General features: G+C 62.0%; 119 protein-coding genes and 5 tRNA genes (1 of these 124 running past the window's edge). 86 read left to right on the top strand and 38 right to left on the bottom strand.

Translation table 11 applies throughout. The features are described 5' to 3' along the window. The 5 genes from ILT44_RS31610 to ILT44_RS09310 form a co-directional block, all read right to left on the bottom strand. Positions 1–1450 carry the 5' portion of an Ig-like domain-containing protein gene (locus ILT44_RS31610; RefSeq protein WP_307826387.1) on the bottom strand. The gene continues 2 nt to the left of window position 1, outside the view, so the window shows 1450 of its 1452 coding nt (coding positions 1–1450); it begins with the start codon at positions 1448–1450; its stop codon straddles the left edge of the window (only 1 of its three bases is visible, at position 1). Beyond that, entirely contained in the window at positions 1348–3801 is a 2454-nt protein-coding gene (locus tag ILT44_RS09325) for a cadherin-like domain-containing protein (RefSeq protein ID WP_204239291.1), read from the bottom strand. The genes ILT44_RS31610 and ILT44_RS09325 overlap by 103 nt, the downstream gene beginning before the upstream one ends. Positions 3802–4121: 320 nt before the next feature. Next, on the bottom strand, positions 4122–4994 hold the full coding sequence (locus tag ILT44_RS09320; RefSeq protein ID WP_204239290.1) for an HpcH/HpaI aldolase/citrate lyase family protein: 873 nt from the start codon (positions 4992–4994) through the stop codon (positions 4122–4124). After that, on the bottom strand, positions 4994–5473 hold the full coding sequence (locus ILT44_RS09315) for a MaoC family dehydratase (RefSeq protein ID WP_204239289.1): 480 nt from the start codon (positions 5471–5473) through the stop codon (positions 4994–4996). The genes ILT44_RS09320 and ILT44_RS09315 overlap by 1 nt, the downstream gene beginning before the upstream one ends. A gap of 54 nt (positions 5474–5527) precedes the next feature. Further along, positions 5528–6301, bottom strand: coding sequence for an NAD kinase (locus ILT44_RS09310; RefSeq protein WP_204239288.1), 774 nt, complete (start codon positions 6299–6301; stop codon positions 5528–5530). Positions 6302–6350: 49 nt separating this feature from the next. Here ILT44_RS09310 and cutA point away from each other — a divergent pair, with 49 nt between their 5' ends. Then, complete coding sequence (gene cutA, locus ILT44_RS09305) at positions 6351–6680, top strand: divalent-cation tolerance protein CutA (protein WP_204239287.1); 330 nt, start codon at positions 6351–6353, stop codon at positions 6678–6680. Here cutA and ILT44_RS09300 read toward each other — a convergent pair. Both ILT44_RS09300 and ILT44_RS09295 read right to left on the bottom strand, forming a co-directional pair. Then, positions 6677–7663 carry an MBL fold metallo-hydrolase gene (locus ILT44_RS09300; protein ID WP_204239286.1) on the bottom strand — a complete coding sequence of 329 codons (987 nt, stop codon included), beginning with the start codon at positions 7661–7663 and terminating at the stop codon, positions 6677–6679. The two genes, cutA and ILT44_RS09300, sit on opposite strands and share 4 nt — an antisense overlap. 99 nt (positions 7664–7762) lie before the next feature. Next, positions 7763–8560: a TrmH family RNA methyltransferase gene (locus tag ILT44_RS09295; RefSeq protein ID WP_204239285.1), complete on the bottom strand. Its 798-nt coding sequence runs from the start codon at positions 8558–8560 to the stop codon at positions 7763–7765. Positions 8561–8723: 163 nt separating this feature from the next. Here ILT44_RS09295 and ILT44_RS09290 point away from each other — a divergent pair, with 163 nt between their 5' ends. Then, entirely contained in the window at positions 8724–8894 is a 171-nt protein-coding gene (locus tag ILT44_RS09290; RefSeq protein WP_204239284.1) for a hypothetical protein, read from the top strand. A gap of 3 nt (positions 8895–8897) precedes the next feature. On the opposite strand, the gene ILT44_RS09285 is transcribed toward ILT44_RS09290, so the two are convergent. The 3 genes from ILT44_RS09285 to ILT44_RS09275 form a co-directional block, all read right to left on the bottom strand. Next, the gene (locus ILT44_RS09285) at positions 8898–9302 is read right to left on the bottom strand and encodes a cupredoxin domain-containing protein (protein WP_204239283.1); all 405 of its coding nucleotides are present in this window, start codon (positions 9300–9302) and stop codon (positions 8898–8900) included. A gap of 89 nt (positions 9303–9391) precedes the next feature. Then, positions 9392–9565 carry a hypothetical protein gene (locus ILT44_RS09280; RefSeq protein ID WP_204239282.1) on the bottom strand — a complete coding sequence of 58 codons (174 nt, stop codon included), beginning with the start codon at positions 9563–9565 and terminating at the stop codon, positions 9392–9394. Between the two features lie 224 nt (positions 9566–9789). Then, a tRNA-Thr gene (locus ILT44_RS09275) sits at positions 9790–9864 on the bottom strand. A 139-nt stretch (positions 9865–10003) separates the two neighbouring features. Here ILT44_RS09275 and ILT44_RS09270 point away from each other — a divergent pair. Beyond that, positions 10004–10312, top strand: coding sequence for a hypothetical protein (locus tag ILT44_RS09270; protein ID WP_204239281.1), 309 nt, complete (start codon positions 10004–10006; stop codon positions 10310–10312). Between the two features lie 77 nt (positions 10313–10389). Here ILT44_RS09270 and ILT44_RS09265 read toward each other — a convergent pair whose 3' ends face one another. Next, positions 10390–12108: an MFS transporter gene (locus tag ILT44_RS09265; protein ID WP_204239280.1), complete on the bottom strand. Its 1719-nt coding sequence runs from the start codon at positions 12106–12108 to the stop codon at positions 10390–10392. A gap of 239 nt (positions 12109–12347) precedes the next feature. Continuing rightward, on the bottom strand, positions 12348–13172 hold the full coding sequence (locus tag ILT44_RS09260; RefSeq protein WP_204239279.1) for a TrmH family RNA methyltransferase: 825 nt from the start codon (positions 13170–13172) through the stop codon (positions 12348–12350). 191 nt (positions 13173–13363) lie between these two features. On the opposite strand from ILT44_RS09260, the gene ILT44_RS09255 reads away from it, so the two are divergent. The 15 genes from ILT44_RS09255 (at position 13364) to ILT44_RS09185 (ending at position 29830) form a co-directional block, all read left to right on the top strand. Next, positions 13364–13448, top strand: a tRNA-Tyr gene (locus tag ILT44_RS09255). Between the two features lie 17 nt (positions 13449–13465). After that, a tRNA-Gly gene (locus ILT44_RS09250) sits at positions 13466–13539 on the top strand. Between the two features lie 207 nt (positions 13540–13746). Then, a complete protein-coding gene (gene tuf / locus ILT44_RS09245; RefSeq protein ID WP_204239266.1) occupies positions 13747–14937 on the top strand; it encodes an elongation factor Tu in 1191 nt (396 codons plus the stop codon). A 43-nt stretch (positions 14938–14980) separates the two neighbouring features. After that, positions 14981–15057: transfer RNA gene (locus ILT44_RS09240), tRNA-Trp, on the top strand. A gap of 163 nt (positions 15058–15220) precedes the next feature. Next, positions 15221–15421, top strand: coding sequence for a preprotein translocase subunit SecE (secE, locus tag ILT44_RS09235; protein ID WP_204239278.1), 201 nt, complete (start codon positions 15221–15223; stop codon positions 15419–15421). Between the two features lie 12 nt (positions 15422–15433). Beyond that, positions 15434–15967, top strand: a complete 534-nt coding sequence (nusG, locus tag ILT44_RS09230) for a transcription termination/antitermination protein NusG (protein ID WP_099511376.1) — start codon at positions 15434–15436, stop codon at positions 15965–15967. A 172-nt stretch (positions 15968–16139) separates the two neighbouring features. Continuing rightward, a complete protein-coding gene (gene rplK / locus ILT44_RS09225; RefSeq protein ID WP_099511377.1) occupies positions 16140–16568 on the top strand; it encodes a 50S ribosomal protein L11 in 429 nt (142 codons plus the stop codon). Positions 16569–16578: 10 nt separating this feature from the next. Then, positions 16579–17280, top strand: a complete 702-nt coding sequence (gene rplA / locus ILT44_RS09220; protein WP_204239277.1) for a 50S ribosomal protein L1 — start codon at positions 16579–16581, stop codon at positions 17278–17280. A 182-nt stretch (positions 17281–17462) separates the two neighbouring features. Further along, positions 17463–17885, top strand: coding sequence for a YciI family protein (locus ILT44_RS09215; protein WP_204239276.1), 423 nt, complete (start codon positions 17463–17465; stop codon positions 17883–17885). Between the two features lie 49 nt (positions 17886–17934). Next, positions 17935–19194, top strand: coding sequence for an RNA polymerase sigma factor (locus tag ILT44_RS09210; RefSeq protein ID WP_239468037.1), 1260 nt, complete (start codon positions 17935–17937; stop codon positions 19192–19194). Between the two features lie 573 nt (positions 19195–19767). After that, positions 19768–20286 (top strand): 50S ribosomal protein L10, encoded by a 519-nt coding sequence (gene rplJ / locus ILT44_RS09205; protein WP_204239274.1) that lies wholly within the window; start codon positions 19768–19770, stop codon positions 20284–20286. 52 nt (positions 20287–20338) lie between these two features. Next, on the top strand, positions 20339–20716 hold the full coding sequence (gene rplL / locus ILT44_RS09200) for a 50S ribosomal protein L7/L12 (RefSeq protein ID WP_204239273.1): 378 nt from the start codon (positions 20339–20341) through the stop codon (positions 20714–20716). Positions 20717–20973: 257 nt separating this feature from the next. Further along, positions 20974–25104: a DNA-directed RNA polymerase subunit beta gene (rpoB, locus tag ILT44_RS09195; protein ID WP_204239272.1), complete on the top strand. Its 4131-nt coding sequence runs from the start codon at positions 20974–20976 to the stop codon at positions 25102–25104. 109 nt (positions 25105–25213) lie between these two features. Next, positions 25214–29389 carry a DNA-directed RNA polymerase subunit beta' gene (rpoC, locus tag ILT44_RS09190; RefSeq protein ID WP_239468022.1) on the top strand — a complete coding sequence of 1392 codons (4176 nt, stop codon included), beginning with the start codon at positions 25214–25216 and terminating at the stop codon, positions 29387–29389. Positions 29390–29422: 33 nt separating this feature from the next. Continuing rightward, positions 29423–29830, top strand: coding sequence for a hypothetical protein (locus ILT44_RS09185; RefSeq protein ID WP_204239271.1), 408 nt, complete (start codon positions 29423–29425; stop codon positions 29828–29830). Between the two features lie 35 nt (positions 29831–29865). Here ILT44_RS09185 and ILT44_RS09180 read toward each other — a convergent pair whose 3' ends face one another. Further along, positions 29866–31353 (bottom strand): sulfatase-like hydrolase/transferase, encoded by a 1488-nt coding sequence (locus tag ILT44_RS09180; protein WP_204239270.1) that lies wholly within the window; start codon positions 31351–31353, stop codon positions 29866–29868. Positions 31354–31734: 381 nt separating this feature from the next. Next, positions 31735–33432, bottom strand: a complete 1698-nt coding sequence (locus ILT44_RS09175) for a glycosyltransferase family 4 protein (RefSeq protein ID WP_204239269.1) — start codon at positions 33430–33432, stop codon at positions 31735–31737. A gap of 450 nt (positions 33433–33882) precedes the next feature. Between ILT44_RS09175 and rpsL the strand changes: the two genes are divergently transcribed. From rpsL to ILT44_RS08990, 37 genes are all read left to right on the top strand, one after another. Next, positions 33883–34254: a 30S ribosomal protein S12 gene (gene rpsL, locus ILT44_RS09170; protein WP_009764294.1), complete on the top strand. Its 372-nt coding sequence runs from the start codon at positions 33883–33885 to the stop codon at positions 34252–34254. 33 nt (positions 34255–34287) lie between these two features. Further along, positions 34288–34758, top strand: a complete 471-nt coding sequence (rpsG, locus tag ILT44_RS09165) for a 30S ribosomal protein S7 (protein ID WP_204239268.1) — start codon at positions 34288–34290, stop codon at positions 34756–34758. A 19-nt stretch (positions 34759–34777) separates the two neighbouring features. Further along, a complete protein-coding gene (gene fusA, locus ILT44_RS09160; RefSeq protein ID WP_204239267.1) occupies positions 34778–36853 on the top strand; it encodes an elongation factor G in 2076 nt (691 codons plus the stop codon). Between the two features lie 44 nt (positions 36854–36897). Further along, a complete protein-coding gene (gene tuf / locus ILT44_RS09155; RefSeq protein ID WP_204239266.1) occupies positions 36898–38088 on the top strand; it encodes an elongation factor Tu in 1191 nt (396 codons plus the stop codon). A 67-nt stretch (positions 38089–38155) separates the two neighbouring features. After that, on the top strand, positions 38156–38464 hold the full coding sequence (gene rpsJ / locus ILT44_RS09150; protein ID WP_009764298.1) for a 30S ribosomal protein S10: 309 nt from the start codon (positions 38156–38158) through the stop codon (positions 38462–38464). Positions 38465–38511: 47 nt separating this feature from the next. Beyond that, positions 38512–39240 carry a 50S ribosomal protein L3 gene (rplC, locus tag ILT44_RS09145; RefSeq protein WP_204239265.1) on the top strand — a complete coding sequence of 243 codons (729 nt, stop codon included), beginning with the start codon at positions 38512–38514 and terminating at the stop codon, positions 39238–39240. Beyond that, positions 39240–39860 (top strand): 50S ribosomal protein L4, encoded by a 621-nt coding sequence (gene rplD, locus ILT44_RS09140; protein ID WP_204239264.1) that lies wholly within the window; start codon positions 39240–39242, stop codon positions 39858–39860. Before rplC ends, rplD begins: the two co-directional genes overlap by 1 nt. Next, entirely contained in the window at positions 39857–40153 is a 297-nt protein-coding gene (locus tag ILT44_RS09135; protein ID WP_204239263.1) for a 50S ribosomal protein L23, read from the top strand. The genes rplD and ILT44_RS09135 overlap by 4 nt, the downstream gene beginning before the upstream one ends. Before the next feature lie 20 nt (positions 40154–40173). Next, positions 40174–41010, top strand: a complete 837-nt coding sequence (gene rplB, locus ILT44_RS09130; protein ID WP_204239262.1) for a 50S ribosomal protein L2 — start codon at positions 40174–40176, stop codon at positions 41008–41010. A gap of 15 nt (positions 41011–41025) precedes the next feature. Continuing rightward, a complete protein-coding gene (gene rpsS, locus ILT44_RS09125) occupies positions 41026–41304 on the top strand; it encodes a 30S ribosomal protein S19 (RefSeq protein WP_036352963.1) in 279 nt (92 codons plus the stop codon). Between the two features lies 1 nt (position 41305). Continuing rightward, on the top strand, positions 41306–41686 hold the full coding sequence (rplV, locus tag ILT44_RS09120) for a 50S ribosomal protein L22 (RefSeq protein ID WP_036352967.1): 381 nt from the start codon (positions 41306–41308) through the stop codon (positions 41684–41686). A gap of 11 nt (positions 41687–41697) precedes the next feature. After that, positions 41698–42402, top strand: coding sequence for a 30S ribosomal protein S3 (gene rpsC / locus ILT44_RS09115; protein ID WP_036352970.1), 705 nt, complete (start codon positions 41698–41700; stop codon positions 42400–42402). A gap of 24 nt (positions 42403–42426) precedes the next feature. Further along, positions 42427–42840 carry a 50S ribosomal protein L16 gene (gene rplP, locus ILT44_RS09110; protein ID WP_036352973.1) on the top strand — a complete coding sequence of 138 codons (414 nt, stop codon included), beginning with the start codon at positions 42427–42429 and terminating at the stop codon, positions 42838–42840. A gap of 10 nt (positions 42841–42850) precedes the next feature. Next, positions 42851–43063: a 50S ribosomal protein L29 gene (gene rpmC / locus ILT44_RS09105; protein WP_204239261.1), complete on the top strand. Its 213-nt coding sequence runs from the start codon at positions 42851–42853 to the stop codon at positions 43061–43063. Positions 43064–43074: 11 nt separating this feature from the next. Next, complete coding sequence (gene rpsQ, locus ILT44_RS09100) at positions 43075–43314, top strand: 30S ribosomal protein S17 (RefSeq protein WP_099511396.1); 240 nt, start codon at positions 43075–43077, stop codon at positions 43312–43314. A gap of 163 nt (positions 43315–43477) precedes the next feature. Continuing rightward, positions 43478–43846, top strand: a complete 369-nt coding sequence (gene rplN, locus ILT44_RS09095; protein ID WP_009764309.1) for a 50S ribosomal protein L14 — start codon at positions 43478–43480, stop codon at positions 43844–43846. Next, on the top strand, positions 43846–44163 hold the full coding sequence (gene rplX / locus ILT44_RS09090; protein WP_204239260.1) for a 50S ribosomal protein L24: 318 nt from the start codon (positions 43846–43848) through the stop codon (positions 44161–44163). The genes rplN and rplX overlap by 1 nt, the downstream gene beginning before the upstream one ends. Next, entirely contained in the window at positions 44156–44722 is a 567-nt protein-coding gene (gene rplE, locus ILT44_RS09085; RefSeq protein ID WP_204239259.1) for a 50S ribosomal protein L5, read from the top strand. The genes rplX and rplE overlap by 8 nt, the downstream gene beginning before the upstream one ends. Before the next feature lie 39 nt (positions 44723–44761). Next, positions 44762–45067, top strand: a complete 306-nt coding sequence (gene rpsN, locus ILT44_RS09080) for a 30S ribosomal protein S14 (protein ID WP_183450881.1) — start codon at positions 44762–44764, stop codon at positions 45065–45067. 15 nt (positions 45068–45082) lie between these two features. Beyond that, a complete protein-coding gene (gene rpsH / locus ILT44_RS09075; protein ID WP_201831568.1) occupies positions 45083–45478 on the top strand; it encodes a 30S ribosomal protein S8 in 396 nt (131 codons plus the stop codon). Positions 45479–45514: 36 nt separating this feature from the next. Beyond that, the gene (gene rplF, locus ILT44_RS09070; protein WP_204239258.1) at positions 45515–46048 is read left to right on the top strand and encodes a 50S ribosomal protein L6; all 534 of its coding nucleotides are present in this window, start codon (positions 45515–45517) and stop codon (positions 46046–46048) included. Positions 46049–46060: 12 nt separating this feature from the next. Beyond that, positions 46061–46423 (top strand): 50S ribosomal protein L18, encoded by a 363-nt coding sequence (rplR, locus tag ILT44_RS09065; protein WP_036353000.1) that lies wholly within the window; start codon positions 46061–46063, stop codon positions 46421–46423. 64 nt (positions 46424–46487) lie between these two features. Beyond that, positions 46488–47057, top strand: a complete 570-nt coding sequence (rpsE, locus tag ILT44_RS09060; RefSeq protein ID WP_099511403.1) for a 30S ribosomal protein S5 — start codon at positions 46488–46490, stop codon at positions 47055–47057. Positions 47058–47071: 14 nt separating this feature from the next. After that, positions 47072–47278 (top strand): 50S ribosomal protein L30, encoded by a 207-nt coding sequence (gene rpmD, locus ILT44_RS09055; RefSeq protein ID WP_204239257.1) that lies wholly within the window; start codon positions 47072–47074, stop codon positions 47276–47278. Positions 47279–47288: 10 nt separating this feature from the next. Next, positions 47289–47762, top strand: a complete 474-nt coding sequence (rplO, locus tag ILT44_RS09050; RefSeq protein ID WP_204239256.1) for a 50S ribosomal protein L15 — start codon at positions 47289–47291, stop codon at positions 47760–47762. Between the two features lie 105 nt (positions 47763–47867). Then, positions 47868–49205 (top strand): preprotein translocase subunit SecY, encoded by a 1338-nt coding sequence (gene secY, locus ILT44_RS09045; protein WP_204239255.1) that lies wholly within the window; start codon positions 47868–47870, stop codon positions 49203–49205. A gap of 54 nt (positions 49206–49259) precedes the next feature. Beyond that, complete coding sequence (locus ILT44_RS09040) at positions 49260–49841, top strand: adenylate kinase (RefSeq protein ID WP_204239254.1); 582 nt, start codon at positions 49260–49262, stop codon at positions 49839–49841. A 196-nt stretch (positions 49842–50037) separates the two neighbouring features. Further along, positions 50038–50406 carry a 30S ribosomal protein S13 gene (gene rpsM, locus ILT44_RS09035; protein WP_173945688.1) on the top strand — a complete coding sequence of 123 codons (369 nt, stop codon included), beginning with the start codon at positions 50038–50040 and terminating at the stop codon, positions 50404–50406. 78 nt (positions 50407–50484) lie between these two features. Then, on the top strand, positions 50485–50874 hold the full coding sequence (gene rpsK, locus ILT44_RS09030) for a 30S ribosomal protein S11 (RefSeq protein ID WP_036353018.1): 390 nt from the start codon (positions 50485–50487) through the stop codon (positions 50872–50874). A gap of 89 nt (positions 50875–50963) precedes the next feature. Further along, complete coding sequence (locus ILT44_RS09025) at positions 50964–51986, top strand: DNA-directed RNA polymerase subunit alpha (protein ID WP_372441145.1); 1023 nt, start codon at positions 50964–50966, stop codon at positions 51984–51986. Positions 51987–52109: 123 nt separating this feature from the next. Beyond that, complete coding sequence (rplQ, locus tag ILT44_RS09020) at positions 52110–52532, top strand: 50S ribosomal protein L17 (protein ID WP_204239252.1); 423 nt, start codon at positions 52110–52112, stop codon at positions 52530–52532. A 162-nt stretch (positions 52533–52694) separates the two neighbouring features. Next, complete coding sequence (locus tag ILT44_RS09015) at positions 52695–54101, top strand: Do family serine endopeptidase (RefSeq protein ID WP_204239251.1); 1407 nt, start codon at positions 52695–52697, stop codon at positions 54099–54101. A 62-nt stretch (positions 54102–54163) separates the two neighbouring features. Further along, complete coding sequence (locus ILT44_RS09010; protein WP_204239250.1) at positions 54164–55486, top strand: replication-associated recombination protein A; 1323 nt, start codon at positions 54164–54166, stop codon at positions 55484–55486. Between the two features lie 3 nt (positions 55487–55489). Then, positions 55490–55876, top strand: coding sequence for a fluoride efflux transporter CrcB (gene crcB, locus ILT44_RS09005; RefSeq protein WP_204239249.1), 387 nt, complete (start codon positions 55490–55492; stop codon positions 55874–55876). 42 nt (positions 55877–55918) lie between these two features. Further along, a complete protein-coding gene (locus ILT44_RS09000) occupies positions 55919–57178 on the top strand; it encodes an RluA family pseudouridine synthase (protein WP_204239248.1) in 1260 nt (419 codons plus the stop codon). Between the two features lie 191 nt (positions 57179–57369). Further along, positions 57370–57831 (top strand): hypothetical protein, encoded by a 462-nt coding sequence (locus ILT44_RS08995; RefSeq protein ID WP_204239247.1) that lies wholly within the window; start codon positions 57370–57372, stop codon positions 57829–57831. A 117-nt stretch (positions 57832–57948) separates the two neighbouring features. Continuing rightward, complete coding sequence (locus ILT44_RS08990) at positions 57949–58539, top strand: GNAT family N-acetyltransferase (RefSeq protein WP_204239246.1); 591 nt, start codon at positions 57949–57951, stop codon at positions 58537–58539. 12 nt (positions 58540–58551) lie between these two features. On the opposite strand, the gene ILT44_RS08985 is transcribed toward ILT44_RS08990, so the two are convergent. Continuing rightward, positions 58552–59019, bottom strand: coding sequence for a 5' nucleotidase, NT5C type (locus ILT44_RS08985; RefSeq protein WP_204239245.1), 468 nt, complete (start codon positions 59017–59019; stop codon positions 58552–58554). A gap of 144 nt (positions 59020–59163) precedes the next feature. Here ILT44_RS08985 and ILT44_RS08980 point away from each other — a divergent pair, with 144 nt between their 5' ends. The 3 genes from ILT44_RS08980 (at position 59164) to ILT44_RS31420 (ending at position 61580) form a co-directional block, all read left to right on the top strand. Next, positions 59164–59439 (top strand): GNAT family N-acetyltransferase, encoded by a 276-nt coding sequence (locus ILT44_RS08980; protein WP_204239244.1) that lies wholly within the window; start codon positions 59164–59166, stop codon positions 59437–59439. A gap of 114 nt (positions 59440–59553) precedes the next feature. Then, the gene (ftsH, locus tag ILT44_RS08975; protein WP_204239243.1) at positions 59554–61326 is read left to right on the top strand and encodes an ATP-dependent zinc metalloprotease FtsH; all 1773 of its coding nucleotides are present in this window, start codon (positions 59554–59556) and stop codon (positions 61324–61326) included. A gap of 128 nt (positions 61327–61454) precedes the next feature. Further along, on the top strand, positions 61455–61580 hold the full coding sequence (locus ILT44_RS31420) for a hypothetical protein (protein WP_255549696.1): 126 nt from the start codon (positions 61455–61457) through the stop codon (positions 61578–61580). A 98-nt stretch (positions 61581–61678) separates the two neighbouring features. Here the strand turns inward: ILT44_RS31420 and ocd are convergent, their stop codons facing one another. Continuing rightward, positions 61679–62734 (bottom strand): ornithine cyclodeaminase, encoded by a 1056-nt coding sequence (gene ocd / locus ILT44_RS08970; RefSeq protein WP_204239242.1) that lies wholly within the window; start codon positions 62732–62734, stop codon positions 61679–61681. A 3-nt stretch (positions 62735–62737) separates the two neighbouring features. Next, positions 62738–63688: an arginase gene (gene rocF, locus ILT44_RS08965; protein ID WP_204239241.1), complete on the bottom strand. Its 951-nt coding sequence runs from the start codon at positions 63686–63688 to the stop codon at positions 62738–62740. A 123-nt stretch (positions 63689–63811) separates the two neighbouring features. Between rocF and ILT44_RS08960 the strand changes: the two genes are divergently transcribed. The 3 genes from ILT44_RS08960 (at position 63812) to ILT44_RS08950 (ending at position 65905) form a co-directional block, all read left to right on the top strand. After that, positions 63812–64249 carry an Lrp/AsnC family transcriptional regulator gene (locus tag ILT44_RS08960; protein WP_204239240.1) on the top strand — a complete coding sequence of 146 codons (438 nt, stop codon included), beginning with the start codon at positions 63812–63814 and terminating at the stop codon, positions 64247–64249. Between the two features lie 174 nt (positions 64250–64423). Further along, entirely contained in the window at positions 64424–65101 is a 678-nt protein-coding gene (locus ILT44_RS08955; protein ID WP_204239239.1) for an HAD-IA family hydrolase, read from the top strand. A 66-nt stretch (positions 65102–65167) separates the two neighbouring features. Beyond that, positions 65168–65905: an ATP12 family chaperone protein gene (locus ILT44_RS08950; RefSeq protein ID WP_204239238.1), complete on the top strand. Its 738-nt coding sequence runs from the start codon at positions 65168–65170 to the stop codon at positions 65903–65905. Between the two features lie 52 nt (positions 65906–65957). Here the strand turns inward: ILT44_RS08950 and ILT44_RS08945 are convergent, their stop codons facing one another. Then, positions 65958–66335: a hypothetical protein gene (locus ILT44_RS08945; protein WP_204239237.1), complete on the bottom strand. Its 378-nt coding sequence runs from the start codon at positions 66333–66335 to the stop codon at positions 65958–65960. Positions 66336–66487: 152 nt separating this feature from the next. Between ILT44_RS08945 and ILT44_RS08940 the strand changes: the two genes are divergently transcribed. After that, a complete protein-coding gene (locus ILT44_RS08940) occupies positions 66488–68020 on the top strand; it encodes an acyl-CoA carboxylase subunit beta (RefSeq protein WP_204239236.1) in 1533 nt (510 codons plus the stop codon). A 2-nt stretch (positions 68021–68022) separates the two neighbouring features. Beyond that, positions 68023–69105 carry a PLP-dependent cysteine synthase family protein gene (locus ILT44_RS08935; RefSeq protein WP_204239235.1) on the top strand — a complete coding sequence of 361 codons (1083 nt, stop codon included), beginning with the start codon at positions 68023–68025 and terminating at the stop codon, positions 69103–69105. Positions 69106–69237: 132 nt separating this feature from the next. Here ILT44_RS08935 and ILT44_RS08930 read toward each other — a convergent pair whose 3' ends face one another. Both ILT44_RS08930 and ILT44_RS08925 read right to left on the bottom strand, forming a co-directional pair. Continuing rightward, the gene (locus tag ILT44_RS08930) at positions 69238–69855 is read right to left on the bottom strand and encodes an alpha/beta hydrolase (protein ID WP_204239234.1); all 618 of its coding nucleotides are present in this window, start codon (positions 69853–69855) and stop codon (positions 69238–69240) included. Between the two features lie 142 nt (positions 69856–69997). Next, positions 69998–70927, bottom strand: coding sequence for a ring-cleaving dioxygenase (locus tag ILT44_RS08925; protein ID WP_204239233.1), 930 nt, complete (start codon positions 70925–70927; stop codon positions 69998–70000). A gap of 318 nt (positions 70928–71245) precedes the next feature. Between ILT44_RS08925 and ILT44_RS08920 the strand changes: the two genes are divergently transcribed. From ILT44_RS08920 to ILT44_RS08905, 5 genes are all read left to right on the top strand, one after another. After that, complete coding sequence (locus tag ILT44_RS08920) at positions 71246–71659, top strand: hypothetical protein (protein WP_204239232.1); 414 nt, start codon at positions 71246–71248, stop codon at positions 71657–71659. Positions 71660–71772: 113 nt separating this feature from the next. Next, positions 71773–73773: an acetyl-CoA carboxylase biotin carboxylase subunit gene (locus ILT44_RS08915; protein ID WP_204239231.1), complete on the top strand. Its 2001-nt coding sequence runs from the start codon at positions 71773–71775 to the stop codon at positions 73771–73773. 153 nt (positions 73774–73926) lie between these two features. Further along, positions 73927–74433 (top strand): gamma-glutamylcyclotransferase family protein, encoded by a 507-nt coding sequence (locus ILT44_RS08910; protein WP_204239230.1) that lies wholly within the window; start codon positions 73927–73929, stop codon positions 74431–74433. Between the two features lie 11 nt (positions 74434–74444). Beyond that, positions 74445–74570: a hypothetical protein gene (locus tag ILT44_RS31415; protein WP_255549695.1), complete on the top strand. Its 126-nt coding sequence runs from the start codon at positions 74445–74447 to the stop codon at positions 74568–74570. Between the two features lie 6 nt (positions 74571–74576). After that, complete coding sequence (locus tag ILT44_RS08905) at positions 74577–74870, top strand: acylphosphatase (RefSeq protein ID WP_204239229.1); 294 nt, start codon at positions 74577–74579, stop codon at positions 74868–74870. On the opposite strand, the gene ILT44_RS08900 is transcribed toward ILT44_RS08905, so the two are convergent. Then, complete coding sequence (locus tag ILT44_RS08900; RefSeq protein WP_204239228.1) at positions 74867–75277, bottom strand: rhodanese-like domain-containing protein; 411 nt, start codon at positions 75275–75277, stop codon at positions 74867–74869. The genes ILT44_RS08905 and ILT44_RS08900 overlap by 4 nt on opposite strands. Before the next feature lie 74 nt (positions 75278–75351). Between ILT44_RS08900 and ILT44_RS08895 the strand changes: the two genes are divergently transcribed. Together ILT44_RS08895 and ILT44_RS08890 are read left to right on the top strand one after the other, a co-directional pair. Continuing rightward, entirely contained in the window at positions 75352–76044 is a 693-nt protein-coding gene (locus ILT44_RS08895; protein ID WP_204239227.1) for a DUF599 domain-containing protein, read from the top strand. After that, on the top strand, positions 76037–76312 hold the full coding sequence (locus tag ILT44_RS08890; protein ID WP_204239226.1) for a DUF3253 domain-containing protein: 276 nt from the start codon (positions 76037–76039) through the stop codon (positions 76310–76312). The genes ILT44_RS08895 and ILT44_RS08890 overlap by 8 nt, the downstream gene beginning before the upstream one ends. Here ILT44_RS08890 and ILT44_RS08885 read toward each other — a convergent pair. The 7 genes from ILT44_RS08885 to ILT44_RS08855 form a co-directional block, all read right to left on the bottom strand. Continuing rightward, positions 76279–77106, bottom strand: a complete 828-nt coding sequence (locus tag ILT44_RS08885; RefSeq protein WP_204239225.1) for a YdcF family protein — start codon at positions 77104–77106, stop codon at positions 76279–76281. The two genes, ILT44_RS08890 and ILT44_RS08885, sit on opposite strands and share 34 nt — an antisense overlap. A 24-nt stretch (positions 77107–77130) precedes the next feature. Beyond that, positions 77131–77835 (bottom strand): ribonuclease activity regulator RraA, encoded by a 705-nt coding sequence (locus tag ILT44_RS08880; protein WP_204239224.1) that lies wholly within the window; start codon positions 77833–77835, stop codon positions 77131–77133. A 95-nt stretch (positions 77836–77930) separates the two neighbouring features. Beyond that, complete coding sequence (locus tag ILT44_RS08875; protein ID WP_204239223.1) at positions 77931–78584, bottom strand: glutathione S-transferase family protein; 654 nt, start codon at positions 78582–78584, stop codon at positions 77931–77933. 143 nt (positions 78585–78727) lie between these two features. Then, positions 78728–79900, bottom strand: coding sequence for an isovaleryl-CoA dehydrogenase (locus ILT44_RS08870; protein WP_204239222.1), 1173 nt, complete (start codon positions 79898–79900; stop codon positions 78728–78730). Positions 79901–80115: 215 nt separating this feature from the next. Then, the gene (locus tag ILT44_RS08865) at positions 80116–81012 is read right to left on the bottom strand and encodes a glycoside hydrolase family 25 protein (RefSeq protein ID WP_204239221.1); all 897 of its coding nucleotides are present in this window, start codon (positions 81010–81012) and stop codon (positions 80116–80118) included. Positions 81013–81102: 90 nt separating this feature from the next. Continuing rightward, the gene (mgtE, locus tag ILT44_RS08860) at positions 81103–82527 is read right to left on the bottom strand and encodes a magnesium transporter (protein WP_204239220.1); all 1425 of its coding nucleotides are present in this window, start codon (positions 82525–82527) and stop codon (positions 81103–81105) included. Positions 82528–82749: 222 nt separating this feature from the next. After that, positions 82750–82834 (bottom strand) — tRNA-Leu (locus ILT44_RS08855). A gap of 249 nt (positions 82835–83083) precedes the next feature. Here ILT44_RS08855 and lipB point away from each other — a divergent pair. The 3 genes from lipB (at position 83084) to ILT44_RS08840 (ending at position 86011) form a co-directional block, all read left to right on the top strand. After that, on the top strand, positions 83084–83821 hold the full coding sequence (gene lipB / locus ILT44_RS08850; protein WP_204239219.1) for a lipoyl(octanoyl) transferase LipB: 738 nt from the start codon (positions 83084–83086) through the stop codon (positions 83819–83821). An 89-nt stretch (positions 83822–83910) separates the two neighbouring features. After that, positions 83911–84285 carry a hypothetical protein gene (locus ILT44_RS08845; RefSeq protein WP_204239218.1) on the top strand — a complete coding sequence of 125 codons (375 nt, stop codon included), beginning with the start codon at positions 83911–83913 and terminating at the stop codon, positions 84283–84285. Positions 84286–84403: 118 nt separating this feature from the next. Further along, entirely contained in the window at positions 84404–86011 is a 1608-nt protein-coding gene (locus tag ILT44_RS08840) for a carboxyl transferase domain-containing protein (protein ID WP_307826381.1), read from the top strand. Positions 86012–86043: 32 nt separating this feature from the next. On the opposite strand, the gene ILT44_RS08835 is transcribed toward ILT44_RS08840, so the two are convergent. Next, positions 86044–86445 (bottom strand): hypothetical protein, encoded by a 402-nt coding sequence (locus ILT44_RS08835; protein ID WP_204239217.1) that lies wholly within the window; start codon positions 86443–86445, stop codon positions 86044–86046. A gap of 91 nt (positions 86446–86536) precedes the next feature. Further along, a complete protein-coding gene (locus ILT44_RS08830) occupies positions 86537–86953 on the bottom strand; it encodes a hypothetical protein (protein ID WP_204239216.1) in 417 nt (138 codons plus the stop codon). Positions 86954–87027: 74 nt separating this feature from the next. Here ILT44_RS08830 and ILT44_RS08825 point away from each other — a divergent pair, with 74 nt between their 5' ends. Next, complete coding sequence (locus ILT44_RS08825; protein WP_204239215.1) at positions 87028–87864, top strand: protein-L-isoaspartate O-methyltransferase family protein; 837 nt, start codon at positions 87028–87030, stop codon at positions 87862–87864. Between the two features lie 65 nt (positions 87865–87929). Here the strand turns inward: ILT44_RS08825 and ILT44_RS08820 are convergent, their stop codons facing one another. Beyond that, a complete protein-coding gene (locus ILT44_RS08820) occupies positions 87930–89903 on the bottom strand; it encodes a calcium-binding protein (RefSeq protein WP_204239214.1) in 1974 nt (657 codons plus the stop codon). Positions 89904–90528: 625 nt separating this feature from the next. Between ILT44_RS08820 and ilvD the strand changes: the two genes are divergently transcribed. Beyond that, on the top strand, positions 90529–92259 hold the full coding sequence (gene ilvD / locus ILT44_RS08815; protein WP_239468030.1) for a dihydroxy-acid dehydratase: 1731 nt from the start codon (positions 90529–90531) through the stop codon (positions 92257–92259). Next, positions 92246–93088, top strand: coding sequence for a tetratricopeptide repeat protein (locus ILT44_RS08810; RefSeq protein WP_204239212.1), 843 nt, complete (start codon positions 92246–92248; stop codon positions 93086–93088). The genes ilvD and ILT44_RS08810 overlap by 14 nt, the downstream gene beginning before the upstream one ends. Positions 93089–93325: 237 nt before the next feature. On the opposite strand, the gene xth is transcribed toward ILT44_RS08810, so the two are convergent. Beyond that, positions 93326–94111 (bottom strand): exodeoxyribonuclease III, encoded by a 786-nt coding sequence (xth, locus tag ILT44_RS08805; RefSeq protein ID WP_239468029.1) that lies wholly within the window; start codon positions 94109–94111, stop codon positions 93326–93328. A 132-nt stretch (positions 94112–94243) separates the two neighbouring features. Here xth and ILT44_RS08800 point away from each other — a divergent pair, with 132 nt between their 5' ends. From ILT44_RS08800 to ILT44_RS08790, 3 genes are all read left to right on the top strand, one after another. Next, positions 94244–94822 carry a dihydrofolate reductase family protein gene (locus tag ILT44_RS08800; protein WP_204239210.1) on the top strand — a complete coding sequence of 193 codons (579 nt, stop codon included), beginning with the start codon at positions 94244–94246 and terminating at the stop codon, positions 94820–94822. Positions 94823–94927: 105 nt separating this feature from the next. Then, positions 94928–95077, top strand: a complete 150-nt coding sequence (locus ILT44_RS08795) for a hypothetical protein (RefSeq protein ID WP_204239209.1) — start codon at positions 94928–94930, stop codon at positions 95075–95077. Between the two features lie 25 nt (positions 95078–95102). Beyond that, positions 95103–95405 carry a hypothetical protein gene (locus ILT44_RS08790; protein WP_204239208.1) on the top strand — a complete coding sequence of 101 codons (303 nt, stop codon included), beginning with the start codon at positions 95103–95105 and terminating at the stop codon, positions 95403–95405. Between the two features lie 137 nt (positions 95406–95542). On the opposite strand, the gene ILT44_RS08785 is transcribed toward ILT44_RS08790, so the two are convergent. The 3 genes from ILT44_RS08785 to ILT44_RS08775 all read right to left on the bottom strand — a co-directional run bounded on the left by ILT44_RS08785 (position 95543) and on the right by ILT44_RS08775 (position 99155). Further along, positions 95543–96634 carry an alkene reductase gene (locus ILT44_RS08785; protein WP_204239207.1) on the bottom strand — a complete coding sequence of 364 codons (1092 nt, stop codon included), beginning with the start codon at positions 96632–96634 and terminating at the stop codon, positions 95543–95545. 108 nt (positions 96635–96742) lie between these two features. Continuing rightward, complete coding sequence (locus ILT44_RS08780) at positions 96743–97696, bottom strand: aldo/keto reductase (RefSeq protein WP_239468021.1); 954 nt, start codon at positions 97694–97696, stop codon at positions 96743–96745. A 115-nt stretch (positions 97697–97811) separates the two neighbouring features. After that, a complete protein-coding gene (locus ILT44_RS08775; RefSeq protein WP_204239205.1) occupies positions 97812–99155 on the bottom strand; it encodes a hypothetical protein in 1344 nt (447 codons plus the stop codon). 536 nt (positions 99156–99691) lie between these two features. On the opposite strand from ILT44_RS08775, the gene ILT44_RS08770 reads away from it, so the two are divergent. Next, positions 99692–100108 carry a hypothetical protein gene (locus ILT44_RS08770; protein ID WP_204239204.1) on the top strand — a complete coding sequence of 139 codons (417 nt, stop codon included), beginning with the start codon at positions 99692–99694 and terminating at the stop codon, positions 100106–100108. A 477-nt stretch (positions 100109–100585) separates the two neighbouring features. Here ILT44_RS08770 and ILT44_RS08765 read toward each other — a convergent pair whose 3' ends face one another. Next, positions 100586–100795 carry an IS6 family transposase gene (locus ILT44_RS08765; RefSeq protein ID WP_204239203.1) on the bottom strand — a complete coding sequence of 70 codons (210 nt, stop codon included), beginning with the start codon at positions 100793–100795 and terminating at the stop codon, positions 100586–100588. Positions 100796–100843: 48 nt separating this feature from the next. Beyond that, positions 100844–101878, bottom strand: coding sequence for an Ldh family oxidoreductase (locus tag ILT44_RS08760; protein WP_204239202.1), 1035 nt, complete (start codon positions 101876–101878; stop codon positions 100844–100846). Positions 101879–102469: 591 nt separating this feature from the next. Between ILT44_RS08760 and ILT44_RS08755 the strand changes: the two genes are divergently transcribed. The 6 genes from ILT44_RS08755 to ILT44_RS08730 all read left to right on the top strand — a co-directional run bounded on the left by ILT44_RS08755 (position 102470) and on the right by ILT44_RS08730 (position 109057). After that, positions 102470–103270: a FadR/GntR family transcriptional regulator gene (locus tag ILT44_RS08755; protein WP_204239201.1), complete on the top strand. Its 801-nt coding sequence runs from the start codon at positions 102470–102472 to the stop codon at positions 103268–103270. A gap of 5 nt (positions 103271–103275) precedes the next feature. Continuing rightward, on the top strand, positions 103276–104259 hold the full coding sequence (locus ILT44_RS08750; RefSeq protein ID WP_239468027.1) for a sialic acid TRAP transporter substrate-binding protein SiaP: 984 nt from the start codon (positions 103276–103278) through the stop codon (positions 104257–104259). Positions 104260–104363: 104 nt separating this feature from the next. Continuing rightward, complete coding sequence (locus ILT44_RS08745) at positions 104364–104936, top strand: TRAP transporter small permease (protein WP_204239199.1); 573 nt, start codon at positions 104364–104366, stop codon at positions 104934–104936. Between the two features lie 44 nt (positions 104937–104980). Further along, entirely contained in the window at positions 104981–106387 is a 1407-nt protein-coding gene (locus ILT44_RS08740) for a TRAP transporter large permease (protein WP_204239198.1), read from the top strand. Beyond that, a complete protein-coding gene (locus tag ILT44_RS08735; protein WP_204239197.1) occupies positions 106384–107433 on the top strand; it encodes an L-idonate 5-dehydrogenase in 1050 nt (349 codons plus the stop codon). Before ILT44_RS08740 ends, ILT44_RS08735 begins: the two co-directional genes overlap by 4 nt. Positions 107434–107524: 91 nt before the next feature. Next, positions 107525–109057 (top strand): UxaA family hydrolase, encoded by a 1533-nt coding sequence (locus ILT44_RS08730; protein WP_239468025.1) that lies wholly within the window; start codon positions 107525–107527, stop codon positions 109055–109057. Between the two features lie 98 nt (positions 109058–109155). Here ILT44_RS08730 and ILT44_RS08725 read toward each other — a convergent pair. Continuing rightward, the coding region (locus ILT44_RS08725) for a hypothetical protein (RefSeq protein WP_204239195.1) at positions 109156–109466 on the bottom strand (311 nt) is incomplete at its 5' end.

The raw sequence follows: 109466 nt of genomic DNA, 5'->3' as shown, positions 1-109466 counted from the left end.
AGATGACGAAGAAGTCCTTGTAGGTCATGGCGAGCTTCTTGGAGAGTTGGGCGATCTCAATCGCCTTGCCCTTGCCCGAACCATCGGCGTCATAGGACAGCACGCCCGTCTTGTCATTGTAGATGACGTAGTCGTTCTTGTCCTTGGCCTTGTCTCCAATCGTAAAGAAGGACTTGCTCAGCTGCTTGGGATTGGTGGGCGTACCTGAGCCAAGCTTTGTGAAGATGGCGTTGTCCAGATAGATGCTGTCGTCCTTGACCGAGAAGTCCTTGATCGTGTCGAAGTTCACCTTGCGGTCCGTGCTCGACGTGCCGAGCTTCGAGTCGAAGACGAAGGCGTCTTTGCCCTTGCCGCCGGTCAGCGTGTCGTTGCCGAGGCCGCCAGCAAGCTTGTCGTTGCCGAGGCCGCCGTTGAACACGTCTTTTCCGGCGCCGCCACTGATCACGTCCGAGGTGGCAGTTCCGGTGACATTCTCGCTCGTGTCGTCCGTCACGCCAATGTTGAAACTCTCTTCATAGGTCGTGCCTGCCGAATCCTTCACCTGAACCCTGACGGTGTGCGAGGTGGCCTGCTCGTAATTGAGAGCATAGTCATTCGCAACCTTCAGCTCGTTCGTTGCCGAATCGAAGCTGAACCGCCCACCGGCATTATCAAGCAGCGTGAAGGTGAGAGCGTCACCATCGACGTCAAAGCCCGTGAGCTTGCCGACCGAGGTTCCAGCTTTCGAGTTCTCGATCAGCTGGCCACCCGACAGGGCGATGTCCCATGGAGTATCATTGACCGCCTTGATAGTGACGTTGACCACCTGCTCGACACTGCCACCATTGCCATCCGAGACGACGATGGTGAAGGTGTCGGTGCCGTTCACGTTGGCAGCCGGCTTATACGTGAACGTGCCGCCTGCCTGATCGAAAGTCACAGTGCCCTTCTGCGGCTTTGCCGTATCCTTGACCGAGTAGGTCAGGTTATCGCCGTTCGGGTCAGTGGCGCCGATCTCCTGAACGAGTTCAGCATCCTCGTTCGTGGTGACATCCCGGCTCTCAGGTGCTGCCGGAGGAGCATCGATGATGTCGATGGCAGCATCCATGGATGCAATGATCTTGGTGACGCCAAAGAACTTTCCACCTTCGAGACCAGCCCGACTCGCAAGCATCTTGCCAGCCAAGTCCGTTACGAATGCATCGTCATTCAGACGATCTGCGGCTTGCTTCAGAATGATCGTGTAAGAATCAGCTGCGAGAGCCGCGGCGCGTGCCTTGACTTCAGGAAGATCGCTCTGGGACCATGCATCGATCAACTGTTGCCGATGCTGATTAACCAGACCGACCGTCGCCTTAAGAGCGGCCGTCATCTCGACGGCGGTTGTTGCAGCGTCAAGTTCGGTAATGAGTTCGAACTTGGCGTACTCCACATCGATCTGACGCTCGACAGCCGTCTTAACGTCAGCCACATCGGCGTAGTCGCCGAAAAGATTTTTGATCTCGAGAATACCAAGACCGATAGCCTGCTCACGACCTTGATCGTCAGGAAGATCATCCAGCTTTGCCAGGTGATCTGCATCAAGCAAAGTCGAGGGATGGCCTTTGATGGCAGCCAAGGCTTCCTGCCAAGTGTCGGCTGCGTTGAATTCTTCGACCATCGCGTCGTCAATGGCTTCATCTGCAGCGATAAGCGCATTAGCGATCTTGACGACACCGAAGAACTTACCTCCCCTATGAGGAGGTCTGCAGCGGACGAGCCGCTGATGCTCTCGCTTGTGACGTTGTCCACGCCGATAATGAAGGTCTCGGTGTAGGATGCCTGGGATGCGTCAGTGATCCGGATTGTGACGGTATGTGCGGTCGCCTGCTCGTAGTCGAGCCTGACCCCGTCCTGAACAACCAGCTGGCCGTTGCTGATTGCAAAGCGCTCGCCTGCATTGTCAACCAAGGAAAAGGTGAGGGTGTCGCCATCGACGTCGAGGCCGGTGAGGGTGCCCACGACCGTCCCGGCCTGGGCGTTCTCCTCCACGCGCGTATTCGACAGCAAGATTTCGCGCGGCGCATCGTTTACTGTACCGACCTTGATGGTGAAAGTCTGCGGCTGACTCGTGCCGCCGTTCCCGTCCAGGACGCGATACTGAAAAGTGATGTCCCCTCTGAAGTCGACCGCCGGCTCATAGCTGAAGGTACCGTCCTCATGGAAGGTCAAGCCGTCGACCGGCTGCACCAGAACGTAGGTCAGGCTATCTCCATCTACATCCGTACCGGCAGGAACCTGTCCGGCAATGGTGGTGTCCTCCGCACCCGAAACGCTGTTGCCGTCTACGGCGGCTACAGAAGTGTCGTTGCGTCCGCTGATCGTGACGGTGATGGTCCTTGTCGCAGTCCCATCGAGGGATTCGACGAGCAGTATATGCTGAACCTGCTGGTCTTGTTTGAGAGACTGCGCATCGCTGTTCAACTTAAAATTCCACTGGCCGGTGGTGCTGTTGAAAGTGAATGCTCCATATTGCTTCTGCAGATCGCCTGCTGCGACAAGCTTGAAGTTGTTTTCTCCCCAGTCACCGTCCTCGATAATGAGGCCAGCGCCGATGCTCTCCTGGCCGTCCTCGCTCACGAAGCCTGAATCTGTCCCGGAGATGACCGCGTCATGCGTGGCATCAATGGCTTCATCCGCCGCATCGAGCGCGGCGATGAAAGTGTCGATATCGAAAAACGGGCCGTTCTGACGGGCTGCCAGAAGCCTGGCCGCCAATTCCGACTGATAAGGCACATTGTCGAGACGCGAGCTGATCTCATTCAGGATGCGTGTGTAGACCTCGCCATCCAGCTCCGCTGCACGGGCAACTGCATCGGGATCGCCGCTGGCGGACCACTGGGCGATCAGGTCCTGGCGGTGCTGACTCAGAACTGCGATATGGTGGCTAAGGACAGTTGCCATCGAGATGGCATCATCAGCACCGTTGATCGCCAGAAGGGCAGAAAACCTGCCATGCTCGATGTCGAGCTGCTTCTCGACGGCTGCCTTGATCTGGTCCACCGAGGTGAAATCTCCGAACAAGGTTCGGAACTCGGCGAGACCTGAGCCGACAGCATGCTCATGAATACCGTCATCGGGAAGAGCGTTGAGCTTAGCAAGGTGATCGTTATCGAGCAGGGCCGATGCATTGTCCTTGACCGCAGCAAGCATTGCTTCCCAGTCCGCAGCTGCATTGAAGGAGGTGACGACACCGTCGGAGTCAATCGCCCTGGCGGCGTTATCGATGGCTGCAATGAGAATCCCGATTTCATCAAAGGGTCCGTTTTCTTCACGGGCCGCCAACATTTCCTCCCCCAAAGCTTCCAGGTAGTTCCCATTGTTGAGATGCGAGACGAGATTTCTCAGAACGAGTGTATAGGCATCAGCGTCAAGTTGGGCCGCATGTGCCTTGATGACCGGATCATCATTCGAGGACCATTCCTGAATGAGGCTTTGACGATCGTCGTGGAGTCTTTGCGCCTGCTCGAAGGCCAGCCGCATATCGTCCACGGTGTTCGCGTTGCCGATAGCAACGACAAACTCGTGCTTTGCATGCTCGACATCGATCTGTCGCCCAGCGACGGCTTTGATTTCGTCTATAGATGTGAAGCTTCCGAACAGGGTCTTGATCTCGATGACACCGAGGCCGATGGCCTGCTCGAGGTCTCCGTCATCCGGCAGGAAATTGAGTTTACTGAGACGCGCCGCATCCAGAAGGGCCGAGGTGTTGCCCTTGATGGCAGCTAAAGCCTCATGCCAAGTCGTTGCATCGTTGAAGGCAGCAACAATCGCGTCCGACATCCTCGATACCTCATGCTTATTGGCGTAGCAGCGACACGTGGAGCTGCTCATGCGTTTTGACCAGCCGCGCGTTGTTAAAGCGGCTGTTAAAACGGCACATGACGGCGATTAGAGGTTTGCCTCCTGTGGCTGTCCACTGCCTGTTTAAAGGGGCAAGGCAGTATTGATCTCGTGCGACAGGCTTATTGCTTCTCAGATTCAGTGAAATCTGAAGGAGAGATGTGGATTGTTGCCGCTTATGGTTGAATTATTACTTTTACCATCTCAGCAGTTGTCCTGCGCCGAGCGATGCTCTTGTTGAAATCCTTCGAAGATTGTCATCAATGCTTGCCGGTACGCTTCAGCAGGCGTTCGGCACGGAGCAGATGCGGGCGGTCCAGCATTTCGCCATTAACCCCAACGACACCAGCTCCTGGATTTGCGGCAAAGGCCGCGATCACCGCCTGTGCCTGTTCGATTGCCTGCTGCGATGGGGTGAAGGCATCATTGATGACAGGCACCTGTGCCGGATGGATCGCCATCTTGGCCACGAAGCCGTCGCGTAGCGCCTTGCGGCATTCGGCTTCCAAGCCTGCCATGTCGCGGAAGCTGGTGAAGACTGAGTCCACGGCATCGACGCTCGCAGCCGCCGCGCCCAGCAGGGTGAGCGAACGTGCCAGGCGGTACGGATCCGTATAAGCTCCATCGTCATCCCGATTTGCCTGGGCTCCCAGATCTGCCGATAGATCCTCGCCGCCCCAAGTCATGCCCATGAGCCGGTGGCTCACGCCGGCGAAGGTGCCCAATGCGAATACGCCAGCCGCATTCTCCGTGGCGATGGCCAGGATGCGAGTGGCTCCATCCTCGAGACCGAACTCCGCCTCGCGGACGGCGAGCTTCGCGCCCAGATGCGCCACATCCGCACCACCGACCGTCTTGGGCAGCACGATCCCGTCAGGGCCGATCCGCATCACGCCGTCGAGATCCGCATCGATCAGGCCCGTGTTCAATCCGTTGACGCGCACAAACAGACGGGGGCGCTCGGCTCTCGCGCGGTGATCGGAGAGAAACTCCGCCGTGACGCGACGCGCCTCGTCCTTCGCGGACAGGGCCACCGAATCCTCAAGGTCGATGAGGAGGACATCGGCTCCTGACGTCAGGCCCTTCTCAAGTTTTTTGGGGCTGTCACCCGGCACGAAGAGCAGGGAGCGCATCAGGCACTCCTCTTGCGCATGAATGCCTGACGGCGGCACTCGGCAACGAGCGTGCCGTCCTGCTTGTAGGCCCGATGGATGAACTCCACGATTCCCGCATCCGAACGCGACTTGGATTCGCGCTTCGCAACGATCTCGGTGGTGGCGTTGATCGTATCACCTTCGAAAAGGGGGGCGGGAAATTTCACATCCGTCATGCCGAGGTTGGCAATGGTGGTGCCAACCGTCGTGTCATTGACGGAGATGCCGATGAGAAGCCCCAGGGTGAATAGCGAATTCATGAGCGGCTTGCCCCATTCCGTCTCGGTGGCGCAGAAATGCGCATCGATATGGAGCGGCTGCGGGTTCAGGGTCATGTTGGAGAACAGCATGTTGTCCATCTGCGTCACCGTCCGGGTCAGACGGTGATTGATGGTGGCGCCGACGGTGAAATCCTCAAAGTAGAGTCCGCCGCGCGGATGCCTGTTCTCATCGTTCATGACGTTACCTCGCATTGTTGATCGGCATGTTGGACCCCATGCCTTGTGTTGTCATCAATGGCCGAACTGCTCCCGAAGGATGCGCTCGTCCAGGCTGTGCCCGGGATCGTGCAGCATCACAAGATCGACGCTGCGATCCATGGAGATATCCACCCGGGAAACATTGCGAAACTCCGTGTGATCGGCCACCGCGCTCACGGGGCGGTTCTCGGTCTCCAGGACCTCGATCTGGATCTTGGCATAATCCGGGAGCAGGGCGCCGCGCCACCGGCGCGGGCGGAAGGCAGAAATCGGCGTGAGGGCGAGCAATGGCGCGTTCAGCGGAAGGATCGGCCCGCCGACGGAGAGATTATAGGCGGTCGATCCGGCAGGGGTCGCCACGAGGATGCCATCTGCGATGAGCTCAGAGATCCGCACGCGATTGTCGACGCTCACCCGCAGCTTCGCCGCCTGATAGGTCTGGCGCAGCATGGAGACCTCGTTGATGGCCCGGGCCGTATGAGCCACCCCATGCACATCCCAGGCCACCATCAGAAGCGGGTGAACCACGCTGCGCTCGGCCGCTTCCAGGCGCTCGAACAGATCTTCATCCCGGAAGTCGTTCATCAGGAAGCCGACGGTGCCCTTGTTCATGCCGTAGATGGGCTTGGCTGACCCCATGAAGCGGTGAAGGCTCTGCAGCATCAGGCCATCGCCACCGAGGGCCACGATGACGTCGGCATCCTCGGGGCTGACATTGGCGTAACGATCCTGCAGGACCTGAAGCGCGTTCTGGGCGTCAGGCGCGGCACTGGCCACGAGTGCGATGCTGTTGAAACGACGGGCCATGCCCAGTTACCCTCGCTGCGTCCGATAGGATGCGGAGGAAAGGCATAGCATGGATCGCCCACTTCTCGTCTATACGACCTTTCCCGATGTGGACATCGCGCTCGCGATCGGGGAGGGCCTCGTTCGTGACCGGCTGATCGCCTGCATCAACGTGCTGCCCGGGATGAGGTCCGTCTATGCCTGGAAGGGCGCCATCGAACAGGGCCAGGAGACAGTCGCCATCCTGAAGACCCGGAAGGGTCTTCAGGATCGTGTGCATCGGGCGCTGAAGGAGAGGCACCCCTACGAGACCCCGGTCGTTCTCTTCATCGAGCCGACCGGCGGGGATGCGGCCACCCTGGAGTGGCTTTTCACGGAAACAGCTGGAGGCTTGTCCTAAACTGCAGGGTTCCACTGCACAGGAACAAACCGGAAGCCGTTGCCGTCCTTGGCGATATGGCCCGTGGCCGGGAAGGGGGCGTGGTAGAAGGCAACCTGCGCCCGCTCGGAGGCCGCCATGTCGAGCATCCGGCGGCGGGTGGCGCGAGCCTGGTCAGCGTCCATATCGAACACGGCCGACCAGTCCGGATTGCGCACGAACAGCGCCGGATGGTTCGTGATGTCGGACATGATCATCAGCTTGCCGTTGCCGGATGAGAGCATATACGCCGTGTGGCCCGGCGTATGACCAGGGGCAGCAACGGCGGTCAGGCCCGGCACGATCTCCTTGTCCATCTCGTAGCGCTTCACATTGCTGGCGATGGGGCCAAAGACTCGGCGTACACCCTGGAAGGCACCCTTCATGGCCTCCGGTGCCTGGTTCATGCGCGCATCGTCCATCCAGAAGGCCCATTCGGCGGCTGGGACCATCACTTCGGCATTCGGGAAAACAGCCGTGCCGTCCTTCAGGCGCAGGCCGTTGATGTGGTCGCCATGGAAATGGCTGATCACGACCGTATTCACCTGGGCCGGATCAAACCCGGCGGCGCGGAAGTTCGTCATCCAGCGGCCGGAGGTCGGCGCTCCCATGTCACCGTTGCCGGTGTCGATCAGGGTCAGGCGTCCGCCCTGGTTGAGCACGAGGGTGTTGAAGGTGATCGGCAGCGCATTGCCGGGGAGGAAGGCCTCCTGCATCGCCTGCTGCACCTGGGACAACTCGGCGTTGCGGACGAAGCCCTCAAGGGGGCGCTGGGCGAAGCCGTCGTTGATTGCCGTGACCTCGACATCGCCGACCTTGTAGCGGTAGAAGCCGGGCGCCTGGCGCGGGGCTGAGCCTTGAGCAGGAGTTGGCGCGGAAGGGGTGGTTTGAGCCAGGGCCGGCCCGACGACGGGGGCAGCGGCAAGAGCGGTGGTGGCAAGAACGGCGCGGCGTGTGATCGTCATAAGCGTCTCCAGCGGTGAGAGCAAAAGCCTAGAACGGTTACGCTTGCAAGCAAGGGAGCATCCTTTCACAAGTCAGCGAGCAGGATAGGGCCGCTGTCCTTATTCGACGCGGGTGAGATGGTGGAGGGCGATGCCGCTCGTGGTCGCCACGTTCAGAGAATCGAAACCGCCGCTCATCGGGATGGACACGGTTCGGGTCCGCGCCAGAAGATCTGGGGGCAGGCCGGGTCCCTCAGCCCCGAGGAGCAGGGCCGTGCGCCGGGCAGGCCGGACCTGCGAGAGAATCTCAGTGCCGGAGGGAGAGAGAGCGATGACCTCGAAGGAAGCCACCTGCAGGGCTCGCACCAGGGCATCTGCTGCGGGCGCGCGCGTGAAGGGCACCACCAGTGCCCCGCCGACGGAGACGCGAATGGCTTTCCGATAAAGGGGATCGCAGGTTTCCGGGTCAAGCAGAACGGCGTTGGCGCCGAAGGCGGCAGCGTTGCGGAAGATCCCACCCACATTGTCATGATTGGCCAGCCCGACCAGCCCAACCACGAGGGCATTCTCCGGCAGGCCCGCAAGAATTTCCTCAATCGAGGGCAGGGGCGGGCGCCGGGCCACGGCGAGAATGCCCCTGTGGATCGGGAAGCCCACAATGGCGTCCATCACCTGCCGGTTCGCCGTATAGACCGGGATCGCAGGGGAGAGCATGGGCAACGCATCACTCAGGCCCTCAACACGGCTCTCCGCCAGCAGGAGCGATTCGATCTCGAACCGGGGCTGCCTGAGCAGAACCCTCAGGACCACCTCACCTTCGGCCACGAAGCGGTGCTGCCGCCCGACAAGATCCCGTTCCCGAACAGCCCGGTAGGCTTCGATCCGAGGGTCGTCAGGATCTGAGAGGGCAATCAGCATGGGGACTTATCGGGCTTTGGCGCTGTAGACATCCAACGTGTCTAATCTCAGGTCGCGGCTTTGCCTATGCAGAACCTTCGAGCGGAACAAGGACTTTCCATTCCGGTTAGCCCTTCAAGAACAGGCAGGGCTGCACAGGCAGCCCTTCGCAAGGAGAAGGATGATGTGGGATATAGCCGATGGTTGGATCTGGGCGCTGGTTATCGTCGGCGGTCCGTTGCTGATCGGCATCTTCATGGCCGTATACAGCCGTCGCCGCAGACTGACGCGGACCGAGCAGAAGGTTTCCGACGAGGTCGCGCATAAGAATTGGGGCAAGGAACAGATTCGCTAGGGATCAGACGCCCCGGTCTACGGTGATACTGCCCACCATACCGAAGCCGGCGTGCAGGAAATGCGTGCAGGTCACGGCGTAATTCCCTGCCGCTGGGACCAAGCGGAGGGTACGGCTTTGGTTGCCTCCAAGCTCGATTTTTCCACCCGCCACGGCGCCCGCATCGGCCGGATCGATTCTTGCCGCCGCGAAGAACGAGGGGGCTGAAAAGTTGTGTCCGCCGGAGCCCCTGTTCACGGAACGGAGCCTATAGGCCTGGCCCTGCCGAAGGTGAAGTCTCTGGGGTGTGAACGCAAAATCCGTGAGGATCACATCAACTGGTTGAGCCCTGGTTCGGGATTGCGCTGCAACCGTGGCGTTGGCGCAGAGGCCTGACAGGAGTACCAGAACCAGGAGAGCAGCCCTCATTGCAGCCTCCTCCATTCATGCCAGATCAGAGATTACCATTTCCTCGGTGCCGGGACGATCTAGATCGGTCAAACGGCTCCGTCCGGGGATCAGCGTGATGGCTTTTGATCGCGCCAATTGTGCTCCAGCCCTTTCCGGGTCGTATCCAAATGGCTGTCAGGAGAGCCGGAGATCTCCCGTGACAGCCGTGTCGTAATGATCCCGGCGATGACGGCCGATGCCACTGCGGCCGACCCCATCACGTTCAGCAGGAACACTTCCATGAGGGCCTCCAGCAAGAGCTGGATGGCAGATTAGGCGCATTTTGCGGGAACTCATGTGTGGGCAGATGGGCTACTCCGGCCGACGGTAGGATGCCGAAAGGGAAGAGGGCAGGCTTTGCCATCATCAAGGGGAAGCCGCTTCCGGCCGCTGGTCCGTAAAAAGCGGAAAGCCTCGGCGAGATGCCGAGGCTTTTGGTGAAACATGGCCTGTTTCATTAGAAGAGTGGTGCCGGTGGAGAGGATCGAACTCCCGACCTTCGGTTTACAAAACCGCTGCACTACCGCTGTGCTACACCGGCTGAACTTGCAGGCTGAGGTAGCAGCACACGCAGCAGGACGCAAGTTCCATACAAACGTAAATATTAAGTGTTCCAGCACACCGAAACCAACTCCTGGCTCTGCGATTGTAAGGCAAAGAGAAACCAAGGAGTTGGTATCATGGAGACCTCAGGGGCTTCTGTTCCGTCTAGACCCTCGCCGCTGCAAGGCGGCCTCAAACTTCTCGTCGTATTGTCGATCTTCGCCGGTGCAGGCCTGGTTGGAGCAGTCGAGGCTGCACCGGCCAGCCAAGGTGCCGCGGCCAAGCCCGCGAAGGAGGCGGTGACCTCAGTGTCGGCCAAGGACGTGGACACCACAGCTTCGGTTCAGTCGGGTACGGGTGGCGATGCTTATTGCGATATCTCGCGGAAGCGCATGTTCGTCGAAGGCGAGGGTTGGATCGTCCGCCGCGTGACGACCTGCTACTGACCGGCGGCTTCACCTGTTCAACGAAAAGCCCCGCCTTTCGGCGGGGCTTTCCTGTTCATGAGAGGCTTTCCGGAAGCTTAACGCCTTACGCCGGCGCCTTCGTAGGTCATGATATCCCGGTCCTTGGTTTCCGGCACGAAGAGCAGGCCGACCACGAAGGTCACCAGGGCGATCACGATCGGGTACCACAGGCCGTAGTAGATGTCGCCGGTGGCAGCCACCATCGCGAAGGCGGTGGGAGGCAACAGACCGCCGAACCAGCCGTTGGCGATGTGGTAGGGCAAGGACATCGCGGTATAGCGGATGCGGGTGGGGAAGAACTCCACCAGAGCAGCGGCGATCGGGCCGTACACCATGGTGACGTAAATCACCAGAATGGTCAGGATGCCGATGGCCTTGAGAGCCTGAGCATTGCCAAGGGCGTCGAAGAAGCCGCCGACCTTCAGGATGGTCGGATCGCCGGCCTTCGGATAGCCCGCCTCTGCAGCCGCTGCCGTGAAGGCCGTGATGTTGGCCGGAATGGCAGCAGCAATTGGAGTTTCCTTGCCGTTGAAGGTCACCTTCGGAGCGGTACCAGCAGCAGCCGGAACGAGCTCGTACTTGACCGCCGAGCGAGCCAGGGCCACGCGGGCGATGTCGCACGGTGCGGTGAAGGTGCGGATGCCGACCGGATCGAACACCGAGCCGCAGGTGGCAGGATCCGCCACAACCTGGACCTTCGCGGTCTCAAGCGCCTGGTTGAGGCGTGGGCTGGCCACATTCGTGAGAGCGCCGAAGAGCGGGAAGTAGGTAATCGCCGCAATCAGGCAGCCGCCGAGAATCACCGGCTTGCGGCCGATCTTATCCGACAGCGCCCCGAAGAAGACGAAGCCTCCGGTTCCGATGATCAGCGACCAGGCGATCAGCACGTTCGAGGTAAGCAGGTCGACCTTCAGGATGCTCTGGAGGAAGAACAGCGCGTAGAACTGGCCGGTGTACCATACCACCGCCTGGCCGATCGCGAGGCCGATCAGAGCGATGAGCACCATCTTGAGGTTGCTCCACTGGCCGAACGCCTCCTTCAGGGGAGCCTTCGACAGGGTGCCTTCTTCCTTCATCTTCTTGAAGGCCGGCGACTCGTTCATCTGGAGACGGATCCAGACGGAAATGCCGAGGAGCACCACGGAAAGCAGGAACGGAATGCGCCAGCCGGCAATCGGCCAGCCCTCACCGGTCTGGAAGCCCTGCTCACCCATCCATGTGCGCAGCACGAGAATGACTACGAGCGACAGCAGCAGGCCGACAGTCGCCGTGATCTGGATGAAGCTGGTGTAGAAGCCGCGACGGCCCACCGGAGCGTGCTCGGCCACATAAACCGCCGCACCGCCGTATTCGCCGCCGAGCGCCAGGCCCTGCAGCATGCGCAGTGCGATCAGCACAACCGGTGCAATCCAGCCGATCTGGGCGTAGCTGGGCAGCAGGCCGACCAGGAAGGTCGAGAAGCCCATGATCAGGATCGTGATCAGGAAGGTGTACTTACGGCCAACCAGATCGCCGATGCGGCCGAAGAAGATGGCGCCGAACGGGCGGACCAGGAAGCCTGCCGCGAAGGCGAGAAGCGCGAAGACGTTACGGGTCGTCACGTCGAAGGCGGAGAAGAACTGCGCGCCGATGATCGTGGCGAGGGAGCCGTAGAGATAGAAATCATACCATTCGAAGACGGTGCCGAGGGAGGAGGCCAGAATGACCTTCTTCTCCTCTCGCGTCATCGGCCGCGCTGCGGCGGCCGAATGCGGCGTAGTTGCTGCTGTTGCCATAGGGTTCCCTTCCATAGATGTGCCCGGTGATCCGGGTTCTGGGCCGCAAGCCCGCCTGGCGGGCTCTTAGGCCGAGGCATCGTGACTGCTCAGCACAGTCAAGAAAGTCCATCGAACGGGAGGCTACCTCCGGACTTTGTTTCCACAATTCACAATTGGTATTTGCGACTTCCGTCTAAGAAGTCGCGTGATCATGAAAAATCTTCAGCAAGGACAATGGCTTATCTTCGTGCAGGGCATCACTTTCCAGCGTTTCTGGCGGCGCCTCTGACCACAGCATAAAGGGAAATGGCTGTGGCATTGGAGACGTTCAGGCTCTTGATGGCACCGGGCATATCGAGCCGTCCGATCACGTCGCAGCATTCGCGCGTTCTCTGGCGCAATCCCTTGCCTTCCGAGCCCAGAACCAGAACGACGGGCAGCGTGATCTGCACCTCATCCAGGCTCGCGTCCCCCGTGGAATCGAGGCCGATTCGCTGGAAACCGCGCTCGCCAAGCGCTGTGAGCGTATCTCCAAGGTTCCGCACGATCATGAAGGGCACGTGCTCGAGTCCGCCCGACGCGGACTTGGCCAGAACGCCCGTGGCAGCCGGACTGTGCCTTGCCGTGGTGATGATGGCTTCCACATCGAAAGCCGCTGCCGTTCGGACGATGGCACCGACATTGTGAGGGTCTGTGATCTGGTCGAGAGCCAGGACCACGCGCTTTCCGCTCAAGGTGTCGACTGACGGCGAGGGCAGGGGATCGGCCTCGGCATACAGGCCCTGGTGAACAGCGTCCGGTTCCAGAAGGCGGTTGATCTCGTCAGGGCGGACGATCTCGGGTTCGATAGGCAACGGAGCGCCCAGTTCCTCGCTGAGGCGCCGTGCGGAGTTCTCGGTCGCCAGCAGGCGGCGAATCGTTCGATTGCCGTTGCGTAAGGCTTCAGCCACCGGGTGCCACCCATAGAGAATGGTGGTGTCGATCTCGAAATTCGGCCGTTTGGCCTGATGGTCGCGGCGGCCGGGCTTCCCATGGGGGCGCTGAAAACGGGGCTTGCGGAAGGGGGATGGGCGCTCGCTCATGCTCTTTAAATCTCACGTGTTGTTCCCAGGGCAATAGCACAGGGAGCGCCCATTCACGACCATCCGATTTCGTTGCGCTTTGAGGTTGACACCGGCCATCCACCTCACCATAAGAGCGCCACGGAGCGTCGGGCCTTGGCCAAGCGCTTTACAGAACGGCCTCGGCGTTTTGCGTTCGGGTTGGGTTCTTAGGGGGAATGTCCCGAGCGGCAAAGGGGGCGGACTGTAAATCCGCTGGCTATGCCTTCGTAGGTTCGAGTCCTACTTCCCCCACCACCCAATCAGAAGGGCATGCGGGTGTAGCTCAATGGTAGAGCAGCAGCCTTCCAAGCTGAATACGAGGGTTCGATTCCCTTCACCCGCTCCACCTTTCCCTGCAGTTCCTGTCTAGCTTGTGCTTTTGGCGGTAAGCACCTCTGGTGAGGCGTCCGGCGATCCGTGCTTGGTGGGCGAGGGGATCGGCTTATAGGCATAAGGTTCTGCAATTTCGAAATTGGCTCTTGCACAATGAGCCCAACCGCAATATCGGACGCCCCTGGGTTTTTTGTTCCTGGCCTATGTAAGGTAGAGATCAATGGCGAAGGAAAAGTTTGAGCGGACTAAGCCGCACTGCAACATTGGGACGATTGGTCACGTGGACCATGGCAAGACGTCTCTGACGGCGGCGATCACGAAGGTTCTGGCGGAGTCGGGCGGGGCGACGTTTACGGCCTACGACCAGATCGACAAGGCGCCGGAGGAGAAGGCACGCGGGATCACGATCTCGACCGCCCACGTGGAGTACGAGACCAAGAACCGGCACTATGCCCACGTCGACTGCCCCGGCCACGCCGACTACGTGAAGAACATGATCACGGGCGCGGCGCAGATGGATGGCGCGATCCTGGTGGTGTCCTCGGCCGACGGCCCGATGCCGCAGACCCGCGAGCACATCCTTCTGGCGCGCCAGGTCGGCGTTCCGGCGCTGGTGGTGTTCATGAACAAGGTCGACATGGTCGACGACGCCGAGCTGCTCGACCTGGTCGAGCTCGAGGTGCGCGAACTTCTGTCGAAGTACGACTTCCCCGGCGACGACATTCCGATCGTGAAGGGCTCGGCCCTGTGCGCTCTGGAGGATCGCCAGCCTGAGATCGGCCGCGACGCGGTGCTCAAGCTGATGGCGGAGGTGGATGCCTACATTCCGCAGCCGGAGCGTCCGATCGACCAGCCGTTCCTGATGCCGATCGAGGACGTGTTCTCGATCTCGGGCCGCGGCACGGTGGTGACGGGTCGCGTCGAGCGCGGCGTGGTCAAGGTCGGCGAGGAAGTGGAGATCGTGGGCCTGCGCGACACCGTGAAGACGACGGTGACGGGCGTTGAGATGTTCCGCAAGCTGCTCGACCAGGGCCAGGCGGGCGACAACGTGGGCGTTCTGCTGCGCGGCACGAAGCGCGAGGACGTGGAGCGCGGTCAGGTGCTGTGCAAGCCCGGCTCGATCAAGCCGCACACGAAGTTCAAGGCCGAGGCCTACATCCTGACGAAGGAAGAGGGCGGTCGTCATACGCCGTTCTTCGGCAACTACCGTCCGCAGTTCTACTTCCGCACGACGGACGTGACGGGGGTGGTGACGCTGCCGGAGGGCACCGAGATGGTGATGCCGGGCGACAACATCACGATGGAAGTGACGCTGATTGCGCCGATCGCCATGGAGGAGAAGCTGCGCTTCGCCATCCGTGAGGGCGGCCGTACCGTCGGCGCCGGCGTCGTCGCCGCAGTGATGGACTAATACCGATCCAGGTGGCGGGTTTCCGCCACCTGTTGACCGCCGGAGGAGTGTAGCTCAATCGGCTAGAGCACCGGTCTCCAAAACCGGGGGTTGGGGGTTCGAGTCCCTCCACTCCTGCCAGCGGTCGACAAAGCGGGCGTTTTGCTTTAAAGAGCGCCCCGCAGATGGTTTGAACAGGTGGCGCGAGGCTTGAAAAAGCAGCCTCGCGCCCCTTCAATTTGGGCTCAAGCATGCCCTTAGAGGACGTCCGCTGTTGCTCTCAAGGCGACGTGGGCGCAGTGAAATGGCGAAGACGAACCCGTTCGATTTCATACAGCAGGTCCGCTCGGAAGCCGCGAAGGTGACCTGGCCGACGCGCAAGGAGACCATGATCACGACCGCCATGGTGTTCGTGATGGTGGTCCTTGCCAGCATCTTCTTCCTGGTCGTCGATCAGGTGATCGGCTGGGGCGTTCGCTCCGTAATTCTCGGGCTTGGTGGTTAAGAGGCGGATGCAATGACGAAGCGTTGGTATATCGTCCACGCCTACTCGAACTTCGAGAACAAGGTCGCCCAGTCGATCAAGGATCAGGCTGCCCAGCGTGGCTTGGAAGACAAGTTCGATGAGGTCATGGTGCCGACCGAGAAGGTGGTCGAGGTGCGCCGCGGCCGTAAGGTCGATACGGAGCGCAAGTTCTTCCCGGGCTACGTCCTGGTGAAGTGCGACCTGACCGACGAGGTCTATCACCTCATCAAGAATACCCCGAAGGTGACGGGCTTCCTGGGCGCGGACAAGTCCAAGCCGGTTCCGATCCCGGATCGCGAGGCCGAGCGCATCAAGGGTCAGGTGGCCGAGGGTGTCGATCATCCTAAGCCCTCCGTCAGCTTCGAGGTCGGCGAGCAGGTCCGCGTCTCGGACGGCCCCTTCGCCTCGTTCAACGGCGTCGTCGAGGAAGTCGACCACGCCCGGGCCCGCCTCAAGGTGGCGGTCTCCATCTTCGGCCGCGCCACGCCGGTCGAGCTCGAATACGCTCAGGTCGAGAAGGTCTGAGCGTTTCGGGAAGTGGCACCTGACTGGTGACACTTTCCAGGCCCTATGACAGGGCCTTTCATCCGCGGAAGGTCTGCCCGGTCGCCAGCCGGGAGCTTCAGGCCGCACCGCGATCTGCAACTGCCATGCCGCTCGGTTGGCGCCGGGCGGGTGGTCCATTGGGAGCAGTCCTATGGCAAAGAAAATCTCGGGCTACGTTAAGCTTCAAGTGCCCGCAGGCGCAGCCAACCCGTCGCCGCCGATCGGTCCGGCGCTCGGTCAGCGCGGCCTGAACATCATGGAATTCTGCAAAGCCTTCAACGCGAAGACCGCGCAGATGGAGAAGGGCACCCCGATCCCGGTGATCATCACCGCGTATCAGGATCGTTCCTTCACCTTCGAGATGAAGCAGCCCCCGGTCTCGTACTGGCTCAAGAAGGCCGCGAAGATCGACAAGGGTTCGCAGACCCCCGGCAAGGGCGGCAATGTCGGCCGCGTGACCCGCGACCAGATCCGTGAGATCGCCGAGAAGAAGATGGTCGATCTCAACTGCGACACCGTTGAATCCGCCATGGCCATGATCGAGGGCTCCGCGCGCTCGATGGGCATGGAAGTGGCATAAGGAGGGCATGATGGCTGTTAAGGAAGGTAAGCGCATCCGCGCCGCCCGCGAGGGCATCGAGGCCACCAAGCTGTATCCGATCCAGGACGCGGTGAAGCTGATCAAGGAACGCGCCAAGGCGAAGTTCGACGAGACCATCGAGGTCTCCATGAACCTCGGCGTTGATCCCCGCCACGCCGACCAGATGGTCCGCGGCGTCTGCAACCTGCCGAACGGCTCCGGCCGTACGGTCCGCGTGGCCGTGTTCGCACGCGGCGCCAAGGCCGACGAGGCTAAGGCAGCCGGTGCCGACGTGGTGGGCGCTGAGGAGCTCTTCGAGACCGTCAACGGCGGCACGATCGACTTCGACCGCTGCATCGCGACCCCGGACATGATGCCGCTCGTCGGCCGTCTTGGTAAGGTGCTCGGCCCCCGCGGCCTGATGCCGAACCCGAAGGTCGGAACGGTCACCATGGACGTGAAGGGTGCCGTGGAAGCCGCCAAGGGCGGCGCCGTCGAGTTCCGCGTCGAGAAGGCCGGCATCGTCCATGCCGGCATCGGCAAGGCCTCGTTCGACGAGGGCAAGCTCGTGGAGAACATCAAGGCGTTCGCCGATGCGGTCTCCAAGGCCAAGCCCACGGGCGCCAAGGGCACCTACATCCAGCGCGTCGCGATCTCCTCGACGATGGGCCCGGGCGTGAAGGTCGATCCCTCCTCGGTAATCGGCGGCTAACAAGCCCGTTGCTAGACAATCGAGAAAGCCCGGCCTTCGTGCCGGGCTTTTTCTTTTCCGAGTCCCTTTTCGGATCGTTCTGGTGCAAAAAATTCCAACGGGATGTCGATCCTGCGGATGCCCGTTCGTCGTAGAGGCAGGAGAGCCCGTGCGGCCTCCCTGGATCACAAGGAGATGAGACGATGCGCGTGATGGTGTTGGTGAAGGCGACCGAGGACAGCGAAGCGGGCGTCATGCCCACGACCGAGCTTTTCGAGGCCATGGGTCGGTTTAACGAAGAGCTGGTCAAGGCCGGCATTCTCCTGGCTGGTGACGGACTCAAGCCGTCGTCGCAGGGCAAGCGGGTTGCCTTCGACGGCCCGGGCCGCACTGTCATCGACGGGCCTTTCGCCGAGACCCGCGAGCTCGTCGCCGGCTTCTGGCTGTGGGAGGTCAAGGACATGGCGGAGGCGGTCGAGTGGGTGAAGCGCTGTCCCAATCCGATGTTCGGCCCGAGCGAGATCGAGATCCGTCCGATCTACGAGATGGCGGATTTCGGCGATGCCGTGACACCGGAAATCGCCGAGCGGGAAAGGCAGCTCCGGGCCAAGACCTCAGGCCAATGAGCCCTCCGGCCGCTTGCCCGCGGCTCGGGATGCCCTCGTGACCACGACGATGGCGGGGTCTGAAACCCACCAGGCGATCGAGGCGATCTTCCGGATCGAGCGGGCGAGGCTCATTGCCGGCTTGGCCAGGATGGTGCGGGACGTGGGGCTGGCCGAAGAGCTGGCGCAGGATGCCTTCGTCACGGCCCTGTCGGAATGGTCGAGAACCGGGGTCCCGGCCAATCCCGGCGCCTGGCTGACCGCCACGGCCAAGCGCCGGGCCATCGACCTCCTGCGACGCAGCAGGATGCTCGCTCGCAAGCACGCCGAGATCGGCCGCGACCTTTCGGAGGAGGACGAGGCCGGCATCGCGGCGATCGAGGCGGCCATGGATGACGATGTCGGCGACGAGTTGCTGGGCCTTATCTTCATCGCCTGCCACCCGGTCTTGTCCCGGGAGGCGCGGGTGGCGCTGACCCTGCGCCTGATCGGCGGACTGACGACGGACGAGATCGCCCGCGCCTACCTCACCAGCGAAGCCACGGTCGCCCAGCGGATCGTCCGGGCCAAGAAGACCCTCGGCAAGGCAGGCCTGTCCTTCGAGGTTCCGCGCGGCGAGGAACGGCGGGACCGCCTCGTTTCGGTGCTGGAGGTCATCTACCTGATCTTCAACGAAGGGTACTCGGCAACCGCGGGGGAGGACCTCATCCGTCCGGCCCTCTGTGCCGAGGCGCGGCGGCTGGGGCGCATCCTTGCCGGTCTGGCGCCCGACGAGCCTGAGGTCTTCGGCCTCCTCGCAATCATGGAAATCCAGGCCTCGCGCCTGGCAGCCCGTGTCGGGCCGCAGGGAGACGCGATCCCCCTGACCGAGCAGAACCGGGCGCTGTGGGACCGCTTTCTGATCCGTCGGGGTCTCGCGGCGCTGGAGCGCGCCGAAAGCTTGGGCGGTGCCGCTGGGCCTTATGCCCTCCAAGCCGCGCTTGCCGCCTGCCACGCCCGTGCCCTTCGGGCGGAGGAAACGGATTGGCCGAGGCTAGCCTCGCTCTATGACATCCTTCGCTCGGTCACGCCCTCGCCGGTCGTCGATCTCAACCGGGCGGTGGCGCATAGCATGGCGTTCGGCCCGGAAGCCGGCTTGGTGCTCGTGGACGAAATCGATCCGGCTGCTTTGCCCCACTATGCGCCTCTGCCGGCTGCGAAGGGGGATTTCCTGTTCCGTGCCGGTCGGCTGTCCGAAGCCAGGAACCACTTCGAGCTTGCGGCTGAGCTGAGCCGCAATGCGCGCGAGAAAGCCTTCCTTCTCGGAAGGGCAGCAGCCTGCTCAGTCTGATCGATGTCGGTTTGGTTCTCATGGGGCGCCTGATGATTCAGCATATCCGACGGAGGGCAGGGCGCTTCCAGCCATGCCACCGAGGCAATAGTCGGGCAGCCGAGCAGCCGAACCGAAGAAACTCCGTAACGTAAAGTAATACAGGTCGCCCGGCAAAAAGCCTCTTGGCAAATGCTTCAAAAAGGCTTAATAGGACGCGTTGAGTTTCCAACATAGGCCGAGGCTCCGCTTTCGCGCGGGCCTTTGGCTGCGAATCCGTCCCGGAGACGGGGCGGTGACAGGCCGGCGAGCCAAGAGGCAACTTTTGGCGCGTTCCGGCTATGTCCTGTCCAAGACTGCAGGTGCCGGCTTGCCGGTTTAATTCGAGAGGGCCTGCATAGACGGGGAAGCCGAGTTTTGCATCTGCTAACGCAGGTGAAGAGGATCGGTTCGAACCATCTCACCCGGTGCGCCGCCAGGCTCATTTGGGGGACAGGGCTTGCGAGAGCGTCGTTCAGGACGCCTTGGGCGCAAGTCCGGGCCTTGAACGGCAAATGCAACCGGCGGAGATTTCCGCCAACCGGAGAGAGCCCAGTGGAAAGAGCAGCAAAGCGCGAGCTCGTCTCGACTCTCAACGACGTGTTTTCGACCACGAGCGTTGTCGTCGTTGCACACTATGCTGGCCTCACGGTCGCCGACATGCAGAAGCTGCGCGCGCAGATGAAGCAGGCCGGTGCCACCGTAAAGGTCGCAAAAAACAGCCTCGCCAAAATCGCTCTCGAAGGCAAGGACGTCGCGTCCATTTCGGGCCTTATGAAAGGTCCGACCCTGATCGCTTATTCGAGCGATCCGGTCGCGGCGCCCAAGGTCGCTGTTGATTTCGCCAAGGGGAACGACAAGCTCGTGATCCTCGGTGGTGCAATGGGCACGACCACCCTGAACGTGGACGGAGTGAAGGCGCTTGCCACTCTGCCGTCCCTTGATGAACTGCGCGGCAAGCTGGTCGGCCTTATCCAGGCTCCGGCTACCAAGATCGCTCAGCTCAGCACTGCGCCGGCGGCGAAGCTCGCCCGCGTATTCGGGGCCTATGCCAAGACAGGCGAAGCGGCGTGAGGCCGTACCTCAAAACCATCAATCGTTCGAACTGAACCTAAGGAACTAAGAAATGGCTGATCTTGCCAAGCTCGTTGACGATCTTTCGTCGCTGACCGTTCTCGAGGCCGCCGAGCTCTCGAAGATGCTCGAAGAGAAGTGGGGCGTTTCCGCTGCTGCGGCTGTTGCCGTCGCGGCTGCTCCTGGCGCTGGTGCTGGCGCTGCTCCTGTTGAAGAGCAGACCGAGTTCACCGTCGTTCTCGCCGCTACCGGCGACAAGAAGATCGAGGTCATCAAGGAAGTCCGTGGCATCACGGGCCTGGGCCTCAAGGAAGCTAAGGACCTCGTCGAAGGTGCGCCGAAGCCCGTTAAGGAAGGCGTTTCCAAGGACGAAGCCGAGAAGATCAAGGCGACCCTCGAGAAGGTCGGCGCCAAGGTCGAGCTTAAGTAATTTTGCGGCCTTCATGGCCGCAGGGTTACCCCCGAGAAATCGGGGTTCAAAACACACGGTCCCAGGCGGTTTTTGCCTGGGGCCGTTGTGTCGTCAAAGAGGTCGAGCTTTCCTGCAGGCTCTCTTGGCGGCACCTCAAAGGGTCCAAGGCGGACCTGAATTCTTGCGGTTAGCGGGCGGTTTGAGCCGCCGGGCGGCTAATCGAGGCTCCTGAGCACCGGGGTTCTCGATTAGCCGTGTAGAGGAACGAGGTCCAGATGGCCAACACACTGATCGGCCGGAAGCGCATTCGCAAGTTCTTCGGAAAAATCAAGGAAGTGGCGGAGATGCCGAACCTCATCGAGGTTCAGAAGGCATCCTACGACCAATTCCTGATGGTCGAAGAGCCAAAGGGCGGCCGGCCGGAAGAGGGCTTGCAAGCCGTCTTCAAATCGGTTTTCCCGATTTCGGACTTTTCGAATACCGCCCTGCTCGAATTCGTGAAGTACACGTTCGAGCCGCCGAAATACGACGTGGACGAGTGCCGCCAGCGGGGCATGACCTTCGCTGCGCCGCTCAAGGTCACGCTGCGCCTCATCGTGTTCGATGTGGACCCGGATACCGGCGCCCGCTCCGTGAAGGACATCAAGGAGCAGGATGTCTACATGGGCGACATGCCGCTCATGACGGACAATGGCACCTTCATCGTGAACGGCACCGAGCGCGTGATCGTTTCGCAGATGCACCGCTCGCCGGGTGTGTTCTTCGACCACGACAAGGGCAAGACGCACTCCTCGGGCAAGCTGCTGTTTGCTGCCCGCATCATCCCGTATCGCGGTTCCTGGCTCGACATCGAGTTCGACGCCAAGGACATCGTCTACGCTCGTATCGACCGCAAGCGTAAGCTGCCGGTCACGTCGCTGCTCTACGCCCTGGGCCTGGACGGTGAGGAGATCCTGAACACCTTCTACAACCGCATCACCTACACCCGTGACGGCGACGCCTGGTCGGTGCCGTTCGATGCGGAGCGCATGAAGGGCTTCAAGGCCTCCGTGGACCTCATCGACGCCAAGAGCGGCGAGGTCGTGCTCGAGGCCGGCAAGAAGCTGACCGCCCGCACCGCCCGCCAGCTGGCCGAGAAGGGCCTCAAGAACCTGCGCGCCACCGATGAGGACCTGTATGGTCAGTACATCGGCGAGGACCTCGTCAACCCCTCCACCGGCGAGATCTACGCCGAGGCGGGCGACGAGATCACCGAGAAGCTGCTGAAGGGTCTCGGCGAGGCCGGCTTCACCGCGATCCCGGTGCTCGACATCGACCACGTCACGGTCGGCCCGTACATCCGCAACACCCTGGCCATCGACAAGGCTTCCTCCCGCGAGGACGCCCTTTTCGACATCTACCGCGTGATGCGTCCGGGCGAGCCGCCGATCCTCGATACGGCGGAAGCGATGTTCAACTCGCTGTTCTTCGATGCCGAGCGCTACGACCTCTCGGCTGTCGGCCGCGTGAAGATGAACATGCGCCTCGACCTCGATGCCGAGGACACCGTGCGCACCCTGCGCCGCGAGGACATCCTCGCGGTGACGAAGGCGCTCGTGGACCTGCGCGACGGCAAGGGCGAGATCGACGACATCGACCACCTCGGCAACCGCCGTGTGCGTTCGGTCGGCGAGCTCATGGAGAACCAGTACCGCCTGGGCCTGCTCCGCATGGAGCGCGCGATCAAGGAGCGCATGTCGTCGGTCGATATCGACACCGTCATGCCGCAGGACCTGATCAACGCGAAGCCCGCGGCCGCCGCCGTGCGCGAGTTCTTCGGCTCCTCGCAGCTCTCGCAGTTCATGGACCAGACCAACCCGCTCTCCGAGGTCACGCACAAGCGTCGTCTCTCGGCTCTCGGCCCGGGCGGTCTGACCCGCGAGCGCGCCGGCTTCGAAGTGCGCGACGTGCACCCGACCCATTACGGCCGTATCTGCCCGATCGAGACGCCGGAAGGCCCGAACATCGGCCTGATCAACTCGCTGGCGACCTTCGCCCGCGTCAACAAGTACGGCTTCATCGAGACGCCGTTCCGCCGGGTGCGCGACAGCCGCGTGACGGACGAGGTGATCTACCTCTCCGCCATGGAAGAGGCGAAGTACAACATCGCCCAGGCCAACTCGACGCTCGATGCCGACGGCACCCTCACTGAGGAGCTCGTGATCTGCCGTCGCGCCGGTGAAAACATCGTCGTGGCTCCCGATCGCGTGGACCTCATGGAGGTGTCGCCGAAGCAGCTCGTGTCGGTTGCGGCCGCGCTCATCCCGTTCCTCGAGAACGACGACGCGAACCGCGCTCTCATGGGCTCGAACATGCAGCGTCAGGCCGTGCCGCTCGTGCAGGCGGACGCTCCGTTCGTCGGCACCGGCATGGAAGCGATCGTGGCCCGTGACTCGGGCGCGGCGATCGCGGCCCGCCGCACCGGCGTCGTCGACCAGGTGGACGCGACCCGTATCGTGATCCGCGCAACGGAGAACACGGATCCGACCCGTCCCGGCGTCGACATCTACCGCCTGCAGAAGTTCCAGCGCTCCAACCAGTCGACCTGCATCACGCAGAAGCCGCTGGTCCGCGCCGGCGACCTCGTGCGCAAGGGCGACATCATCGCCGACGGCCCGTCGACCGAGTACGGCGAGCTGGCCCTTGGCCGGAACGTGCTGGTCGCGTTCATGCCGTGGAACGGCTACAACTTCGAAGACTCGATCCTGCTCTCCGAGCGGATCGTGAAGGAAGACGTCTTCACCTCGATCCACATCGAGGAGTTCGAAGTGATGGCCCGCGACACGAAGCTGGGTCCTGAGGAAATCACGCGCGACATTCCGAACGTGTCGGAAGAGGCGCTGAAGAACCTCGACGAGGCCGGCATCGTCTATATCGGCGCCGAAGTCCATGCGGGCGACATCCTCGTCGGCAAGATCACGCCGAAGGGCGAAAGCCCGATGACGCCGGAAGAGAAGCTTCTGCGCGCCATCTTCGGCGAGAAGGCCTCGGACGTTCGCGACACCTCGCTGCGCGTGCCCCCGGGCGTGACCGGCACCATCGTCGAAGTCCGCGTCTTCAACCGTCACGGCGTCGACAAGGACGAGCGCGCCCAGGCCATCGAGCGCGAGGAGATCGAGCGTCTCGCGAAGGACCGCGACGACGAGCAGGCGATCCTCGACCGCAACACCTATGCGCGTCTGGCCGAGATCCTCTCGGGCAGGAGCGCCGTTGCGGGCCCGAAGGGCTTCAAGAAGGACACGAAGATCACCCGCGAGCTCCTCAACGAGCACCCGCGGTCGCAGTGGTGGCAGTTCGCGGTCGAAGACGATGCTCTGATGACCGAGATCGAGGCCATGCAGAAGCAGTACGACGAGTCGAAGAAGCGCCTCGAGCAGCGCTTCCTCGACAAGGTCGAGAAGCTGCAGCGCGGCGACGAGCTTCCTCCCGGCGTCATGAAGATGGTCAAGGTCTTCGTGGCCGTGAAGCGCAAGATCCAGCCGGGCGACAAGATGGCCGGCCGTCACGGCAACAAGGGTGTCGTGTCGCGCATCGTGCCCATCGAGGACATGCCGTTCCTCGAGGACGGCACCCATGCCGACATCGTGCTCAACCCGCTCGGCGTGCCGAGCCGCATGAACGTCGGTCAGATCCTCGAGACGCACCTCGGCTGGGCTGCTGCCGGTCTCGGCAAGCAGGTCGCCCAGGCGGTCGACGCCTACATGCGGTCGGGCAAGTCACAGGCTCTGCGCGAGCAGCTGGTCTCGATCTACGGCAATCTGCCGGAAATCGACGGGGCTTCGGACGATGAGCTGGTCGAGCTCGGCAACAAGCTGCGCCGCGGCGTTCCCTTCGCGACCCCCGTCTTCGACGGCGCGAAGGAATCGGACATCGAGACCATGCTCCAGAAGGCAGGCCTCGACCCGTCGGGTCAGGTCACGCTCTATGACGGCAGGACCGGCGAGCCGTTCGACCGCAAGGTGACCGTGGGCTACATCTACATGCTGAAGCTCCACCACCTCGTGGACGACAAGATCCACGCCCGCTCCATCGGCCCCTACAGCCTCGTCACCCAGCAGCCGCTGGGCGGCAAGGCCCAGTTCGGCGGCCAGCGCTTCGGCGAAATGGAGGTGTGGGCCCTGGAGGCTTACGGCGCCGCCTACACCCTGCAGGAAATGCTCACGGTCAAGTCGGACGACGTGGCCGGCCGCACGAAGGTCTACGAGGCCATCGTTCGTGGCGACGACACCTTCGAGTCGGGCATTCCGGAGAGCTTCAACGTTCTCGTCAAGGAAATGCGTTCGCTCGGCCTCAACGTGGAGCTGACCAATTCCAAGAAGGCTGCCAACGAGCCGGGGCAGCTGCCTCCGTCCGAGGCCGCCGAGTAAGCGCCCCTCGCGCTCTCAATAAGACGTTTGGCCGCGGCGATGATGCCGCGGCCCCATGCAATTGCCGGTGAGGGTGCTTATCTAGCGCCCTCCAGCCCAGGAGACGGCGATGAATCAAGAGGTCATGAATCTCTTCAACCAGACGGCCCAGCCGCAGAGCTTCGATCAGATCAAGATCTCGATCGCGAGCCCTGAGAAGATTCTGTCCTGGTCCTACGGCGAGATCAAGAAGCCGGAGACCATCAACTACCGCACGTTCAAGCCCGAGCGCGACGGCTTGTTCTGCGCGCGCATCTTTGGCCCGATCAAGGATTACGAGTGCTTGTGCGGCAAATACAAGCGCATGAAGTACAAGGGCGTGATCTGCGAGAAGTGCGGCGTCGAGGTGACTCTGGCCCGCGTCCGTCGCGACCGCATGGGCCACATCGAGCTCGCCGCGCCCGTCGCTCACATCTGGTTCCTGAAGTCCCTGCCGAGCCGCATCGGTCTGCTGCTCGACATGACCCTGAAGGATCTGGAGCGCATCCTCTATTTCGAATCCTACATCGTCGTCGATGCGGGCCTGACGCCCATGAAGGACCGTCAGCTCCTCACCGAGGACGAGTATATCCGTGCTCAGGACGAGTACGGCGAGGACTCGTTCACGGCCATGATCGGTGCGGAGGCCATCCGCCGGATCCTGCAGGAGCTCGACCTCGAGAAGACCGCGCAGGAGATCCGCGAGGAGATCGCGGTCACCACGTCCGAGCTGAAGCCCAAGAAGCTCATGAAGCGCCTCAAGATCATCGAGGCCTTCGTCCAGTCGGGCAACAAGCCCGAGTGGATGATCATGACCGTCGTCCCGGTGATCCCGCCGGACCTGCGTCCGCTCGTGCCGCTCGACGGCGGCCGCTTCGCGACCTCGGACCTGAACGACCTCTACCGCCGCGTCATCAACCGCAACAACCGCCTGAAGCGGCTCATGGAGCTGCGTGCGCCGGACATCATCGTCCGCAACGAGAAGCGCATGCTCCAGGAGGCGGTCGACGCCCTGTTCGACAACGGCCGCCGCGGCCGCGTCATCACCGGCGCCAACAAGCGTCCCCTGAAGTCGCTCGCCGACATGCTGAAGGGCAAGCAGGGCCGCTTCCGCCAGAACCTGCTCGGCAAGCGCGTCGACTACTCGGGCCGTTCGGTGATCGTGGTCGGTCCGGAGCTGAAGCTGCATCAATGCGGCCTGCCGAAGAAGATGGCGCTCGAGCTCTTCAAGCCGTTCATCTACGCCAAGCTCGACGCGCGCGGCCTGTCCGCCACCGTCAAGCAGGCGAAGAAGCTCGTCGAGAAGGAGAAGCCGGAAGTCTGGGACATCCTGGATGAGGTCATCCGCGAGCATCCGGTTCTCCTGAACCGTGCTCCGACGCTTCACCGCCTCGGCATCCAGGCGTTCGAGCCCACCCTCATCGAGGGCAAGGCGATCCAGCTGCACCCGCTCGTCTGCGCCGCGTTCAACGCGGACTTCGACGGTGACCAGATGGCCGTCCACGTGCCGCTCTCGCTCGAGGCGCAGCTCGAAGCCCGCGTGCTGATGATGTCGACCAACAACATCCTGCATCCGGCCAACGGTCAGCCGATCATCGTGCCGTCGCAGGACATCGTTCTCGGCCTCTACTATCTCTCCATCGTCTCCGACGGTCAGCCCGGCCAGGGCAAGGCCTTCGCCGACATGGGCGAGATCGAGCATGCCCTGAACGAGAAGGTCATCACGCTCCACACCAAGATCCGCTACCGCTGGGAAGGCTTGGATGAGGACGGCAAGCCCGTGTCGAAGATCGTCGACACCACGGCCGGCCGCGTCATGCTCTCGCGTCTCCTGCCGAAGCACCCGATGCTTCCCTTCGACGTCGTGAACAAGCTCATGACGAAGAAGGAGATCTCCAACATGATCGATGCCGTTTACCGGCACTGCGGTCAGAAGGAATCGGTGATCTTCTGCGATCGCATCATGGGCCTCGGTTTCTACAATGCGTTCAAGGCCGGCATCTCGTTCGGCAAGGACGACATGGTGATCCCGGAGAACAAGTGGGAGATCGTCGAGGAGACCCGTGCCCTCGCGAAGGACTACGAGCAGCAGTACCAGGACGGCCTCATCACCCAGGGCGAGAAGTACAACAAGGTTGTCGACGCCTGGGCGAAGTGCTCGGACCGCCTCGCCGGCGAGATGATGAACCGCATCTCCACGGTGCAGAAGGACGAGAACGGTCGCGACAAGCCGGTCAACTCGATCTACATGATGTCCCACTCGGGCGCCCGTGGTTCGCCGGCCCAGATGAAGCAGCTCGCGGCCATGCGCGGCCTCATGGCCAAGCCGTCGGGCGAGATCATCGAGACGCCGATCATCTCGAACTTCAAGGAAGGCCTCGATGTTCTCGAGTACTTCAACTCGACCCACGGCGCCCGTAAGGGTCTGGCCGACACCGCGCTCAAGACGGCGAACTCGGGCTACCTGACCCGCCGCCTCGTCGACGTGGCGCAGGATGCGGTCATCCGTGAGCCGGATTGCGGCACCGAGCGGGGCATCAAGATGCGCGCCATCATCGACGCCGGCCAGGTGGTCGCGTCGCTGGCGTCCCGCATCCTCGGCCGCTCCACGGCGGAGGACCTATTGGCCCAGGACGGCGCCGTCATCGTGCCGAAGGGAACGATGATCGAGGAGCATCACCTCGAGGCGATCGGCGCTGCCGGCATCCAGGAGGTGAAGATCCGCTCCGTGCTCGTCTGCGAGTCGAAGAACGGCGTCTGCGCCACCTGCTACGGGCGCGACCTGGCCCGGGGCACCCCGGTCAACCACGGCGAGGCCGTCGGCGTCATCGCGGCGCAGTCCATCGGCGAGCCGGGCACGCAGCTCACCATGCGTACTTTCCACATCGGTGGTGCGGCCCAGATCGCTGACTCGTCCTTCATCGAGTCGAGCTTCGAGGGCAAGATCGGCTTCCGCAACAAGAACATTGCGAAGAACTCCGACGGCGATCTCGTCGTCATGGGTCGCAACGTGGCTGTTGTGATTATCGGCGCCGACGGCACCGAGCGGGCGGTTCACCGCCTGCAGTACGGCTCCCGCCTGAAGGTGGACGAGGGCGACACGATCAAGCGCGGCCAGCGCATCGCCGAATGGGATCCGTACTCCCGTCCGATCCTTACCGAGATCGACGGTACGGTGGGTTACGAGGACCTTGTGGACGGTGCATCGATGATCGAATCGATGGACGAGTCGACCGGCATCGCCAAGCGCGTGGTCATCGACTGGCGCGGCTCCCCGCGTACGGCGGACTTGCGTCCGGCGGTGGTCATCCAGGGCTCCGGCGGCAAGGTCGCCAAGGTCGCCCGCGGTGGCGACGCCCGTTACCTGCTGCCTGTGGATGCGATTCTCGCGGCCGATCCCGGCTCGAAGGTCAAGGCCGGCGATATTCTCGCCCGTGTCTCGACCGAGAGCGCCAAGACCCGCGACATCACGGGCGGTCTGCCGCGCGTGGCGGAGCTGTTCGAGGCCCGTCGCCCGAAGGATGCGGCCATCATTGCGGAGAAGTCCGGCACGATCCAGTTCGGCCGCGACTACAAGAGCAAGCGTCGCCTGACGCTGAACCCGCACGATGGCTCCGAGCCGGTGGAGTACCTGATCCCGAAGGGCAAGCACATCCATCTGCAGGACGGCGACGTGGTCGAAGTCGGCGATTTCATCGTCGACGGCAACCCGGCTCCACACGACATCCTGGCGATCAAGGGCGTCGAGGAACTCGCGGCCTACCTCGTGAACGAGATCCAGGAGGTCTACCGTCTCCAGGGCGTGCTCATCAACGACAAGCACATCGAGGTGATCGTTCGCCAGATGCTGCAGAAGGTCGAGATCACGGAGGGCGGCGATTCCGAGCTGCTCAACGGCGAGCAGGTGGATCGCCTCGAGTTCGAGGAGATCAACGAGCGTCTCGTGTCCGAGAAGAAGAAGCCCGCCGCAGGCGTGCCGGTTCTGCTCGGTATCACCAAGGCCTCGCTGCAGACCCGCTCCTTCATCTCGGCGGCGTCCTTCCAGGAGACCACCCGCGTCCTCACGGAGGCGGCAGTCAACGGCAAGGTCGACACCCTCGAGGGCCTCAAGGAGAACGTCATCGTCGGCAGCCTGATCCCGGCCGGCACGGGCGCGCTCACCGCTCAGATCAAGGCGGTCGCGACTCATCGCGACGAGCTGATCCTGCAGCAGAAGCGCTCCGAGTCGCAGGCTCAGGTCAGCGAGCTGCCTCCCGCAGCGGAGTAAGCTGCAGGACTTCGAGCGGAGAGGTCTCTGTCAATGATCGGCAAAGCCGACTTCGATCAACATCTACGAGGCGGGGCCAACCAGTGGCCCCGCCTCGCCGCAATTGCTGCTCTTGGAGCAGTTGGCCTCAGTATCTCGGTCTATGCCGACCGCGCGCCGCAATTCGATGATATTGCCGGGCGTTGGGTACTCGCACCCGGAAGCGATCCCAAAACAGCTTTTTTTGGACAGAGCTTTGCCGTTCTTCCAAGCGGAGAGATCCGTGGAAATCCTGCGATCATAGGCAAGAGTTTCTGCGGCCAAGGCTGCTACACGATCCACATCGTGGAGAAAGGCAGGAACTACCGGCTTCTGTTCGATAGCCAAAAGCAAAGCCTTGTCATCAAGGACGATGCGTTCGAACCTCTCGCAGAATATATAAGACGGTCGGGAAAATCGTAAAAAATGCCTGAGCCGTGGCGGCTTCGGCGGTGCGTTTATTTTTCCGGCTCTTTCAACAACTGCATGCGAACCGCCCTTTTGACGTCTGTCGGGCAGTTGTTTGGATTTGATGCACATGCGTCATGTGTAAGCATCTTGGCGGCGATCATATTCCGTGAAAGCGGTATACCCGCAAACTCCATAAATAATCTGGCGAGGCTATCGATGCGAACGGGTCCTGGGATAATGCTCTTTGTCGGCGTGAGGGACGCATCGTAATTGCGCGCCATCCGGTAGAACGTAATGTTCCGAAGCCTCGACCCATAGCTCTTCTGAGCCCTTTGAGAGTAGATCTTCTTAAAATGAGGCTGATGGTCCCCGTAGAAGAGAATGGCCACGGATCTGTCGATCCGCCCTAGTTCCTGCTCAAGATCCAGCATCGTTTGATATGTGTCGTTGAGCCTGTTGATGTAGTCCTTGAGTTCAACGCTCTTCGCCGAATCCGGATTGAAGGGTCCCGGGTATTGCTCCCTGGGAGACGCGCCATGCGGACCATGATTGCTGTTCGTTGACAAGAAGACGAAGCGAGGATGGTTGCTCGGCTGGGCAAGCAGCCTGCGAAGAGCGTCGACGTAGTAAAAATCTCTTTGCTCCTTCCAGTTCGTTGGGGCGTTGATCTTCTTGTTATCCAGAAACGTATCTATTCCGTAACGCTTGAACCCCTCGGCGACACCAGCAAAGAAGGGGTTCGCCGTATAGATCGCGTGCGTCTCGTAACCGAGCGTCTTCAGATACGAGGGAACGCAGCTTCGCGTGAACGGGGCAATGAAGCTGTGCGGGTATGTGCCTCCATCGTCGAACATTTGGTGATGGACGCCGCAGAGGAGCTCGAATTCAGAAATCCAGCTGCGTCCCCCAAAGATGTTCACAAGGAGCGGGCCGGATTGCTCATGGGCCAGTCCTCGGCCGGAGGTGAGGTCAAGGTAGCCCTGCCCTAAGGTGTAATCCTCGAGGATCACGGGATCGAAGGTCGATTCCAAATGCACGAAGATCATATCGGGGCAAGATGAGCAGGACGTGTCGGCACTCTGGGTCTGCTGGGGAGAGCCGAGATCTATGCTACTCTTGATCGTATCTTCGGCCTCCTTTTGAAGAGCAGCCTGGATGGAGCGGGTGCGCTCGAGGAATGCGATAAAATTGCCGACACGTAAGCCTCCTGGTTCCGTTGCCGTCAAGTAGCCAGAGGCAGAGTGTAGGTAGTCTAAATATCTACTGTTGAAAAATACGATGCTCTGCAGGGTAGCAATGATTAGCCAAAGCAGAACCACCTTAAGCCTGAAGGAAGACGATCTTTGTTTTTTTCTGTGGACGAGGTGCTCAAGGAACCAGACTATAAGTAACGTACAGATGAATAAGATAACGTACAACAAGAAATGGCGAGATAACTCGTGATATTGCATGACAACCGAGAGATCGAATTTGCGCAACATCTCCCATATCATGATAAAATCGAAATGATTGAGATGATCGTTGAGGAGTGACATCTTATTGATGTCAATATAATTGAAGAGAATGAAGATCGAGCAGGCGAACAAAGCAGAGAAAGCATGATATTTAGTGAGGATTACTATCAAGAATGATGCGCTTGCCAGCATAAAAAATACTAAGATTGCCCCTGATATCGTGTATTCCCTGGCAGCTGCCTGAAGGCATATAGCGAGTAGGAGCGTAAGGGAGCTACAGAGCAGCGCCTTGTATACAGTTCGGACAATGCTCTTTGGAGGGATCTGCTCCAACGGGTGGACCAACCGTGTGATCAGGCCAATAAAGTAGCGGCGTGCACGCATGGATAAACAGTGAGTGGAGATAGATACATTCCCATTTGAAGCATCATCGCTATAGCGGGCTGGGCAAATGCCGCCACACTAAAATGATGCATTATTCAGTAGCACAGAAGAGTTATCCTTGTAAGGCTCCTCATGGGTACCGATCCTAATCAAGCCGAGCTTCGCCAGCCACAGGAGGCACCGGACCATGAGCGCGGGCGCCGTTCCGGGACGCCTGGCCAGAATGTCCCTCGCCGTTGCGCCCTGGCTGCCGACCTGTTTCCACACCTCGAGGAGAAAAGTGGAGGAGACCTCAGGGGAGGCGCTTACAAGAGCGATCTTTAGACCTAGCCGATCCAGCACCTCGGCTTCACTCAGGCCAGGAGCTTGCGTGAAAACATGCTGGCTGGAAAAGCCGGTGGACGGGAAGCTGGCGAAAAGCTCGAACGGATCGGGACGGGCAGGCCAGAAGCCGCGCATCGCCTCAGAGGAGGGGGCTGTCTCCCCGGCGTTCCGCAGGACGGCAAGCTCACGCCAGAGAGCCTCATAGGCCTTGATGATCACCTTCCAGTCGAAGACTTCCCTGGCTCGGGCCGCCCCGTTCGCGCCCATGCGCCGGCGCAGGTCTGGATCGGAGGCAAGGCGCTCGAAGGCGGCAGTCGTCGCATCGATGTCTACTGCGACGGCGGTGGATGCCTTGCCGATGTAAGCGTCATAGTTGTCGACTTCGAGAGCATGCCTGTTCGCAAGCCCTTGCCCCACTCCCGGCGGAGCGGCGATGGTCGGAACGGCAAAGCCGTCGAGGCCATTGCGAACCGTGTCCCTGTACCCGTCCCAATCCGTGACCACCACCGGCAGCCCGGCCGCCATGGCCTCGATAGGGGTCAGGCCGAAGGTCTCCTGGATGTTGTCGGAAAGGGAGCAGAATACATCCGCCGCCGCCCAGGCTTGGTTGCGGGTCTCCGAAACCCGGCCATCGAGGACAATGGAGCGGATTGTCGGGCAGAGCTTGGCTCTCGCCTCGGCAAAAGCCTGGGCAATGGGCTCGTTGGCCGTCCAGCCGCACTCGATCAGCACCACCCGGTGCTGCCGCGTCAGGCGCTCCAAGGCCAGGTACATGGGAGCGGGGTTCGCCTTCGCATGGAACGACAGGCGTCCGAGAAACAGCACGACGAAATCCCCTGGCTCGATCGCGAGAGACGAGCGCGCCTCGCCGCGACGGCTCGACCGCTGAGCCTGGGCTCCGCAATCGACCCCGAGGGGAATCACCGGAAGCTGCGGCCTGACGAAGCGGGTCGCACCGAGCCGTCGCGACAAATATTCTTCCTGCCGGGCGAACAGCTTCTCGATGACGGCACGGGAAGCGGTCGAGGTGCAGATGATGGCGTCCCACGGCTGGATGGGGGCCGCCAGCAGTTCGGTCAGCCCATCCATGGCCCGGGCGGAGGACAGGGTATGATTGACCCCGCAGAGGCTCCAGGAGCGGGCGCCGTGAAGCTCGCGCTGCCACGCCTGAGCCGCGTTGACGGGGCTCGGTGTGAACAGGCAGCCCACCTCTTTGAGCGCGCCAGCTTTCGCGCTCACGATGTAATTCGGGGAGCTATCCGGCTGAAATCCCTTGATGAAATTGCAAAAGTCCTGTCCGAGCTTGGCATTTCGCACATAGCCCACAGGGGCATTGTCGGAGGTGTATCGCGCGAAAGCCGAGAGGAAGCCGTGGCCAGCAAAGTGCCTGCCCATAGGCTTTCCATGCGTCACGTCATAAGCCTCGGCTTCGAAATGGATCGCTGCTGTCACTTCCTGCCCCTTGTCTTGGAGGTTATTCAATAACCTTGTAGCGTTCCTGGCGGAACCCATATTGATGAGACGAAGCCGGCTGGGCTCCAGCATCAAAACCCACCTTTCCGGATCGTTACCGAAAAGTGTTGACTTTGAACGACTCGGACGCTAGAGAGACCGGACTTTCCGGCTGGCCGTAGGTTTTCGCCAGTCGAAGCGACTAGCTTCGACGGATGCCACCTAAACGCTGCCGAACTCAACCTTGACTGACACTAGTCAGATTTAGGGCACGACCGCGGTAAACATCGTGGTCCTCTGCAATCGCACCGCGCCAGGGGCTTACCCAAGTCAATGGCGTGGCTTCGTTTTGTGCAACCTGAAAGGGTCCGCAGAAGCGAAGGGCGGCGTTCAACCGTTGAAGACACATTCATGGCCACCTGCCGGGTGGCCGGTCAAAGAGGGCACAGGATGCCAACGATCTCTCAGCTGATCCGCAAGCCGCGGACTGCGCAAAAGAGCCGGAATAAGGTTCCCGCGCTTGAGGCCTGCCCGCAGAAGCGCGGCGTGTGCACGCGCGTTTACACGACGACCCCGAAGAAGCCGAACTCGGCTCTCCGTAAGGTCGCCAAGGTCCGTCTCACGAACGGATTCGAAGTCATCGGGTATATCCCGGGCGAAGGTCACAACCTTCAGGAGCACTCCGTGGTCATGATCCGCGGCGGCCGCGTGAAGGACCTTCCGGGTGTCCGCTACCACATCCTCCGCGGTGTTCTCGACACCCAGGGCGTGAAGAATCGTAAGCAGCGTCGTTCGAAGTACGGCGCGAAGCGGCCGAAGTAAGCCGTCAACTGTAATTGAGGTCGGAGCTAGCTCATGTCCCGCCGCCATAGCGCCGAAAAGCGTGAGATCATCCCGGATCCGAAGTTCGGGGATGTGGTCGTCACGAAGTTCATGAATTCCATCATGTACGACGGCAAGAAGTCCGCTGCCGAGAGCATCGTCTACGGTGCATTCGACATCATTGAGGGTCGCGCCAAGGCGAACCCGCTCGAGGTGTTCAAGCAGGCCCTCGACAACGTCGCTCCGGCGATCGAGGTCCGCTCCCGCCGCGTCGGCGGTGCGACCTACCAGGTTCCGGTCGAAGTCCGCACCGAGCGCCGTCAGGCTCTCGCGATCCGCTGGATCATTCAGGCCGCCCGCGGCCGCAACGACAAGACCATGATCGAGCGTCTCTCCGCCGAGCTGCTCGATGCATCGAACAACCGCGGCAATGCCGTCAAGAAGCGCGAAGACACCCACCGTATGGCGGAAGCCAACCGTGCGTTCTCGCATTACCGCTGGTAAAGGTCTGAGGAGCTGAGCGATGCCCCGCACGCACGCGATTGAGGACTACCGCAACTTCGGCATCATGGCCCACATCGATGCCGGCAAGACCACCACGACCGAGCGCATTCTCTACTACACCGGTAAGTCCCACAAGATCGGTGAAGTGCACGAGGGTGCCGCCACCATGGACTGGATGGAGCAGGAGCAGGAGCGTGGCATCACGATTACGTCCGCTGCCACCACCTGCTTCTGGAACGACAAGCGCCTGAACATCATCGACACCCCCGGCCACGTCGACTTCACCATCGAGGTCGAGCGCTCGCTGCGCGTGCTCGACGGTGCCGTCTGCGTTCTCGACGGCAACCAGGGCGTCGAGCCCCAGACCGAGACTGTGTGGCGCCAGGCCGACAAGTACGACGTTCCGCGTGTCGTGTTCGTCAACAAGATGGACAAGACCGGCGCGAATTTCTTCAACTGCGTCGACGACATCGTGAAGCGCGTTGCCGGCAAGCCCGTCTGCCTTCAGATCCCGATCGGTGCGGAAAGCGATTTCCGCGGCATGGTCGACCTGATCAAGATGAAGGCCCTGGTCTGGTCCGGCGAGGCGCTCGGCGCCAATTTCGACGAAGTCGAGATTCCGGCCGACCTGAAGGACCAGGCTGCCGAGTATCGCGGGAAGCTTGTCGAAGCCGCCGTGGAGATGGATGACGAGGCCATGATGGCCTACCTCGACGGCCAGGAGCCGGATGAGGCAACCCTGCGCCGCCTGATCCGTACGGCTGTGCAGCGTCGCGCCTTCCATCCGGTGCTCTGCGGCTCCGCGTTCAAGAACAAGGGCGTTCAGCCCCTGCTCGACGCCGTCGTCGACTTCCTGCCGTCCCCGGCAGACCGTGAGGCTATCCAGGGCATCGACTTCAAGACCGAAGAGCCGACGATCCGCAGGCCGACCGACGAAGAAGGCTTCTCCATGCTCGCCTTCAAGATCATGGACGATCCCTTCGTAGGCACGATCACCTTCTGCCGCGTCTACTCGGGCAAGGTGAATGCAGGCGAGACGCTCCTCAACTCCTCGCGCGACAAGAAAGAGCGCGTCGGCCGCATGCTGCTGATGCATGCGAACAACCGTGAGGACATCAAGGAAGCCTACGCGGGCGACATCGTCGCTCTCGCCGGCCTCAAGGAAGTCCGCACCGGCGACACGCTCTGCGACCCGAGCAAGCCGGTGATCCTGGAGCGCATGGAGTTCCCGGAGCCGGTCATCGAGATCGCGATCGAGCCGAAGTCGAAGGCCGACCAGGAGAAGCTGGGCCTTGCCCTGTCGAAGCTGGCTGCGGAGGATCCGTCCTTCCGCGTGTCCACCGATCAGGAATCGGGCCAGACCATCCTGAAGGGCATGGGCGAGCTTCACCTCGACATTAAGGTCGACATTCTGCGCCGTACCTACAAGGTCGACGCGAATGTGGGCGCTCCGCAGGTGGCCTATCGTGAGACGATCACGAAGAAGGCAGAGATCGACTACACTCACAAGAAGCAGACCGGCGGTACGGGCCAGTTCGCCCGCGTCAAGATCGTCGTTCAGCCGAACGAGCAGGGTGCCGGTTTCGCCTTCGAGTCGAAGATTGTCGGTGGCGCGGTGCCGAAGGAGTACATCCCGGGCGTCGAGAAGGGCCTCCTGTCGGTCGTGGGTGCTGGCGTCGTCGCCGGCTTCCCGGTGGTCGACATCAAGGTCGAGCTCGTCGACGGTGCCTTCCACGAAGTCGACTCGTCGGCCCTGGCCTTCGAAATCGCCTCTCGCGCGGCTCTCCGTGAAGCCCTCCAGAAGGGCGGTTCGGTTCTGCTCGAGCCGGTGATGAAGGTCGAGGTCACGACGCCTGAGGACTACACGGGCTCGGTGATCGGCGATCTGAACTCCCGGCGTGGTCAGATCCAGGGTCAGGACATGCGCGGCAACGCCGTGGTCATCAATGCGATGGTCCCGCTCGCCAACATGTTCGGCTACGTGAACACCCTGCGCGGCATGAGCCAGGGGCGTGCAAGCTACACCATGCAGTTCGACCACTACGAGCAGGTGCCGTCGAACGTGGCTGCCGAGGTTCAGGCGAAATACGCCTGAACCCACTAAGCGAATATTGAACGATCAAAGGAACGGGTGCCACGATGGCGAAGGAAAAGTTTGAGCGGACTAAGCCGCACTGCAACATTGGGACGATTGGTCACGTGGACCATGGCAAGACGTCTCTGACGGCGGCGATCACGAAGGTTCTGGCGGAGTCGGGCGGGGCGACGTTTACGGCCTACGACCAGATCGACAAGGCGCCGGAGGAGAAGGCACGCGGGATCACGATCTCGACCGCCCACGTGGAGTACGAGACCAAGAACCGGCACTATGCCCACGTCGACTGCCCCGGCCACGCCGACTACGTGAAGAACATGATCACGGGCGCGGCGCAGATGGATGGCGCGATCCTGGTGGTGTCCTCGGCCGACGGCCCGATGCCGCAGACCCGCGAGCACATCCTTCTGGCGCGCCAGGTCGGCGTTCCGGCGCTGGTGGTGTTCATGAACAAGGTCGACATGGTCGACGACGCCGAGCTGCTCGACCTGGTCGAGCTCGAGGTGCGCGAACTTCTGTCGAAGTACGACTTCCCCGGCGACGACATTCCGATCGTGAAGGGCTCGGCCCTGTGCGCTCTGGAGGATCGCCAGCCTGAGATCGGCCGCGACGCGGTGCTCAAGCTGATGGCGGAGGTGGATGCCTACATTCCGCAGCCGGAGCGTCCGATCGACCAGCCGTTCCTGATGCCGATCGAGGACGTGTTCTCGATCTCGGGCCGCGGCACGGTGGTGACGGGTCGCGTCGAGCGCGGCGTGGTCAAGGTCGGCGAGGAAGTGGAGATCGTGGGCCTGCGCGACACCGTGAAGACGACGGTGACGGGCGTTGAGATGTTCCGCAAGCTGCTCGACCAGGGCCAGGCGGGCGACAACGTGGGCGTTCTGCTGCGCGGCACGAAGCGCGAGGACGTGGAGCGCGGTCAGGTGCTGTGCAAGCCCGGCTCGATCAAGCCGCACACGAAGTTCAAGGCCGAGGCCTACATCCTGACGAAGGAAGAGGGCGGTCGTCATACGCCGTTCTTCGGCAACTACCGTCCGCAGTTCTACTTCCGCACGACGGACGTGACGGGGGTGGTGACGCTGCCGGAGGGCACCGAGATGGTGATGCCGGGCGACAACATCACGATGGAAGTGACGCTGATTGCGCCGATCGCCATGGAGGAGAAGCTGCGCTTCGCCATCCGTGAGGGCGGCCGTACCGTCGGCGCCGGCGTCGTCGCCGCAGTGATGGATTGATTTTAGAGGATCAAAGGACAGCGGCCGGGTCTCGGCACGGTCGCTTCCCTTGTTGAATGGATAAGCCATGAACGGTCAAAACATTCGTATTCGCCTTAAGGCGTTCGACCACAGGATCCTCGACGCGTCGACACGTGAAATCGTGTCGACCGCGAAGCGGACCGGCGCTCAGGTTCGCGGGCCCATCCCGCTGCCGACGCGCATCGAGCGCTTTACGGTGCTTCGCTCGCCGCACATCGACAAGAAGTCGCGCGAGCAGTTCGAGATGCGCACTCACAAGCGTGTTCTCGATATCGTGGACCCCACCCCGCAGACGGTTGATGCTCTTATGAAGCTCGATCTCGCTGCTGGTGTGGACGTGGAAATCAAGCTCTGAGCCCTCGGGCTTGGAGCCTTCGGTAGACACGCCGAGAGGATACGCACATGCGCTCAGGCGTCATTGCACAGAAAGTCGGGATGACCCGCATCTTCACGGATGCCGGCGAGCATGTCCCGGTCACGGTTCTGAAGGTCGACAGCTGTCAGGTCGTCGCCCACCGGACCAAGGAAAAGAACGGCTACACCGCGCTGCAGGTCGGCGTCGGCAAGGCCAAGGTGAAGAACGTTTCGAAGGCCGAGCGCGGAAGGTTCGCCGTTGCGCAGGTCGAGCCGAAGCGCAAGCTCGCGGAGTTCCGCGTTTCCGAGGATGCTGTCATCCCGGTCGGCGCCGAGATCACCGCTGATCATTTCATTGCCGGTCAGTTCGTGGACGTCACGGGCATCACGACCGGTAAGGGCTTCGCCGGCGGCATGAAGCGCTGGAACTTCGGCGGACTGCGCGCTACTCACGGCGTGTCGGTCTCCCACCGCTCGATCGGTTCGACCGGCGGCCGCCAGGATCCGGGCAAGACGTTCAAGAACAAGAAGATGCCGGGTCACCTGGGTGTCGAGCGCGTCACGACGCAAAACCTGCGTGTGGTGTCGACCGACGTCGAGCGCGGTCTGATCCTCGTCGAAGGCGCCGTTCCCGGCGTTGCCGGCGGCTGGATCTTCGTCCGCGACGCGGTGAAGCGCAAGCTGCCTGCAGAGGTGCCGATGCCCGGCGCGTTCCGCACGGCCAATGATGCTGCGCCGGCGGCCGAGGCTGAGCAGGCCCAAGAGGAGAATGCGTGATGAAGCTTGATGTCACCACGCTCGAAGGCGCCAAAGCCGGTTCGGTCGACCTGAACGAGGCCATCTTCGGTCTCGAGCCGCGCGCCGACCTGCTTGCCCGTTGCGTCCGCTGGCAGCTCGCGAAGCGCCAGGCCGGCACGCACGCCGTCAAGAATCGTTCGGCCATCGACCGGACGACGAAGAAGGTCTACAAGCAGAAGGGTACCGGCAGCGCCCGTCACGGCGCCGCGAGCGCTCCCCAGTTCCGGGGCGGCGGTCGTGCCTTCGGCCCGCAGGTCCGCAGCCATGCTCACGATCTGCCCAAGAAGGTTCGCGCTCTCGCCCTGAAGCACGCGCTCTCGTCCAAGGCCAAGGACGCTTCGCTTGTCGTGATCGACGATGTGAAGCTCTCCGAGCCCAAGACGAAGGCTCTCGTCGAGCGCTTCGGCAAGCTCGGCCTCGGCAACGCCCTGATCATCGGCGGCGCTGAGATCGAGACGAACTTCCAGCGGGCTGCTCGCAACATCCCGAACATCGACGTCCTGCCGGTGCAGGGCATCAACGTCTATGACATCCTGCGTCGCGAGAAGCTCGTTCTCACGAAGTCGGCTGTCGATGCGCTGGAGGCGCGCTTCAAATGAGCCTGGACCCGCGCCATTACGATGTGATCGTAAGCCCGGTCATCACCGAGAAGGCCACGGCCCTGTCCGAACAGAACAAGGTCGTCTTCAAGGTTCGACTGGATGCGACGAAGCCGCAGATCAAGGAAGCGGTTGAGAAGCTGTTCGACGTCAAGGTGAAGAGCGTGAATACGGTCGTCACCAAGGGCAAAGTGAAGATGTTCCGCGGCACCCGCGGCCAGCGTTCGGACGTGAAGAAGGCGGTTGTGACCCTCGCTGAGGGCCAGACCATCGACGTCACGACCGGCCTCTGATCGGTTGAGAGAGTGATCCGATGGCTTTGAAAACATTCAAACCGATCACCCCCGGCCTGCGCCAGCTGGTGATCGTCGACCGCAGCGAGCTCTACAAGGGCAAGCCGGTCAAGAAGCTGACGGAGGGCAAGAGCTCCTCCGGCGGCCGTAACAACCTGGGTCGCGTGACCGTCCGCTTCCGTGGCGGTGGTCACAAGCGCACCCTGCGTCTGGTCGACTTCAAGCGTCGCGCCCGTCTGGGCGATGTGGCGACCGTGGAGCGGATTGAGTATGATCCGAACCGCACCGCCTTCATCGCACTGATCGGCTACGCCGACGGCGAGCAGTCCTACATCCTGGCTCCGCAGCGTCTGGCTGTCGGCGATCAGGTGTCGGCTGGCGAGCAGGTCGACATCAAGCCGGGCAACGCGATGCCGATCGGCAACATGCCGGTGGGAACGATCATCCACAATGTGGAGCTGAAGGTCGGCAAGGGCGGCGCACTCGCCCGCTCCGCCGGCACCTACGCTCAGATCGTGGGTCGTGACCAGGGCTACGTGACGGTCCGCCTGAACTCCGGCGAGCAGCGTCTGGTTCATGGCCAGTGCTTCGCCAGCGTCGGCGCGGTGTCGAACCCGGACCACATGAACACCTCGATCGGTAAGGCTGGTCGTAACCGCTGGCTTGGCAAGCGTCCGCACAACCGCGGCGTTTCCATGAACCCGATCGACCACCCGCACGGTGGTGGTGAGGGTCGCACGTCCGGTGGTCGCCATCCGGTGTCCCCGTGGGGCGTCCCGACCAAGGGCAAGAAAACCCGTTCGAACAAGCGGACCGACAAGTTCATCGTGTCGAGCCGTCACGCTCGGAAGAAGTAAGGATAGAGGCACGTCATGGCACGTTCGCTTTGGAAGGGTCCGTTCGTCGACGGCTACCTCCTCAAGAAGGCCGAGGCTGCCCGTTCCTCGGGCCGCAACGAGGTTATCAAGATCTGGAGCCGCCGCTCCACGATCCTCCCGCAGTTTGTGGGCCTCACCTTTGGGGTCTACAACGGTCAGAAGCACATCCCCGTCAACGTGAGCGAGGAAATGGTGGGTCACAAGTTTGGCGAGTTCTCGCCGACCCGCACGTTCCACGGCCACGCGGCGGACAAGAAGGCGAAGAGGAAGTAAGATGGGTAAGGCCGCGACTCCTCGCGCGCTGAGCGACACTGAGGCTCAAGCCGTCGCTCGTATGCTGCGCGTCAGCCCCCAGAAGCTCAATCTTGTTGCGGCCCTTATCCGCGGCAAGAAGGTTTCTGCGGCTCTCGCCGATCTCGAGTTCTCCCGCAAGCGCATCGCTCGCGACGTGAAGAAGTGCCTCGAGAGCGCCATTGCCAACGCCGAGAACAACCACAACCTCGATGTGGACGATCTCGTCGTCAGCCAGGCCTTCGTCGGCAAGGCGCTCGTTATGAAGCGCTTCCACGCCCGAGCCCGTGGCCGGGGTGCTCGTATCGAAAAGCCCTTCTCGAACCTCACGATCGTGGTTCGTGAAGTTGCCGAACAGGCATAAAGGAGAACCAGATGGGTCAGAAAGTTAACCCGATCGGTCTTCGGCTCGGCATCAACCGGACCTGGGACTCGCGCTGGTTCGCCGGCAAGGGCGAGTACGCCAAGCTGATGCACGAGGATATGGCGATCCGCGAAGCTCTCATGAAGCAGCTGAAGCAGGCCGCCGTTTCGAAGATCGTCATCGAGCGTCCGCACAAGAAGTGCCGCGTCACCATCCACTCGGGTCGCCCGGGCGTGGTGATCGGCAAGAAGGGTGCCGACATCGAGAAGCTCCGCAAGCTCGTCGCCAAGATGACCGACGCGGATGTGGCGATCAACATCGTCGAAGTCCGCAAGCCGGAAGTCGACGCGACGCTGGTGGCCGATTCCATCGCCCAGCAGCTCGAGCGCCGCGTTGCGTTCCGCCGCGCCATGAAGCGCGCCGTTCAGTCGGCGATGCGTCTGGGCGCCGAGGGCATCCGTATCAACTGCTCGGGCCGTCTGGGTGGCGCTGAAATCGCCCGCCTCGAATGGTATCGTGAGGGCCGCGTTCCGCTGCACACCCTGCGTGCGGATGTGGATTACGGGACGTCCACGGCTTTCACGACCTATGGCACCTGCGGCATCAAGGTCTGGATCTTCAAGGGCGAAATCCTTGAGCACGATCCGATGGCCCAGGACAAGCGGATGAACGACGAAGGAGGCCGCTCCGGTGGCCGCCGCGAGCAAGCGGCGTAACCGAGAGGTCAGGAGAGGTTTGCCATGTTGCAACCGAAGAAAACCAAGTTCCGTAAGCAGTTCAAGGGCCGTATATCCGGCACTGCGAAGGGCGGTACGGACCTCAACTTCGGCCAGTTCGGCCTGAAGGCGATGGAGCCCGAGCGCGTCAACGCTCGTCAGATCGAGGCGGCTCGCCGCGCCATCACCCGCGCCATGAAGCGCGCGGGCCGGGTGTGGATCCGCATCTTCCCGGACGTGCCGGTGTCGTCGAAGCCGACCGAAGTGCGTATGGGTAAGGGCAAGGGCGCTCCCGAATTCTGGGCGGCCAAGGTGAAACCTGGCCGTATCATGTTCGAGATCGACGGCGTTCCGGAGGATATCGCTCGCGAGGCTCTGCGCCTCGGCGCTGCGAAGCTTCCGATCAAGACGCGTTTCATTCAGCGTATTGCAGAGTAAGGAGGGGATCATGAAGTCTAAGCAGAGAGCCTCCGACCTCAATGCCATGTCGACCGACCAGCTGACGGACGAGCTGCTGAACCTGAAGAAGGAGCAGTTCAACCTCCGCTTCCAGCGCGCGACCGGCCAGCTCGAGAACACCGGGCGCGTCCGCGAAGTCCGCAGGGACATCGCCCGCGTCAAGACGCTGCAGCGCCAGAAGGCTGCTGGGGCGAAGGCTTAAAGGGGATCAAGATGCCGAAGCGCGTTTTGCAGGGCGTCGTTGTCAGCGACAAGCAGGACAAGACGGTCGTCGTGAAGGTGGAACGCCGTTTCACGCACCCGGTCATGAAGAAGACCGTGCGTAAGACGAAGAACTACCACGCACACGACGAGAACAACACAGCCAAGGTGGGCGACACGGTCTTCATCGAAGAGACCAAGCCGCTCTCCAAACTCAAGACCTGGGTGCTCGTCGACCAAGCGAAGGCTTAAAAAAGCCTTCCTAGGGGTTGTCTAACGAGGGCGGCTCGTGTATACGGCCGCCTTTCTCGACATATGAAGGGCAGGGGACGTCAGATCCCCGTCAGGCGTAGTCCGGGGGGCAATCCTGCCTTGGCCCGGAAACCTGTCTGAAACAAAGGAAAGGATCAAAGCCATGATCCAGATGCAGACGAATCTTGACGTCGCCGACAATTCCGGTGCTCGTCGCGTGATGTGCATCAAGGTTCTCGGCGGTTCGAAGCGTAAGTACGCTTCCGTGGGCGATATCATCGTCGTATCCGTGAAAGAGGCTATTCCGCGCGGTCGCGTGAAGAAGGGCGACGTCATGAAGGCCGTCGTCGTTCGCACCGCGAAGGACATCCGCCGCGCTGACGGCTCGGTCATCCGCTTCGACCGCAATGCCGCCGTTCTGATCAACAATCAGAAAGAGCCGGTCGGCACCCGTATCTTCGGCCCCGTTCCCCGCGAACTGCGTGCCAAGAACCACATGAAGATCATTTCGCTTGCGCCGGAGGTGCTCTAATGGCCGCAAAGATCAAGAAGGGCGACAAGGTCGTCGTTCTGACCGGTCGCGACAAGGGCAAGACCGGTGAAGTCGTCCAGGTGCTGCCGAAGGAAGAGCGCGCGGTCGTCCGTGGCGTCAACGTCGTGAAGCGCCATCAACGCCAGACGGCAAGCCAGGAGGCCGGCATCATCTCGAAAGAGGCGGCCATCCATCTGTCGAACCTGGCCTACGCAGACCCGAAGGACGGCAAGCCGACCCGGGTTGGTTTCAAAGTTCTCGAAGACGGCCGCAAGGTCCGTTTCGCCAAGCGTTCGGGAGACCTGATCGATGGCTAAGGCTCAGGTAGACGGCTACACGCCGCGGCTGAAGAAGCACTACGAGGAAGTGGTGCGTCCGAAGCTCATTGAAGAATTCGGCTACAAGAACCCCATGGAAGTGCCGACGATCGACAAGATCGTCCTCAACATGGGCGTTGGCGAATCGACCGCGGACTCGAAGAAGGCTACGGTCGCTGCTGCCGATCTCGCTCTCATCGCCGGCCAGAAGCCGGTGATCACGAAGGCCCGCAAGGCTATCTCGCAGTTCAAGGTCCGCGAGAACATGCCGATCGGCGCCAAGGTCACGCTGCGCAAGGCTCGCATGTACGAGTTCCTTGACCGTCTTGTGACCATCGCTCTCCCCCGCGTCCGCGACTTCCGGGGCCTTAACCCCAAGTCGTTCGACGGCCGCGGCAACTACGCAATGGGTATCAAGGAGCACCTCGTGTTCCCTGAGATCAATTACGACAGGGTCGAGCAGGTTTGGGGCATGGACGTCATCATCACCACCACGGCGAAGACTGACGACGAAGCCCGCGCCCTGCTGCGTCACTTCAACTTCCCGTTCCGGCAGTGAGGATAGCTGTCCTCAAACGCGGACACTGGAGATAAAAGCATGGCTAAGAAAAGCGCTATTGAGAAGAACAAGCATCGTCGTGACCTGGTGAAGAAGTTCGCCGGCCGCCGCGAGCGCCTCCTGGCGGTCGCCAACGACGAGTCGAAGTCCATGGAGGAGCGCTTCGAGGCGCGCCTCAAGCTGGCTGAGCTGCCGCGCAATGCGAGCCCGACCCGCATCCGCAATCGCTGCGAGATCACGGGCCGCCCGCGCGCTTACTACCGCAAGCTCGGCATGTCGCGTATCGCTCTGCGCGAGCTCGGCAACAAGGGCCTGATTCCGGGCCTCGTGAAGTCCAGCTGGTAAGGGGGAGGGCATCATATGATCAACGATCCGTTGGGCGATATGCTCACCCGCATCCGCAACGCGCAGATGCGCCGTCGCGGCAGCGTTTCCACCCCTGGCTCGAAGCTCCGCGCTCGCGTCCTCGAAGTTCTCAAGTCCGAGGGCTACATCCGCGACTTCTCGCAGACCGAGTTCGGCAACGGCCGGACGGAGTTTTCGATCGAGCTGAAGTATTATGACGGCCAGCCGGTGATCCGCTCCATCGAGCGCGTCTCCAAGCCGGGCCGCCGCGTGTATGCCTCCGTCGACACCATGCCTCGCGTGGCCGACGGTCTGGGCATCACCATTCTCTCGACGCCGCAGGGCGTGATGGCCGATCACGAGGCCCGGGAGAAGAACGTGGGCGGCGAAGTGCTCTGCAAGGTCTTCTAAGGCCAGGCACCCGCACAGAACCACGGAGATTCGAAAATGTCCCGAGTAGGCAAGAAACCCGTTCCGGTTCCGTCAGGTGTGACGGCGTCCGTTGACGGTCAGATGGTGAAGGTTAAGGGCACGAAGGGTGAGCTTTCATTCCTCGTTCCCGAAGAAGTGTCGGTTGCTCTTGAGGATGGCGCCGTGGCGGTGAACCCGCGCGACGAATCCAAGACGGCCCGTGCCAAGTGGGGCATGTCCCGCGCTCAGGTGGCGAACCTGGTCGAAGGCGTGTCCAAGGGCTTCGAGAAGCGCCTCGAGATCAACGGCGTCGGCTACAAGGCCGCCGTTGCCGGCAAGGTGCTGAAGCTGTCGCTGGGTTACAGCCACGACATCGACTACGCGATTCCGGCGGGCGTGACGATCACGACCCCGAAGCCGACGGAAGTCGTCGTGGCCGGTATCGACAAGCAGGTCGTCGGTCAGACCGCCGCCGAGATCCGTGAATACCGCGGTCCGGAGCCCTACAAGGGCAAGGGCGTGAAGTACTCCGACGAGTTCATCTTCCGCAAGGAAGGCAAGAAGAAGTAAGGACGACGTATCATGGCTGAGAAGAAAGGCGCTGAAGATCGCCGCAAGGCTCGTGTGCGCCGTGCGATCAAGAAGGCAGCGAATGGTCGTCCGCGGTTGTCGGTCTTCCGTTCGTCCAAGCAGATCTACGCCCAGATCATCGACGACGTGCGCGGCCATACGGTCGCCGCGGCCTCGACCCTCGAAGCTGACCTGAAGGGCAAGCTCAAGACCGGCGCCACTGTCGATGCGGCGAAGGAAGTGGGCAAGCTCGTGGCTGAACGCGCGGTTGCTGCCGGCGTGAAGCAGGTCATCTTCGACCGCTCGGGCTACCTCTATCACGGCCGCGTCAAGGCTCTCGCCGACGCTGCCCGTGAAGGCGGTCTGGATTTCTAACGGCGGGTTCAATCCGAATTATCCTTAGCGAGCGGGCCCGCCGCCCGCGCAAGTGAGAGGTCTCATGGCTAGAGAACCAAGAGAACGTGCTGATCGCGAAGAGCGCGACAGCGAATTCGTCGATCGGTTGGTCCATATCAACCGCGTCGCCAAGGTGGTGAAGGGCGGCCGTCGCTTCGGCTTTGCTGCTCTCGTCGTCGTCGGCGACCAGAAGGGTCGCGTCGGCTTCGGCCACGGCAAGGCCCGTGAGGTGCCGGAGGCCATCCGCAAGGCCACGGACGCTGCCAAGCGCTCCATGATCCGCGTCGCCCTTCGCGAGGGCCGCACGCTGCATCACGACGTGAACGGCCGCCACGGCGCCGGCAAAGTCGTGCTCCGTGCCGCTCCCCAGGGTACCGGCATCATCGCCGGCGGCCCGATGCGCGCCGTCTTCGAGGTGGTGGGCATGCAGGACGTGGTCGCCAAGTCGCTCGGCTCGTCGAACCCGTACAACCTCGTCCGCGCGACTTTCGACGCGCTCAAGAACGAGGACAGCCCGCGTTCGGTCGCCGCTCGCCGTGGCCTGAAGGTCTCGACGCTGCAGGCTCGCCGCCGTGACGCAGACACCAGCGAAGCCGCTGGCGCTGAAGCGTAAGGGAGGCTGTGACCATGGCAAAGAAGCCTGCTGCTGCAGCATCCACCATCACCGTTGAGCAGATCGGTTCGCCGATCCGCCGCGAAGCCAAGCAGCGCCAGACGCTGATCGGCCTCAAGCTCAACAAGCTTCACCGTACTTCGACCTTGGAGGACACGCCTGCGACCCGCGGCATGATCGAAAAGGTCAAGCACCTCGTGCGCGTTGTCGACGGGCAGTGAGGAGAGCGTCATGAAACTCAACGAAATTCGTGACAACGAAGGTTCCACTAAGAACCGCATGCGTGTCGGCCGTGGTATCGGCTCCGGCAAGGGCAAGACCGGCGGTCGCGGCGTGAAGGGACAGAAGTCCCGTACCGGCGTGGCGATCAAGGGCTTCGAAGGCGGTCAGATGCCTCTGCACCGTCGTCTGCCGAAGCGCGGCTTCAACAAGCCGAACGCGATCGAGCTGAACGAGGTCAATGTCGGCCGCATCCAACAGGCTGTCGAGGCCGGCAAGCTCGATACGGGCGCTGCCGTCACGGTCGAGACGCTGGTGGCTGCCGGTGTGGTCTCCAAGGCGCGCGACGGCGTGAAGATCCTCGGCGTCGGCGAGCTCAAGGCGAAGCTTTCCTTCCAGGTCCACGGCGCCTCCAAGTCGGCCGTCGAAGCGATCGAGAAGGCTGGTGGCTCGGTCACCCTCCTGGGTGCCGTTGCGCAGGCGTGAGCCAGCGCCCACATTGACTAAGATCCAAGCGGCGGCCCGCGTCTGATCGCGTGGCCGCCGTTTGCGTGATGACCATCACGTACCAGGTATTTCGGGGACACCACTATGGCCTCAGCAGCCGAGCAACTTGCGGCAAACATCAATTTCGGCGCCATCGCCAAGGCCGATGAGCTGAAGAAGCGCATCTGGTTCACCTTGGGCGCGCTCATCATCTACCGTCTCGGCACCTATATCCCGCTGCCCGGCATCAATCCGGAAGCCCTGGCGCAGAGCTTCCAGAACGCCAGCGGCGGCGTACTCGGCCTCTTCAACATGTTTTCGGGCGGCGCCGTGGAGCGCATGGCGATCTTTGCCCTGAACATCATGCCGTACATCTCGGCCTCGATCATCGTCCAGCTTCTCACTTCCGTGCTGCCCTCCCTCGAGGCGCTCAAGAAGGAAGGTGAATCCGGCCGCAAGATCCTGAACCAGTACACCCGCTATCTCACGGTCCTCCTGGCGCTCTTCCAGTCCTGGGGCATCGCGGTCGGCTTGCAGAGTTCCGGCACGATCGTGCAGGCGCCCGGGCCGTTCTTCCTGATCTCGACCGTGATCACCCTGACCGGCGGCACCATGTTCCTCATGTGGCTGGGCGAGCAGATCACCTCGCGCGGCATCGGCAACGGCACCTCGCTGATCATCTTCGCCGGCATCGTGGCGAACCTGCCCACAGCGATCGCAGGCACTCTCGAGCTCGGCCGCCAGGGCGCGATCTCGACGGGCCTGATCATCGGCGTAATCGTCATGGCTGTCGCCATCATCTACTTCGTCGTGTTCATGGAGCGCGCGCAGCGTCGCCTGCTTATCAATTACCCGAAACGCCAGGTCGGCAACCGGATGTATGAGGGCCAGACCTCGTTCCTGCCGCTCAAGCTGAACACTTCGGGCGTGATTCCTCCGATCTTCGCGTCCTCGCTGCTCCTGCTGCCGGCCACTATCGCCAGCTTCCAGACCGGCGCGGATGGGACCGGCTTCGTCGCCACGCTCACGGCCTATCTCGGCCATGGTCGCCCTGCCTACATGTTCATGTATGCAGCGCTGATCGTGTTCTTCGCCTTCTTCTATACCGCCATCGTCTTCAACCCGACGGAGACGGCGGACAATCTGAAGAAGCAGGGCGGCTTCATTCCGGGCATTCGTCCCGGCGAGCGCACTGCCGACTTCATCGATCAGGTTCTCACCCGCATCACGGTGCTGGGAGCGATTTACCTGGTGATCATCTGCCTAATACCCGAGCTTCTGGTTTCCTACGCGGCTTTGCCATTCTACTTTGGCGGCACTTCGCTTCTGATCGTCGTGTCTGTTACCATGGACACGGTCGCGCAGGTGCATGGCCATCTGCTGGCTCACCAATATGAGGGCCTCGTCAAGAAGGCGAAGCTCAAGGGCGCGCGCAGACGCTAAGATTGCAAACCTCGCCCTCGGGCGAGCGTTCTCGACGAAGTCAGGGGGGCGTCGATGAGGATCATTCTGCTTGGGCCGCCGGGGGCCGGAAAAGGCACTCAGGCCGTGCGTCTGGTCGAGCGGCTGGGAATTCCCCAGCTTTCGACGGGCGATATGCTCCGCGCAGCCGTGGCCGCCGGCACGCCGGTCGGCCTCAAGGCCAAGGCCGTCATGGACCGGGGCGATCTGGTATCGGACGAGATCGTCGTCGGCATCATCGCCGACCGAATCGAGGAGCAGGACGCCAGGGCGGGCTTCATCCTCGACGGATTCCCGCGGACCGTGGCCCAGGCTGAGGCTTTCGACCGGATGCTGGCTGACAAAGGCCTGAAGCTTGACGCCGTCATTGAGTTCAAGGTGAACGAGACCGAACTGGTCGACCGGATCGTCAAGAGGGCAAAGGAGACCGAAGCCCGGGGCGAGCCTGTGCGCAAGGATGACAATCCGGAGGTCTTCAAGACCCGGCTCGATGCCTACAAAAATCAGACGGCCCCGCTCTCGGCCTATTACGAGCGCACCGGCATGCTGAAGACCGTGGATGGCATGAAGCCCATTGACGAGGTTACCCAGGCGATCAAGGGAATTCTCCATCGTTGAGGGGCAAGGGGTTGACGAACGGGTTAATTTCCGTTAGGGGCAAGCTCTTGCACAAGAACCTGCATATCCAGAGGGCTTCATGAGAGGCCGCTCTGGATTGCTGTGTTTGGCATAACGAACCCGCGCAAGGGCCGGCCTCCACCGGACGCGCGATAACCATAACCTGAAGCATTTGCTTCCCACATGGAGACGGACGATGGCCCGTATAGCAGGCGTCAACATCCCGACTGCCAAGCGCGTTGTGATCGCGCTTCAGTATATTCACGGCATTGGGCCCAAGAAGGCCCAGGAGATCGTCGAGAAGGTCAACATCCCGGCCGAGCGCCGCGTGAACCAGCTGACCGACGCCGAGGTTCTGGCCATCCGCGAGACGATCGACCGCGATTACATCGTGGAAGGCGATCTGCGCCGCGAAGTGTCCATGAACATCAAGCGCCTGATGGATCTGGCTGCCTATCGTGGCCTGCGCCACCGCCGCAGCCTGCCGGTCCGCGGCCAGCGCACTCACACCAACGCCCGCACCCGCAAGGGCAAGGCGAAGCCGATCGCCGGCAAGAAGAAGTAAGGTTTTGCGGCCACCCCTGGCGGGTGGCCCTCTCTCCCGAGCGCCTGGCATGACGGGCGCGCTTGAAGGATCAATGGAATGGCTAAAGAAGCTACCCGCGTCCGCCGTCGCGAACGCAAGAACATCGTTTCCGGCGTGGCGCACGTGAACGCCTCGTTCAACAACACCATGATCACCATCACCGACGCTCAGGGCAACACGATCTCGTGGTCCTCGGCCGGCGCGATGGGTTTCAAGGGCTCGCGTAAGTCGACCCCTTATGCGGCTCAGATCGCCGCTGAAGATGCGGCCCGGAAGGCTTCCGAGCACGGCATGCGCACCCTCGAGGTCGAGGTGTCGGGTCCCGGCTCCGGCCGCGAGTCCGCTCTGCGCGCCCTGCAGTCGGCCGGCTTCACCGTCACCTCGATCCGTGACGTGACGCCGATCCCGCACAATGGCTGCCGCCCGCGCAAGCGTCGCCGCGTCTAAGGTTATCCGGCGCGTGGGTTTAGAACCCGCGCGCGTTCCGGTTTAAAGGGCAGGTCAAAAGCCTCCCTTCAAGCCGTACCTCATGAGGTGTGGTTGTGATCCAGAAGAACTGGCAAGAGCTGATTAAGCCGAACAAGCTCGAAGTCTCCCCCGGCGACGATCCGAAGCGCATCGCGACGGTGGTGGCCGAGCCGCTCGAGCGTGGCTTCGGCACGACGCTCGGCAATTCCCTGCGCCGGGTCCTGCTGTCGTCGCTTCAGGGCGCCGCCGTCACGGCGGTCCATATCGACGGCGTGCTGCACGAGTTCTCCTCCATCCCGGGCGTCCGCGAGGATGTGACGGACATCGTCCTCAACGTGAAGACGATCGCTATCAAGATGCAGAGCGAAGGCGCGAAGCGCATGACGCTCCGCAAGACCGGCCCTGGAGCCGTGACGGCTGGCGATATCAACACCGTCGGCGACGTGCAGATCCTGAACCCGGATCTCGTGCTCTGCACCCTCGACGAGGGCGCCGAGATCCGTATGGAGTTCACGGTCGACACCGGCAAGGGTTACGTTCCCTCCGAACGCAACCGGACCGAGGACGCCCCCATCGGTCTCATCCCGGTCGACTCGCTCTACAGCCCGGTGAAGAAGGTCTCCTATCGTATCGAGAACACCCGCGAGGGCCAGATCCTCGATTACGATAAGCTGATCATGACGGTTGAGACCAACGGGGCCGTGACCCCTGAGGATGCCGTGGCCTATGCCGCCCGCATCCTGCAGGACCAGCTCCAGGTCTTCGTCAACTTCGAAGAGCCCCGCAAGGAAGAGGCTGCCGCCGCTGCGCCGCAGCTGCCGTTCAACCCGGCGCTCCTCAAGAAGGTCGATGAGCTCGAGCTGTCGGTCCGTTCGGCGAACTGCCTGAAGAACGACAACATCGTCTATATCGGCGACCTCATCCAGAAGTCCGAGGCGGAGATGCTCCGTACCCCGAACTTCGGCCGCAAGTCGCTCAACGAGATCAAGGAAGTTCTGGCGGGCATGGGCCTGCACCTCGGCATGGACGTGCCGGGCTGGCCGCCGGAGAACATTGAGGATCTCGCCAAGCGCTTCGAAGAGCACTACTGAGTTCGTAGGAGCCGCCTTCGCGATGAAGGCGGCTCCTTCATCTGCCCCGCCGAATAACGGCGGTATCAAAAGAGAGACGGTCCGTCCCTTGGCACGGCGGCCGGAAGATTAAGGAGAAAGCCAATGCGTCACGGATTCCGTGGTCGTCGCTTCAACCGCACGACCGAACACCGCAAGGCCATGTTCGCCAATATGGCGGCTGCGCTGATCAAGCACGAGCAGATCGTCACTACCCTTCCGAAGGCCAAGGACCTGCGTCCGGTCGTCGAGAAGCTGATCACAATGGGCAAGCGCGGTGACATGCATGCCCGCCGCCTCGCCATGTCGAAGCTGCGCGACGAGGCCATGGTCAAGAAGCTCTTCGACGTTCTGGGCAAGCGCTACCAGGACCGCAACGGCGGCTACACCCGCGTCCTCAAGGCCGGCTTCCGCTATGGCGACAACGCCCCGCTGGCCGTGATCGAGTTCGTGGACCGCGACGTCGATGCGCGCGGCCAGGATTCGGGCCCGACCATGAAGGACGAGCTCGTCGAAGCCGCTGAGTAAGCCTTCGGCCTCGTAACAGAACATGAAAGGGCGGTCCTTGGGCCGCCCTTTTTGTTGGCGCGTAGCCTCTCCCCCTATCCACTCTCCCCATATTCCTTGGAGCTTGGTATTTTTTGCCCTGCGTTCTATCGAAGGGCATCGCTGATCGGGGGATTCGTCGTCATGCGCTTTTCGCTGCTTCGCCTTGCCATGACCGCTGCCGCGCTGGCTCTTGGGATCGCCGGAGCGCCGGCCCAGACCCAGCGGATCGTGCCCGAGAGCAAGGCTCAGGTTCAGCTCTCCTTTGCCCCTATCGTCCGGCAGACGGCAGGGGCCGTCGCCAATGTTTACGCCAAGCGGAATGATCGCCGGCAGAATGCCGCCATCGAGGACTACTTCCGCCGCTTTTTCGGCGACAACGCGCCGGGCGTTCCCCGCGGCCGGTCCCAGAGCTCTCTGGGCTCGGGCGTCATCGTCGATCCGTCGGGTCTCGTGATCACCAACAACCACGTGATCGAGAACATGAACGAGGTGAAGGTGGCCCTGGCCGACCGGCGGGAATTCGAGGCCGATATCCTCCTGCGCGATCCCCGCACGGACATCGCCGTGCTCAAGCTCAAGGACGCCACCAACCTCCAGGCCGTCGAACTCGGCGACTCGGAGGCCCTTCAGGTGGGCGACATCGTGCTCGCCATCGGCAACCCGTTCGGGGTGGGGCGGACCGTGACCCAGGGCATCGTCTCGGCCCTGGCGAGGACCCAGGTCGGCATCTCCGACTACCAGTTCTTCATCCAGACGGATGCGGCCATCAATCCGGGCAATTCCGGAGGCGCCCTCATCGACATGAACGGGCGGGTGGTCGGCATCAACACGGCCATCTATTCGCGCTCGGGCGGCAGCATCGGCATCGGCTTCGCCGTGCCCTCCAGCATGGTCCGGGTGGTGCTGAACTCCGCCAGGGGCGGCGCCAAGAACGTGGTGCGGCCCTGGCTCGGTGCCCGCCTGCAGCCTGTCGATGGCGATATCGCATCCGGTCTTGGCTTGGAGCGCCCGTCCGGGGTTCTGGTGACCGCCGTCTATGACAAGGGGCCTGCGGCCGAGGCGGGTCTCAAGCGCGGCGATGCGATCCTGGCGGTGGACGGGCAGACGGTCGACAACCCGGATTCCTTCGGCTACCGCTTCACCCTCAAGGGGACGCAGGGTCAGACTCCGCTGACCGTTCTGCGGAGTGGGAAGCAGAGCACGATCCAGGTGAGGCTCACGCCCCCGCCCGAGACCCCGCCGCGGGAACCGGTTCGTCCCCGGGGACGAACGCCGTTTGCGGGCGCGACCCTCATCAACATGTCGCCGGCCGTGGCCGATGAGCTGCAGATCGATTTCGCCGACGATGGTGTCATCGTTGCCGAGCTGGAGGAGCGCAGCGTTGCTTCCAGCGTCGGCTTCGAGAAGGGTGATCAGATTGTCGCCATCAACAGCGAGCGCATTACGAACACGCGGGATGCCGATCGCTTGATCAACCGGAACGGCGGCTACTGGGAGATCACGATCAGCCGAGGGGGACGGACGTTCACGACGGTGCTCGGCCGTTAAACGCGACGGCGGCGTGCGGATCGGCTATGGATGACGGGATAAATCTTGAGTCCCAGTACATCATGAGCGACCTCTTTTCCTCCGCCGGCCTCGACCAGAACGCGCCCCGTCCGCTGGCGGACAGGATGCGGCCGACCAAGCTTTCCGAGGTGGTCGGCCAGGACCATCTCGTGGGACCGGACGGCATCCTGACCCGACTCATCGCATCGAAATCCTTGGGGTCCCTGGTCTTCTGGGGACCTCCGGGCACGGGCAAGACGACCGTGGCGCGTCTGATGGCCCATGAGACGGACCTGCACTTCGACCAGATCTCGGCGATCTTCTCCGGCGTGGCCGATCTGAAAAAGGTCTTCGAGGCGGCGCGGCATCGCCGGTCCACGGGCACGGGCACGCTGCTGTTCGTGGACGAGATCCACCGCTTCAACCGCGCCCAGCTCGACGCTTTCCTGCCCGTCATGGAGGACGGCACTATCACCCTGGTGGGGGCGACCACCGAGAACCCGTCCTTCGAGCTGAACGCAGCGCTTCTCTCCCGCGCCCGCGTGCTCCTGTTCAAGTCGCTCGACGAGGAGGCGATCCAGAGGATCCTGAAACGGGCGGAGGAGATTACGGGCAAGGCTCTGCCGCTGGATGAAGAGGCAAGGGCGTCCCTCGTGCGCATGGCCGATGGGGACGGTCGCGCGGTGCTGACGCTCGCCGAAGAGGTCTGGCGGTCGGCCAAGCCCGGCGAGTCCTTCGACGCGGAGCAGCTGCAGGAGATCATCCAGCGCCGGGCGCCGATCTACGACAAGGGGCAGGAGGGGCACTACAACCTCATCTCCGCCCTGCACAAGACGATCCGCGGCTCCGATCCGGACGCGGCGCTCTATTACCTGACCCGCATGCTCGACGCAGGCGAGGACCGGCTCTTCATCGCCCGCCGGCTGGTGCGGGCGGCGGTGGAGGATATCGGCATGGCCGATCCTCAGGCCCTCGTCATCGCCAATGCGGCCAAGGACGCCTTCGATTTCCTGGGCTCGCCGGAGGGTGAACTCGCGCTGGCGCAGGCGGCGGTCTATCTCGCTACGGCGCCGAAATCGAACGCCCTCTACACGGCCTACAAGTCCGCGACCCGGGTGGCCAAGGAGCACGGCTCCCTGATGCCGCCCAAAACCATCCTGAACGCTCCCACCAAGCTCATGAAACAGATCGGCTACGGCGAAAGCTATGCCTACGACCACGACGAGCCGGATGCCTTCTCAGGGCAGGATTACTGGCCCGAGAAGCTGGGGCGGCAATCCTTCTACGAGCCGGTGGACCGCGGCTTCGAGCGCGAGATCCGCAAGCGGCTGGATTGGTGGGAAAGACTGCGCAGGGAACGGCAGAGCAAGGATGGCAGGGAATAGCCGATGAAGGCCACCGTTCTCGTCTTCCTCGGTGCCGGCATCGGTGGGGCTCTGCGCCATGGGGTGAATGTCGGCTGCGCCCGGGTGTGCGGAACGGCGTTTCCGTGGGGAACGCTGACGGTGAACGTCGTCGGATCCTTCCTCATGGGCGCCATCGCTGGCTGGCTCGCCTTCAAGGCGGGCGAGGGGTGGAGCCAGTCCCTGCGGCTCTTCCTCACCACCGGGATCCTCGGAGGTTTCACCACCTTCTCAGCCTTCTCCCTCGATGCGGTGCTGATCTGGGAGCGCGGGCAAATGGGTCTCGCTGCGGCTTACGTGGCCGCTTCGGTTCTTCTCTCGATCACCGGTTTGATCGCCGGTCTCGGGCTGATCCGCACACTCTCGGTCTAAACCTCGATTGCCGCCTGCGCGGCGCTCTGGTACCCACGCATCATGAGAAAAAGCGGTTCAGGACAGAATGGCGCCCGCGGCGGGCGCTCGGGCTCACGGCAGGGCTTTCGCTCGCGCGACGACAAGCCTGCGCGCAAGGCGGCTCCCGCGAAGCCGCGGGGCGTGAAATCGGTAGCGACCAAGACGCGTGCGCCCTCGGCCCTGCGCGAGAAGCCGGCGGCGCGGCCCCAGCAGGCGCGGCCTGCGGCGGAGGCTCCGCGCGGACCTACCCGAGCTCAGGCCAAGGCCGAAGCCCAGGAGGTTTTGGCGACTGGCGTGCAGACCCTCGTGGTCGAGCCGGACGAGGCCGACATGCGCGTCGACCGCTTCCTTGTTGCACGGTTCCCGCAGCTTGCCTTCACGCATATCCAGCGCATCGTCCGAAAAGGCGAGCTTCGCATCGACGGCAAGCGTGCGCAGCCCAACGAGCGGCTTGTGGCCGGCCAGAAGGTGCGCGTGCCGCCGCTGAAGCTCGACCAGCAGCGCCCGGTCGCCCGCAGCGCCGCCAAGGACCAGGACGAGCGCGATTTCCTGAAGTCGATCACGCTCTACGAGGACAAGGACGTCCTCATCATCAATAAGCCCATGGGGCTCGCCGTCCAGGGCGGATCGGGCACCAAGCGTCATGTGGACGGGATGCTCGAATCCCTCACCGGCGAGGATGGCCAGAAGCCACGCCTCGTGCACCGTCTCGACAAGGACACGGCCGGCTGCCTCGTCATCGCCAAGACGCGCTTTGCGGCGTCCACCATGGCGAAGTCCTTCCGCTCCCGCACCACGCGCAAGATCTACTGGGCGCTCGTCGCCGGCGTACCGCGGGTCCGGCAGGGCCGGGTCTCGACCTATCTGGCCAAGGAAGGCGATGAGGGCGATGCGCGCATGAAGGTGGCCCAGCATGGCGACGAGGGGGCAAGCCATGCGCTGACCTATTACGCCGTGATCGACACGGCGGCGCAGAAGCTCGCCTGGCTTTCGCTGAAACCGGTCACCGGACGCACGCACCAGCTGCGCGCGCATGCGGCGCATATCGGCCATCCCATCGTCGGCGACCCGAAGTATTTCGACATCGAGAACTGGGAGCTGCCCGGCGGCATCCAGAACAAGCTGCATCTTCTGGCACGCCGCATCGTCATCGCCCATCCACGGACGGGCAAGCCCATCGACGTGACGGCGCCCCTGCCGCCCCACATGCAGCAGAGCTTCAACCTACTGGGCCTGGATACGAGCCAGTACGACCCTATCGTCGAGGCGCCTGAAGACTAGCTCGCACTACCACCTTCGATCTCCCTCCCTGTCGCACTTTCGCCGCGCATCGCGCGCAGCATTGAGTGTCTCACTCAGCCATCCGGCTGTCTGAGCCCCAGCGCACCGAAAGATGCGCGCATTGGGCATCGGTTGGATCCCAAAAGTGATGCCCACTTTCGGGTCCGATGCCCTAGGCAAGGAGGAGATCGATGGAACACAAGCATCTTGATCAGCTCCGTAGCGTAGCCGACGTTCAGCCGCGGCCCTTGACCCGGCAGGAACGACTCCAGCGTTGGATCGCACTGCTCGAGATCGATCCGACACGCAGCCTGAACTCCCTCGGTGAGATCGAGTACAAGCCGCCAGCCGAGCGGGCGCTCGTCCGGGAGGACAACTCGCCGCTCACCGTCGCCTACGAGGATCCCATCCTGCGTGCGGATGGTCTTGCCAGCGACAGGCTCGGCGATGCCATGCGCTATTTCGCGCTCTCGGACGGTCAGGCCCATTATGCCCTTTGCTCGTGCCTGAGCGGACGCACGATGGAGGCCTCGACCTGCGCTCAGAGATTGCGGAACGCGACGGGTGATGTCACCTGGCAATCGGTTGTCGGTGCCTGGGCCCTGGCGGCCCTCGCGGTCAGCCTGCCGGGCCTCGTCTATCTTCTGAGCTGACGGGCCGGGAGATCAATCATCACATCAGGAGGCCAATCGTCTCCTGATGGTGCCTTGACCGTTGCAGGCTGGCTCTGAATCGGAGACAAAGCGGCAGATCGAAAAGGCACTTCTATCATGCTGCACATCGAGCCCGTGTCCCTCTCGACGGACCGTCTGACCTTGCGTCCCTTGAGCCTCTCCGACGTTCCGGCCCTGGGGGAGGCTGCCGGCGACGGCGAACTCTGGGAGAAGAGGACCACGACGGTGCCCCGGCCTGAAGGCTTCGAGGCTTATGTGCAGACGGCTCTGGAGTTGCAGAAGGCGGGACTAGCGCTGCCCTTCGCGACCGTCGTCAACGACGGCAACCGGGTCGTCGGCTCGACCCGCTACATGAACATCGATGCCGCCAATCACCGGGTCGAGATCGGCACCACCTGGATCGCGAAATCCTGGCAGCGTTCCTTCGTCAACACCCATGCGAAGTTTCTGATGCTGCGGCACGCCTTCGAGGTGCTGGGCTGCAATGCGGTAGAATTGCGCACCCACCGCCTTAACGACCAGTCCCGGGCAGCTATCGAGCGGTTGGGTGCCAGGCTCGACGGCATCCTGCGCCAGCACATGATCATGCCCGACGGACATATCCGCGATACGGCCGTTTACAGCATCATCCGGGACGAGTGGCCTGAGGTGAAGGCCAATCTCGAACAACGGCTGGCCTTGGCTTGATGCCCTCGGAGCTCAGATAAACCCGTACTCCTCCAGCCGCCTGATCGAGGCGGATGCGTTCTGATGATGGATGAAGATTCCGCCGGCTCCCTCCCAGAGATGGCGGTACTTGTCCCGGTCGTCGATCAGGGCATCGCCCGGGCGGCAATGTTCGCGCTTGAGAGCTGCCGTGGTGGTAATCACCTCGATGCCGGGAAAATGCCGTTCCGCCCAGCGCCGCTTCTGCGGCTCGGCCCAGTTGCCCCGCGGCAGGCCCGTCAGGATCACCGGGTTGAGATGCCTGACCGCCTCGAACAGCTCCGTCGCATCGGGGAGGGGTTCCAGGCTGTCGAAGAAGTCCTTCGCGCCGGCGAGTTCCGACCAGAACCGCTTCAGGCCGAATCGGCGCTCGTATATGGCCAGCGGCATGCCGAAGAACCGGGCAGCGCCTTTGTCGAAATCGGCGAGAACGCCATCGCAGTCCAGGAAAACGGTCGGCATGGTCTGTGACTCTCTGATCGTCCCGTTCGAAATCGACCATGCTTCGTATTGTTCCTGCCTTGGAACCGGAAGCTTGGCCGCTTGCGGAACGCCGCCCGCCGGATCACGTTGCTTTTGTGCAGCGTCAGTCAGGTGGATTGAGACATGAGCAGTGACGTTCGGGACAATGGGGACCGCCATCGGTTCGAGCTGGAGCGGAACGGCCAGATCGCATTCGCGACCTATGAGCGGCGCGGATCCGATCTCGTGATCCGGCATGTGGAGGCCGCCGTTCCCCTGCGGGGCACGGGAGCGGCCAGCGAGCTGATGCGGGGCGTGGCGGAAATCGCCCGTTCCGAGGGCCGGAAGATCACCCCTCTGTGCGGCTATGCCTGGGCCTGGATCCGCCGCCACAAGGAGTACAGCGACCTTCTGAATTGAGCGGCACACCCTCCGTTTATCGGGTGTGCCCATTCGCCGTACTGCGATCTGCGTCAAAATAGACTAAACAGCGGCTCTCCAAAAAATTCAAACTGCGCTATGGGGGCGCCGCCGGTGACCAACGTTCTCGAAAAAGCAAGACAGCTCCTGGCCAAGAAAAGCGTCGCTGTCTCGGCCGCAATTCTCGCACTGGTCATCGCGGCCGCCGTGTTCATGGCTCCCCGTTATCTCTCCGAACCGGCTGCCGAGATCACCTATTCCGAGTTCACGCGGGAACTCGCCCAGAAAAAGGTCCAGAAGGTTCTGATTGAGAGTGGCGGCCTTTCCGTCTCTTTGGCGGACCGTAACGTTTTCGTCCGCATGCCCAATGGCCTCGTGAGCGCCGACTATATCGAGCGCGTCACCGCCTCCGGCGCCGAGGTTGATTTCAGGAAGCCCGGCTTCGACCCGGCCCACATGGCGAGCATCTTCGTGCCGATCATTCTGGTGGTCGCCGTGCTCCTCATGCTGGCCATCCAGACCGATTTCAAGCCCACCTCGCGCTGGCCCAAGGTGGTGCGCAGCATCCCAAACCGCTTCGACGATGTGGCTGGTCAGGATGAAGCCAAAGGCGAACTGCAGGAGGTCATCGCCTTCCTGAAGGATTCCGAGGCCTTCACCAGGATCGGCGCCCGCATTCCCCGCGGCCTGCTGATGGTCGGGCCTCCGGGAACGGGCAAGACCCTGATCGCCAAGGCGCTTGCCGGCGAGGCCGGCGTTTCCTTCATGGCCGTGTCGGGAAGCGACTTCTCGGCACCCCTGATCGGCATCGCCAAGGGCCGCGTGTCCAAGCTCTTCGAGCAGGCCCGCAAGAAGGCTCCGTGCCTGATCTTCATCGACGAGATCGATGCCATCGGCCGCAAGCGCGGCGGCGGCGGATCGGCCGCTGATCGCGAGTTCGAGTCCACTCTCAACCAGCTCCTTGTCGAGATGGACGGATTCAACACCACGGCTGGCGTGATCGTCATCGGTGCCACGAACCGCGTGGACGTGCTCGATCCGGCGCTCCTGCGCCCTGGCCGCTTCGACCGGCAGGTCCATATCGGGCTGCCCGACATCTCCGGCCGCGAGGCGATCCTCAACGTTCATGCCCGCAACGTGAAGCTCGCCCATGGCGTCAGCCTTGCCTCCATCGCCAAGGGCACGCCCGGCTTCTCGGGGGCCGATCTCGGCAACCTCCTCAACGAGGCCGCGATCTTTGCGGCACGTGAGGGCGTCGGGGAGGTGACCCGCGACCATCTGGAGGCCGCCCGCAACAAGATCATCATGGGCCTCGAGCGCCGCTCGCTCGTGATCACGGACGAGGAACGCAGGCTCGTGGCAGTGCATGAGGCAGGGCACGCGCTCTGCGCATGTCTGCTGCCGGCCTCCGACCAAGTGCACAGCGCCACCATCATCCCCCATGGCCAAGCGCTCGGCCTCGTCATGCGGCTGCCGGAGCATGACCGTTTCTGCATCCCGGTGGAAAAGCTCGAGGCCGACCTTATCGTGGCTATGGGCGGTCGTGCCGCCGAGGAGGTCGTCTTCGGCCCTAAGAAGGTCACGACGGGTGCCGCCAGCGACATCGCCCATGCCACCAACATCGTGACGAGGATGGTCACGGAATGGGGCATGAGCCCGGCCATCGGCATGGTCCGGGTCACCAGCTCCGGGGACAGCCTTCCGCGCGAAGTAGAGCAGGAGATCCGCCGCATCATCGAAGAGATGTACGATGCCGCTAAGGCCTGCATCGAGGACAACCGGGATGCGCTCGATGGCCTGACCGAGGCGCTGCTGGAGCATGAGACGATCGAGGGTGACGAAGTCCGCCGGATCGTCCTCAAGCAGAGGACCAGACTGGCGGCCTGACCGGCCGCCGGTTCTCACGGGCTTTGCTTCTTCACCGGCGTGGGCGGAATATTCCCAAGCTTGAACTCGGCCGTTCTGGCAGGGGCGCAATTTTTGCCATAAGGTGCCCCGCAAAGGGGGACCCTCACATGAAACGAGTGATCCAAACTGCCTTGATCATCGGGCTAGGCCTTATGGCTACGGCCTGCGACAAGTGCGGAAACTGGAACATCAACACGCCGCAGTTCTGTCACGAGGCCAAGCCGCAGGGCTAGAGCTGTTTCCACTGACCTGGAATCATCTCTCTTGTTTGACTTGCTGCATATTGTGACGGCGAACCGGATCCACTTCGCCGAAATATGCTCTACGGGACTCAGGCCGCCGTCGGCGTGGCTGCCGCGCGCAGCAGCATGCCGAAGAGGTCCCGGGGCTCGTCGGGATCTGCCAGGAGATCGAGTTCCTCGTAGAAGCCCGTCCGCTCGATCTGGCCCCTCACATAGCGCAGGGCCGAGAAGTCCTCGATGGCGAAGCCCACGGAGTCGAAAAGGGTGATTTGCCGTTCGCCGGTGCGGCCGGGCTCCAGGCCCGCGATCACACGCCACAATTCCTTGACCGGGTGGTCCGGCGGCAGCTGCTGAATCTCGCCTTCGATGCGGGTTTGCGGCGGATATTCCACGAAGATGTCGGACCGCTTCAGGATGTCGGCATGCAGCTCGGTCTTGCCGGGGCAGTCGCCGCCGACTGCGTTGATGTGAAGCCCTGAGCCGACCATGTTGTCGGTCAGGATCGTTGCGTTCTGCTTGTCGGCCGTCACCGTCGTGACGATCTGGACGCCTTCCATCGCCTCCTCGATGGAGCTGCAGACGGCGATGCTAAATCCCATTCCGGCGAGATTGCGCACACATTTCGCGCTGGCTGACCGGTCGATGTCATAGAGCCTCAGGGTGTCGACGCCGAGGATGGCCTTGAAGGCGATGGCTTGGAACTCGGCCTGCGCGCCATTGCCGATGATGGCCATGGAGCGCGCACCCCTCGGAGCAAGATGCTTGGCCGCCACGGCCGATGTTGCGGCGGTGCGCAGGGCCGTGAGGATAGTCATTTCGGTCAGGAGCACGGGATAGCCGGTGCCCACATCCGCCAGCACGCCGAACGCAGTCACGGTCTGGCGTCCTTCGCGGGTGTTTTTGGGGTGGCCATTCACGTATTTGAAGCCATAGACCTCGCCGTCGCTGGTCGGCATGAGCTCGATCACGCCCTCACGGCTGTGCGAGGCGACCCGCGGGGTCTTGTCGAACGATTCCCACCGCCGGAAGTCGGCTTCGATGCAGTCCGCGAGTTCCAGCAGGAAGCGCTCCACGCCGATGGCGAGAACGAGCCTCATCATGTGGTCCACGCTGACGAAGGGTACGACGTTCAGTTTAAGGGTCATGGCTCAATTCGGTTTCGGTGTCTGGCTGTAGCTCTGAGTCGGACGGTCGAGAACGCGCCGGCCCATGAGGCTCGAAACGAGGTCGACCATCAGCAGGGCCGTGCGGCCGCGCTCGTCGAGGAATGGATTGAGCTCCACCAGATCGATACTTCTCACCAAGCCGCTGTCGTGAAGTATCTCCATGATGAGGTGAGCCTCGCGGAAGGTGGCGCCGCCGGGAACGGTCGTGCCGACGCCGGGGGCAATGCCCGGATCGAGGAAATCCACATCCAGGCTCACGTGGAGAATGCCGTCCGCGGCTGCCACGCGCTTGAGGAAAGCGTCGAGAAGAGGTGCGACACCATTCTCGTCAATGGCACGCATGTCGTGAACCGTCACACCGGCCGTAGAAAGGGCAGCCCGCTCCGCCGGATCGACGCTGCGGATGCCGATCATGCAGACATTCTGCGGGTTGATCGGATTGGCAACTGCCGGGAAAAAACCCTCGAAGCCCTTGTGGCCTGTCGCATAGGCCATGGGCACGCCATGGAGGTTGCCGCTGGTCGTCGTCTGGAGGGTGTGGAAATCCGGGTGCGAGTCGAGCCACAGGACAAAGAACTCGCGGCCCTGCTGGGCGGCCCGGCGCGCCAGTCCCGTCATGGAACCGGCCGAGAGGCTGTGATCGCCGCCAATGAAGATCGGCATGCCATCCCCGCTCGCCCGATAGGCAGCGTCGGTAATAGCCTCGGTCCATGCCACCGTTTCCGGCAGGGCCTTGATAGCGCCGTTCGGGTGCCGCAACTCGCGGACAGGTGCTGGCGCGATATTGCCCCGGTCCTCGACCGGATAGCCGAGATTGCGCAGCTCCGTGACAAGTCCAGCCGTGCGGAAGGCGCTGGGGCCCATGTCGCAGCCGAGCCGGCCGGCGCCCTCCTGCACGGGGGCGCCCAGAACGATGCATGTGGTCGGGGCCATTCATTTCTCCTTGAATGACCGTCAAGCTAACGCTGGGTGCTGGCGCAATGAACAATCTAATTTGACAGATAGGCCAGGTTGGTCGAGCATATTGGTAATCTACACTTAGCAATATAGTACTCCATGGATGATCTTGATCGGCGCCTGATCACACTCTTGCGGCATAACGGGCGGCGTAGCATCTCGGATCTTGCCCTCGAGCTCGGTGTGTCCCGCGCGACGGTCCGGTCGCGGATGGAGCGCCTGGAACGCTCCGGAGACATCGTCGGCTATACGGTGATCCTGCGGGCCGATGCCGTCGCACTGCCGGTGCGCGGAGTCATGCTGATCGAGGTGGAGGGCAGGGCAGGCGACCGGGTTGTCGACATGCTTGGCGGCTTCCCGGAGGTGAGTGCCATCCATACGACGAACGGCAAATGGGACCTCATCGTCGAACTCGGCGCGAGCAGCCTCTCCGACTTCGATGCCATCCTGCGGCGCGTCCGGTTGATCGCGGGCGTCATCGCTTCGGAAACCAATCTCCTGCTGGCGACCCCACGCAGCACTCATGCCAAGCTGTAGGAACTCCCTCGATCTCCAGGCAGTGATGCGACGAACCTCATGAGCCCATGCGGAATCGGCTTTGCAGGCGGTTCGATCGGTCTTATGGCTGCCATAAGAAAGCATCGCTGCAGTCAGTCGGCTGCACACGATCCGTACTGCACAGATCATTCAACTCAAGTGTGGGGGGCTCCGATGAAGCTCGTTCTTTTCGATGTCGACGGCACTCTCGTCGACAGCCAGAGCATCATCGTTGCAGCCCAGCAGACGACCTTCGCGGCCCATGGCTTGGAGCCGCCGAGCCGGGAGCGGGCGCTCTCCATCGTGGGGCTCTCGCTGGCGGAGGCCTTTGTGGCTCTGGCCGGCCCGAAAGCACCCATCGCGAACCTTGTCGCGACTTACAAGGATGTCTCCGTCACCTTGCGCCGGGACCCGGCGCATGCCGAACCGCTCTTCCCGGGAGCGGCGGAGTGTATCGAGACGCTGCACCGCCGCGAGGACGTGCTGCTTGGGGTCGCCACCGGCAACTCCCAACGCGGAGTGGCGCGCATCCTCGACAACTTCGGCTGGCACGGCGTCTTCGCCTCGATCCAGACTGCGGATGACGCACCGTCCAAGCCGCATCCGGCCATGATTCTCCAGGCCATGCGGGAGACGGGAGTTGCTCCCCACGAGACCGTCATGGTCGGCGATTCGAGCTTCGACATGGCCATGGCCCGTGCCGCCGGGGTGCTGGCGATCGGCGTCTCCTGGGGCTTCCAGCCCGTGTCGGCTCTGATCGAGGCAGGCGCCGGGCTTATCGTGAACTCCTATGCGGAACTCGAGGGTACCCTACAGGAATTTCTGGATCGTCCCTCGCAGAGATCGGCCTGAACGCCTATTTTGACGCCCATGACAGACTCACGCGACTGGTTCCCTTCAGACGAGGAACCGAACCCCATGCGGGCGGCCCAAGCGGGCATGAAGCCCACCCTGCCGAAACGCTTCTACAAGGAGGCTGGGGTTGAGGAACGGGCTGGCCTGTTCCACCTCACTCTGGACGGGCGGACGGCAAAGACCCCGAGCAAGCAGGCCCTGGCCGTGCCGTCCCGAGAGCTTGCTGAGGCCCTGGCGGAGGAGTGGCAGGGGCAGGGGGGCGAGATCGATCCCTCGACCATGCCGGTCACCCGCATCGTCAATTCCGCCATCGACGGGGTCGCCCCGCGTCAGGCGGAGGTGGTCGATGATCTCGTGCGCTATGCCGGTTCGGACCTGGTCTATTACCGGGCCGGCGAGCCCGAGCGGCTGGCCCGTTCACAGGATGCGGCCTGGAGCCCTGTTCTCGACTGGGTGAGAGACGCCCACGGCGCCCGCTTTACCCTCGGCGAAGGCGTGATGCATGTGGCGCAGCCGGAGGAGGCGATCACTGCCATCCGTCGAGCCATCGAGCGGATCGAATCGCCTTTCGCCCTCGCAGCCCTGCATGTGATGACCACGCTCTCGGGCTCGGTGCTAATCGCGCTTGCTCATGCCGCAGGACGCCTCGATGTCGATCAGGCTTGGGCAGCCGCGCATGTGGACGAGCTTTATCAGGAAAGCGTCTGGGGCGAGGATTACGAGGCTATGGAACGCCGCCGCCGGCGCGAGGCGGACTTCAGGGCAGCCTCCCTGGTCTTCCAGTTCGCCACCCCATCATAAAAGCCGCCGGCGCGATAGGCGCCGGCGGCTTCAAAGGTTCAGGTCAGCAGCGTCAGGCGCGCTGGAAGCTGATCCCGCACTTCTTCTGGATCGAGGCTCCCTCGATGGCCTGCATCTGGCCCTTCAGGCGGGCAAGCTCGGCCGTCTGGGCATTATTGCCGCTGACGAAGAAGGCCGCCGGCCAGAAGACGACGAGGGCGGCCGTCGTGGCGACTGCGTCCTTCGTGCGCTGCGAGTCCTGTGCGCCCGAGGCGGCCGCTGCCGCAGCGCTAACGCGTTGAGCCTCAGCGTTCAGTTCCCGGCAGCCGTAGCTGCTGTACATCGTCGGCGAGACGTAGGACGCCGCGACATCCTCCGAGCGGCTGGCGCAGCCGGCCGCCAGAAGCGACAGGGACATGGCCAAAGCGGTAAACTGGGTGGTCTTCTTCATGTTCAGCCCCGTTGTAACGTAACAATGAGGCTTTCCTAACCCGCTCCCGCCGGTCTGTGAAGTGCTGTGGAGCACACATCCATAGTGGGATTTTGACACAGGCACGGCTGTGCTAAGCGGGGGGATCATTTTCCCGGAGTCAGGGTCCACCCATGAAAGACATGCTCGAACGGCTTGAGGAGCGGCGCGCGCAGGCCCGCCTCGGCGGCGGCGAGAAGCGCATCGAGGCGCAGCACGCCCGCGGCAAGCTGACCGCCCGCGAGCGCATCGAGCTGCTGCTCGACAAGAGCTCCTTCGAGGAGTTCGACATGTTCGTCGAGCACCGGTCCACCGATTTCGGCATGGACAAGGCCAAGATCCCCGGCGACGGCGTGGTCACCGGCTGGGGCACCGTCAATGGCCGAACGGTCTTCGTCTTCGCCAAGGACTTTACGGTCTTCGGCGGCTCCCTCTCCGAGGCCCACGCCCAGAAGATCACCAAGATCCAGGACATGGCGCTCAAGATGCGCGCGCCCATCGTTGGCCTGTTCGATGCCGGCGGCGCCCGCATCCAGGAGGGCGTGGCGGCCCTCGGCGGCTATGGCGAGGTGTTCAAGCGAAACGTGATCGCGTCGGGCGTCATCCCGCAGATCTCCGTCATCATGGGCCCCTGCGCCGGCGGCGACGTCTATTCGCCCGCCATGACCGACTTTATCTTCATGGTGCGCGATCGCTCCTATATGTTCGTTACCGGTCCCGATGTGGTGAAGACCGTCACCAACGAGACCGTGACTTCCGAAGAGCTCGGCGGCGCCAAGGTCCACACCACCAAGTCGTCGGTAGCGGACGGCGCCTATGACAACGATGTGGAGGCGCTCTTGCAGGTGCGCCGTCTCATCGACTTCCTGCCGGCCAACAACATGGACGGTGTGCCGGAGATCCCGAGCTTCGACGATCCGAACCGCCCGGACGAGAGCCTCGATACGCTGATCCCGGACAATCCGAACAAGCCCTACGACATGAAGGAGCTGATCCTGAAGGTCGTGGACGAAGGCGACTTCTTCGAGATCCAGGAAGCTTACGCGAAAAACATCATCACCGGCTTCGGCCGCATCGAGGGCCGCACGGTCGGCTTCGTCGCCAACCAGCCAATGGTGCTGGCGGGCGTGCTCGATTCCGATGCTTCCCGCAAGGCCGCGCGCTTCGTGCGTTTCTGCGATGCGTTCAACATCCCGATCGTCACCTTCGAGGACGTGCCGGGCTTCCTGCCGGGCACGGCGCAGGAATATGGCGGCCTCATCAAGCACGGCGCCAAGCTGCTCTTCGCCTATTCCGAAGCGACCGTGCCGCTGGTGACGGTGATCACACGAAAAGCCTTCGGCGGCGCCTATGACGTGATGGCGTCAAAACACATCGGCGGTGACATCAACTACGCTTGGCCCACTGCGCAGATCGCCGTGATGGGCGCCAAGGGCGCAGTGGAAATCATCTTCCGAGGCGACATCGGCGACGCGGACAAGATCGCGGCGCGCACCAAGGAATACGAGGACCGTTTCATGTCGCCCTTCGTTGCGGCGGAGCGGGGCTACATCGACGAAGTGATCATGCCGCATTCGACAAGGCGGCGGATTGCGCGTGCGTTAGCGATGCTGCGCCACAAGGAGACCGAGCGGCCCTGGAAGAAGCACGATAATATTCCGTTGTGATCATGTCAGTTCCTTGCGACCGCACCTGGGTCTCCACCGCCATCCAGATCATCGAGGCGGATTTCAACCGCTCGTCGGATACGCATCTCCTGCGCGTGCCGCTGCCGGCGGTTCCGGGTGTCGCGCTCTACCTCAAGGATGAATCGACCCATCCCTCGGGAAGCCTGAAGCACCGGCTGGCGCGGTCGCTGTTCCTCTATGGACTGTGCAACGGCTGGATCGGGCCGGAGACGACGATCATCGAGGCATCGAGCGGGTCCACCGCTGTATCGGAGGCCTATTTCGCCCGGATGCTGGGCCTGCGTTTCATCGCCGTGATGCCGCGCTCGACCTCCTCCGAAAAGATCGCGCAGATCGCCTTTTATGGCGGTGAGAGCCATTTCGTGGACTCACCCACCGAGATGTATGCGGAGAGCGCGCGGCTCGCGGAGGAACTCGGCGGCCATTACATGGACCAGTTCACCTATGCCGAGCGGGCGACGGACTGGCGCGGCAACAACAACATCGCCGAATCCATCTTCAGCCAGATGGGCCACGAGGAGCACCCTATTCCTACCTGGATCGTGGTGGGGGCAGGGACCGGCGGCACTTCCGCGACGCTGGGGCGCTATATCCGCTACCGCCGCCTGCCGACGAGGCTGTGCCTCGCCGACCCGGAGGCATCCGTGTTCCACCGACATCTGGCGGACCGGGAAGTTTGCACCGTCTCAGGGCCGCCCTCGGTGATCGAGGGCATCGGGCGTCCGCGCTGTGAGCCGTCCTTCGTGCCGGAACTCATCGACCGTGCCTATGCGGTGCCGGATGCGGCGAGCATCGCCGCCGCGCGGGTTCTGTCGCGCCGTATCGGCCGCTCCTGCGGCGGTTCTACAGGCACCAATCTCTGGGCCGTGGCGCAGATTGTCGGCGAGATGGTGAAGAACGGCGAAAAGGGCTCCGTTGTGACGCTGCTCTGCGATTCCGGCGAGCGCTACCGCAGCACGCATTTCGACGATGCCTGGCTTGCCTCTCGCGGGATCGACATCAAGCCGGCCGAAGAGGCGATGGACCGGTTCTTTGAGACTGGCGAACTTCAATTCGGCAACTAGCAGTCTCTGTCCTCATCCTGAGGAGCAGACGCAGTCTGTATCTCGAAGGAGGTTCCAGTGCCCTCTGGAACCTCCTTCGAGACAGTCGCTCACGCGACCTCCTCAGGATGAGGTTTTGTGTTTGAAAAGCGCTTACTGGCCGCTTTTACCAAACCACTTCACCAGCAGCTGCAAATCCGTCTGTGACAGGTTGTGGCCTGTCGGCAGTGTCTCGTGCCGAACCTCGGCGCCGGCTGCGGATAGCGATGCGGCCAAGCGGTTCCCATTCTCCGCTGGAATAATCGGATCCATGGCGCCTGAGATCATCAGCACCCGCTTGCCTGCAAGATCCGCCTGAGGCGCGCTCGACAGCGGGACCATCGCCCGCAGCAGCGCTGCGCCTGAAAGCGCCTCGGGACGCAGCATGAGCATGGCGGCGGCGATGTTGGCGCCGTTGGAGAAGCCGACCGCGATGGGTGCTTCGAGCTTATAGGCCTTGCGCGCCTCGGCCACGAAATCCGCAAGCTCATTGGCGCGGAACTTCACGTCCTCCTCGTCGAACACGCCCTCGGCTAGGCGGCGGAAGAAGCGGGGCATGCCGTTCTCCAGGATCTTGCCACGCGGGGAGAGCAGGGCGGAGCCGGGGGAGATCGTGCGGCCGAGACCCAGAAGGTCGTTCTCGTCGCCGCCTGTGCCGTGCAGCAGCAGGAGAGGCGGACGGGATGGATCCGTGGCGGGCTCAAAGCGGTGGATGAAGGACAGCTCAGTCATGTTTTTTCTCTTTCTCCTCTCCCCGAAGCGGGAGAGGGTGCCCTGCGCAGCAGGGTGGGAGAGGGGGCGAACTCAATCGGACTGCCCCTCTCCTGGCTCACTGACGTTCGCCGTCCTCTCCCGCAGAGGGGAGAGGACTGATTTACGCCAGTTCAGGCAGATGGGCTTCGATGTCACCCCGGCGCGGCTCCAGGAAAGCCGGGAGCTTCAGTTCGGCGCCCAGGCGATCCTGAGGCTCGTCGGCGGCAAAGCCTGGCTCGTCGGTGGCGATCTCGAACAGGATACCGCCAGGCTCGCGGAAATAGACCGAGCGGAAGTAGTTGCGATCCTTCTGCTCCGTGGTCTGCAAGCCGTGATTTTCGGCGAGCTTTCTCACCATCTCCTCCTGATCGGCGTCGTCCTTGGCGCGGAAGGCGACGTGATGCACGGATCCGCCGCCCATCCGACCCGGCAGGAAGCCTCCCGCAGAGCGGATGTCGACCGTGCCGCCCATCAGGGCATCGGTCTTGTAGCGCACGAGGGAGCCCTCGCGGGCGGTCTCTCGAAAGCCGAACACGTCGGTCAGGATCGCGCCGGTCCTCTCGCCGTTCTCGACGAGGAGCATGACGCCCTCCAGGCCGCGGATCGCGTGCTCCGCCGGGATGCCGTCCGCTGCCCAGGCGGCCTCAGCCTCGGCGTTCGGAATGCCCACGAGCGAAAGGCTCGTGCCGTGCGGGTCCTTGAAGGTCAGCACGCTCTGTCCGAAACGCTTCTCCACGCTGCCGTGCTCGACGCCCTGCTCGATGAAGCGGTGCATCCAGAAGCCAAAGGCTCCCTCGGGCACCCGGAAGGCCGTCTCCTGGGTCGAGCCGACGCCGTTGCGTCCGGGCGCCACGTGCTCCCAGGGGAAGAAGGTCAGGATCGAGCCGGGCTGGCCGAGGCTGTCGCCGAAATAGAGGTGGTAGGTGCCGGGATCGTCGAAGTTGACGGTCTTCTTGACGAGACGCAGGCCGAGCACGCGGGTGTAGAAATCGAGGTTGCGGCGGGCGGGGCCTGCGATGGCGGTGACGTGATGAATGCCGTGGTGCCGCATGGGAGAGTTCCTTAACGGGCAGGCGCGGGTTTGCGCTGCGTTGTCCGGGAAATAAGTACCACCGAAGACCGGTGAAGTGCGGAAAGGGCGACCTTGCGGGATTGCAAAGCTCAGCGGCGGCTCACCGGCAAGTACGCGCAATGGTTGGGAAATCCGAGCCGGCAAGATTCCGGCAACCAAAGACTCTCAACAACGCTTAACCTCAACGGTGATTCAGCATGGCGCATTAACGGTTTAGCCCTGCCGTCCGTGTGAATGTCATCCGGCACAAGAGATCAACCGGCACCCACGAAAGAAGAGCCGGGGGGAGTCAAGCGAATGATGAAGGATCAACTTCGCGATTTCATCGACAGGATTTCCGACACCCATCATGTCTCGGACAACGACGTGGAGATGCTGCAGGGCGAGATCCTGCGAGACGGCATCACGAGCCGCCTTGAGGTCGAATCCCTGCTGGCGCTCGACCGAGTCGTGACCGCCGCCGAGAACTGGGGAGCAGCCTTGACCAAGCTTATCGTCGATTACGTGGTCTGGAGCCGGGCGCCTCACGGAGCGGTCAGCAACGACGATGCGTTTTGGCTGGCGACCTTGCTGGAGATCGGCGGACCGTCGCCGAACGCCATGAACATCGCTTATGCGATGCTCGACGAGGCAGGCCATGTGGACGTGGCGCTGCTCGACTTCATCATGCGGGGCCGCCAGCAGGCGAGGCTCTCCCAGATCGCCGCCTGAGGGCAAGCGCTCTATCTAACGCTAAATGCTGAACGAAGCCCCGCTTCCCCAAGGCACCGATGTGCAGTAACGGAGGTGGGGCTTAAATCTTTGGGTGGAGCGTTCGAGGGTTCATGTTCGACAAGATCCTGATTGCCAACCGGGGCGAGATCGCGTGCCGGGTCATCAAGACCGCCCGGCGCATGGGCATCAAGACGGTGGCGGTCTATTCCGATGCCGACCGGGACGCCCTCCACGTGGAGATGGCCGACGAGGCCGTCCATATCGGCCCGGCCGCTGCTGCTCAATCCTATCTCGTGATCGAGAAGATCATCGAGGCCTGCAAGGCCACCGGCGCCCAGGCCGTGCATCCCGGCTACGGCTTCCTGTCCGAGCGCGAGGCCTTCCCGAAGGCGCTGGCCGAGGCCGGCATCGTCTTCATCGGCCCGAATCCCGGCGCCATCGCCGCCATGGGCGACAAGATCGAGTCGAAGAAGGCAGCCGCCGCCGCCAAGGTCTCGACCGTGCCGGGCTATCTCGGCGTGATCGAGGGGCCGGAGCAGGCGGTGACCATAGCCAACGAGATCGGCTACCCGGTCATGATCAAGGCTTCCGCCGGCGGCGGCGGCAAGGGCATGCGCATCGCCTATTCCGCCGACGAGGTCGCCGAAGGCTTCGCCCGCGCCAAGTCGGAGGCGGCGTCCTCCTTCGGCGACGACCGGGTCTTCGTCGAGAAGTTCATCACCGATCCGCGCCATATCGAGATCCAGGTGCTCGGCGACAAGCACGGCAACGTGATCTATCTCGGCGAGCGCGAATGCTCGATCCAGCGCCGCAACCAGAAGGTCATCGAGGAAGCGCCGTCGCCGCTCCTCGACGAGGCGACCCGCCGCCTCATGGGCGAGCAGGCGGTCGCGCTCGCCAAGGCGGTGGGGTACGATTCCGCCGGCACGGTGGAGTTCGTGGCAGGTCAGGACAAGTCGTTCTACTTCCTCGAGATGAACACCCGGCTGCAGGTGGAGCATCCGGTGACCGAGATGATCACCGGCATCGACCTCGTGGAGGAGATGATCCGCGTGGCCGCCGGCGAGAAACTCCGCCTGACCCAAGCCGACGTGAAGCTCAAGGGCTGGTCGGTGGAAAGCCGCATCTATGCCGAAGACCCGGTGCGCAACTTCCTGCCCTCGACCGGCCGCCTCGTCACCTATCGCCCGCCGCATGAGGGCGAGGCGAACGGCGTCACGGTGCGCAACGATACTGGCGTGTACGAGGGCGGCGAGATCTCGATCTACTACGATCCGATGATCGCCAAGCTGGTGACTCACGCGCCGACCCGTCTCCACGCCATCGAGGCCCAGGCGCGGGCGCTGGACGCCTTCGCCATCGAGGGCATCCGTCACAACATCCCGTTCCTCACGGCCTTGATGCAGCACCCGCGCTGGAAATCGGGTAAGCTCTCCACCGGTTTCATCGCCGAGGAGTTTCCCCAGGGCTTCAAGGCGCCTGCTCCGCAAGGCGAGGTGGCCCTGCGCATGGCGGCTGTGGGCGCTGCCATCGACCACCTGCTTAATGAGCGCAAGCGGCACATTTCCGGTCAGATGCGCTCGGCCGCCAGCCTGCGCTTCGAGCGCGAGCGGGTGGTGCTCTTAGGCCAAGAGCGCCATGAGGTCACGATCGAGGATATCGATGGCGGCTTTGCGGTTGTCATCAACGGTCAGGCTTGGCCGATCGTCTCGGACTGGGCGCCAGGCCAGCCGGTCTGGACCGGGACGGTGGGCGGTGAAGCGATTGCGGTGCAGGTTCGCCCGATCCTCAACGGCGTTGCGCTCGCCCATGCCGGTACTTCCGCCGAGGTAAAGGTCTACACCAAGCGGGAGGCGGAACTCGCCGCCCTGATGCCGGAGCGGCTGGAGGCGGATACGGGCAAGCAGCTGCTCTGCCCGATGCCAGGGCTCGTGAAGGCGATCAGCGTCGCCCAGGGCCAGGAGGTGAAGGTTGGCGAGCCGCTCTGCATCGTCGAGGCGATGAAGATGGAGAACGTGTTGCGTGCGGAGCGCGACGGCACCATCTCCAAGATCCACGCTAAGGAAGGCGATAGCCTCGCGGTGGATGCCGTGATCCTGGAATTCGCCTAGAAGGTGAGACATAGCCCTCATCCTGAGGAGGCCGTCAGGCCGTCTCGAAGGACGAGGGCGTCTCCGGTGCTCTCTGGACCCTCCTTCGAGACGCCTGCTGCGCAGGCTCCTCAGGATGAGGACGGTGGGATCAGCAACAGGTAGCCCACAGCCATGCCCCTCTATTTCGCCTACGGGTCCAATATGGACCAAGCTGCCATGCTCGGGCGCTGCCCGGCATCGAAGCCGGTCGGCATCGGCCGGCTCATGCGCCACCACTTCATGATCTTCGATGAGGGTTACGCCACCGTGGTGCGCGATCCGCAGCGGGCGGTCTGGGGCATGGTCTGGGATCTGGCGCTCGCTGACGTGCCGGCGCTCGACAGGTATGAGAGCCTCTCGACGGGCCTCTACACCAAGGTCATTCAGCCTGTCGTGACGGCGAAGGGGCCGCGGCGGGCCATGGTCTATGTCGGCCGCAGCGCCAAGCCCGGCATGCCACTTCCCGGCTACATGGAGGGAGTGATTGAGGCCGCCCGGCACGCAGGCCTGTCGGAGGATTACATCCGGAGCCTCAGCGTTTGGCTGCCCAAGACGTTAGCCTCTGCGCCCGTCCCGCAGCACCCAAAGGTGCGGCCGCTCTGGGGCGCTCCGTCGGGGGCGATCCGCAAGTCGCACTGAAACGAGAACCTTTGCCATACGGGAAGATTGACGAAATCCTGCGCAAGGTGGACCCGCAGAATGCGGAGCGCATTATCCAGACGCTCGACGACACCGACGCGGGCCGTCACACCGATGCCCGCCATGCCCAGCGCTGAGGGATGATGACCGAACGCCGAACCGCCCATGTTCTGATCCAAGGCCGCGTCCAGGGTGTGAGCTTTCGCGCCTGGACACAGCACCAGGCACAACTCCATGGCCTCAAAGGCTGGGTTCGGAACAGGATGGATGGTTCGGTCGAGGCCTTGTTCTCAGGCCCTGCCGACCTCGTCGAGGTTATGCTGAAAGCCTGTCGTCACGGGCCTGCCGGCGCCTTCGTCGAGGATGTGGAGATCCTCGACGGCAAGGTCACTGACACCGATCTCACGGACCGGTTCGAGATCCGGCGAACGGTTTAGGCCTTCTTAGGCTCTGTGGTTTCGACGGGTCCGCCCGTGTTCTTCCAGGCGGTGAAGCCGCCTTCCATGTGCGCGACCGGCTGCAGGCCCATGTCTTGCGCCGTTGCGGCGGAGAGGGCCGAGCGCCAGCCTGCCGCGCAGAAGAACACGAAGGTCTTGTCCTGGGCGAAGACCGGCTTGTGATAGGGGCTTTCCGGATCGATCCAGAATTCCAGCATCCCACGCGGGCAGTGCACGGCGCCGGGGATTCGTCCCTCGCGATCCAGTTCGCGCGGATCGCGCAGGTCCACGAACACAACGTCCTCCCGGCCATGCAGGGCTACGGCCTCGTCGATGGGCAGGGTTCTGATCTTTGCATTGGCCTCGTCGAGCAAAGTCTTGTAGCCGCGGGTGATGGTCTGAGGCATGACGGGTTCTGCTCCCCCTATGAGCTCTTCAACAAACTGGGCATGATGGCGGCGGAGTCAACGGGAGATCACGGGTGCTGGGTTTCACCAATCTCGATTACGCGGCGCTGGCATTCTTCCTCGTCGCCTGGTTCGGCTATCACGCGGCCCTCGAGCTCACGCCGGCGGGTCAGAAAAGCCTCAACAAGGTGATGAACCAGTACCGCTATCGCTGGATGGAGCAGATGGTGGTGCGCGAGAACCGGATCGTCGACACTACGATCCTGGCGTCGCTCATGAACGGCACGGCGTTCTTCGCCTCCACCTCGCTGATTGCGATCGGCGGCGTGCTGGCCCTCCTGCGATCGGCCGATTCGGTGCTGCCGCTCTTCGCCGATCTGCCTTTCGGCGAGCCGCCGACGCGGATTGCCTGGGATGTAAAGGTCGGCGGCCTCGCCGTGATCTTTGTCTATGCCTTCTTCAAGTTCGCCTGGTCGTACCGGCTCTTCAACTACATGGCGATCATTGTCGGGGCCGTTCCCGTGCTGAAAGAGGGCAGCCGCGAAGAGGCGCTCGCCGTCGCCCGCCAGGCCGGTGCCATGAATGCGGTTGCCGGCAAGCACTTCAATCGCGGCCAGCGCGCCTTCTTCTTCTCGCTCGCCTATCTCGGCTGGTTCGTGAGCGGCTACCTGTTCATGGCTGCGACCGCCGGGGTGCTGATCGTGATGTGGCGGCGCCAGTTCCTGTCCGATGCCCATGATGCAGCCGTGAGGCAGACCGATGTCTAAGACAGTGACACCCGAGGAGCTGGAAGCCGCGATGCTCGGGCTTCTGCTGGAGCGTGGCCCCGGCAAGACCATCGGCCCCGCCGATGTGGCCCAGGCTCTCGGCGGCAACCAGCCGGACGGGTGGGGGCCTCTCATGCAGCCGGTCCGCAAGGTGGCCGTGCGCCTCATGAAAGAGGGACGCATCGTGATCCTGCGCAAGGGGCGGCCGGTCGATCCTGACGATTTTCGCGGCACTTATCGGCTGGCTCTACCGCCTGCAGAAACCTGAGGTCCGGGGAACAGCCGCGCTGTGCGGCCGGTCGCGTAATAGCCGATCAGGCCTGCCCATTCCTTCGCGCCGATATCGAGCCGCCTCAACCCTTCCGAGACGAAGGCGAAGGGCCTGTGTGTTCCGGCGCCACCGGCAGTACGAAAGTCGACCGGATAGGGAATGATCGGAAAACCAACCTTCTCGAACACGCCGACCGCACGAGGCATGTGCCAGGCCGATGTCACCAGGAGCCAGCGCTCGCCCTCGCGGGGCTTTGCGAGTTCCTGCGAATAGACGGCATTCTCGGCCGTCGTCCGCGAGCGATCCTCGACCAGAATGCGGGCGGGGTCGATGCCGAGGCTCCTGAAGTACTCCGCGATGACCGGTGCCTCGGCGGCACCGTCTCCGAAGACCGTGCCGCCACCTCCGGAGATGAGGATGCGGGCGCTCGGATAGCGATGGGCGAGCTGGATCGTGTCGAGCACGCGCTCCGCCGATTCATTGGCGACGAGACTGCCCCGAGCCTTTGAATCGGATGCCTCAACCGCGCCGCCGAGCAGGATGATGCCGTTAATCGGCCTGCCGTCATCACGAAAAGCCGGGAAGCGTTCCTCAAGAGGAAGCAGGATGTAGCTGGCGATGGGGAGGAGACCCAGGGCGATGGTCGCCAGCGTGAAGACGAGGCTCAGGCCGATGCCGAATGTTCGCAGCCGCTTGAAGAGCGCGAGGATCAGCCCCAGCAGAATGAGGCTGACCAGCAGGTTGGACGGCGTGGCAAAGAACCAAGCGACTTTGGAGAGGTAGTAGAACACCCGCCATCCTTACTCGGGCAAGTCTTACTGCTTGTTCAACTCGGCCTCGTAGCGGGCTTTGGTCTCGGCATTGGGCGGATACAGGCCGGGGAGGGGGACGCCCTTCTCGACCTCGCGCATGACCCAGAGCTCATAATGCTCCTGTGCCACCGCAGCCTTGGCGACCTCTTCCACGATGGCGGCCGGAATCACCACGACGCCATCCCGGTCGGCGACGATCACGTCATCGGGGAAGATCGCGACGCCGCCGCAGCCGATGGGCTCCTGCCAGCCCACGAAGGTGAGGCCCGCGACGGAAGGGGGAGCGGCCACGCCCGCGCACCAGATCGGCAGGTTCGTGCCTTCGACGCCGACCGCATCGCGGATCACGCCGTCGGTGACGAGCGCCGCGACGCCGCGCTTCTTCATGCGGGCCGTGAGGATATCGCCGAAGACGCCCGCATCGACCACGCCCATGGAGTCGATCACCGCGATGCAGCCCTCCGGCATGTCCTCGATGGCAGCGCGGGTGGAGATCGGCGAAGCCCAGGATTCAGGAGTCGCAAGATCCTCGCGGGCGGGCACGAAGCGGAGCGTAAAGGCGCGCCCGACCATCTTCTCTGATGCGTTGAAGGCCGGCATCGGCCCCTTCATCCAGCAGCGGCGGATGCCCTTCTTCAGCAGCACGGTGGTGAGCGTCGCGGTGGAGGCGGCCCGCAGGGCATCGGCGATGGCTTTGTCGAGGGTCATGGATTTTTCCCTGATGGTGGATCAGGCTTTCATAGCGGTCGAGGGCCGGGAGCGCCACCGCAACGAGTGCCCTTCGGCCGCATTCCTGCCGTGCATCAGTCGCGGTCCGGCGCGCCCAGAGGGAAGAAAGCACGGTAGGGCCGGGCCTCGTCGACCGCCCGTGCGAAGGAGGGCCGGGCCAGCAGCTTCCGGCGGTAGTTCCGGACGTGCGTGAATGCCTCACCGATCGGATGAGCCCAATCGGCATAGAACAGGGACGGGGCCGCGGCGCAATCGGCGGCACTGAATCCGGCGCCGGCGGCCCATTCACGGCCAGTCAGCGTCTTGTCGAGCCAATGATAAGCCTTGTCGAGCATGGCTTTCGCCTCGGTGACTCCGTAGGGGTCGCGGTGCTGCTCCGGGCGGATGCGGTCGAAGACGATCTTCTGCATCGGGGTCATGACATAGTTGTCGAAGAAGCGATCCATCAGCCGGACCTTGAGTGCGGCCCGTGGATCATCCGGGATCAGCCGCACCGGTCCCGAGTGATGAAGGCCCAGATGTTCGATGATGATGCTGGCCTCCATGATGGTGCGGCCATTGTCCACAAGCACGGGAAACTTCTTGATGGGCCAGAGCTCTTCCAGCTCCTTGTCGCTCTGCTCGTTCCCAAGCATCCGATACTCGAACGGCGTATCGTTCTCGTAGAGCGCGATCAGGACCTTCTGGCAGTACGAGGAGAAAGGGTGCGCGTAGAGTTTCAGGGGCATCGCAGCCTCGCGGTTATCAATCCGTTCCTAACTGTAACCTTTCTTCCGTGAACGGAAAGTGCCGTGGCTCGGAGGGGGCTGAACATGGCAACGGCCAGGACTGCTCCTGGCCGTTCTCGGTGACAATGCGGTTTCGAGTGTGTTCAAGCCGTCTTCGCGAACAGCTCGCGGCCGATCAGCATGCGTCGGATCTCGCTGGTGCCGGCGCCGATCTCGTAGAGCTTGGCATCGCGCAGCAGGCGGCCCGTCGGGTAGTCGTTGATGTAGCCGTTGCCGCCCAGGAGCTGGATGGCGTCGAGTGCCATCCGGGTGGCGTTCTCGGCCGCGTAAAGGATCGCGCCGGCGGCATCCTCGCGGGTGGTCTCGCCCCGGTCGCAGGCCTTGGCGACGGCATAGACATAGGCCTTGGCCGCGTTCATGGTCACGTACATATCGGCGACCTTGCCCTGAACGAGCTGGAACTCGCCGATGGCCTGTCCGAACTGCTTGCGCTCATGGATGTAGGGCAGCACCACGTCCATGCAGGCCTGCATGATGCCCGTGGAGCCGGCGGCCAGCACGGCGCGCTCGTAGTCGAGGCCAGACATAAGCACGTTCACACCCTTGCCGACCTGGCCGAGCACGTTCTCCTCCGGCACCTCGCAATCCTCGAACACCAGCTCGCAGGTGTCGGAGCCGCGCATGCCGAGCTTGTCGAGCTTCTGATGCGTGGAGAAGCCCTTGAAGCCTTTCTCGATCAGGAAGGCGGTCATGCCGCGCGGGCCTGCCTCCGGATCGGTTTTGGCGTAAACCACCAGGGTCTCGGCGGTGGGGCCGTTGGTGATCCACATCTTGTTGCCGTTGAGCACGTAGCGGTCGCCGCGCTTTTCGGCGCGGGTGCGCATGGAGACCACGTCGGAGCCGGAGCCGGGCTCCGACATGGCGAGCGCACCCACGTGTTCGCCGGAGATCAGCTTGGGCAGGTAGCGGCGCTTCTGGTCCTCGTTGCCATTGCGGCGGATCTGGTTGACGCAGAGGTTGGAATGGGCGCCGTAGGAGAGGCCCACCGAGGCGGAGGCGCGGGAGATCTCCTCCATGGCGATCACGTGCTCAAGATAGCCCAAGCCCGCTCCGCCGTAATCCTCTTCCACAGTGATGCCGTGCAGGCCGAGCTCGCCCATCTGGGGCCAGAGGTCGCGCGGGAACTGATTGGTGCGGTCGATCTCCTCGGCGCGCGGCGCGATCTTCTCCTGGGCGAAACCGGAGACGGTCTCGCGGATGGCGTCGGCGGTCTCGCCGAGATCGAAGTTGAAGCCCTTGGCGGCATTCGGCAGCATTGATTCCTCCCACATCCATTCACGCCCCGGAAGGGTACGCGATGGATCGCTTTTGTCGTGGGGCATTTTGGTCAGCAATGCTGCCCTTATCAAGGCCGTGGCATTAGGAAAGTGCAGGAATGGGCCTCTTCGTGACCGGCCATTGGTCGCAATCGGGCAAAGAAAAGGCTCCCTGACCTGCGAGGGAGCCTGAACAATGTGCTCTGCAGCAAGGCCTATTCGTCGATGCTCGCCGTCTGCACCGCATCCATGTCGCGGCAGACGCCCACGGACCTGAGGCGGCCGTGGTCGCGCGGGTCGCAGGCGCTCTGCACGAACATTCGCCACTGATTCTCGGTGCCGTAGAAGGTGTTGCGGTCGACGTCGCCCTTCACGCCGGGCACCCGGCCCGTGGTCGTGAACTGCCAGAAGGTCCAGCGGCGGTTGTTGTAGCGCACCTGCGGCTCGGCCGCCGTGCTGCGGATCCAGTAGGGATAGTCGTTGTATTCGCCTTCCAGGATTTCCTTGTGGAAGGTGATGTCGGTGTAGATGATCGGCCGCTTGCCGGTATGGGCTTCCATCTCGCGCAGCATGACATCGATCATGGCGAGCGCCTGCTCGCGCGGAACCTTTCTCGGACAGTTCACGGACTGGCCGTTCCACTCCACGTCGAGAACCGGGGGGAGGGCGTCAGGGTCCTGCGGGACGTTCCTCTTGAACCAGGCCGCCTGTTCGTGAGCCGGGCGGCACCAATACACGAAGTGATAGGCGCCGCGCGGGACGCCCGCCCTCCTGGCAGCCTGCCAGTTCTCGTGAAACTTGCTGTCGATGTGGTCGCCGCCCTCCGTCGCCTTGATGAAGGCGAACTTGGTGCCGGCCTGACGCAGCGACGCCCAATCCACATCGCCCTGCCATTTCGAGATGTCGACCCCGTGGATCGGCAGCTGGTGAGCCGTGGCGACTCCCTCGTGCGGCCGGGCATCGCCCTTTGCCGGGTAGCGGCTCGACGGAGCGATGGCACAGGAGGCAAGCGCCAGCGCAACAGCGGCGAGGGCGCTGAACCGGGTGACCCGAACGAACGTCGTCAGGCCAGAGTTCTTGGAACGGCTGGGGGAGCGGCGGCGAGTCTTCATCGATTCAACTGTATTATACGCAGGACTGGACCGCACCAGGGATGACGCAAGAGCGTTAACAGGCCCTTACGGAACAGGTGCGAAACAAGCTTACAGGTTAAACCATGCCGTTGCGATGCCTAAAAAGGCGAAGAAACCGACGATGTCGGTGATGCTGGTGACGAAAGGGCCCGACGAAACGGCCGGATCGACGCCCATCCGATTGAGAGTGAGCGGCACGAAGATCCCCCCGACCGCAGCGAAAAACAGAACCGTAATGAGGGCCAGGCCGATGACCACGCCGATTTCGATCGACTGGAACCAGAGGCCTGCCAGGGTTCCCATAATGACCGCGAAGACCAACCCGTTCAGCAGGCCGACCGCTGCCTCGCGGCGGATGATGCGCCAGGCATTGGCGCGCCCCAGCTCGCGGGTGGCGAGCGCACGCACGGCCACGGTCATGGTCTGGGTGCCGGCATTTCCGCCCATGGAGGCGACGATGGGCATGAGGATCGCGAGCGCCACCATCCGCTCCAGGGAATCTTCGAAGAAACGGATGACACCGGCGGCCAGAAAGGCCGTGCACATATTGGCGAAGAGCCAGGGAAAGCGACTTCTCTGGATGTAGAGAACCGTGTCCGAGAGCTCTTCGTCCGATTTCACGCCGCCGAGCTGCTTGATGTCGGCGTCGGCCTCTTCTTCGAGCACGTCCACAATGTCGTCGACCAGGATCGTGCCGACGAGCCGGCCGGCCTCGTCAACCACGGCGGCGGAGACGAGGTTGTAGCGCTCGAACAGGCGCGCCACCTCCTCCTGGTGCTGAGTGGCCTCGAACCGATCCGGCTCGTCGTCCATGATCTCCTGGATGGTCACCGGACGCTTGGAGCGCAGGAGCCGGTCAAGGGCGACGGCGCCGAGCAGATGCGCGGCCGGATCGATCACGAAGATCTCGTAGAAGGTCTCCGGCAGATCTGGGGCGTCGCGCATGAAGTCGATGGTCTGCCCGACCGTCCAGAACGGAGGCACGGCGATGAATTCAGTCTGCATGCGCCGTCCGGCGCTGTCCTCGGGGTAGTCGAGGGAGCGCTGGAGCGCCACGCGCTCGATGGGGGGAAGCTGGTCGAGAACCTCCGCCTGTTCTTCCTGCGGCAGGCTCTCGAGGATGGTGATGGCGTCGTCGGAATCCAGTTCGCGCACGCCCTCCGCCACCGTCGCGGTCTCGAGTTCCTCAAGGATCTCCTCGCGGACGGCCTCGTCCACCTCGGTGAGCGCGGCAAAGTCGAAGGAGGAGCCGAGAAGCTCGATGAGGCGGTGGCGGTGCTCGGGCTCCAGGGCCTCGAGAAGATCGCCGAGCTCGGATTCGTGGAAGTCTTCGACGAGGACCTGCAGGCGCTCGGCCTCGGATGCCTCGATGGCATCGGCTGCGGCGGCCAGGAATTCCGGATTGAGCTCGCCTTCCTCGTCCCGAAACGCCGGGGTTGCGGTTTCGGGCCCATCGGGGTTCGGAAGCAGCGTCTTGTCTTCGACTTCCTGCATGAGCCGTCCTTGGGAGGTGAGTTGCTGGCCTTTTAGGTGCGTGCATCCACCTGCGCAATGCGCCCAAAAGACTTTTGCGAAGAATCGGTTATTGGCCGTTTTTGCCAAATCGATGCGGGAGCATGCGAAAGCGATACAAGTCGCCTACCCCGGGCAGGTACGGCCAACAAAAAAGGCCCCGGATAGGGGCCTTTTCGTCTTCAGCACCGGAGTGCCGAAAGTTGGTGCGGTCAAGAGGACTCGAACCTCCACGGGTCTCCCCGCTACCACCTCAAGGTAGTGCGTCTACCAATTCCGCCATGACCGCGAACTCGGTTTCAGGAAAGGTTTTCCTGAAGAGGTGGCCGCTCTAGCAGATCGATTGGGCCACTGCAACCCCTTCCGTGGAGCTTCCAGTGCTTGAGCCGCGCGAATGCCTCGGTTGACCGTGGCGGGATAGGCGATAAGCCTCTGGAACGACTATATAAGCGAAAATTTGATGGATGCGCAGGAGCGATCTGAACTCCTTCGAAGGCCAGAGCGCATGTCGTTCTGCATCCCGCAAGAGCAAGGTGAAATGGTGTCGAACCTGCGAGACAGCTTGGCCCTTCAGTTCCAACCGGAGACCGGCGCCGAGCCGGTGGAGTGGGCCATCACGGATGGCCTCGTCGGCTATGAGGACGCCGTCTTCTTCATGGAGGCCAGGGCCGAGGCCATCGCGGCGGGCCATGCCCGCGAGATGGTGTGGCTCCTGGAGCATCCGCCGCTCTACACGGCCGGCACCTCGGCCAAGGCGGCGGATCTCGTGGAACCCGACCGTTTCCCGGTTCATCAGAGCGGCCGGGGAGGGCAGTACACCTATCACGGCCCAGGTCAGCGGGTGGCCTATGTGATGCTCGACCTCAAGCGCCGGGAGCCGGACCTGCGCCGCTATGTGGCTGCATTGGAAGCCTGGATCATCGCGACGCTCGATGCCTTCAACATCCGCGGCGAGCGGCGGGAGGACCGGGTCGGGGTCTGGGTGCGCCGGCTCGACAAAGGCGAGACCGCAGAGGACAAGATCGCTGCCATCGGCATCCGCGTGCGCCGCTGGGCGACCTTCCATGGAATCAGCCTGAACGTGGAGCCGGATCTCTCACACTTCTCGGGCATCGTTCCCTGCGGCGTGACCGAGCATGGGGTCACGAGCCTTGTCGATCTCGGGATTCCCGTCACCCTGCCGGAGGTCGATGCAGTGATGCGCAAGACCTTCGAGGAGATCTTCGGGCCGACCGAACGTGTAACGGGACCGTTGCTCTTGAGCCACGGCGTCTAGGAATTTCACCGCATGTAAGGCAAGGCTTCTCCTCAAGGTCGCGTCATGCTCTAAGCTGGGGCAAACGGCTGATCATTGGCGGACCTTCCATGCAACGCGCTCTTCTTGCCTCTCTCGTCGCTCTGGCTGCATCGGCCTGCGCCTACCGGCCCGATCCGACGGAACTGGTCAAAATCGTCGATTCGCCGACGGATGTGCGTGCCTGCACGCGGCTTGGCGAGGTCAGCCCGGTCACACCGACTCTCGGAACACATACGCAGGTCAATATCGCCTTCGGCGTGACCCTCGGCCGATCCACCTTCGGCCGCGCCACCGACGACATGCTTGCGGCGACGGTCGCCCTGGGCGGAACGCATCTCTACCTGCAGAAGGTTTCGGACGACTGGTCGCTCGTGCGGCCCATTGCCTATCGCTGCGGACCCGGCGTCATTCGCCAGGAGACGGTCATTCGGACCAAGGGCTAAGGTCTGTACCTCCCAAATCCCAGTTGCGCGGGCTCCCCGGTTCTAGGTACTGAGCGTCAAAGCCCTCCGGCTTGAGCCGTGACGGAGCCAGAACCCAAGAACCAGGGAGACCGACGCCGTGCCCGTCATCGCCACCTCTGCCGATCTGACCTCGGATGCCGCGCGGGCGAACCGCGCCGCCTGGGCCGACCTTGCCCAAGACCTCCAGGCCAAGCGGCAGGCTGTGGCGGAGGGCGGCCCGGCCAAAGCCCGAGAGCGGCACCTCGCCCGCGGCAAGCTCCTTCCCCGCGAGCGCGTGATGCGCCTCCTCGACCCGGGTGCTCCCTTCCTGGAACTGGGGAGCCTCGCGGCCCACGGCATGTATGAGGACGCGATCCACGGCGCCGGGATCATCACCGGCATCGGACGGGTCGAGGGCCGCGAGGTCATGATCGTCTGCAACGATTCGACGATCAAGGGCGGCACCTATTACCCGATGACGGTGAAGAAGCATCTGCGCGCCCAGGAAGTGGCGCGCGAGAACCGTCTGCCCTGCATCTACCTCGTCGATTCCGGCGGCGCGAACCTGCCGCACCAGACGGAGGTCTTTCCCGACCGCGAGCATTTCGGCCGCATCTTCTACAACCAGGCGACCCTGTCTTCGCTGGGCATCCCGCAGATCGCCTGCGTCATGGGCTCCTGCACCGCGGGCGGCGCCTATGTGCCGGCCATGTCGGACGAGACGATCATCGTGCGCCGCCAGGGCACGATCTTCCTCGGCGGACCGCCCCTGGTGAAAGCGGCGACCGGCGAGGTCGTGTCGGCCGAGGACCTCGGCGGCGCCGATGTGCATGCGCGCCAGTCTGGCGTGGCGGATCACTACGCCACCGACGATGTCCATGCGCTGGCCATCGTGCGCCGCATCGTCGGCACGCTCAACACCCGCAAGAGCATCGATATCGACATCGCCGACCCGGTCGAGCCGAAATATTCCATCGACGATCTCGATGCGATCGTGCCCACCGACCTCAAGAAGCAGTACGACATCCGCGAGGTCATCGCCCGCCTGGTCGACGGCTCGGAATTCGACGAGTTCAAGCGCCTCTACGGCACCACCCTGGTGACGGGCTTCGCCCGGCTCTGGGGCATGCCGGTTGGCATCATCGCCAACAATGGCATCCTGTTCTCGGAGAGCGCACAGAAGGGCGCGCATTTCATCGAGTTGTGCTGCCAGCGGCGAATCCCGCTCCTGTTCCTGCAGAACATCTCCGGCTTCATGGTCGGCCGGCAGTACGAGGCGGGAGGAATCGCCAAGGACGGCGCGAAGCTGGTGACGGCGGTGGCCTGCGCCCAGGTGCCAAAGATCACGCTGCTGGTCGGCGGCTCGTTCGGTGCCGGCAATTACGGCATGTGCGGCCGGGCCTATTCCCCCCGCTTCCTGTTCACCTGGCCGAACTCGCGCATCTCCGTGATGGGCGGCGAGCAGGCGTCGAGCGTTCTCGCCACCGTGCGGCGCGACAATATCGAGGCCGAGGGCAGGTCCTGGAGCGTGGAGGAAGAGGAGGCCTTCAAGGCTCCCATCCGCGACAAATACGAGAAGGAGGGCTCGCCCTATTACGCCACGGCCCGCCTGTGGGACGATGGCATCATCCTTCCCTCGGAAACCCGCCGCGTGCTGGCTCTGGCCTTCTCTGCGGCGCTGAACGCTCCGGTCCCGGAGACGAAGTTCGGCGTGTTCAGGATGTAGGCAGATTCGGGAACAGCTACAGGCGCAACCCTTCAAGGGGTCGCCCTTCTCCTGGGCGACCTGCTGCTGACGCTTCCCCTCTGGCGCTCCAGATCTTCACTTAACGCCTGCAGAGCCTCAGCCTCGGCGAGAGACTTCTGGACTTCCTCTTCAACTTTCTGTGCCTTTTCGTCTTCAATACGCGCTCGCTCGTTGTCCATATAGTTGAGCGCATATCCCGACAGGCCTGTGGGGTCGAACCCTGCGGCTTGGTTGGCAATGGTCGACGTCAGGCGATGCCTTGCCCGTGTTTCTTGCATGTCGTTGATGGCGGCAAGCGCACCTGAACCCACCAATCCTGGAGATTGCGATGGGGCCGCAGTCTGATTGCACGCGCTCACAACGGGGAGCAGAGTGGATACAAGGCCGATAAGAGCAAAGCGCTGAAAAAGCATGGTTAGCTCCAATGTAAGTGAGTTACCTTCGATATAGAGCGTTGAGCTCTTTTCTCCTCTCCCAAGGAGGGATGGGAGGGGTCCATGGGCGCTACCGCAAAACCACCGGCTGCGAGAGGTATTGGCTCCGGCAACTTATTGCCTTGGTTTCAGTCTCGCAGCCTGTTGCCGCCCGCGCCTCATGCTGGACCTCCAGGCGCTCAGCTTCCTTGGCTACCTTCTGGATCTCGTCGAGCATCTTGAGGTTCTTCTCATTCGCAATCCGCATTTGCTGATCGATCAAATGACTGGAGGCCATCCCGCCGATGCCGGTCGGATCCAAACCGCCCACATGACCCGCTAAGCCTACTGCCAGCATGGCATTCGCAGTCTGCGCATCGTTGAGCGCCGCTATCGCGCTTGCACCGACCTGATCCGGGTTCGGCGGGGCCGTGGTCTGGTTGTAGGCAGCCAGAAACGGCAGGGCGGCCATGAGAAGTGCAATAGAGGTAAGGCGCGATGGTGCCATTGGCAGACTCCCGAAAGGCACCACTTATCATGAGGCCAATTCTGAGAGGCCTCGCTGTTCAGAGAGGGGTGGTCATGGAGGACCGCATCGATCCTAATATGTCGCGGCAGGCGCGGGCTTCGTATGCTTCTCGCATTGTCCAATTGGCCAGTGTCATTGACCCTCGGATCGAGAGTGCCTTTGCGACAATCGTCCGCGAAGCCTTTCTGCCGCCTCCACCCTGGACGGTCATCAGCATGGGCGTAGGGACGCATACAAGCACGGTGGCTGATATTTACGAGAACGTGCTCGTCGCTATCGCTCCCGAACGCGGCATCAACAATGGAGAGCCCGCCCTCCATGCCGCTTGGATCGATGCCGTCAGCCCGCGGCCGGGGGAGGGGGTGATCCATGTAGGGGCGGGAACGGGCTACTACACCGCCATACTCTCACGTCTCGTTCAGCCCGGCGGGCATGTCGAGGCTTTCGAATACGAGTCGGACCTTGCCGCCCAGGCGGCTGTGAACCTGCAGGAAGAGCCGGATGTCACAGTGCATGCAGCCTCGGCCTTCGGGCGGGCGCTGATGAATGCGGATGTCATTTACGTGAATGCGGGTGTCGTGGCGCCTGATGTGGAGTGGCTGCGGGCGCTCAATCCCGGTGGTCGCCTTATCTTTCCGTGGCAGCCACACAAAGGCTGGGGGCCTACGGTTCTGGTCAGGCGGTTGGCGGAGGGGTTCAGCGCCCGCTCGCTGATGACGGTAGGTTTCATTTCCTGCAGCGGAACGAGCGAGAAGATCTCGGTCAAAAACCTACCGACAAAGGCTGATCTTGCGGCCATCCGATCGGTGTGGATCAAGAGCGACCGGTCTCCGGATGGGAGTGCCCTTGCTGTTTATCACGATGTCTGGTTCTCGTCTGACGACGTGTAGCCTTAGTGGTATGGCCAGACCAGTTCTGGCCATACCACCTAATTCCGGGACGACTCTTCATCAGGTTATATGATGAAGAAGTCCTTTTCAGTCATGCTCAGGCCTTTCTTGAGGTTGGCGAATTCGATTGCCGCCTTCGAGCCGGAGCCGTCCTCGTCGTAGTAGAGTTTTCCGTTCTTCTTGTTGTAGACCAAGTAATCGTTCCTGTCCTTTGCCTCCTCACCGATTGTGAAGAACGCTTTTTTCAGCTTGCCCGGGCTGCCCTCCGTGCCCTTGCCGAGCTTGTTGAACACGGCGTTGTCGAGCCAGATCGTGTCGTCCGCGACCTTGAAGTCACTGATCTTGTCAAGGTTCTTGTTCTTGTTGGTCCTCGCGGAGCCCAGCACCGTGTTGAAGACGAAGAAATCCTTGCCTGAGCCACCTGTGAGGGCGTCGTTGCCATAACCGCCCCACAGGATGTCATTGCCGTCGGCGCCGTTGAACGCATCCCTATATTGCCCGCCTTTGATGACGTTGGAGAGGGCATTGCCTGTCAGGTTCTCCTCCTGAACGTCGGTGACGGAGATAATGAAAGACTTCTCGCAAGTCGCTCCAGCCGCGTCCTTGACCAAAACCTTGATCGCATGGAGCTGGGCCTGCTCGTAATCGAGCTTGACGTGATCCTTCAGTTTCAGCTTGTTCCCAGCAAGCTCGAAACGCCCGCCGGCGTCGTCGAGAAGCGTGTAGGCGAAGCCGCCATCCTCCACGAGCGCCTCGGCTGAAAGATCGCCGAGATCGATGGACAGATGCCCGCCCTCATTCACTTTCAAGCCGGAGAGATTGAGGCCGGTGGGCGTGGTCGGGCCGATCTTCTGGCCGTCCTTGTTGAACCTCTGCTGGTAGATTCCTGAGCCGGATCCGTCCTGGCCATATGAGGTCCAGGTTACGATCCAGCCGCCATCCTTGAGTCCTGATGTCGAGATCTGAGACTGATCGTGATAGGAAGTCGTGTTGACCTGAATCTCGCCACCCACAGCAATTCCTGTCGATGAGTAGCGCTGCTGGTAAATGCCAAACAGGTCGCCGTCCTGATTGTAGGACGACCATGTGACGATCCAGCCGCCATCCGACAGATCCGTTACCGAAGGCGCGCACTGCCTGCTCACAGTGGTAGAATTAACGAGGGTCTCGTAAGAGACCGACTGTCCTGCCGCGTTGTAGCGCTGCTGGTAGATGCCCGCGTCGGACCCGTCTTGGTTCTGCGATTGCCAGACAACCACCCAGCCGCCATTCTTCAGCCCTGTCACCGAGGGCAAATTCTGATTTTCGTCCGTCTCAGTATTGACCAGTCTGTCGGCTATGTTGCCAAAATGATCCCTGAGTTGCGGGTTTCCATCCTTGTCGAAGCGCTGCTGGTAAATATCATAACTGGAATCCGGGTTGGATGACGTCCAGGTGACGACCCAACCCCCGTCTGACAGTTCCGTCACGTATTGCTGGTCTTGGAAGCCGGAGGTTGTGAGATTCACCCGAATATCATCAGTGAGGGCCTGTCCGGTGCTGTCGTAGCGCTTCTGGTAGACGTCATATTGGTTGCCTTCCTGGGTGGACCTCCAAGTCACAATCCAGCCTCCGTCGTTTAAGGATGTGACAGACGACCAGGATTGATTGCCGGCTGTGGTGCTGTTGACCTGGGTTTCGCTATCGGCCTCTCTTCCGCGTGCATTGTACTGCTGTTGAAAGATGCCGACTGTCGTGCCCTGAGGAGTGTTCCGCATCTCCTCCCAGGTCACCACCCAGCCTCCGTTCGCCAAGGCTGTTACGGAGGGAAGGGTTTGGTCGCCTGGGGTAAAGCTGTTGACCCTGGTCTCGCCTCCGACCGGTTGCCCTTTGGCATTGTAGAGCTGCTGATAGACGCCGGTGCCGTAGCCGTCCTGGCCATTGGAGACCCAGGTGACGACCCAGCCGCCATCGGACAATCCAGTCACGACCGACGAGTACTGTGCATCCGATGTATATGTATTGACGCGAGTTTCTCCTGTAGAAGTTGTTGTGCTCATCTTGTTTCCTCATGTTTTGAGTTGTCGCTGGCACAAGTCGAGCCATTCCACCCACATCACATGAGTAGATTAAGGCTTCTTTTGACTTGGTGTTCTGTCTGATTATCCCTCGAACGTGACAGCGCGGCACTGACGAGTGGATCGGTGGGGCGCTTGTCTGAAGCTCTGGGTAGAAATTACCTGATTTCCTCTGAGATATGTTACTATGTTAACATGGTCGCAACTAAAGTCGTGCTTGGTAAAGGCAACGCTCACGGTGTGTGCTGGCACACACGACGATTTGCGAGCGGAGACGTGTCCAAGGGACTGGATGGGGAAGTCGAGATCAGGAATCCCCTCCCAAAAATGTTGCGGCCACGCAACACCCTCAAACCTTCAACATCTTGCCTCCCTTGGCCCAAGCTCCGCCGCGATCCCGCCATAAACCAGGAGCACCTCAGTAAGCAGGTTAAAGTGCTTCTAAACCAAGGCTTTACAGCAAGGCGGCCTGGACGAAATCCGGGTTAAGGTTGCTGATACGATCCTTCCTATGGGTCATTGCACGGGTGGCGCGGCACATGGCAGATCACGGGAGTTCCAAGAGCTTGGATCTCCTCGTGAGAACCGGGTGAAAACGAGTGCGGATATGGATGCGCGCCTGATCGACAAATCGAAGCTGCCGAGCCGTCACGTGACGGTTGGGCCCGCTCGCGCGCCGCATCGGTCCTACCTTTACGCCATGGGCCTGACCAAGGAGCAGATCGCCCAGCCGCTCGTGGGCGTCGCCACCTGCTGGAACGAGGCTGCCCCCTGCAACATCTCCCTCATGCGCCAGGCCCAGGCCGTGAAGAAGGGTGTGGCGTCCGCCTCCGGCACGCCGCGCGAGTTCTGCACCATTACGGTCACTGACGGCATCGCCATGGGCCATCAGGGCATGAAGGCGTCGCTCCCATCCCGCGAGGTGATCGCGGATTCGGTCGAGCTGACCATGCGCGGCCATTCCTATGACGCGCTCGTCGGCATGGCGGGCTGCGACAAGTCCCTGCCGGGCATGATGATGGCGATGGTGCGCCTCAACGTGCCGTCGATCTTCATCTATGGCGGCTCGATCCTGCCCGGCTCCTTCCGCGGCCGGCAGGTCACGGTGCAGGACCTCTTCGAGGCGGTCGGCAAGCATTCGGTCGGCGAGATGTCGGATGAGGATCTCACCGAGCTCGAGCAGGTGGCCTGCCCGTCTGCCGGCGCCTGCGGGGCGCAGTTCACCGCCAATACCATGGCGACGGTCTCCGAGGCGATCGGGCTCGCCCTGCCGTACTCGGCCGGCGCTCCGGCGCCTTACGAGATCCGCGACCGGTTCTGCGCCGCCGCGGGCGAGCAGATCATGGACCTGATCGCGAAAAACATCCGCCCGCGCGATATCGTGACCCTCAAGGCGTTGGAGAATGCCGCGACCGTGGTGGCGGCCTCCGGCGGCTCGACCAATGCGGCTTTGCATCTGCCCGCCATCGCGCATGAGGCGGGCATCAAGTTCGACCTGTTCGATGTCGCCGAGATCTTCAAGCGCACGCCCTACATCGCGGATCTGAAGCCTGGCGGACGCTATGTGGCCAAGGACCTGTTCGAGGTCGGCGGTATTCCGCTCCTCATGAAGACGCTCCTCGACCACGGCTTCATGCATGGCGACTGCATGACCGTGACCGGCCGCACCATGGCCGAGAACCTCGCTGGCGTGAAATGGAACGACGAGCAGGACGTGGTCTATCCGGCGAACACGCCGATCACGCCCACCGGCGGCGTCGTGGGCCTGAAGGGCAACCTCGCGCCTGAGGGGGCCATCGTGAAGGTCGCCGGCATGGCGAGCGACAAGCAGGTGTTTCGCGGGCCTGCCCGCTGCTTCGACGGCGAGGAGGCCTGCTTCGAGGCGGTCTCCAAGCGCCAGTACAACGAGGGCGAGGTTCTGGTGATCCGCTACGAGGGGCCGCGCGGCGGTCCCGGCATGCGCGAGATGCTCTCCACGACAGCAGCCCTCTACGGCCAGGGCATGGGCGACAAGGTGGCGCTCATCACCGACGGCCGCTTCTCGGGCGCGACCCGCGGCTTCTGCATCGGCCATGTGGGGCCTGAGGCGGCCGTGGGCGGACCCATCGGCCTTCTGAAGGACGGCGACATCATCGCGATCGATGCCGTCAAGGGCACCATCGACGTGGAACTCTCAGGCGAGGAACTGGCCAGGCGCCGGTCCGAATGGAAGCCGCGGGAGACGAGCGCCACCTCGGGCTATCTTTGGAAATACGCACAAACAGTGGGCCCGGCACGGGATGGGGCTGTCACCCATCCCGGCGGAGCTGCAGAAAAAGAAACCTATGCGGACGTTTAACTTCATCGCTGCCTCCCTCTGGGTGGTTTCCCTTGGCGCTGGCGCAGCCTATGCGCTCGATGCTGCGCCGCGTCCGCAGCCGCTCACGCCTGCTCTCTCACCGGCGCTTGCGCCAGCCATCAAGTACGGCTCGGCGCGCGATGCCTTGCGCAGCGGCATGCGTGATTACAATGCAGGCGACAAGCTCGGGGCGGTTCATGCGCTCGAATACGCGGCCGGTCAGGGCCACTCGCTCGCTCTGTGGAAGCTCGGGCGCATGTATGCCGATGGCGACGGCGTCGAGCACGACGACCTGAAGGCTTTCGAGTACTTCTCGAGGCTCGCCGACCAGCATGCGGACGAGAGCCCGGATTCGCCGAATGCCTCCGTGGTCTCCAGCGCCTTCGTGGCGCTCGGCTCCTATTTCCTGGATGGGATCAAGGGCACCTACGTCGCGGCCAATCCGGAGCGTGCCGTCGAGATGTTCAGCTACGCGGCGTCGTATTTCAGCGATTCCAATGCGCAGTACAATCTCGCTCGCCTCTACCTGGAAGGCACCGGCGTCCGGAAGGATGCCCGCCACGCAGCCCGGTGGTTCAACCTGGCGGCCGAGAAGGGCCATACGGCGTCCCAGGCTCTCTTGGGGCATCTCCTGATGACGGGGCAAGGCGTTCCCCGCCAGCGCGCCAAGGGCCTCATGTGGCTCACCCTGGCCCGCGAGGCTTCGACGGATGCTGCCAAGGATCAATGGATCGCGGATCTGTATGGGGATGCCTTCTCGGCGGCCGACGAAAGCGACCGCAAGCTCGCGCTCGCCCTTCTGGAGCAGTACATCCAGTCGCGCCGATAACACGGCGGCTGAACCACTCCATCGTCATGGCCGGGTTTGTCCCGGCCATCTATGTATCAGCAAACACAGCCTCATCCTGAGGAGCAGACGCAGTCTGCGTCTCGAAGGAGTTTCAAGGGAGCACTGAAGCCTCCTTCGAGACGGACCTAAAGGTCCTCCTCAGGATGAGGGGGGATGGGAGACAAATACCTGGATCTCCGGAATAAGTCCGGAGATGACAGTAGTGCCTTCTCGCTCTCACTCGATATCGAGATCGACGATGACCGGGACGTGGTCGGAGGGTTTGTCCCAACCGCGCACTTCCTTGCGGATCGAGGTCGTCTTCAGCCTGTCCTGCGCCTGGGCTGAGAGCAGCAGGTGATCGATGCGGATGCCGTTGTTCCGCTGGAAGGCGCCGGCCTGGTAATCCCAGAACGAATAAAGCCCAGGCTGCTCGCTGCAGGCGCGTACCGCATCGACAAGGCCGAGGTTGAGAAGCTCGCGGAACTTGGCCCGGCTCTCCGGCTGGAACAGGGCGTCCCTGGTCCAGGCCGCCGGATCGTAGGCATCCTTCGCCTCGGGGATCACGTTGTAGTCGCCGCAGAGGATCAGAGGCTCCTCGAGCGCCAGCAGGCTGCGGGCATGGACGCGCAGCCGGTCCATCCAGGCAAGCTTGTAGTCGAATTTCGGCGTCCCGATCGGATTGCCGTTTGGCAGGTAGATGGAAGCGACCCGTACGGCGCCCGTGGATGTGGAAAGCACGCCTTCCAGGTAGCGGGACTGCTCGTCGCTGTCGTCCCCCGGAAGACCGCGGCGCACGTCTTCGAGAGGGCGCTTGGACAGAATGGCGACTCCGTTATAAGCCTTCTGGCCATGGGTCACGACGTTGTAGCCCAGGGCCTCGACCTCGCTGCGGGGGAAGGCCTCGTCCACGCATTTCAGTTCCTGCAGGCAGACGACATCCGGGTCGGCGCTCTTCACGAAGGTGGCGAGATGGTCCAGCCGCTGCTTGATGGAGTTCACATTCCACGTCGCGATCCGCATGCCGGCACCCCCGCTTTCCCGTTTCATCTGCTTCATCGGATTTTCGTCCTCGGCTGGCAAGCCGGAACTTCGCTGTAATCCCCATGGTTGCTCGCGCAGCCATCGATCCCTCGCCCCGCAAAAGGCCGGTCCATGTCCAAGGTCGAAATGCCCCAGGTTGAGATCCACGGCTACGCCATCGTCTCCGACAATGACTGCATTGCCGATGCGTCGGGACAAACGCCCGACGCGCTGCGCAACGAGGCGGATTGGGCTTACTTCCAGGCTGAGCTCAACAAGTCCGCCGTGACCGTGCTCGGCCGTCTCGGGCACGAAGCCAATCCGAACCCCAGAGGGCGCGTGCGGATGGTTCTCTCGACCTCTTCCTCCGGGCTTGAGCGGCGATCTGACGGCTGGTGGTGGAACCCTGCCGAAGTGCCGTGGGCTCAAGCGATCCGAACCGTGCTGCCCGAGGGCGGCCGGGTTGCCGTACCCGGAGGGCGTCAAGTCTTCGATCTCTTCCTCGGGGTCGGATATACTGCGTTCCACCTGACGCGCGCGGAAGGCACCCTTGTGCCCGATGGAGTTCCCGTCTTTTCAGGCTGCCGGCATGGGAGGAGAGCCGAGACCGTCCTGTCGGAAAGCGGGTTGAGGCCGGAAGAGCGTGAGGTTCTGGACGTAGCAGGTCCGGTGACTCTGGCGATTTGGCGGAGAGTATCCGGAAACTCATGACTCTGCTTGGAGTTGACGTCCGACAGCCCCTCGAAAGGAGGCGCTCATGCGTCATCTCGCCCTTTCCACCGCCTTGATCGCAGGCTGCCTGTTGGCAGGAGCCGCATGGGCGCAAGGATCCTCCGGCGGCTCCAGCAGTGGCGGGGGCGCCGGCGGTTCGTCGTCATCGACCGCGGCACCGTCCACCGGCTCGACAACCTCTCCGGGCAGGACAGGCACGACTCTGCGGCCTCCCGTACAGAATGGGCCGAATAGCCCGGGGAGAGCAGGCAATACCAGCATGAGAAGCACGCCGGACACCATGACCGGAAGCCGCCCCAGTCAGGATGGCGGCACCGCTGGCAATAATGCCACCAGCGGCCCCATTCCACCTCCCGGCAGCGAGGGAAGCACGGGCGGGACCGCCGCCAGCGCCAACCGCTCGTCGACGGATCCCGACACCACAGGAGGCGTCTCCGGCACTCACCGGCTGCAACCGGGTGAGCGCTCCGCCGTCGGTCCGTCTCCTCGAGAGGAGGAGCTTCTCCAAAAGGGAGAGCAACTGGAGCAGAAGGCGAGGGAAGGCATCTGCTCCACGTGCTAGAGCTGTTTCCACTGACGTGGAATCATCTCTCTTCTTTGGCTCGTCGCATATTTTGACGGCGAACCGGATCCACTTCGCCGAAATATGCTCTAGCGCATCGTGCGGACCTCCGGCTCCGCGCCTAGCCATGCTCTCGGTCAGGCCGCCTCGCTCAACGCGGGGTAATCGATGTAGCCCTCAGTGTCGCCACCGTAGAAAGTGGCACGGTTCGGCTCGTTGAGAGGCGCATTGAGACGGAAGCGCTCGACGAGATCCGGGTTGGCGATGAAGAGCCGGCCGAATGCGACGAGGTCGGCTCGTCCGCTGGACACCGCTTCCGCAGCCATGTCGCGGTCATACCCGTTATTGGCGATATAGGCGCCGCGGAAGGAGCGGCGCAGTCCGGCATAGTCGACATCGACCGCGTTCCGGTCGCCCTGGGTCGCACCTTCGATCACGTGGATGTAGCCAAGCCCGAGCTTGTCAAGCTTTTCGACCACATGGCTGAATAGGGCCTGCGGGTTGGAATCCAACGCATCGTTGACCTTGGCGGGCGAGAGGCGGATGCCGACGCGGCCCTTATCCCAGACCTTCAAAACGGCCTCTGCCGCTTCGACGGTGAGGCGGGCGCGGTTTTCGATGGAGCCGCCATAGGCGTCGGTACGATGGTTGGAGCCGTCCTTCATGAACTGGTCGAGCAGGTAGCCATTGGCTGCGTGAATCTCGACGCCGTCGAACCCAGCCTCCTTCGCGTTCCGCGCCGCATTCTCATAATCGCGCAGGATGCCCGGGATTTCGGAGAGTTCGAGCGCGCGAGGGGCTGAAACCTCGGCATAACCATTCTCGATGATGGTTCTGGTCTGTGCGCGGAGGGCTGAGGGGCCCACAGGAGCAACGCCGTCCGGCTGGAGCGAGGTGTGGGAGACGCGGCCCACATGCCAGAGCTGGATAAAGATTCGCCCACCGGCCTTATGGACGGCATCAGTCACCCTGCGCCAATGAGCGACTTGGTCGGGCGTATAGATGCCTGGCGTGCGCAGATAGCCTTGTCCCTGATGGGAGATCTGCGAGCCCTCCGAGATCAGAAGGCCCGCGCTCGCACGCTGAGCATAATAGATTGCGGTGATGTCACGCGCAACGTCACCCTCAGCGGCCCTGTTGCGGGTCAGGGGAGCCATGATCATCCGGTTCGGTAGGGTGAGGTCTCCAAGCTTGAAAGGCTGAAACAATGCATTGGCATCGGCGATCATAGAAAACCTCGTTTCATTCCTGTGGAATTGTCCGTATCACAGGTTGTCACGAGATAAGAGGCTTCCCGTCTTAAACAACGGAAAGCTGCCATGCAAAAAACGGATGTCTCAGGAGGACTTGCTGGCTCTATCGAGTTCTGTGATATCGGACTCATCGAGGTGCAACTTAGTTGCTCTCACGATGTCCTGCAACTGCTCCAAGCTCGTGGCGCTGGCAATGGGCGCAGTGAGCCCCGGGCGAGCCATGAGCCAGGCCAAGGCGACCTGAGCCGGTGTCGCATCGAGGCGAGCCGAGACATCGTCCAGGGCAGAAAGAATGCGCCTGCCTCTGTCGTCGAGATAGGCCGCCATGCGCCCGCCGCGAACGCTCTTTCCGAAGTCCGTCTCCGAACGGTACTTGCCTGTCAGGAATCCGCTGGCGAGGCCGTAATAGGGAATGACGCCGATCTCCTCCTGGCGGCAGAGAGGCTCCAGTTCGGCCTCGTATTCGGCGCGGTCGTGAAGATTGTATTTCGGCTGCAGGCTCTCATAGCGCGGCAATCCGCGCTCGGCGCTGATTGCCAGGGCCTCCTTCAGCCGGGCAGCCGTGAAGTTCGAGGCGCCGATGGCGCGGACCTTTCCCTCCCGGATCAATTCCCCATAGGCCTCGAGCGTCTCCTGTTGTGGCGTATCGGGATCGTCGCGATGGGATTGATAGAGATCGATGTAGTCGATCTGAAGCCGCTGAAGGGAGGCTTCCACGGCCGAGCGGATGTAACCCTTCGAAAGGCCCTTCCGGTTCGGTCCCATTTCCGAGCCGACCTTGGTGGCGATCACAAGCTTGCTGCGGTTGCCGCGCGCCTTCATCCACTTGCCGATGATGGTCTCCGACTCACCGCCTGTGTTGCCGGGTGCCCAGGTGGAATAGACATCCGCCGTATCGATGAAGTTTAGGCCGGCATCGGCGTAGGCATCGAGAAGCTTGAAAGAGGTTGCCTCGTCGGCTGTCCATCCAAAGACATTGCCGCCGAGGCAAAGGGGTGAAACCATCAAATCCGAACGACCGAGTCTGCGCTTGTCCATCATGATCTCCTGATCCGCTGCCGATGTGGGGCGGATAAGGGGCTGGGCAAGGCAATAAAGCAAGAAAGAGCGTCCGACGCGATGGTGATGCATCTGACGCCGCTGAGATCTTCGGTCACGCGGCAGCGCTCAAAGTGATGCCGCGCGCCTCGGCGAAGGCGACAAGCTCGGATTCGCTGTGGACCCGATGTCGTTGGTCGATCGTCCAACCGTCCTCGTCGCGCACGATGATGTAGCCGCGGGCCTGAAGCCGGGAAACCACCGTCTGGATGCCACCCGATTCAGTCCGGGTTACACCCCGTTCCGCAATGAAACGCTCGATGGCGGCTTGAGCGGCCTGGGCGAGATCCACCGCATCGGCGCGGTTCGCCGGTTTGGCCTTGGCTTTCGCCTGAGCGAGAACGCGTGCGGGATCCCGGCGGACGGATTTCCAGCCGCCGCGGCCGGAGACCTGCGATGAAGCCGGATCCGGTTCTTCCACCATCCTGATGGCGGCAGGGGCCTCGGTCACGACGATCTTCGGGACTGAAGACGATGCAGCGGGTAGAGCAGGGCGGGGTGTCGCGTCCCGTGAGATGCCCTGAAGAGCAGGCACGATGCGCTTCCTCTCCGCAGGCCTCGGCTTCTCGACAGGGCGAGAGGCAGTAACCTGAGCCTTGTCGTACAATTCCTGCTCCCGGCGCCGGCGTGCCGCCTCTTCGGCTTTGCGCTTGGCCTCGGCTTTTGCCGCAACTCTTTTCGCTTCCACCTCGGCCTGCTCCGCGGCGGCTTGGCGGCGGGCCTCTGCCTCGGCGACGCGCTTGACCCGAACGACGAGCCGCTGATCGATGCGGCCCTTTTCGGCAATGGCAGCGCGAGCCGCCTTGATCATTCCGGCCTCGGTCTCTGCAATGGAGCTCTTCAGACGCTCGGCCATGGCGGTTTCAAGAATCTTGACCGCGCTCTCCAAAGCCGCCTGAGGATTCCTCGCCACGGGCGCGATGCAAGAGGGCGCCATGACGGCCTGAAGCGGATGTGCAGCGCGCTTTGGGGACGACTGACAAACGGGTTGCTGTTGAGCTGTCGGCTTCTCCATCACAGCCTTTGTTACTGAGGAATTGGCGGCTCTCGGACGAGCCGCTTCCGCTGCGGTCATCTTCGCGAGCTTGGAGAGATCCCGCACGCCGATAAGGCCGAGATCCTGCATCTTCCAGCGGATCTGGGTCACGGTTCTGCCGAGCTCGGCAGCGATCCGTTTGTCCGTCATGGGCGGATCGGCGCAGACGAGTTCGCGCAGGCGGGTGACGCCGGCTTCATCCCAGGATTGGTGAGGCTGGACCAGCGTGCCGATCAGCCGGGCTCTGGCATAAGTCGCCGGCACAGGTCTTCCCAGTTTCGCTGCGGTCACGGGGACAGGCACCTTGGCCTCCCGATCGCGACGCAGGATGTCGAGTTCTTCTTCCGTCCAGACCCTGTTCATTGCAGGGCTTCTCCTTTTCTCAGCTGGGCTGGGATCCGGCGAGCCTGCATTGCGGACGAGGACCGAATGCAAAGGAGTGGGAGTTCGCCGGATCGGGCCGGCGACGGGTAAACGTCAGGCCGGCATCAAGGTGTAATGTACCCCAGGCAGGGCATTGGTTCTGACGGAGCGTGCCGCCTGAGCCCCTTGTGTGGGACTTGGTTCAGGTCGCAGCTCATGATCATGCATGAGGCAGCATCTCCTCGCGAAGCCCGCGCTTCGCAAGGCAACCATGTGCGGTTGATGAGGGATGTTCTGCAGCGGCATGACGGATGGTTCAAATCACGGGTGGCCCGCTGATGTAGTCAGCTTTCGGATAAATCACAATGCTTGAAAGTGCTGCGAGGGAAAGTTTCCGGGTAAGTCGATGAAGGACGCCCAAAACACCGAAGATGCCTCGCTTTCGGCCCGGTCGTAAGTATTGGTTAACCATAAGAGCGCATGCTGAAACTCGTGAGTCCCAAAGGATTTCGCGCACTGCCGACAGGGGGAGGCTCATGACCGATACCGCTCTTGCACAAACGATCAATCAAAGAATCGAAGCTGTCAAAAAAGTCGTCAATCTCCTTGTCCAAGCGGGCAGGGCAGGTGACCTTCATGACCTGCGCGTTCTCCTCATCAACACCATGAGCCTGCTCAAACGCGATCCAGGTACGGAGGCTGCGGTCGATGACCTCTATGCTGCCGCTGCAGTGCTCGTAACGGATGCTTCATCGGGAACCCCTCCATCGGCAAGGTCCCTGCGCATCCTTCTGTCCGCGTCCGACCGCTTCTGCAATCGCCTTGCGGCGGCACTGGAGCGGACCGAACCGGAACCGGAGCTGCGCTTCAAGGGGCTGGAAGCAGCTTACGCGGTTCAACTTGAGCGGTTCTCCATGGATGCCGAACTTGATCCCGTCGGCCAGGTTGCCTGAGAGGGCACCGGCTCCTGCGCACACTTGGCCGCATTACATCAGAACGGAAGAAGTCCTCTCTGTGACTGCAGAGAAGACTTTTCGGCTTGAGGATATTCCCTGAACAGCAAAAAGACCCCTATGATTTTCTGTAGGGGCACTGGTGCGTTATGTTTTTGGTCGCGGGACCTGAAGCCACTGGCACTTCGAGCACAGAGTAATTTGATCTACACACAATCGCTCTGGCTAAGCTGCAGAAGCTAGAGATTATTTTAGTTCTGGGGCTCACAGTGCCTCTGACTCTTAATCAGAGGGTCTTGGGTTCGAGTCCCGGCGCGCTCACCAACGATATCAAAGGGTTACCAGCATCTGCCTTTTGAACCCTTTGTCTCCAGGTAGCCAATAGGGAGCCAAACGTTGGGACAGGAGAAGCTCACTCACATTCTGGCTAGGCGGAGCCAAAGAGCGGATATGTCCAGCTGAGTCGTCCAAGATCGGCTATCGCCGCTTGAGGCTGTTGGCATAGGTCCTTCCGAACCGCAGTCCCCATTCACGGATGGTTTCGTAGCCGACCACAACGCCTCGCGCGGCCAAAATCAGGTCGACATCCCGCAGGCTCAGGCTGAAGCAATGATACAGTAAAACTTCTTGGTTGATGATTTTGGCAGGTAAGCGGAAGCCGCGATAAGGATTGGACCTCGTACTCATACTGACGATCCTGCCGTACGCCCAAGCCCCCACCAGCCTGACAATACCCTATGGGATCAATCCCAAGAATTGCGCAGTTTCCTGATCCACTGGGATGCCGCTGCGCTGCCGCTCAACCTCGACCGCCCATTCTCGATCGCCCGGCGCCATGACGGTCTGCCCCTCACGGGCCGCACTCGTCCGGAGTGCGGCGAGATAGCGGCTGATGGCCTCGTTATAGAGGGTCCGTCCCACGAACCGACCAGGATCAACCGCAAGGCAAAAATGCCCCATCCGACGGGGTGTCTCAAAATCATGCGTCTCAGCCATCCGGATCATCTCATGATCTAGGGTGCTGCCAGTCAATATTGCTGAAAACAGGGTTACCATTCCGGCCAGGGCAGCTCCCTTGAACCCGAAGTCAATTCCTCCGAGTGGCATCAGCATCTCGACAAGGGCAGGATCTTGGGTCGGCTTGCCTGATTGATCGGCAGCGACACTCTCGGGCAGAGTCCTATCCAAGGCTTTGTAGAGGAGCACGCGGTTGAAAGGGATTGACGATGTCGCCATGTCCAAAAGCCAAGGCTTTTGGTCTGGAACGGGTGCTCCGATAGCGATGGGGTTGGTTCCATGGAACCGCTCAGCTCCGCCGTGAAGGCCAACGATCGAGTCCGTGTTCGACATCGAAACTGCGATGAAGCCAGCCTCGGCTCCAGCAAGCGCATAGGCACCGGCAGCGCCAAAATGGGACGAGTTGATCACCCCGACTGCACCAACCCCAGCTTCTTTCGCCAAGTTGCAGGCCAGTTCCATCGCCGCGTAACCGGCGGCATGACCGAGGCCGTTGTCGGCATCGAGAACGGCAGAGCCTAAGGCCGTGCGGCGGATCTGCATCTTTGGCGTTGGATTGACACGTCCGCTCCGCAGCACGCGGGCATAATGTAGCGCAAGCCGGACCCCATGACTGTCGATTCCAAGGCGCGACGCGTGCAGCATGGCACGAGTAGCTGCATCGGCTGAAGCTTCATCGGCGCCGGCGTTCCGGAGTCCGGCGAAAGTTTGGGTTTCAAGCTGGTCCAGTGAAGCAATAATAAGGTCTGTCACATGAATCTCTTTTGATTTCTCGCGTTCGAGATGCCGCCGGTTTACGACGCGCAATTGACCTTAAAAATCGGCGATGAGGCAACTCCGCCGCAAGCATAAAGTGTCTGACCCGTCACATGCGAGGCGTCGTCAGATGCCAGGATAGCGAAAACAGGCGCGATAGGATGTCTTAGAGATCAGATAAACGTTGTACGCCGACTAGGCCTAATCCCTGCTCGCATAAGGGCCAAGTATCCGGAATGAAACTTACATACTTCACTGTAAGTGAGGGGCGCAGGATTTAAGCTACTCAATCAGCCGAAAGTCTAAGGTGGATCGTTTCAGCTTCCTTTGTGTTCTGAAGCTCGTTGGCTCCGCCGGCTCCTAGTAGACTTTCTCCCTTGTCGTTCAATCCAGGGAGGGCAAGTTATGATGAACCTAGTCGCCTAAAGTCGATTGTTCAGGCGCATTGCCAGTGCCTGCGCTGAACTAATCTCACTTGACATATTACAGATATTACTATCTTTTTTAAGAGAATTGGCCGGACCAATCCAGAAATGACGGCCGCGGATAACCGGCTTGGGGGTGGGAAGCGATCGCAGGAGGGAGGCCTTGTCATTCAAGGTCGATGAGTCACGGCGGCTTTACCGGCAAATTGCCAAGCACTTACGCGATCTGATTGATAGCGGTGAGTACCCGGTTGGCGGACGGCTGCCTTCTGAGCGCGACCTTGCCGACCGTCTCCAGGTCTCTCGCACAAGTGTGCGGGAAGCGCTCATTGCCCTTGAAGTCGAAGGTCTTGTTCGCATCAATGTAGGTTCCGGAATCTACGTTCTGGGACCGTCAGCATTGAAGTCGAAAATACCCTTTGACGAAACGTCGATTGAAGGTCCATTCGAAATTCTGCATGCGCGTGAGATTTTAGAGCCCTCCGTGGCAGCAGAAGCGGCTATTATCGCAGATCCCGAACATGTCAGCACCCTTGATGGAATTCTTGCCCAGATGGAAAAATCTGGCGGCAATGATAAGTGGATCTCCCTTGATCGCGAATTCCACGTAGCAATCGCAGCGTCTCTTTCGAATGGGATGTTAGCCCGCTTCATTGGGCAGCTTTTTGATCAACGGATGAATCCCTACTTCCGGCGCTTGGCAAGTTATTTCGAAGATGCAAGCACCTGGAGCCAGGCCCTCGCTGAGCACCGCGTCATCCGCGATGCCATCGCAGCCGGCGATCCTGAAGCAGCGCGGCAGGCGATGAGACAACACTTGAAGTTCTCTCAAGAGCGCTTTTCGAAAAGTTTCGGTGAAATTGCAGTGCTGTCCCACCGATCGGGCAAGGTTACGCCCGTCCTTCGCAGTCGAGCGGAAAGCCCGCGCGAGCTGCAAACGAAAACCAGCAGGAGGAAAGTATGACGACAATGAAATGGTCAGCGGTTGCAGCAGCTGTACTTGGCCTCGCAATTGCGGGAGGAAATGCTCAGGCCCAAACGAAGCTGAAATGGGCTCACGTGTACGAGCCTAACGAGCCATTCCACACGCAGTCAGTGTGGGCCGCCGGCGAAGTCGCCAAGCGCACCAACGGGCGCTACACAATCGACGTCTATCCTTCATCGCAGCTTGGCAAGGAAACTGACATCAATCAGGGTCTATCTCTTGGTTCTGTCGACATGATCATTTCAGGGTCCAGCTTTGCCGCACGAAGCTATCCACCCATCGGCGTCACGTATTACCCATACGTTTTTCGAGATGCGAATCATCTCTTGGCTTACACCAAGAGCGACGTATTCAAGGAGCTTGCCAAGGGCTACACGGACAAGACCGGACACCAGATCCTTGCGGTGACCTATTATGGCGCGCGCCACACATCGTCGAACAAGCCCATAAAGACTTGTGCTGACATGAAAGGATTGAAGATCCGCGTTCCGGACGTGCCAGCCTACCTGGCGATGCCCCGCGCGTGTGGCGCCAACACTGCTCCAATCGCATTCGCAGAAGTGTATCTTGCGCTTCAGAACGGAACTGTCGAGGCTCAGGAAAACCCTCTGACTACGATTGAGGCCAAGAAGTTCTACGAGGTGCAGAAACACATCGCCCTTACAGGGCATATCGTCGACCATCTCAACACGGTGGTGTCCGCCAATCTGTGGAAGAAGCTTTCTGACGAAGACAAGAAAATCTTCTCGGAGGTTGCCCAGGAAGCAGCAACCCGCGCCACTGCTGAAATTCAGGCCAAGGAGAAAGAACTCGTCGGCTTCTTCAAAGAAAAAGGGTTGACGGTTTCTGAGGTCGACAAGGAAGATTTCAAGCAGTCTGTCCTGAAGAACGTTACGTTTGAATCTTTCGGATATCGGAAAGCCGACTACGATAAAATCCAAGCCATCAAGAGCGAGCCTGCGTTGTAAGGCTCGTGTTTGCTCTGCCAGGAGATATTAAATTCCCTGGCAGGCTACTGACTGGCAAACGTCGACCGTCTCGATTATTCAACAATAATTCTGGAGTGAACGGGATGAAGCCTGAGGTTCACACTGAGATCACGGCTGAAGAACTTGCCCACGCTTTCGAGGAGCCCGCTCCTGAGGTCGATCTCAAGCAATATGGTATTGAGGACTGGGCGACATTAGCGATCTTCTGGCTGATGGCCTTCGCGGTTTTTCTGCAGTTTTTCACGCGATACGTGCTCAATGATTCCTTCGCATGGACCGAAGAGATTGCAACCTACTGCCTGGTAGCAGTGGTGTTTCTTGGGGCTGCGATGTGCGTTCGCTTGGGTCGCCATATCCATGTTGATCTGCTCTTCCGCTACCTACCACCAAAGCTAGCAAGAGCTTTGGCAACGGTGATCGATGCCATACGCACGCTTTTCTTCGCCTACGGAGCCTACCTGGTGTGGAACTTCATGGCCATTGTGGAAGGCGAGACCATGACCACGATCATGCTGCCGAAGAATTGGGTTTATGGCTGTGTCTTCGTCGGGTTCATCCTGATGTTTCTCCGATCAGTTCAGGTGTCGATTGATAACTGGCGCCGCGGCTACTCTATTCTGGAGAGACCAGAAGCATTTGACGCAGCCCCGATCTAACAACTTCAATAGTTCTGTGTCCTAAGATTGGTCGGAGCTCACCCATGCTTATCCTGATCGGTTCGTTCCTCGCTTTGATGCTCCTTGGCCTGCCGGTCGCTTTAGCGATGGCCGTCTCATCCCTGATTTACATCCTTGCAACGGGAACAGCGCCCGATGTCGTCCTGGCTCAGCGCATGATCGCCGGGGTGGAGAGCTTTCCGCTACTTGCCGTGCCGTTCTTCATTCTCGCAGGCAACCTGATGAATACTGCTGGCGTCACGGGGCGGATCTACAGCTTCGCGGTGGCATTGGTCGGCTGGATGAGGGGTGGGTTGGGTCAAGTCAACATCATTGGTTCAGTCATATTTTCCGGAATGTCGGGAACTGCAATCGCTGACGCCGCTGGCCTAGGCACAATCGAGATCAAGGCTATGAAGGATCACGGTTACTCGACTGAATTTGCCGTCGGCGTGACCGCCGCTTCCGCGACACTCGGGCCGATCATACCGCCGTCTTTGCCATTCGTGATCTACGGCATGATGGCCAACGTTTCTATTGGAGCGCTTTTCCTTGGAGGATTAATCCCCGGCGTCGTCATGACACTGATGATGATGGCAACAGTGGCTTATTTCGCCCATAAGAATGGTTGGGGGAGTGACAGTCCGTTTTCCTGGCGCCAACTCGGCAACGCGACGATTGAGGTCATCGTTGTCCTGATGTTCCCGGTCGCGGTCTGGGCCATGGTCCAGTTCGGCTTGTCGACCAACGTTGCAATCGGCGTTGCGCTTGCGGTTCTCCTCGCACTCGACTGGTACTTCGATTTCTCCGCTGTCATGGCCCTGATGGCACCCGTGATCCTGATCGGCGGCATGACCCTCGGATTGTTCACACCAACTGAGGCTGCCGTCGCCGCAGTAATCTGGTCACTCTTCCTCGGTCTCGTGCGCTATCGCTCGATGACCTTGAGGACGCTGGTCAAAGCAACCTTCGACACCATTGAGACCACAGCTTCGGTACTGTTCATCGTGACAGCCGCATCAATCTTTGCGTGGCTCCTCACGGTAAGTCAGGCCGCCCAGATTCTATCGGACGCGATCCTCGGTATCACGCAGAACAAATGGGTCTTCCTGCTGTTGGCCAACTTGTTGATGCTGTTTGTTGGCTGTTTTATCGACACGATCGCAGCTATCACCATCCTTGTGCCGATCCTTCTCCCTATCGTACTCAAGCTCGGCATTGATCCCATTCACTTCGGCTTGATCATCACCCTCAATCTTATGATCGGTCTTCTTCATCCACCTCTCGGGATGGTCCTGTTCGTACTGGCTCGTGTGGCGAAGCTCTCGGTTGAGCGTACGACCGTGGCAATTCTTCCTTGGCTGATTCCGCTGCTGCTTGCGCTTATCGCGATCACCTATATTCCTGAATTAACACTCTGGCTGCCGCGAACGATGGGAGTGGCAAAGTGACCGAAATTGCTCTTGCTGCAACGCTTTTCGGAGCCGACGATCTTCGCCTGGTAGAAGTTCCGCTTGATCCTTTAACTCCCGGCATGGTTCGGGTGCGCTTTGGCGCAGGCGGGATCTGCGGGTCAGATATGCATTACTACCGACATGGTCGAACCGGAGATTTCGTTGTGAAATCCCCGTTAATCCTTGGCCATGAGATTGCGGGTGAGATCGTGGATATCGCGGCTGACGGCGGAAGCCTCAAGATCGGCGATCGTGTCGCAGTCAACCCATCACGATGGTGTGGTCACTGCGCAAGATGCCAAGAAGGCCGTCCGAACCTATGCGAGAATATCTATTTCATGGGATCGGCGTCAAAGACCCCGCACATGCAGGGGGGCTTTGCCACATATTTCGATGTCATCCCGGCCCAGTGTGTCAAAGTTTCGGACAGTACGCCAATAGCCGCTGCAGCGCTGGCAGAGCCCCTTGCCGTTTGTCTTCACGCCATCAGTCGGGCTGGCCAGGTGGAAGGGCGAAAAGCAATTGTATTTGGCGCAGGTCCTATCGGCCTTCTGACAATGTTGGCTGCTCGATTGGCCGGAGTATCGGAGGTCGCAGTTGTCGATATAGCCGATGCTCCGCTTGCTTTCGCGCGGCGTCTAGGCGCTGATCATACCGTTGATATCTCTGGCGGCGAGGATGCTCTGAATGAGCTTGCTAAAGCCAAGTCTTTTGACTCGGCCTTTGAGGTCTCTGGAACGGCCTCCGGTTTAGCTTCAGCGATATCCAACGTGCGTCGCGGTGGTACCGTCGTTCAAGTCGGCAATTTGCCTGGCGGCCAGATCCCGGTCCCTGCCAACGCTGTTATGGCTAAGGAAATAGACCTCAAGGGCTCTTTCCGCTTTGGCGAGGAATTCGAGCAAGCTGTCGGTCTTATCGACGACAGAAGGATTGACGTCCTTTCCATCATCACCTCCGAGTTTCCGCTTTCCGAAGCTACGGAAGGTTTCCGCGCAGCTCTAGATCGATCCCAGAGCGTTAAAGTCGTCCTGACAGCTTCTTAAGCCGGATTATCTGATGTAAGAATTGGCTGATCACTATCATTGTGCACCTGAGATGCTCTTCGTGAGCGGTGAGGAAGTATCTTCTATGATTATGCATACTGCCACGTCCCATCCGGTGATTTGCCTTCACCCCCACGATCACGTGGTAATAGCACGTGCGACACTGTTGCCGGGTGCGCAAGTTGCAGACGGTGTTGCAGTTCATGATCGGATTCCGGCTGGACACAAAGTCGCTGTGCGCCCGATCGCTGCAGGCGAGGCGGTACGGCGCTACAACCAGATCATTGGCTTCGCCACAGCTCCGATTGCCCCGGGCCAGCACGTGCATGTTCATAATCTCGGCATGGGTGAGTTCACGAAAGACTATGCCTATGGCCAAGATGTAAAGCCGACAGAGTATGTCGACACCCCAGCCACCTTCGAGGGCATCCGCCGCCTGGATGGGCGTGTGGCAACCCGTAACTACATCGGCATTCTAACCTCGGTAAACTGCAGCGCCCATGCAGCCAGCTTGGTGGCAGATGCCTTCAAGCGTCACCCCTTCACGGGCTTTGATCCTCTCGCCGAATTCCCGAATGTTGATGGCGTAGTCGCGTTGACCCACAAAACGGGCTGCGGCATGACGGAAGGCGAGCCGCTCCAGCTGCTGCGCCGCACACTCGCCGGCTATGCCCGTCATCCGAACTTTTCCCATATCGTGGTTCTCGGCCTTGGCTGTGAGGTGAACCAGATCAGCGGGATGTTGAAGGAGCACAAACTCACTGACCGGATCCGCAATATGGATATCCAAAGTATGGGCGGTACCCGCAAGACCGTTGAGGCTGGCATAGCCTTCGTGAGAGAGGTCTTGGCTGAGTCGAACAGGGTGCAGCGCCAGACGGTGCCTGCGAGTGAGCTGAAGGTGGCGCTGCAATGCGGCGGCTCGGACGGCTATTCCGGTGTCTCAGCCAATCCGGCCCTCGGAGTCGCCAGCGACCTTGTTGTGCGCCACGGTGGCACAGTGATCCTGTCCGAAACAACCGAGACGTATGGTGCCGAGCACACCTTCACCCGTCGGGCGGTAAGCCGTGAGGTCGGCGAAAAACTGGTCGAGCTTATGCGTTGGTGGGAGGAGTACACGCACAAGCACGGAGCGGAGATCAATGCCAACCCGTCACCTGGCAACAAAGCTGGTGGGCTGACCACAATCCTGGAAAAGTCGCTCGGTGCCATGGCCAAGGCCGGCAGCACCAACCTCGTTGACGTGATCAAGTATGCCGAACCTGTGACAGCACGCGGCTTTGTGTTTATGGATACCCCGGGTTTTGACCCCGTCTCGGCCACGGGTCAGGTTGCCGGCGGAGCCAACGTGGTCTGTTTCACCACGGGACGCGGCAGCGTGTTCGGGTGCAAGCCGTCGCCATCGATCAAGATCGCGACCAATACGTCTATGTACCGGCGCATGGAAGAGGACATGGATGTCAACTGCGGCACGATCGTCGATGGTGAGGAGAGCGTGCAGGAGGCTGGACAGCGTATCTTTGACTTGATCCTACGGGTTGCCTCCGGCGAGCGCACGAAAAGTGAGCTGTATGATTTCGGCTCTGCCGAGTTCGCGCCATGGCCGTTGGGCGTGACCGTGTGATCATTAGGCACAATGCCTTGTGAGAGGAGGGCAATGTGGCAAATAGCACACAAGATCAGGCCGGCGTAGATCTGGGCTCAGCGGCGCAGGCTCGTAGACTAGCGGAACAGGGCCTGCATGAACAGGCAGTCGGCCATAATGAGGAGGCTGATCGTTTGCTCATCCAAGCCCAGGAGATTGACCCTGAAGCTGTCGCCGAAGTGCTGCGTGAGCACGACGCGGCACGAGCACCCGATGCAAGGCTGCAATCGACGGCGGATCAGGATGTGGAGCGCGTTCTCCCGCGGATCAAACCCGGACCAGAGCAGTCCGACGGATGATCCTTGGCAAAACTGAAGTAGTTTGGACTTAATCTGACAGACGGTGTCGTTAAGCTGAGGCATGAGCCGAGGCCGGGCGCGGAGTGGAC

The organism is Microvirga arvi (assembly GCF_016892765.1).
GTDB lineage: Bacteria > Pseudomonadota > Alphaproteobacteria > Rhizobiales > Beijerinckiaceae > Microvirga > Microvirga arvi.
Note: the sequence above shows the minus strand (reverse complement) of the source record. Positions and strands in the feature narration are given on the sequence as shown.

What these genes read in the sequence shown, in the direction of transcription:
- ILT44_RS09325 (WP_204239291.1), bottom strand. Translation starts at nt 3,801, where the DNA reads ATGTCGGACGCGATTGTTGCTGCCTTCAACGATGCAACGACTTGGCAT.
- ILT44_RS09320 (WP_204239290.1), bottom strand. Translation starts at nt 4,994, where the DNA reads ATGCGCTCCCTGCTCTTCGTGCCGGGTGACAGCCCCAAAAAACTTGAG.
- ILT44_RS09315 (WP_204239289.1), bottom strand. Translation starts at nt 5,473, where the DNA reads ATGAACGATGAGAACAGGCATCCGCGCGGCGGACTCTACTTTGAGGAT.
- ILT44_RS09310 (WP_204239288.1), bottom strand. Translation starts at nt 6,301, where the DNA reads ATGGCCCGTCGTTTCAACAGCATCGCACTCGTGGCCAGTGCCGCGCCT.
- cutA (WP_204239287.1), top strand. Translation starts at nt 6,351, where the DNA reads ATGGATCGCCCACTTCTCGTCTATACGACCTTTCCCGATGTGGACATC.
- ILT44_RS09300 (WP_204239286.1), bottom strand. Translation starts at nt 7,663, where the DNA reads ATGACGATCACACGCCGCGCCGTTCTTGCCACCACCGCTCTTGCCGCT.
- ILT44_RS09295 (WP_204239285.1), bottom strand. Translation starts at nt 8,560, where the DNA reads ATGCTGATTGCCCTCTCAGATCCTGACGACCCTCGGATCGAAGCCTAC.
- ILT44_RS09290 (WP_204239284.1), top strand. Translation starts at nt 8,724, where the DNA reads ATGTGGGATATAGCCGATGGTTGGATCTGGGCGCTGGTTATCGTCGGC.
- ILT44_RS09285 (WP_204239283.1), bottom strand. Translation starts at nt 9,302, where the DNA reads ATGAGGGCTGCTCTCCTGGTTCTGGTACTCCTGTCAGGCCTCTGCGCC.
- ILT44_RS09280 (WP_204239282.1), bottom strand. Translation starts at nt 9,565, where the DNA reads ATGGAAGTGTTCCTGCTGAACGTGATGGGGTCGGCCGCAGTGGCATCG.
- ILT44_RS09270 (WP_204239281.1), top strand. Translation starts at nt 10,004, where the DNA reads ATGGAGACCTCAGGGGCTTCTGTTCCGTCTAGACCCTCGCCGCTGCAA.
- ILT44_RS09265 (WP_204239280.1), bottom strand. Translation starts at nt 12,108, where the DNA reads ATGGCAACAGCAGCAACTACGCCGCATTCGGCCGCCGCAGCGCGGCCG.
- ILT44_RS09260 (WP_204239279.1), bottom strand. Translation starts at nt 13,172, where the DNA reads ATGAGCGAGCGCCCATCCCCCTTCCGCAAGCCCCGTTTTCAGCGCCCC.
- tuf (WP_204239266.1), top strand. Translation starts at nt 13,747, where the DNA reads ATGGCGAAGGAAAAGTTTGAGCGGACTAAGCCGCACTGCAACATTGGG.
- secE (WP_204239278.1), top strand. Translation starts at nt 15,221, where the DNA reads ATGGCGAAGACGAACCCGTTCGATTTCATACAGCAGGTCCGCTCGGAA.
- nusG (WP_099511376.1), top strand. Translation starts at nt 15,434, where the DNA reads ATGACGAAGCGTTGGTATATCGTCCACGCCTACTCGAACTTCGAGAAC.
- rplK (WP_099511377.1), top strand. Translation starts at nt 16,140, where the DNA reads ATGGCAAAGAAAATCTCGGGCTACGTTAAGCTTCAAGTGCCCGCAGGC.
- rplA (WP_204239277.1), top strand. Translation starts at nt 16,579, where the DNA reads ATGGCTGTTAAGGAAGGTAAGCGCATCCGCGCCGCCCGCGAGGGCATC.
- ILT44_RS09215 (WP_204239276.1), top strand. Translation starts at nt 17,463, where the DNA reads ATGCGCGTGATGGTGTTGGTGAAGGCGACCGAGGACAGCGAAGCGGGC.
- ILT44_RS09210 (WP_239468037.1), top strand. Translation starts at nt 17,935, where the DNA reads ATGGCGGGGTCTGAAACCCACCAGGCGATCGAGGCGATCTTCCGGATC.
- rplL (WP_204239273.1), top strand. Translation starts at nt 20,339, where the DNA reads ATGGCTGATCTTGCCAAGCTCGTTGACGATCTTTCGTCGCTGACCGTT.
- rpoB (WP_204239272.1), top strand. Translation starts at nt 20,974, where the DNA reads ATGGCCAACACACTGATCGGCCGGAAGCGCATTCGCAAGTTCTTCGGA.
- rpoC (WP_239468022.1), top strand. Translation starts at nt 25,214, where the DNA reads ATGAATCAAGAGGTCATGAATCTCTTCAACCAGACGGCCCAGCCGCAG.
- ILT44_RS09185 (WP_204239271.1), top strand. Translation starts at nt 29,423, where the DNA reads ATGATCGGCAAAGCCGACTTCGATCAACATCTACGAGGCGGGGCCAAC.
- ILT44_RS09180 (WP_204239270.1), bottom strand. Translation starts at nt 31,353, where the DNA reads ATGTCACTCCTCAACGATCATCTCAATCATTTCGATTTTATCATGATA.
- rpsL (WP_009764294.1), top strand. Translation starts at nt 33,883, where the DNA reads ATGCCAACGATCTCTCAGCTGATCCGCAAGCCGCGGACTGCGCAAAAG.
- rpsG (WP_204239268.1), top strand. Translation starts at nt 34,288, where the DNA reads ATGTCCCGCCGCCATAGCGCCGAAAAGCGTGAGATCATCCCGGATCCG.
- fusA (WP_204239267.1), top strand. Translation starts at nt 34,778, where the DNA reads ATGCCCCGCACGCACGCGATTGAGGACTACCGCAACTTCGGCATCATG.
- tuf (WP_204239266.1), top strand. Translation starts at nt 36,898, where the DNA reads ATGGCGAAGGAAAAGTTTGAGCGGACTAAGCCGCACTGCAACATTGGG.
- rpsJ (WP_009764298.1), top strand. Translation starts at nt 38,156, where the DNA reads ATGAACGGTCAAAACATTCGTATTCGCCTTAAGGCGTTCGACCACAGG.
- rplC (WP_204239265.1), top strand. Translation starts at nt 38,512, where the DNA reads ATGCGCTCAGGCGTCATTGCACAGAAAGTCGGGATGACCCGCATCTTC.
- rplD (WP_204239264.1), top strand. Translation starts at nt 39,240, where the DNA reads ATGAAGCTTGATGTCACCACGCTCGAAGGCGCCAAAGCCGGTTCGGTC.
- ILT44_RS09135 (WP_204239263.1), top strand. Translation starts at nt 39,857, where the DNA reads ATGAGCCTGGACCCGCGCCATTACGATGTGATCGTAAGCCCGGTCATC.
- rplB (WP_204239262.1), top strand. Translation starts at nt 40,174, where the DNA reads ATGGCTTTGAAAACATTCAAACCGATCACCCCCGGCCTGCGCCAGCTG.
- rpsS (WP_036352963.1), top strand. Translation starts at nt 41,026, where the DNA reads ATGGCACGTTCGCTTTGGAAGGGTCCGTTCGTCGACGGCTACCTCCTC.
- rplV (WP_036352967.1), top strand. Translation starts at nt 41,306, where the DNA reads ATGGGTAAGGCCGCGACTCCTCGCGCGCTGAGCGACACTGAGGCTCAA.
- rpsC (WP_036352970.1), top strand. Translation starts at nt 41,698, where the DNA reads ATGGGTCAGAAAGTTAACCCGATCGGTCTTCGGCTCGGCATCAACCGG.
- rplP (WP_036352973.1), top strand. Translation starts at nt 42,427, where the DNA reads ATGTTGCAACCGAAGAAAACCAAGTTCCGTAAGCAGTTCAAGGGCCGT.
- rpmC (WP_204239261.1), top strand. Translation starts at nt 42,851, where the DNA reads ATGAAGTCTAAGCAGAGAGCCTCCGACCTCAATGCCATGTCGACCGAC.
- rpsQ (WP_099511396.1), top strand. Translation starts at nt 43,075, where the DNA reads ATGCCGAAGCGCGTTTTGCAGGGCGTCGTTGTCAGCGACAAGCAGGAC.
- rplN (WP_009764309.1), top strand. Translation starts at nt 43,478, where the DNA reads ATGATCCAGATGCAGACGAATCTTGACGTCGCCGACAATTCCGGTGCT.
- rplX (WP_204239260.1), top strand. Translation starts at nt 43,846, where the DNA reads ATGGCCGCAAAGATCAAGAAGGGCGACAAGGTCGTCGTTCTGACCGGT.
- rplE (WP_204239259.1), top strand. Translation starts at nt 44,156, where the DNA reads ATGGCTAAGGCTCAGGTAGACGGCTACACGCCGCGGCTGAAGAAGCAC.
- rpsN (WP_183450881.1), top strand. Translation starts at nt 44,762, where the DNA reads ATGGCTAAGAAAAGCGCTATTGAGAAGAACAAGCATCGTCGTGACCTG.
- rpsH (WP_201831568.1), top strand. Translation starts at nt 45,083, where the DNA reads ATGATCAACGATCCGTTGGGCGATATGCTCACCCGCATCCGCAACGCG.
- rplF (WP_204239258.1), top strand. Translation starts at nt 45,515, where the DNA reads ATGTCCCGAGTAGGCAAGAAACCCGTTCCGGTTCCGTCAGGTGTGACG.
- rplR (WP_036353000.1), top strand. Translation starts at nt 46,061, where the DNA reads ATGGCTGAGAAGAAAGGCGCTGAAGATCGCCGCAAGGCTCGTGTGCGC.
- rpsE (WP_099511403.1), top strand. Translation starts at nt 46,488, where the DNA reads ATGGCTAGAGAACCAAGAGAACGTGCTGATCGCGAAGAGCGCGACAGC.
- rpmD (WP_204239257.1), top strand. Translation starts at nt 47,072, where the DNA reads ATGGCAAAGAAGCCTGCTGCTGCAGCATCCACCATCACCGTTGAGCAG.
- rplO (WP_204239256.1), top strand. Translation starts at nt 47,289, where the DNA reads ATGAAACTCAACGAAATTCGTGACAACGAAGGTTCCACTAAGAACCGC.
- secY (WP_204239255.1), top strand. Translation starts at nt 47,868, where the DNA reads ATGGCCTCAGCAGCCGAGCAACTTGCGGCAAACATCAATTTCGGCGCC.
- ILT44_RS09040 (WP_204239254.1), top strand. Translation starts at nt 49,260, where the DNA reads ATGAGGATCATTCTGCTTGGGCCGCCGGGGGCCGGAAAAGGCACTCAG.
- rpsM (WP_173945688.1), top strand. Translation starts at nt 50,038, where the DNA reads ATGGCCCGTATAGCAGGCGTCAACATCCCGACTGCCAAGCGCGTTGTG.
- rpsK (WP_036353018.1), top strand. Translation starts at nt 50,485, where the DNA reads ATGGCTAAAGAAGCTACCCGCGTCCGCCGTCGCGAACGCAAGAACATC.
- rplQ (WP_204239252.1), top strand. Translation starts at nt 52,110, where the DNA reads ATGCGTCACGGATTCCGTGGTCGTCGCTTCAACCGCACGACCGAACAC.
- ILT44_RS09015 (WP_204239251.1), top strand. Translation starts at nt 52,695, where the DNA reads ATGCGCTTTTCGCTGCTTCGCCTTGCCATGACCGCTGCCGCGCTGGCT.
- ILT44_RS09010 (WP_204239250.1), top strand. Translation starts at nt 54,164, where the DNA reads ATGAGCGACCTCTTTTCCTCCGCCGGCCTCGACCAGAACGCGCCCCGT.
- crcB (WP_204239249.1), top strand. Translation starts at nt 55,490, where the DNA reads ATGAAGGCCACCGTTCTCGTCTTCCTCGGTGCCGGCATCGGTGGGGCT.
- ILT44_RS09000 (WP_204239248.1), top strand. Translation starts at nt 55,919, where the DNA reads ATGAGAAAAAGCGGTTCAGGACAGAATGGCGCCCGCGGCGGGCGCTCG.
- ILT44_RS08995 (WP_204239247.1), top strand. Translation starts at nt 57,370, where the DNA reads ATGGAACACAAGCATCTTGATCAGCTCCGTAGCGTAGCCGACGTTCAG.
- ILT44_RS08990 (WP_204239246.1), top strand. Translation starts at nt 57,949, where the DNA reads ATGCTGCACATCGAGCCCGTGTCCCTCTCGACGGACCGTCTGACCTTG.
- ILT44_RS08985 (WP_204239245.1), bottom strand. Translation starts at nt 59,019, where the DNA reads ATGCCGACCGTTTTCCTGGACTGCGATGGCGTTCTCGCCGATTTCGAC.
- ILT44_RS08980 (WP_204239244.1), top strand. Translation starts at nt 59,164, where the DNA reads ATGAGCAGTGACGTTCGGGACAATGGGGACCGCCATCGGTTCGAGCTG.
- ILT44_RS31420 (WP_255549696.1), top strand. Translation starts at nt 61,455, where the DNA reads ATGAAACGAGTGATCCAAACTGCCTTGATCATCGGGCTAGGCCTTATG.
- ocd (WP_204239242.1), bottom strand. Translation starts at nt 62,734, where the DNA reads ATGACCCTTAAACTGAACGTCGTACCCTTCGTCAGCGTGGACCACATG.
- rocF (WP_204239241.1), bottom strand. Translation starts at nt 63,688, where the DNA reads ATGGCCCCGACCACATGCATCGTTCTGGGCGCCCCCGTGCAGGAGGGC.
- ILT44_RS08960 (WP_204239240.1), top strand. Translation starts at nt 63,812, where the DNA reads ATGGATGATCTTGATCGGCGCCTGATCACACTCTTGCGGCATAACGGG.
- ILT44_RS08955 (WP_204239239.1), top strand. Translation starts at nt 64,424, where the DNA reads ATGAAGCTCGTTCTTTTCGATGTCGACGGCACTCTCGTCGACAGCCAG.
- ILT44_RS08950 (WP_204239238.1), top strand. Translation starts at nt 65,168, where the DNA reads ATGCGGGCGGCCCAAGCGGGCATGAAGCCCACCCTGCCGAAACGCTTC.
- ILT44_RS08945 (WP_204239237.1), bottom strand. Translation starts at nt 66,335, where the DNA reads ATGAAGAAGACCACCCAGTTTACCGCTTTGGCCATGTCCCTGTCGCTT.
- ILT44_RS08940 (WP_204239236.1), top strand. Translation starts at nt 66,488, where the DNA reads ATGAAAGACATGCTCGAACGGCTTGAGGAGCGGCGCGCGCAGGCCCGC.
- ILT44_RS08935 (WP_204239235.1), top strand. Translation starts at nt 68,023, where the DNA reads ATGTCAGTTCCTTGCGACCGCACCTGGGTCTCCACCGCCATCCAGATC.
- ILT44_RS08930 (WP_204239234.1), bottom strand. Translation starts at nt 69,855, where the DNA reads ATGACTGAGCTGTCCTTCATCCACCGCTTTGAGCCCGCCACGGATCCA.
- ILT44_RS08925 (WP_204239233.1), bottom strand. Translation starts at nt 70,927, where the DNA reads ATGCGGCACCACGGCATTCATCACGTCACCGCCATCGCAGGCCCCGCC.
- ILT44_RS08920 (WP_204239232.1), top strand. Translation starts at nt 71,246, where the DNA reads ATGATGAAGGATCAACTTCGCGATTTCATCGACAGGATTTCCGACACC.
- ILT44_RS08915 (WP_204239231.1), top strand. Translation starts at nt 71,773, where the DNA reads ATGTTCGACAAGATCCTGATTGCCAACCGGGGCGAGATCGCGTGCCGG.
- ILT44_RS08910 (WP_204239230.1), top strand. Translation starts at nt 73,927, where the DNA reads ATGCCCCTCTATTTCGCCTACGGGTCCAATATGGACCAAGCTGCCATG.
- ILT44_RS08905 (WP_204239229.1), top strand. Translation starts at nt 74,577, where the DNA reads ATGACCGAACGCCGAACCGCCCATGTTCTGATCCAAGGCCGCGTCCAG.
- ILT44_RS08900 (WP_204239228.1), bottom strand. Translation starts at nt 75,277, where the DNA reads ATGCCTCAGACCATCACCCGCGGCTACAAGACTTTGCTCGACGAGGCC.
- ILT44_RS08890 (WP_204239226.1), top strand. Translation starts at nt 76,037, where the DNA reads ATGTCTAAGACAGTGACACCCGAGGAGCTGGAAGCCGCGATGCTCGGG.
- ILT44_RS08880 (WP_204239224.1), bottom strand. Translation starts at nt 77,835, where the DNA reads ATGACCCTCGACAAAGCCATCGCCGATGCCCTGCGGGCCGCCTCCACC.
- ILT44_RS08875 (WP_204239223.1), bottom strand. Translation starts at nt 78,584, where the DNA reads ATGCCCCTGAAACTCTACGCGCACCCTTTCTCCTCGTACTGCCAGAAG.
- ILT44_RS08870 (WP_204239222.1), bottom strand. Translation starts at nt 79,900, where the DNA reads ATGCTGCCGAATGCCGCCAAGGGCTTCAACTTCGATCTCGGCGAGACC.
- ILT44_RS08865 (WP_204239221.1), bottom strand. Translation starts at nt 81,012, where the DNA reads ATGAAGACTCGCCGCCGCTCCCCCAGCCGTTCCAAGAACTCTGGCCTG.
- mgtE (WP_204239220.1), bottom strand. Translation starts at nt 82,527, where the DNA reads ATGCAGGAAGTCGAAGACAAGACGCTGCTTCCGAACCCCGATGGGCCC.
- lipB (WP_204239219.1), top strand. Translation starts at nt 83,084, where the DNA reads ATGGTGTCGAACCTGCGAGACAGCTTGGCCCTTCAGTTCCAACCGGAG.
- ILT44_RS08845 (WP_204239218.1), top strand. Translation starts at nt 83,911, where the DNA reads ATGCAACGCGCTCTTCTTGCCTCTCTCGTCGCTCTGGCTGCATCGGCC.
- ILT44_RS08835 (WP_204239217.1), bottom strand. Translation starts at nt 86,445, where the DNA reads ATGCTTTTTCAGCGCTTTGCTCTTATCGGCCTTGTATCCACTCTGCTC.
- ILT44_RS08830 (WP_204239216.1), bottom strand. Translation starts at nt 86,953, where the DNA reads ATGGCACCATCGCGCCTTACCTCTATTGCACTTCTCATGGCCGCCCTG.
- ILT44_RS08825 (WP_204239215.1), top strand. Translation starts at nt 87,028, where the DNA reads ATGGAGGACCGCATCGATCCTAATATGTCGCGGCAGGCGCGGGCTTCG.
- ILT44_RS08820 (WP_204239214.1), bottom strand. Translation starts at nt 89,903, where the DNA reads ATGAGCACAACAACTTCTACAGGAGAAACTCGCGTCAATACATATACA.
- ilvD (WP_239468030.1), top strand. Translation starts at nt 90,529, where the DNA reads ATGGATGCGCGCCTGATCGACAAATCGAAGCTGCCGAGCCGTCACGTG.
- ILT44_RS08810 (WP_204239212.1), top strand. Translation starts at nt 92,246, where the DNA reads ATGCGGACGTTTAACTTCATCGCTGCCTCCCTCTGGGTGGTTTCCCTT.
- xth (WP_239468029.1), bottom strand. Translation starts at nt 94,111, where the DNA reads ATGCGGATCGCGACGTGGAATGTGAACTCCATCAAGCAGCGGCTGGAC.
- ILT44_RS08800 (WP_204239210.1), top strand. Translation starts at nt 94,244, where the DNA reads ATGTCCAAGGTCGAAATGCCCCAGGTTGAGATCCACGGCTACGCCATC.
- ILT44_RS08795 (WP_204239209.1), top strand. Translation starts at nt 94,928, where the DNA reads ATGGGCGCAAGGATCCTCCGGCGGCTCCAGCAGTGGCGGGGGCGCCGG.
- ILT44_RS08790 (WP_204239208.1), top strand. Translation starts at nt 95,103, where the DNA reads ATGAGAAGCACGCCGGACACCATGACCGGAAGCCGCCCCAGTCAGGAT.
- ILT44_RS08785 (WP_204239207.1), bottom strand. Translation starts at nt 96,634, where the DNA reads ATGATCGCCGATGCCAATGCATTGTTTCAGCCTTTCAAGCTTGGAGAC.
- ILT44_RS08780 (WP_239468021.1), bottom strand. Translation starts at nt 97,696, where the DNA reads ATGGACAAGCGCAGACTCGGTCGTTCGGATTTGATGGTTTCACCCCTT.
- ILT44_RS08775 (WP_204239205.1), bottom strand. Translation starts at nt 99,155, where the DNA reads ATGAACAGGGTCTGGACGGAAGAAGAACTCGACATCCTGCGTCGCGAT.
- ILT44_RS08770 (WP_204239204.1), top strand. Translation starts at nt 99,692, where the DNA reads ATGACCGATACCGCTCTTGCACAAACGATCAATCAAAGAATCGAAGCT.
- ILT44_RS08765 (WP_204239203.1), bottom strand. Translation starts at nt 100,795, where the DNA reads ATGAGTACGAGGTCCAATCCTTATCGCGGCTTCCGCTTACCTGCCAAA.
- ILT44_RS08750 (WP_239468027.1), top strand. Translation starts at nt 103,276, where the DNA reads ATGAAATGGTCAGCGGTTGCAGCAGCTGTACTTGGCCTCGCAATTGCG.
- ILT44_RS08745 (WP_204239199.1), top strand. Translation starts at nt 104,364, where the DNA reads ATGAAGCCTGAGGTTCACACTGAGATCACGGCTGAAGAACTTGCCCAC.
- ILT44_RS08740 (WP_204239198.1), top strand. Translation starts at nt 104,981, where the DNA reads ATGCTTATCCTGATCGGTTCGTTCCTCGCTTTGATGCTCCTTGGCCTG.
- ILT44_RS08730 (WP_239468025.1), top strand. Translation starts at nt 107,525, where the DNA reads ATGCATACTGCCACGTCCCATCCGGTGATTTGCCTTCACCCCCACGAT.